Below are 115,343 nucleotides of genomic sequence, written 5' to 3'. Positions count from 1 at the left end.
TCGATCTTCACGACGTCGTCCGCGCCGGTGAACTTCGCGTTCTGCTGCAAACGCGCGATCAGCTCGAAGTTCTCGCCTTCTTCGAGCTTCAGTTGCAGCTCGGGCGTGGAGTGAGAGTTCGGCAGCGAGTTCAGCAGCTTGCTCGGGTCGGCGACGCGCGTGAGGATTTCGAGCAGACGCGCGCCCGTGTACAGGCCGTCGTCGAAACCGTACCAGCGGTCCTTGAAGAATACGTGGCCGCTCATTTCGCCGGCCAGCGGAGCGCCGGTTTCGCGCAGCTTCGCCTTCACGAGCGAGTGACCGGTCTTCCACATCAGCGGCTCGCCGCCCTTGTCCTTGACCCACTTCGCGAGATTGCGCGTGCACTTCACGTCGTAGATGATCTGCGCGCCCTTGTTGCGCGAGAGCACTTCTTCGGCGAACAGCATCAGCTGACGGTCCGGGTAGATGATCTGGCCATCTTTCGTGACGACGCCGAGGCGGTCGCCGTCGCCGTCGAACGCGAAGCCGATTTCCGCATCGGTTTCCTTCAGCGCGCGAATCACGTCTTCGAGGTTCTCCGGGTGCGCCGGGTCCGGGTGATGGTTCGGAAAATTGCCGTCAATTTCCGTGAACAGTTCGACCAGTTCGCAGCCGAGCTTTTTGAACAGCTTCGGCGCGAGCCCACCGGCCACGCCGTTGCCGGTATCGACGACGATCTTGATCGGACGCGCGAGCTTCACGTCGCTCGCGATGCGCTCCAGATACGCGTCGGCGACGTCGTACTCGGTGTAGCTGCCGCTACCGGCGGAGAAGTTTTCGTCGACGATACGTTGATGCAGCGCGAGAATCTGCTCGCCGTAAATGGCGGCGCCGCGCAACACCATCTTGAAGCCGTTGTAGTCCGGCGGATTATGGCTACCGGTCACGACGATGCACGAGTCGACGCGGCGCTCGCCGCCCGCGAGCTTCAACGGCACGCTTGCCGCGAAGTAGCCGACCGGCGTGGGCACCATGCCCACGTTGACGACATCGACGCCGGCCGCACGCAGACCGTCGGACAACGCTGCGATCAGGTCGGGACCCGACAGGCGCCCGTCGCGCGCGACCACGACCGCGTCACCGCCCTGCGCGCGCACTTCGCTGCCGAAGGCGCGACCGATGGAACGCGCGGCATCGACGTCGAGCGTCTTGCCAATGACGCCACGAATGTCATACGCCTTGAAAATGGATTTGGAGATCATGTTGGCTCACTTGCGTGCAATGGAAAATTTTGACCTGTACACCGACGATAACCGGTAAAAACGCGAAAAAAATCGCATAAAAAACCCGTGTTACCACGACTCGATGCACCCTTGCCGGAAGCGGTCCGGTTCCAACTTATAATTGCGTTCTTCTGACCAGCCTGAGTACCGCCATTCTAATGCTTAGACGCCCTCCATTTGTAAAGTTGCCACGGCTGCCGGCCGGGCGGGCGAACGCGCATGGCGCCTCATATAGAGCCGTACGAGGCGGCTCGACCGACGCGCAGCGGCGAGCGGCCAACGGATGCTGACGGTCAAGCGCTTCGCCAATCCCGACGTCACCCGAGCGTTTACGAACATCGTCTGGCTGGGGCTCGAGCGGCTCACGCAGATCGGCGTCGCGATCGTGATCAGCGGCATGCTCGCGCGTTACTTCGGGCCCGATACGTTCGGCAAATGGCAATACGCGAACACGCTGCTGCTGGTGCTCTCGCCGATCACGTGGGTCTGCGGCGCGGAGATTCTGGTCCCGACCATCGTCAACCGCTCGCCCGAACAACTCGGCACCGTGCTCGGCAGCGCCTTTGCGCTGCGCTTTGCGGTGTCGGCGCTCGCGCTGCTGCTGACATGGCTCGGCATCGCGCTGCATGTGTTCGAACCGCTCGTCGGCGCGATGCTCGCGGGCCTCGCGGTAACGATGCTGTTTCGCGAACCGTTCGTCGGCGTGATCAACGCGTGGCTGCAAAGCATGACCTACAGCAAGCCGCAGTTGCTGACCAGCATGAGCACCGCGGTGGTGAAGGCCGGCCTCGTCTATCTGCTGGTGCGCGCGATGGCCGCGCCCGCCCGCTTCGGCTGGCTGTGGGCGCTCGAATCGGCGGCGATCGGCGCGGTGCTGTTGCTCTACTTCATGCGCCGGCACGGCGGCAAGCTCGGCTGGCACGTCGACCGAACGCTGTTCAAACACTTCGCGAGCGCGGGCACCGTGTTCTGGCTCGGGCTCATCTGTATGTACCTGTTCCTGAAACTGGACCGGCTGATGCTCGAGCGCGCGATTTCGTTCGCCGACCTCGGACGCTATTCGGCCGCCCAGCAGTTGAACGAAAACTGGATCACGCTCGCGCTGATGCTCGCGCAAACCATTGCGCCGGCGTTCGTCTATCGCGTGCAGGGCATCGCGCAACTGCGCCGCAACATGTGGCGGCTCACGGCGCTGACCGCCGTGCTGATGGTGGGCGGCGCGCTCGTGCTCGATCTGCTCGCGGGCTTCATCATCCGCCGCGTGTTCGGGCCGGATTTCGAAGGCGCAATCGACATCTTCCGCTGGGCCGTGTGGCTTTCTGTGCCGGCCGGTATCGAGGCGATCGGCAATCTGGTCGTGCTCAAGTATCAGGCCAAGTTCGTGTTGCTCGCGAAGTGGCTGCTCGCGCTGGCCGTCGCGTTCGCGGTCAATCTGCTGGCGATTTCGCGACTCGGCGCGTATGGCGCGCTCGTGGGTCTCGCGGCTGGATATCTGGCGGCCGCGTCGGTCAATCTTTATTACATCCGTTTCAAATTGCGCCCATGACGAATTCATCCGCCACCGCGCAAACCACGCTCGACGACGTCGCGGTGCTGATGCCCGCCTACAACGGCCAGGCGGACGTCGATTCCACGCTCGCGTCGTTCGAGGAAAGTGCGCTGGTGCACGTACTGATCGTCGATGACGGCAGCACGCCGCCGATCGTCGCGCCCACGCTGCCGAACCTGAAGATCGAGGTGCTGCGCATGGCGCAGAACAGCGGTATCGAACGCGCGCTGCAAACCGGCATCGACGCGCTCGCGCAGCGCGGCTTTCGCTACGCGGCGCGCATCGACGCGGGCGATCGCGCGGTGCCGCGGCGGCTCGCGAAGCAGCGCGCCTTCATGGGCGCCCATCCGAATGTGGCGGGCCTCGGCATGTGGACCCAGGTCGTCACGCGCGCGGGCGAACCGCTTTTCATGCTGCGGCCGCCGAGCGAGCCGAGCGCGATCCGGCGTCAGCGCTTTTTCCGCTCATGCCTCGCGCATCCGTCGATGATGCTGCGTATCGATGCCGTGCGCACAGTCGGCAACTATCGCGCGGCGTATCGTTCGGCGGAAGACCTCGATCTGTTCGTCCGTCTGATGGAACGCTACGACTGCGCGAATCTGCCGGAGCTCGGCCTCTATTACGAGCTGAACGAAGGCGGCATCAGCGCGACGAAGCGGCGCCGGCAGATCGGCTCGACGCTGCGTTTGCAGTTGCGCTACTTCAACGTGGCCAATCCGTATGACTGGTTGGGCCTCGCGAAGAATCTGCTGCATCTGATGCTGCCTTATCGCACCTTGCAGCGGGTCAAGCGCGCGCTGTTCGCGCGGCGCGCGAGCCGTTGAGCCCGCGGCGCGCGGTGCACGCCGCTTCGTTCGTGGCCGTATTGGCTGCTCTATCCGTTTTCCCGATCAACGCCCGATGCAACGCTCAGCCTCTCCCCGCATGAAGCCCTCTTTCAAGTCGACGCCCGCGCTGCGCATTACACTGGTCTGCAACACGGCCTGGGCAATCTATACGTATCGGCAAGGGCTGATCCGCACGCTGATCGGACGCGGCGTCGACGTGACGGTGCTCGCCCCGCGCGACCGCACGTTCGAGCTGCTCGCCGCGATGGGCTGCCGCTGCATCGAGCTGCCGGTGGCTTCCAAGGGCACCAGTCCGCGCCAGGATCTGCGCACGCTCATCGCGCTGTATCGCCAGTACCGCACGATCCGTCCGCACGTCGTGTTTCACTACACGATCAAGCCGAACATCTACGGCTCGATCGCGGCGAAACTGGCTGGCGTGCAGTCGGTGGCGGTCACCACCGGGCTCGGCTACGTGTTCATCCAGCACAGTCGCGCCGCGCAGGTCGCCAAAAAGCTGTATCGTTTCGCGTTCCGCTTTCCGCGCGAAGTGTGGTTCCTCAATCGCGACGATCAGGCCGCGTTCATCGAGGGCAAGCTGCTCGTGCATCCCGAGCGCGCGCGGCTGTTGCATGGCGAGGGCGTCGATCTCGAGCAGTTCGCGCTCACGCCGCTGCGTGAGCGCGAGGAGTTTCGCTTCGTGCTGATCGGGCGGCTGCTGTGGGACAAGGGCGTCGGCGAATACGTCGAGGCCGCGCGGCAATTGCGCCAGCGTTACCGCCACGCGCGTTTCCAGCTGCTCGGGCCGGTCGGGGTCGACAATCCGAGCGCGATCACGCGCGACGAAGTCGCCGCGTGGGAACAGGAAGGCGTGATCGAGTACCTGGGCGAAGCGCACGACGTGCGGCCGTTCATCGCCGATGCCGATTGCGTCGTATTGCCGTCGTATCGCGAGGGCGTGCCGCGCACGCTGATGGAGGCGTCGGCGATGGGCCGGCCGATCGTCGCGACCGATGTGCCCGGCTGCCGCGAAGTGGTGGCCGATGGTGTCAACGGCTTGTTGTGCGAAGCGCGCAATGCAGAAAGCCTCGCCGCGAGCCTCGCGCGCATGCTCGACATGAGCGTCGCGGAGCGTCGCGCGATGGCGGAACGCGGCCGACAGAAAGTCGCGACCGAATTCGACGAACGCACGGTCGTCGAAACCTATAAGGACCTGGTGCAGAAAATCACGGGTGTTTTACTTTAAGGGAGCAACAGCATGACCACGAAGGGCACGATTCTGGTAACGGGCGGCGCCGGTTTCATCGGCTCGCACACCTGCGTCGAACTGCTGAACGGCGGCTACGACGTCGTGGTGATCGACAACCTCGTGAACAGCAAACGCGAATCGCTGCGGCGGGTCGAGAAAATCACGGGCCGTGCGGTGAGCTTCTACGACGACGACGCGCGCGACGAAGCGGCACTCCAGCGCATTTTCGACGCGCATCCGATCACCGGCGCGATCCACTTCGCGGCGTTGAAGGCCGTTGGCGAATCGGTCGCGAAGCCGATCGAGTACTACTCGAACAATGTGGGCAGCCTGCTGACGCTGCTCGGCGTGATGCGCGATCGCAACGTCAAGCAGTTCGTGTTCAGCTCATCGGCCACCGTGTACGGCGTGCCGAAGAGCTCGCCGATCGACGAATCGTTCCCGCTTTCGGCGACCAATCCGTATGGTCAATCGAAGCTGATCGCCGAGCAGATCCTGCGCGATCTCGAAGTCTCGGACCCGTCGTGGCGCATCGCGACGCTGCGCTACTTCAATCCGGTCGGCGCGCACGAAAGCGGCCTGATCGGCGAAGATCCGGCCGGGATTCCGAACAACCTGATGCCGTACGTCGCCCAGGTCGCGGTCGGCAAGCTCGAGCGCCTGCGCGTGTTCGGCGGCGACTATGAGACGCCCGACGGCACCGGCGTGCGCGACTACATCCACGTGGTCGATCTCGCGCGTGGGCATCTCGCCGCCCTCGATGCGCTCGTCAAGCGCGATGCGAGCTTCGTCGTCAATCTGGGCACGGGCCAAGGCTATAGCGTGCTCGACGTGGTGCGCTCGTTCGAACAGGCATCGGGGCGGCCGGTGCCGTACGAGATCGTCGCGCGCCGCCCCGGCGACGTCGCGCAGTGCTTCGCGGATCCGGGCGCGGCCGAGAAGATCATCGGCTGGCGCGCGCAGTTCGGCATCGAGCGGATGTGCGCGGATCACTGGCGCTGGCAGTCGATGAATCCGCAGGGGTTTGCGTAAAGGGGCTGAGGTGAAGCAGGTACTGCGCATTGAAAACGCGCAGCACCTGCCACCGGATCCCGACACTCAGGCCAACGCAGCCGACCCTTCGATCCGAAACACCGAGATCGCGTCCTTCAGAACGATGGCCTGCTCTTCCAGCGTCTTCGCCGCGGCCGCCGCCTGCTCGACGAGCGCCGCGTTGTGCTGCGTGACCTCGTCGATCTGCGACACCGCCTTGTTGACCTGCTCGATGCCGTCGCTCTGCTCGAGCGCCGACGCCTCGATCTCGCTCATCACGCCGGTCACGCGCTCGACCGCTTTCAGCGCTTCCTGAATCGTCTTCTGCGCATCCGACACCAGCGAGGCGCCCTCCTCGACCTTCGCCGCCGACTCGCCGATCAACTCCTTGATCTCCTTGGCGGCCGCGCCAGAGCGCTGCGCGAGGCTGCGCACTTCCGAGGCGACCACCGCGAATCCGCGCCCCTGCTCGCCCGCGCGCGCCGCTTCGACCGCCGCGTTCAACGCGAGGATGTTGGTCTGAAACGCGATCCCCTCGATCATGCCGATGATCTCCGTGACCTTGCGCGACGACTCGCTGATGCCGTCCATCGTTTCGGTCACGCGCGACACCACCTTGCCGCCACGCGTCACCGTGTCGAGCGCGCCATGCGCGAGGCGGTTCGCCTGCTTCGCGTTGTCGGCGTTCTGCTTCACGGTCGCCGACAGCTGCTCCATGCTCGCCGCGGTCTGCTGCAGCGCGGCCGCCTGCTGCTCGGTGCGCGCCGACAGATCGGCATTGCCCGACGCGATCTCGTTCGCGCCCTGGGTGATCGCGGTCGTGCTGCCGCGCACCTTGCCGACCGTTTCGACGAGGCCGTCGCGCATCCGCGTCAGCGCGCCGAGCAACTGGCCCATTTCGTTGCGCGATTTCACCTTGATCGCGACGCTCAGGTCGCCGGCTGCGATGCGCTCGAAGTGCTTGACCGTCGCGTTGACCGGCTTGATCAGCGCCGACGACAACGCGACGCGCGCGCCCACGGCGATCACGAGCGCGAGCACCGCGATCGCGCCGAATAGCACCGTCGCGAGCTGGAAGCGCTGCGCGCCGGTCGCGGCCTGCTGATGCTGATTGTCCATCTGCGCCCGCTGGAGCGCATCGATCGCTTTCGAGTAGGACGCGTACAGGCTGTTCGCGGTATCGCCCTGGATGTTGCGGAAGGTGTTGAAGTCGAAATCGGCCATCGCCTTGAATTCCGGCTCGATCGCCTTGTCGACGAGCGCCGTGCGCGCCTCGCCGACGCTCTGCGCAAGCTTGCGCTCGGCGTCGCTCGCGAACGGGCCGGCCATGTAGTTGCGAAAATCGTCGTTCGATTCGGTCAGCACCTTGTGCGCGGCCGGCAACTGCTCGTCGGTCTGCTTGCCGACGCTGAATAGCGTCTGATAGGTGCCCAATGCGAGCTGCACCTGCAAAAGCTTCTCGGAACTGGCCTTCAGATGCGACAGCGCGGCGGCGCTGCGCTGCATGTCGTCGAGGCTGTCGTTGGCGAGCTTCAGCGCGCCGTAGCCGACCGCGATCACCGTCAGAAGAGAAGCGACGAATACGCTGATCACCAGCGTCAGTCCGCCACGAATTGTGATGTTATTTAGCATTGGGTCTCCGGAACGCCTGTGTTGCGCGCGACTTACACTTCGTCGCATCCCGGTTTACGGTCGTAATGCGCGCGCGCCGCATAGGTGAAATCCATGAGAAGCGAGCACGCACGGGCCTCTGCGGGCGGTTTCGGTCTCTTTATCTGGGATTGATGCCATCGCGCATGAAAGCTTGGGCCCCTGGCCGCGCGCCGGATACCGCGCGTTTCGTTTGTATAATTCCGCGTCTTCGCTCAGGCCCACCTTCATGCTCAGTTTTGCGCTCGGCTTTCTCGTTTCCCTGCTGATCACGCTGTTGATCGTGCGTTATGCGCATCTGCATGAAAAATTCTCGACGGATACCGATCTGGCCGGCGTACAGAAATTCCACGTGCGCCCGGTGCCGCGTATCGGCGGGACCGGGATTCTGCTCGGGCTGATCGCCTCCGCGGTGCAATTGCATCGCGCGTATCCGGCTGTGTCGGGCGGCATTCTCGGCTTGATCGCGTGCGGCATGCCGGCGTTCGGCTCGGGGCTCGTCGAGGATCTGACCAAGCGCGTGTCGCCGCTCGCGCGCCTCGTGTGCACGATGGCGGCGGCCGCGCTCGCGTGGTTCTTTCTCGACATCGCGGTCACGCGCATCAGCGTGCCGCCGCTCGACTTTCTGCTGTCGTATGCGGCGATCTCGTTCGTGGTCACGGTGCTCGCGGTCGCGGCGCTCGCCAACGCGATCAATATCATCGACGGCTTCAACGGCCTCGCGTCGATGGTCGCGTTCATGATGTTCGCGTCGCTCGCCTACGTCGCGTTCCAGGTGCACGACGCGGTCGTGCTGTCCGCGTCGTTCATGATGATGGGCGCGGTGCTCGGCTTCTTCATCTGGAACTTCCCGGCCGGGCTGATTTTTCTCGGCGACGGCGGTGCCTACTTCATCGGCTTCATGCTCGCCGAGCTGTCGATCCTGCTCGTGATGCGCAATCGCGACGTGTCGGCGTGGTATCCGGTGCTGCTCTTCATGTATCCGATCTTCGAGACCTGCTTCTCGATCTACCGCAAGAAGTTCATTCGCGGCATGTCGCCGGGCATTCCCGATGGCGTGCATCTGCATATGCTGGTCTATAAGCGGCTGATGCGCTGGGCGGTCGGCGCACGCACCGCGCGCGAGCTGACGCGCCGCAACTCGTTGACCTCGCCGTATCTGTGGCTGCTGTGCCTGATCGCAGTCGTGCCGGCGACGCTGTTCTGGCGGCACACGCTGCATCTGTTCTGCTTCGTCGTGGTGTTCGCGGCGACTTATGTGTGGCTTTACGTGAGCATCGTGCGGTTCAAGTCGCCGCGGTGGATGGTGGTGAGGAAGGCGAAGCGGTGAGGCGCGAGCAGAGACGCCCGAAGGCTGAATGATGCCGAAGCTCAGCCACCATGTGCCCGAGCCAACGACGTCCCCCGAGGCAAGACCGTAGGCGCTGCGCGTCGCAGCTTGCTCGCGTTTAACGAATGAGCCGAGCTTTGCCGACGTTTTGGCGACGTTTTGGCGACGTCAGTGCCGCGCTCGATCAAAGCGTTTCCCGCCCGCTAAAAAGCGAGCCCGATCGTCACGTTCACGAGGAGATGCAACCTCACTCGCCCAGGGTTCTGCTACTCGATGTGGCGCGCCAGTTCATGAGCCAGTTCCTCGGCATAGCTCAGCGCTTCGCTTTCGACCGTATACACGGCGTCGCTCGTAAAACGGTTGTGCAACGCAGGTGTCTTGCTGTGATCGATATGGACGATCGTAACCGTCCATGCACCTTCCGCTGTCTGGGGAGCATTGAATCTGAACTCGTGCGCACCGACAAAAAATGCCTTTCCGCTCATATTCTTCTCCGCATCAGCCAAAAGAGTATTATGCGCGCGTCGTTGCGCATTCCGGTCACTGCGGCACACATGCTTGAGGATCGGCGATTCGATCTTATGGGAAAATCTTGCCGGCGGGAGCAACACCCGTCATATCAACTTGAATCAGCCGCCCAAATGATATCCAACGCAACCGAGGACACCCCGGCAGCAAAGATCGCCGTCCTGATCCCTTGCTACAACGAACAGACCACCATCCGTGCCGTCGTGCAGGATTTCGCGGCCCATCTGCCGGACGCTTCGATCTATGTGTTCGACAACAACTCTTCGGACGCCACGATCGAGCGCGCTCGCGAGGCTGGCGCGACGATTCGCTCGGTGCCACTGCAAGGTAAGGGTAACGTAGTGCGACGCATGTTCGCGGACGTCGATGCGGACGTCTATGTTGTTGTGGATGGCGATGACACCTACGATGCGGCTGACGCGCCTGCCTTTGTCGACAGGCTGCTCGCGGAAGATCTTGACATGGTCGTCGGCGCACGCGTTTCAGACGAAGATGCGGCATACCGTCGAGGTCATCGCTTCGGTAACGTGATGCTCACAAAGTTTGCTGCGCACATTTTTGGCAACTCATTTTCGGACATGTTGTCCGGCTATCGCGTGTTTTCGCGGCGCTTCGCCAAATCGTTTGCCGCTCATTCCAAAGGTTTCGAAATCGAAACGGAGCTGGCCGTTCATGCGCTCGAACTGCGCATGCCGGTTCAAGAGATGCAGACTCGCTACAAGGCTCGACCCGCAGGCTCTGCCAGCAAGCTGAACACCTATCGCGACGGCGCACGCATCCTGTTCATGACTTTGCGCCTGTTCAAGGCCGAGAAGCCGTTGGCGTTCTTCTCGATCGGCTTTGCCGTTTGTGCTCTGGCGTCGATCGTGCTCGCAGTACCTGTATTGCAAACCTTTATCGAAACAGGTCTCGTGCCGCGCCTGCCCACCGCACTACTGTGCGCGGCTCTGATGCTGTTCGGCGCGCTGCTACTGGTCTGCGGACTCGTCTCCGACACGATTACCCGCGGTCGCGCCGAGGCGAAACGACTGGTCTACCTGAGTTTTCGCGAGCCGTCGCAACGGCGTCGGGCGCGCTAATGAGGCGTCAACTCATTCGTTTCACACTCGTCGGCGTGGCAGGATTCGTGGTCGACACGTCCGTGCTGTATCTCGCTCTGCATGCCGGCGCCGGCTATTACATTGGTCGGATCATGTCCTTTTTGGCGGCCGTTTTTGCGACGTGGCAATTGAACCGACGCTTTACGTTTGGCGCTGCCAATTCGGCTTCCGCCTCCGGCAGCCATCCTACGGAGAGCAGTCAATCCGGAAACATCATGCGCGAGGGCGGCAAATATCTGGTCGCGATGTGCGGCGGCGGCGCGGTCAATTACGCGATGTATTGCCTTTGCGTGGCCCTGCTGCCCCATTTCGCGATGCTGCCCCTGGTTGCAGTCGCGGCGGGATCACTGGCTGGGCTCGCCCTCAACTTTGTATTGGCTCGCCGCTGGGTGTACCGGCCGTCTTGCTGACTCCCATCTTCGACTCATGCTCAACCCTCTCAAGCATACCCATCCCGAACGACCCGGCGGCGGACTCGGGCGGTGGTGTTCAATCGTTGGCAGCGAGCGTGCCGCACTAATCGCTCGATACGTCGTACCCTTGCTATTCGGCCTCTACGCGTTGCTGCTCGGCCAGGATAACAACTGGGACATGCGGAACTATCATCTGTACAACGGATTCGCGTTCCTGCACGACAAACTGGCGATCGATCTGGCGCCGGGTGGAATGCAGAGTTATTTCACCCCGACGCTCGACGTGCTCACGTGGCTACTGTACGCGGGGTTGCCGGCGCCTCTCGTCGGGTTTGCTCTGGGCGTTTTGCACGGCCTCGCATTCGTGATCGTATTCGACATCGTGCGATGCGCGCTGGATGGCACGAACGAACGACGTAGCGAGCGAACTGCGCTGTGGATATCACTCGCAGGCGCCCTCACCGCCAACTACCTCAGCGGCATTGGCAACAGCATGGGCGACAATACGACCGCGTTGTTGGTGCTGCTAGCGGTATCGCTGACACTGAAGCATTGGGACCTGCTGGCACAGGCCTCGCTGCGCGCCGTCGTGCTTGCGCTGACGATCGGAGCATTGACCGGCGCCGCGTCGGGCCTAAAACTGACCAACACGATGTACGCGATCGCGCTATGCGCCGGTTGCCTCGTTCACCCGGGCAATGTGCTCGCACGTCTGCGGATCGGGTTCGCTGCAGGTATCGGCGTAATCGTGGGACTCGTTGCGAGCGGCGGGTACTGGTTCGCAACGATGTGGCAAACATTTCGGAATCCGTTCTTTCCGCAGTTCAGCAATCTCTTTCCGAATCCGCTGGTGCCTCCTATCGGCGTGGCGGATTTACGCTGGTTTCCCAGCAGCGTACTGGACGCGCTGCTCTGGCCATTTATCTTTTCGTTTCACTCACAGCGAATCAGTGATACACCGATCCGCCAGGTCATCTGGGCACTGCTCTATGCGGCGGCGATTCTGTGGGTGGCGCGCGCGGTCTGGCGAGCATTAACCGCACGAAGGGCCACGTCGCTGACGTCACGACAAGCTTTCGTGCTGGTATTCATTGCGGTCGGCTACGTCGTGTGGCTCAAGATGTTCAGCGTCTATCGTTACGTCGTCGCGATGGAGATGCTGGCGCCACTCGCACTGTATGTTCTCGTCCACGACATGCTGCCTGGCAGGGCCGGAAAGCGTATCGCTACATGGCTGATTACATTTGCGACGTTAGTCGTCGTTGCGCATGGCGCGCCAACCTATGGGCATGTTCGCTGGGCCCGAACAGGATTTCATGCCGACACACCAGCAATCAGCGAACCGCGTCGCACCACCGGAGTCCTGCCTGGGGGAGCGCAAGGTCTGAGCTGGCTCGTCACGCAATTTCCGCCTGACGTCGCATTCGTCACGCTGGAGCCGAACGTCCTCGTCACCTCACGCTATAACGAACGTCTGAAAGACATCATTGCGCAGCGCGGTGGCCCGGCCTATGTCGTCATCGGCGGTCTTGAGAATAGTCGTCGCGAAACGGTTCGAAAGGCACAGGCACTCGCGGACGAGACAGGGCTTCTACGATCGGATTGGGGCTGCGCCGTCGCGCGCCGCGTGGTCGACGGGCTCCATCTGGATCTCGCACTGAAGCCGGACGAAGCCGGCCGTTGCCGTTTCACACTGCGCGCCGGCGACGAGGCAGCCTTGCAGACAGAAAACGCCGCGCAGGTAAAACAGACTGCCGCGTTGCTCGAGGCACATGGGCTACGCATGACCTCGACGGCTTGCGGCACTTACCGCGGCTGGATCGGCAACCATTCGATCGAGTATCAATGGTGCCCGATTGAATTGCTCCGTTGAGATTGTCGATGCCTGCCGGCGTGGCCGCCGATCGAGAGATCGGCCACCGCGCCGATCTTGTCGCGGACACTAGCCGGCGGCGCGACTCCAGTGCCGCCACTTCGCATCGATGCACAAGCCGACCACCGCCAGAACGCCGTACCATGCAATGCACATCGTCCATTGCATGGCTGTAGTCGTCCGGGTAGCCGTGATCGCCAGCACGGAGCCGCACAACATCAACGCGCCGTACGTCAGCGCCACGCGCACATGGCTGCCGGTCATTTGCACGAGCCGTTGATAATAGTGCTGGCGATGAGCCTCCCAAAATCGTTCGCCACGCGCCAGCCGACGTAGCAAAGTGACGGTCGCATCCGCGATGAAAGGTGCAAAGACCAGCGGGGGCATCCACACGGGCCACGCACCGTGTTGCCAACCCCAATAGCCCAGAGCGCCGGCCAGGAATCCGAGCGGGATTGAACCCATATCGCCAAGGAACACGCGCGCCGGCTGGAAGTTGAACAGCAGGAAACCCACTGCTGCACCAGCGACGGCAGCGCAGATCGATGCGAGCTCGCCGTGCGTGGATGACGCGGCGAGCGCATAAGTCGCGAATCCGAACAGCGTCATGCCGCCTGCAAGACCGTTCGAGCCGTCCATGAAGTTATACAGATTGACGAGCCAAACAAGCGCCACCCCCACGACGATCGCAAACCACCAGCTAATGCCATTGGCGCCGGCCACCACCGCCACAGCAACGGCAAGCACGTGCGCCGCGAAACGTACCCGCGCGGGCAGCCCCTGGCGGTCGTCGATCTGTGACACTACGCCGAGCAACACAGCGCTGGCCGCGATCCAGCGCAGAGAAGGCGCGAACAGGACGATCGCCAGGACAGCGGTTGGCAATACGCCCCATCCTCCGACGCGTGGGATTGGGCGCTCGTGCAGCGAGCGATGATTGGGAATGTCGACCGCGATGTCCCATGCCCAACCCGTACGCAGCAATAGCGCGAGAATTCCAGAGCACAACGCCGCGGAAACAATGCCTATCGTCACTAGCAAGCCGACATCCGACAATTGCAGTCGCCCCAACATCAATGTTCAGCCCGGTATGCACGCACTGTGTGCGCGAGCCCTTCTGCAACCGACCAGGGCGGTGCCCAGCCAATATCGTCGCGCAGTTTCGAAATGTCGACGCGCAGCGAACTGGTCAGACGGTCGACCTGGGCAATACGCCCGGTCAGGCGGCCAAGTCCGCGCAGCAATGCGACCGGCACCGGCACGAGGCGCGTTGGCCGGGAAAGCGCCGAAGCAATAGCGCGCACCATGTCGGGCACGGTGAGGTCATCGCCATCGCTGACATGAAAGACCCCTTCGGTGAACTCGGCACGGGTCGCGAGCAGCTGGATTGCATCCACGAGATTGCCGACGTAGACCATGCTGCGGCGCGCGTCGATCGCGCCCAGCGGCAGCGGAATGCCACGGTCCACCACACGGATCAAGCCTCGAAAGTTGGCCCGCACGCCGGGCCCATAAACGAGCGGCGGCCGCACCGTGACGATCTGCATCCCGTTGGCACGACCGAATGCCGCAAGTTCGCGTTCCGCTTCGAGTTTCGACACGCCATAGGGATCTGTCGGGTGCGCCGGATCGTCTTCGCGCCACGGCCGACCTGGCTCGCATTCGCCTAGCGCCTTGATGCTGCTGACGAATACAAAGCGCCGCGCGCCCCCGCGAAGGGCCGCCGACGCAGCATCCAGGGTTCCTTGCACATTGACGGCGCGATATTCGGCGAGCGGATCGGCGGCGCCATCCTGCATCACGTGCACGCGCGCGGCCAGATGTACGAATACATCGACGGGCCCGATGGCAGGATTGCCGCGCGCGATGCTCGCGAAATGATCATCGGGAATCACAAGCTCGGTCGCCCCTTCTACTATCGAAGGTGAGCCGCGCACCAGTGCCGTTACCCTATGTCCCCCACCCTGCAAGACCCGGCACAACGCACGTCCGACAAAACCATTCGCGCCGCTGACGGCGATCTGCATGACTTGATTCCTCTCCAGCCTATCGGCCTGTCGCATGAGTTTGTGCGTCCGATTGTAAACGTCGTCCAAATCCGGCTACGCGACGAGCGAGCGGTAGACGTCAACCGTCTGGCGAACCGTTGCGTCCCACGTGAGTTCCGAGGCGCGCGCCAACCCTTTGGCAATCAGCGTGGCGCGCAGCGCTTCGTCGCACAGCAGACGCTCGAGCCCTGCCGCGATCTCGTCGACCGAGTAGGGATCGACTTCCAGCGCTGCGCCCGCCGTCACTTCAGGCAGCGAAGTGACATTCGAGGTCAGCACCGCAACGCCACTCGCCATGGCTTCGGCAACGGGCAAGCCAAATCCCTCGAATAACGACGGATAGGCAAATACGGCGGCCGACGAATAGAGCTTCAGAAGCGACTTTCTTGCCACATAACCTGGCAAGATGACTTGCTTCGCTCCCACCAGCCGCTCGATGTCTCGCAAGAGGTCGGAATTCATCCAGCCCTCAGCACCGATCAGCACGAGCGGAAAGGCGTTCCGCATGTCAGCAGGCAGATTCGCAAAAGCCGCCACAAGTCGCGTCAGATTCTTGCGCGGCTGCAGCGTACAAACAGACAGGATGAATCCTCGCTGCCTGAGCCCCAGTTCGGTCAGGAGAGACTCGCACTCCTCTGCCCGATGCGGGCGAAAGCAAGGCTCGACACCGAGAGGAATGGCCACCACCTTCTCTTCCGGCAAACCATACACTTCGATCGCGTCGCGTCGCGTGTACTCGCTCACCGCGATGACTTTCTGGACCTGTTTGAGCGTGTCCGGGAGATTCCTGTCGAGATAGTCGACGGCAGCCTGCGGATGAAACTCTGGGAAGTGGCGATGGGAAAGATCGTGGATCGTCACGACACTGGGAGCTGCATACGGAGACGCGACGAAGTTCGTCTCGTGATAAATGAAGCCGCGGCGCGCGCATTCCGCCCGCAAACTAGCGGACTTGATACGCCGCACCACCGTGCGCCCGTGATAAACGCCGGGGAGACTGCGCGCCGCGCGGAGCAGACTCGCCTTCCACCCATCGCTGAATTGCGCTCCCGCCTCCAGCGAATTCTCCCCGGACAATAGCCCGGTGACACCGCGACGATCGTAGTATGTCGAGCCGACCCAGCCGCCGATTTCCTCGATGTCGCCCCGCTCGAAGAGCCCTTCCAGAAGATGCTGCGTGTAATAGCCGATGCCGCTTCGCGGAGGCCGCAACGAATTCAGATCGTAAAGCAGTTTCATTTGAATAATGTGTGGCTGGCGAACCTGCACCGATTGCGCAAAGCGCAAGGCCCTCGCCTGTTGTAGTTTTAGGCAGGAGAGATTGCAGCCACCCGCACGTCAGTTGCGGGCGGCGCGTGCGTCGTTGGGGGACGTCAAGCCCTGCAGCACCGGCGCGCTCGTCGGCTGGTACTCCGGCACCCAGCGACGCAAATCCCGCCTGACTTCATCGTCGCTCGGGATACGGTGTTGCGTGAGCCACGGCAACAATGCGTCGAGCAGGTGATCGGGCACTTCGCGCGCCTTTGCAATGCGCAGTTTCGGATGCATCGTACGTGTAGTTGTCTCGTCCTCGGCCAGCAGCTCTTCGTAGAGCTTTTCTCCCGGTCGCAGACCGGTGAAGCTGATCTTGATCTGCTCTCCGCTGAACCCGTATATCCGGATCAAATCTCGCGCGAGATCAACGATGCGAACGGGCTCGCCCATGTCCAGAACGAAGATCTCGCCGCCTTGCCCCATGCTGGATGCCTGCAACACGAGTTGCGATGCTTCCGGGATCGTCATGAAAAAGCGGGTGATCTCGGGGTGGGTGACGGTGACGGGCCCCCCTTTCAGGATCTGCTGCTGAAACTTGGGTATCACACTGCCTGCGCTACCCAGCACGTTGCCAAAGCGTACTGTCTCGAACCGGGTGTGTTGGGTGGTTTGTTGCAGCGCCTGACAGGTCATTTCTGCAAGCCGCTTGCTCGCGCCCATCACGTTGGTCGGATTCACCGCCTTATCGGTCGAAATCAGCACGAAATGGCGGATGTCGTGACGGATTGCCGCCCGCGCTACGCGATAAGTGCCCAGCACGTTGTTGCGCACGGCCTGCCACGAATTCAGTTCCTCCATGAGCGGTACATGCTTGTAAGCGGCTGCGTGAAAGACGATATGCGGCGTGAAGCGGCTCATGAGCTGATCGAGCAGTACCGAGTCTTTTGCGTCGCCGACCATCGGAACGATCGACAACTCCCCGAAATGCTCGCGCAACTCTTCGTTGAGCCGGTAGGTTGCATATTCGGAGATGTCCAGCACGACGAGTTGCGCGGGCGCAAAGCGCAAAATCTGTCGACACAGCTCTGAACCGATCGACCCTCCTGCGCCCGTCACCATAACGACGCGGCCATGCAGCAACGCTTCGACGTGCGGCATGTCAATCTTGACGGGCTCGCGGCCCAGTAAATCTTCGAGATCGACATCGCGTACTCGCGATAGGTAACCGCCATGCCCATCAGTAACGGCCGTTATCGACGGTAGCACCATTGCCCGCACGCCGGCGCGCACGCATTGGGTGGCGACGCGACGCTGCGCCTCCGACGACGCGGAAGGAATCGCGATGATGGCATGCTCGACACGCAGATCGGCGGCCCAACGCGGCAGATCGGCAATCGCGCCGTGCACCTTATACCCGTAGATCTCGCGGCCTTGCTTGCCAGGATCATCATCGAGCAGGCCAACCAGCCGCCACTCGCTCGAGCGCGACAGCTCACGGGCCAGACTGGCCCCGGCAGTGCCAGCACCGAGGACAAGTATCGGCTTGCCTTGCGCGACCAGCCCACCATAACGGTGGAATTCCTTCGCCGCCCGATACAACGCTCGCGAGCCCCCCATGACAAGAAACAGTAACAGGGGCGAGACAACCAGGACCGACCGGGGAATAGTAGGCACAGGTTGAAACAGGACCGAGCCGATCATCACCAGCAGCACCCCGGCAACGACGGCCTTCGAGATTCGCACAAGGTCCGGCAGACTCGCAAAGACCCACATGCCGCGGTACAGACCAAATACGCGGAACATTGCGGCATAGGCAACAACGACCCAGACCAACGCGACCATCCCGCTGTGCCAGAAGGCCTTTGGAACATCGCCGTTGAAGCGGATCATATAGGCAGCCAGCCACGTCAGCGTCACTGCGAACAGATCAAACGCGAACGCGCTCAGCGACAACCATGAGGACTTGAATCGCACGGTTATGGTCATCGTTATGGTCCAGGCAAACTAATGGATAACGGATTCAACCGTAGCGCACGGGTTGATCCGTTCGGAAACGCACCTCGGCAACAAGGCGGACGGCAAAGCAACGAGTTGCCCAAAGCAGCTTACTGTTAGCAAATTTTACGCCAAGCGAGCGCAGGCACTGTCCGCCAAGGAAAGGCAAAATGTAACAAACTTGGCGCGGAAGGCGGCCTCTGAGCTCGCGGTGGCGCTAGCTGCCTGGCGGCTGTTGCGCAGAGTCAACGCCGCGCCGCGGTATCAACCCCGACGATGCACTCCAGGCGCCGGCGCCCAAGTAGCCTTTAATTATGGCAAATTTTTCACGTTTTTTTCTCAACTTGCCAATGCGCGATAGACATCGCAGGTCTGCTGGATCGTTGAATCCCACGTGAGCTCCGCCGCACGGCGCAAGCCCTTCGCAGCAAGTTCGGCACGCAGCGACGCATCGTTGAGCAGCGTCTCCAGCCCTTCCGTAATGGCGTCGACTGACAGCGGATCGACCTCCAGCGCCGCGCCGCCCGCCACTTCCGGAATCGACGTGACGTTAGACGTCAGCACTGGCGTGCCGCTCGCCATCGCCTCGGCAACCGGCAGACCAAAACCCTCGTACAACGACGGGTATGCGAATACCGTCGCCGATGCGTACAAGTGAAGGAGATCGGCGCGTGGAAGATAGCCAGGCACGACGATCTCGCGTGCCGCCACCATAGGCTCGACCAGCGACAGCAACTCGCTGTTCTTCCAGCCATCGGCGCCGATCAACACCAGGGGAAACTCACGGCGTACAGAGGTCGGTAGCCTGCCAAATGCCTCAACAAGACGCGCCAGGTTCTTCCGCGGTTGCAGCGTGCATACCGAAAGCACAAAACCGCCGTGACGCAGCCCCAGCCGTTCCAGGGTGGGCGCACATTCGGGTACAGGATACGGACGGAAGCTGGCATCGACGCCGAGGTAGATCGTCACAACTTTGTGTTCAGGCACATCATAGAGTGCGAGTAGTTCCTTCTTGGTGTACTCGCTATCGACAATGATGGTCCGAGCCTGCTTCAGTGTTCGGGGCAGACCTCTATCCAGATGGTCGACCGCAACCTTCTGATGGAACTCGGGATGTCGCCGGTGCGATAGGTCGTGGATGGTGACCACGGTTGGCCCGCGATACTGCGACGCAATGAAATTGGTCTCGTGGTAGACGTAGCCACGCGTCGCGAAATCATCGCGCAACTCTCGCGAGGCCCGGCGATGCATCGCCGTGCGAAGCGGCTGCAAGACCGGCAGGCGGCGAAGTGAACCCATCAGCGAGGAAGATCCACCGTTAGCGGCACCGGGCATAACGGGCGCGGCGATCTCCCCGTCCATCAGCCTTGACAGCTTTTCACCCTGGAATATTTCCGACACCATCCATCCGGCCACGTCTTCAACGTCTGAGCGCGCCCGCAGTCCTTCCAGTAAATGCTGGGTGTAGTATCCGATGCCACTACGCGGCGGACGCAGTGAATTGAGGTCGAACAGCAACTTCATTACAGTGTTATCCCTTATCGCTGGCCGAAGAGGCGTCATGATACGCGAGTGAATCGTGCTTCGGATGGCTTGGGGACGACGGCACGGTGCGACAGTGGTTATGGTCACACGAAACACTCAGTTACAAATTGGATGCGCCGGCGTCCGCGTGAGGCGCATTCCCGTCTACGACGGAGCAAGTCCGCGCAGACGCTGTGGCTCGTGCGTGGAAATGGCTTTGGGGCGCATTGGAATCCGCTAGAATGACACGTTCTTCAGATCGTGCGCTCATTACTTGTCAATGAACATTATCCCCGTCATCATCTGCGGCGGCGCTGGTACCCGGTTGTGGCCTGTCTCTCGCGAAGCGTTCCCCAAGCCGTTGCTCAAGTTGGCTGACGGCCAGAGCTTGCTTCAAAAGACCTTCCTCCGCGCAACGCATGTCACTGAAGCGTCCGAAGTCTTGATCGTGACGAACCGGGAGACCTACTTCCTGACTAAAGACGAATGTGTCGAAGTAGACTCTGCCGCGTCGCAGATTGGATTCATTCTTGAGCCGACCGCGCGCAATACCGCGGCGGCGATTGGTGTAGCGGCAGAAGTGGTGCGTCAACGCCATGGGCCTGAAGCGGTGATGCTGGTCGTCCCGGCGGACCAGTTGATTCAGGACGAAGACGCGTTTCGTCTCGCGACTGAGCGCGCTGTGGCGGCGGCCAGGCTGGGCGCACTCGTGACCTACGGAATCCGCCCGACTGCTCCAGAAACGGGCTACGGATACATCCAGCACGAAGAGGCCGAGACCACCGGTTCGGAAGGCGTGCATAAAGTGGTTCGGTTCCTCGAGAAGCCCGAGCTCAGCGTGGCGGAGCGTCTGGTCGCTGAAGGCACATATCTCTGGAATGCCGGCATGTTCTGCTTCCGGGCGGACACCATGCTGGAAGAGCTCGCGCAATACGCGCCCGCCGTATTGGAACCATCGCTAGGCGCGGTCGAACACGCGAAGTGCAGTACCTCCAACGACGGTTACATGATCGAACTCGATGCGAATCAGTTCAGCAAAGCAGAGAACATTTCGATTGACTACGCGGTCATGGAGCGTTCTAGCCGGGTTCAGGTCGTGCCTTGCGAAATGGGTTGGAGCGACATCGGATCGTGGCAGTCCATCAGCGATCTGACGGCTCCGGACGAGCGCGGCAATCGCATTGACGGCGTTGCTGAACTGCACGACGTGGACAATTGCTTTATCCGCAGCGAAGACGGACGACTGATCGGCGCGGTGGGCGTTCATGATCTGATCGTCGTGGACACGTCGGACGCGCTGCTGATCGCTGCGCGTGACCGTGCGCAGGACGTCAAACACATCGTTGGCCGACTGAAGGCCGCGAATCACGATGCATTCCGCCTGCACCGCACAGTGCATCGCCCGTGGGGCACCTACACCGTCCTGGAAGAAGGCGAGCGCTTCAAGATGAAGCGTATCGTGGTGAAACCGGGGGCTTCCCTGTCGCTGCAGATGCATCATCACCGTAGCGAGCATTGGATCGTGGTGAGCGGCTGCGCGGAAATCGTCAACGGCGACAGGGTAATTTCGCTCCAGCCAAACGAGTCGACTTATATCCCGGCAGGTCACAAGCACAGGCTGATCAATCCCGGCGTAATGAACCTTGTCCTGATCGAGGTGCAGTGCGGGGAGTATCTGGGCGAAGACGACATCGTCCGCTTTGAAGACGTCTACGGGCGCGCACCGGCAAACTGTTGACACGCCGACTAGTTGACCGCCGGGCGGCGGCGGTCAACTTCGGGGCTTCCCATTCGCGCCGGCGCGAGGCGCACGGCGTGTCCGCGACTTGCGACTTTGCAGGCGGTAGGGGCTCCTGCTGGCGCGAGCCGATCGGCCTGACCCTGCCTGAACTGGACGACAACACTAGCGGGATTTATGCGCGTTCTACATTTCTATAAAACCTACAAACCGGACTCGATGGGAGGCGTCGAGGAACTGATCGGCCAGATCTGCTCCGGCGCCGCCAAGCAAGGCGTGATCAGTGACGTGTTGACAGTGAGCAAGGACACTACGACGGTCGATTTCGGCGATCACCTGCATCACCGGGCCAAGCTCGACATCGAGATCGCGTCGTCCGCGTTTTCGATGGCGGCGTTCAAGAGATTCTCCAGACTGGCGGCGCACGCCGACCTGATTCACTACCATTTTCCGTGGCCGTTCGCGGACATCGTGCATTTCGCGACGCGCGTCGACAAGCCATCGATCGTCACCTACCATTCGGACATCGTTCGGCAGAAGCTGCTGTTGCAGGTCTACAAGCCGTTGCGCGACCGTTTTCTGTCGAGCGTCGATGCGATCGTCGCGACGTCTCCAAACTATCTGGCGACGAGCGACGTGCTGCAACGGTATCGCGACAAGGTCGAGGTGATTCCGATCGGCCTGGACCGCGACAGTTATGCGCCACCGAGTGAAGACAGGCTGCGCTACTGGCGAGAGCGGGTGGGCGACAAATTCTTTTTGTTCGTGGGCAACCTGCGCTATTACAAGGGGCTGCATTTCCTGTTCGAAGCCATGCAAGGCGCGCCCTACCCGCTCGTCGTCGTAGGAAGAGGCCCGATGGAAGCAGAACTGTGCCGGCAGGCCGAGCGACTACGCCTTCGAAACGTCCATTTCGTCGGTCCGGTTGGCGAGGACGATAAGCTGGCGCTGTTGAATTTGTGCAGGGCGCTTGTCTTTCCGTCGCATCTGCGTTCAGAGGCGTTCGGTATTTCGCTTTTGGAATCGGCAATGTTTGGACGAGCAATGGTAAGTTGCGAGATCGGCACCGGCACCTCGTGGGTCAACGTGAATGGCGAGACAGGATTTGTGATTCGTCCCGCCGATCCGAAAGCGATTCGCGTGGCAATGGACCGTCTGTGGACCGATCCGGAACTCGCCGCCCAGTTCGGTGTGAATGCCCGCCTTCGCTTTGACGCGCAATTTACAGCGGATAAAATGGTGGATGCTTATGTTCGACTCTATCGGCGCCTTGAGCGGAGCCGCGCGCCACACCCGCCGACTGCCTGATTTCCGAGACACAGTCCGTGGCCATGCAGGAAAGGTTGCGGAAGCTTCCGCAACCCGCCTGACGTTTGAACGCGTCAGCCCTTGCGGGGCTTCTCTGCCTGTAGAAATTGATCGTTGAGAATGCTGATGGCCCAATTCCCTGTATTCATTTCCATTGTCCTCGTGGTACGCAACCAGGACGAAAGGCTTGTTGCAATCGTCGAAGAGACTGCCGCCTGCATTCGGGACCTCGTAAGCGACTATGAACTCATCGTGGTAGACAATGCGTCCACCGATACGAGCGTCAAAGTGTTGAAGGACCTGACGCGCGCAGAGGGCCAACCGAACATGCAGGTCTATGCGCTCACCAAGGAAGTCGACGACGACACAGCGGCATGGGTTGGCCTCGAGAACGCGCTGGGGGATTTCGTCGCGGTCGTCGATCCAATGACGGACGATGTGCATCTCATTCCTCAGATGCTGGAGAAGTCGATGGATGGAATCGACATGGTGCTGGCTACGAACCAGCAGCGACCGAAGCAAGGATGGGCCTATCGTGCCGGACTCAAGGGCTTCAATGCACTCTACCGGTACTTCAATGGTATTCATCTGGGCAACGAGGCGCCGCACTACCGCCTGCTGAGCAAGCGAGTGGTGAACTTCATTCTGCAGCACTCGCAGCCTGCGATGACCTATCGCCATTTGCCAGTGACAGGGGGCTTTGCGCGCGCAAACCTAACCTATAGTTCGCCGCCCAAGATATCGCATACGCGGCATCTCGGCGAAAGCTTCGATCGCGGCATGCGTCTACTCGTGTCGACGACGCGCGCACCTATGCGACTCGTCACCGCCCTCTCGCTGTTCGGAGCGCTGGCCAACCTGGTGTATTCCGCATATGTCCTCGCGATAGCGCTGTTCAAACCAGACGTCGCGCCGGGCTGGGTGAGTCTGTCGCTCCAGCAATCAGGCATGTTCTTCCTGCTGTCGCTGGTTTTGCTCGTGCTTGGCGAGTACGTGTTGCACATGTCGAGCCTGACAAACGAAGGTCCGCTGTACCACGTTGCACAGGAGTTTACGAGCGCCCGCATGACTCGCCGCGAAAAGCTCAATGTCGAAGACGTCGCATCACTGGAGGTCGTCGCGACGGCAGCTTCCACGCGCCGGGATCTCTGATGGAGGCGTCCTTGTTGCATCAGGACGCGGTTGTTATCGGTGGCGGCTTCTACGGCTGCGCCATCGCAATCTATCTGGCGCGAAAGCGCGGTTTCCGACGAGTGTTGCTCCTCGAGGCGGAGCCGAAACTCCTACAGCGAGCGTCGTATAACAATCAAGCTCGCGTGCATAATGGGTACCACTACCCGCGCAGCTTTACGACGGCTTATCGCAGCCGTATCAACTTACCCAGATTCGTCGAGGATTGGCCGCAGGTATTGTCGACGAATTTCACAAAGCTCTATGCCATTGCGCGTCGCAATTCCAAAGTGACAGGGCGGCAGTTCGAGCGTTTCTGTCATGAGATCGGCGCCCGGATAGAGCCTGCGGACAAGACGTTTAAATCCCTTTTCGAGCCGCACCTGATTGAAGACGTTTTTGTCGTTCAGGAGTATGCGTTCGACTCCAGCAAACTCGCGCGATGGGCAGAAACCGAACTTCGCGACGCACATGTCGAGGTACGACTCAATTCTCATGTGGACAGTATCGCGAGGACGGCGGATGGTGGGCTGAGCGTGGTTATTTGCCCTAAATCGGGTGAAACCTACCGCACAGAAGGCCGTTACGTTTTCAACTGCACTTATAGCGGGCTCAACCAGCTGAGCGGCGATTTTCCTGGGACCCAAACTCGTCTGAAACAGGAAGTTACCGAAATGGCGCTAGTCGAAGCGCCACCGGAATTGCTCGATGTGGGCGTAACAGTTATGGACGGTCCGTTTTTTTCGATGATGCCGTTTCCGGCACGCAACCTGCATACGCTGTCACACGTACGATATACGCCGCACCAGAACTGGGACGATCAGCCGGGCGTGGATCCCTACGAACGCCTGCGGCGATATCCGCGCGAGACTCGTGTCGATCGTATGATTCGCGACGTCCGCCGGTATATGCCAGCGGCCGCGCGCGTCAAATATGTCGACTCGCTGTTCGAAATCAAAACCGTCTTGGCCAAGAACGAAGTCGACGATGGCCGGCCCATCCTGTTCGAGAAGCACGCCAGCCTTCCCGGCTGCTATTCAGTGCTGGGCGGCAAGATCGATAACATTTACGACGTCTTCGAACGGCTCGACGCCGAATCGCTGATAGATACTGCCTACTAGTTTGGAGCATCAAATGGACAACGCACTGATCGGATATACCGGCTTCGTAGGCAGCACGCTGCATCGGCAACGCGACTATGGCGCGGTATATCGATCGACCAACATTGACGAGATCGACGGGAAAACGTTCGGCCGCGTTGCTTGCGCGGCCGCCCCCGGGCAGAAATGGATCGCCAATCGCGATCCACTGGGCGATCAGCAAAGAATCGACGGATTGATAGCGCATTTGGAAACCATCCGGTGCGACGAATTCGTGCTTTTGAGCACAGTCGATGTTTTTTTGACTCCCGTGGGCGTGGACGAAACTTCGCCCGTCGTCGAAGATGGATTGCACGCCTACGGACTTAACCGGCGCCGTCTGGAAAAATTCGTCGAAGCATATTTTCCGAAGCATTTGATCGTGCGCCTACCCGGCCTGGTTGGCCCGGGTCTGCGCAAGAACGTACTGTTTGACTTCCTCAACGACAACAATGTCCACCTAATCGATAGCCGGGGATCGTTCCAGTTCTACCCGATGGTCAATCTCAGCTACGACATCGATCGCGCGCTAGCGGCGGGTTTGAGACTGGTGCATCTGACGGCCGAGCCGATCACGGTCTCCAAGGCAAGTAGCGAAGGGTTCGGTAAGCCGTTTGAACAACATGTCGGCGACCGCGCCGCGAGCTACGACATGCGCAGCCTACATGCCTCGCTGTTTGGCGGCACGGGACACTATCAATACAGCGCGCGCGAGACGCTGCAGGCTGTTCGGTCCTACGCGCAGACCGAACAGCGTACGCTGCCAGCCCCCACCGGAGCACACACATGAGACTGTCTATATCGAATATCGCGTGGGACACGGTAGAAGACGAAGCCGTCGCGACGCTCCTGCAGTCACGAAACGTCAACGCCATTGACATTGCACCTGGCAAGTACTTTCCCGTTGCTGCCAACGCGAGCAAAGATGATTTGATTGCAGTGAAGAGTTGGTGGGCAGAGCGCGGCATTCAGATCGTCGGCATGCAGGCACTGCTTTTCGGGCTCTCGGGCGTAAACGTGTTCGGCACGCCAGCTGTGCAGGACGCGTTGCTGCAACATCTCAAGGGTGTTTGCCGCGTCGGCGCAGGTATTGGGGCGACTCGTCTCGTGTTCGGCTCACCAAAAAACCGCGATCGCAGCGGCCTCGACGACGAGCAGGCACTCGACATCGGCACGCGGTTTTTCCGCCGTCTCGGAGACATCGCCGCAGATCACGACGTGATCGTTTGCCTCGAACCGAACCCTGTGCACTATGGTGCGAACTTCATGGTGAACAGCCTGGAAACTCGCACGGTCGTCGAATGTGTCGACCATCCAGCGATCCGGATGCAACTCGACTCCGGCGCGCTTGCAATGAACGATGAGGACCCCGCTGCGACGATCCGCGAATGCGCATCCCTCATCGGCCACGTGCACGCGAGCGAACCGGGACTCATACCGCTGGGCGACGCAAACTGTCCCCACGCCATGGTCGCTGACGCGATTCGCGAACATCTGCCCGGACACATCGTTACCGTCGAAATGGTGGCAACGAGCAACGAGCCGCATCTACGCTCGATCGAGCGCGCACTCCGCGTCGCGACGCAGCATTATGGTCCCGACGGGTCAGAGGTGCATGCATGAAATGGCTGATCCTGGCCCTCGGCATCGCATCCAATGCGTCCGCCAGCGTACTTATCAAGCTCGCGATGCTGCCGCCACGCAAGTTTCCGTCGCCAGCAGATCCGATCGTCGCGCTGACTAACTGGCCTTTTTGGCTCGGTCTCGCGATGTATGGCAGTGCGTTCCTGCTCTATGCCGCTGCGCTGGCACGCCTGCCGCTAAACGTGGCGCATCCGGTGCTGACGTCCGGTGCGATCGCGACGGTCGCGGCCAGTTCGGTCCTTGTGTTCGGCGAGCCATTCCACTGGACGACCGCAACCGGCATCGGACTCATTATCGCTGGTGTCGTCTTTCTGACCATGAGCGTTTCGTAACCATCCCGCACCAGCATCCATGACAACATCCCACACTGCTCGTCCCGCTGACTGGCAAGTACCTTCGTATGACACGCCCATGTGGCTCGGGCGCCGCCACGATTCATGCGTGGTCATTCCCGTCATCAATGAAGGCGAGCGAATCCGCAGTCTTCTCACGCGGATGGCAGCGCTTCGAATCAGCGAGAGTGCCGACATAATCATTGTCGATGGCGGCAGCAAGGACGGTTCGCTCGAGGAGGCATTCTTACGGGGCGTCTACGTGCGCGGCCTGCTCGTAAAGACAGGACCGGGCAAGCTGAGCGCGCAGTTGCGCTGCGCCTATGCGTTCGTGCTGGAGAACGGATACGAAAACATTGTCACGATCGATGGCAACGACAAAGACGATCCAGACGCCATTCCCCGCTTTATCGATGCACTGCGCCGCGGTATAGACTTCGTGCAAGCCTCCCGCTACCTGCCGGGCGGCGTCGCGGAGAACACGCCCAAATCGCGAGATTTCGCCATCAGGTTTATTCATGCGCCGGTGCTGAGCGTCTTCTCCGGTTTTCGCTGGACTGACACGACCCAGGGCTTTCGCGGCTATAGCCGAAAGATGCTCGTCGACGAGCGTATGGCGATTTTCCGTGACGTGTTCTCGACTTACGAACTGCTCGTTTATCTGTCGTACCGCGCGCCGAAACTGGGTTACCGCTGCATCGAGATTCCAACGACTCGGCGCTATCCCAAAGGCGAAGTGCCGACGAAGATCAGTGCGGTACGAGGAAACCTCGCGGTGTTGAGCGTGCTGTTCAAGGCCTGTTTCGGCCAGTACAACCCTCCAACCACAACTCCCCAATAATTGAGTCGAAAAGGCGCAGGCATCGTGCAAACAGGTACCGTTGCATCTGAAAAAAAATATTGGCATTGGCCGGCAGTTCTGGCGGCACTTGTCGTCGCCATGGTTCAACTTTTCTTTGCCTCACGCCTGACCGTGGGGGTACCGCTCGTCGATGGCTGGGCGGTGTGGAACCGCGTCATGCTCTTCACCAATGGGACGATGGGGCCCTTTCGATACCTACTGACGCCGCACGGGGCACACCTACACCTCGCCGTGTACTCCGTTGCGCTGCTTGATGAGCGTTTTGCCAACGGACATCAATACCTCATGCAAGCGGTATCGTATGCAGCGATCCTAGGTTGCGTCGTCTTCTTCACCTGGCTTGCATCGCGTCTTGACGGCTTCAGGAGTGCATCCAAGTCGATGAAAGTGCTCGTGGCCGTGGGCATCGCTCTGTTTGTCACCAACCTCGGTGATACGGAGACGCTCTTGCAGCCTTTCCAGGTCGTGATGAGCGTGTCGCGGCTTGCTTATGTCATATTGCTGTGGCTGATGATCGGCGCGTTGCGCAGGGGCACTCCTCTCCAGTACGCCATGCTACTGCTTGCTTCCTGCGTGGCGGCGGTGTTCCATGGCTCAGGTTACATTTTTGCCGCGCTCCTGTTCGCCGAGCATGTGCTGCTCGCGCGACGCTTGCCTGTCGTTGCGCTCGGGTTGCTGCCGCTCGCGACGGCGCTCGTAATTCAGGCTCACTATGGACAAGGGGCATCGGAGCTATCGCATTTGTCCAGCCTGCTTTCGCCCAAAAATCTGATCGAGTTTCTGAAGGCGTGTGCAGCCTACATCGGGAGCCCGTTTCAGTACGCTACGCCGTGGATTGGCTTCACGGTGCCGCTGGTGGCTGGCTTCGTCGCGATGGCCTTCACCGCGGCCGTGACGGGTTATGCTTTCGCGCGCACCATCCAGTTCCGCTTAGGCATTAGTTCGAGCGGAACTGCAAGCGCCGATATAGCAGACGAATTTGTATATGCGTGGGTCCTTGGACTCGCACTGCTGATGTCGGCTGCGGCTGCTGCGTTGCTTTGCATGGTCCGCGTCAGGATGGAGCCATCGCTCATTTCCGTTGAGCCCTATCTGCTGGTATTCACGCAGCCCAGATATGGCGCCTGGTCCTGCCTGGCCTATCTCCTGTTGCTGGGTACACTGTTGGCACTTGCTCCCGCACAGCGTGCGGCTCGGGGCGCTGCCTTTTTATTCGCACTCGCGCTGGGGATCACAGGCGTCATCCCAACGCTTCTTATCAAACACATTCACACGTATGAAGAGAGTCTGCAGGAGTCTCTCGCGGGCGTTTCATTGGGGATCTCGCCCCTCGACCCCGCTGCTGACGGCTTTTGGCCTGGCGCGCGAGACGACTGGTACTGGAGCAAGGCTCTCCCCGAAACCGTCGCATACTTTCGGGTGAACCACAAAGGCCCGTGGCAAACCTTACCGGCGTTGCATGCGGTCGCCGACGGCCCCACGGGAAGCACTCTCGCGATCAGCAGCGTGCAAGTTGCGGAAGTGCCGGCTCAACGCGCGGGCAATCGGTGCTCACTGTCGGGCCAGGTTCCGGATTCCAGCAGCCTGATTCTCGATCGCAGCACTGTCGTTCCGATCGTCGACTCGAGAAGCGAAGTCATCGGTTTCGGCGCCCTGCTACGGCCGCTGCCGGGAGCAACGGTTAGACGAGTCCAAGGATTCATCGAGTGTCGCGCAGCGGCAGACAATGGGGCGCAAGGCCTGCGAATCGTCACCGGCAACACCCGCTGGAAGGCGCCTATATCAACGTCAACGTTGACCGTAGCCCCGCTGGACGTAACGGACGCGGCGTGGCACAAGGGTGTCGCGACTGGCTGGGCCGGTTTCACTTTTCCAGATACTCCCGAAAATCGGCAAGCGTTCGTCCCCGGTGCAGTGCTTCGCATGGAAGGGGGCACCGTGCGAGTAATCATGCGCACGAACCTCGCCAATGGCTATTTGAATGTGTTTGTCGATGGCGGTCCGTTGGACGGCACCGTGATGGGCTATCCGCACAAGGTAGAGGTGTACCAGTAAGCCCGCGGCGTGCGACAGTAGAACCGTCTTGACGATCGAGAGGCAAACAACGGCCCTGAGAGATCTCCAGCGATGTTGGCAACAATGAGACGCTCCGTCGCTGGCCTGCTGACTCGGCAAGTGTGTCAGGATGTCTTTCACGTGATCGCGAGACTCGTGATCCTTGATCTGTGCGGAACGGATTCGGCTCATGACGGCTGTGGCTCATTGGTCCGCACAAACCGATACGGCAAGCAACCAGTTGGATGAGCCGATCGCAAATTCGCGGTCGCTCTGCCACTCTCGGATAAGAAGTTGAGTTCGATTACCGTGTCGCGCCAGCTCAGACCTAGCCGCTCCTGAACAATTCACTTCTCGCGCTGTCGGCGTCACACTATCGCGTGGGCGACGATACTACGGTTGAGTAACGCCACGAGAGTGAGCGCACAAAAAAAGCCGCAGCTTATGACGAGCGACGCGTACCACGGCGTGCATCGCACGGCCGAGCACGCCTTTGAGCCAGTTGCGATCGAGTTTGCCGTCTGTCTTTGTGTGATCGATGATCGACTCGATTGCACTTCGACGTCTAAGCATCGCGCGCGGTCCGCTGGACATAGAAGCTGAGAACGACATCGCTCCCCATCGGTATTAGGAATACGTCCGGACTTACATCGCTGACCGCAAGATCAATCGCATCGACGAACTGCTGCCTTAAAACGTGACGAAGTTGCCGACGTAGCACATCGCCGCCATCATTGCCCGTTTTATCTCCGGGCAGTTCTCCGGAAGCGGCGAGTTACCCTTCACGCGCCGTCACTATCGTGCCTCATGCGCGCGAGACATCGCGGACGACCCGCGCGAGACGCTTACGACCTTGATGGAACTGTACACGGGCTTCCTCGCGCAAGCGATGGACGGCACTCCACATCGACGCGCCGGCGACCGTGTCTGTCGTTCACGCTATCGTCTGGTGATTGGTGATTATCTATCGGCCGGAAGGAGAATGCAGTAAGATTTTGCAAGGTTTGCGGAGTCAGAAAAAAAAAATGAGTAAAAATGACCGAATCGTTTTTTTGGACTACCTTCGAGCAATCGCCTGTCTGCTCGTCGTCGTCGGTCACGTGTATATCATTGGCTACAATGGCCAGCCGGAGATTCAACCATTTGTTCCGGGTGTCACGGCTATTATCTTTGGCCCGAATGCACCACTACGCAATATTTTCACCCCGCCGCTCCTCTGGGTTCTCGTCAATACGGGGGTGAATGTCGGCGAACTCGGTGTCTGTATTTTCTTTCTCATCAGTGGCTTCGTCATCCAGCGCGCGATCGAGCGCGAAACCACAACGGATTTCCTTATCAAGCGTGCACTGCGCATTATTCCCGTTGCACTGGTTGCTTCCTTCTTGATTGGGGCGACCACCGCGATCTACTGCTATTTGACGCACACCGTTTCACCGCATTCGTTCGTGAGTCTGCTGGCATCGAGTGCTGCGCTCGGCGGCTACTTGCACACGTTTCCATCGACCCCCGTTCTGTGGACCCTTGCAGTGGAAATCATGTTTTATGCGCTGGTCGCGATCGGTGCCGGACTAGGCCTGCGTGGGCTTCCCGGCATACTGTGCATCGGCATATGCTGTGCAGCATTCGTGGCGGCCGTGAATGCGTCGTTCATTGTGTCGGCACTCTCGCAGTCGGTACGGTCGGAACTTCAGTACGCCAGCTTTTCGGTATTGCAGGTTCCCTATCTTCTGATTGGTTCGTGCATCTATCGCGCGACGAGCGGTGATCGTCGCGCGATCGGGTTCCTGCATGCCGTTTTACTCGGTTGCATCTATCTTATCGCGCGGTATGCCTATATCACCGAGCACGGAGATAGTGGTGGCTTCGACGTGCCTAATGGAATCGCTGGACTGGTCGTCTTCGCAACGGCCATGTGGTCAGGCATGCAATGGCGCTGGATCCGTCCGTTGAAGCGGATTGCAAACGCGAGCTATCCTTTGTACATGCTTCACGTGCCGCTCGGCTGGATAGCCTTCGCCTGGATGGCCAGTATGGGCTTGGGGATGGTATCGACGGGCATCGTGACCGGTTTCGGTCTTCTCCTCCTTTCCGGCATGCTGCATGTATTCGTCGAACTGCCTGCACAACGCCTTGGAAAGACCATGACGAGCCGAAAGGACGTCGCAACTACAGCCGAGACCGCCTGACGCTCGCCATCTTCGACCTCGTCGCAGCATCGCGGGTACGCGTCCTGTAAGCGCATAGGAGCCGAATTGTTCAGTCGGGCTGCATTCACCGCCCCTGAACGATTCGTTTCTCGTGCCGCAGGCGTCACAACATCGCGTGGGCGACAACGCTACGGTCAAGCCAGGCAGCGAGAATGCAAACACAAAGACGCCATAGCTTCGTGAGCATCATCCGCAGGTTGTGGCCGTCGCCACACAGCGCGACGTGCACCGCGTCGCGAAGGTCGCATTTAAGCCTCTTACGATCGAGTGCCATAGACAACAATTGGGTCAAAACCCAGATCCGTCCATAGGCCATCGGGAGGGCCAACTGGTTGTTCGCCGGGTCGCTGCGCGCTGGCCAACGTGCGGCCGCAATCATGAGCCTCATCCGTTCAGCGCAACTCAGCGGTCACGAACCCCACGCATATCTGAAAGACATCCTGAAACGCCTGCCCGCCCACAGGGCAAGCGACATCGCCGCATTGCTGCCACATAACTGGCAGCCTTTTACCGCTGCAGCCTGATTCACCGTTCGTCAAGGTGGGTTCGCCAACCGCTTACGAGCTGCCGACCCGCGCGTGAGTCGATACACGAGAGCAAACGCGACGTACGATCTTCCGCATGATCGAAGGGTGGTACAACGTCCGCCGCCTGCATCGCAGTCCTAGGTTCATGCTCGCTCGAGCAGCAACCCGAAAAGAGAAAAATCCTGCATCGCGCAGACTCCCGCCGCCGGTACCGTCGTGGCGATGATTCCGATCCGCCGCCCGCTGAGGCTGAGGCGAACTACTATGGGCAACTCAGAAATACCGCTGACGTAACTGCGGTAACTTAAAACCACCAGTTTCCAGGATTCCTAGGGAAGTTCAGACGATCATCCAACCGCTTTCCTGGCAACAAATAGCCGCCCCTCATCCGGATTGCGCTCATAGTTGTGAAAGTCTTGAAACCGTGGCCCGTTTCCGCGTGGGAACCATTTTTCGTTGAATGGATGTTCGGCCTGAACCTCAAGTCCGAATTCACGAAACTTCTCTTCCCACCATTCCCACGGCTTGAGTGTCACGTGATATGGGTTACCCGCTGGGTCGTTGTATTCAACAAAGGAGACGGACCCAATGAAAAAGCCGTCGTCCCGCAGGTGTTTGCGAATGTTAGCGAAGAGGGAGGGGAACCCTTCCTCTCCAATGTGCTCGAGCACTTCCCACATCGTGACCAAGTCGAACTGGCTAACTGCGTTGGTATCCCTGCTAACAAAATCGAATTCACGAGTGATGTCACAGGTGAACAAGTTGTTATCGAGCAATGGCCAGTAGCCAATCTTGTTCCGCCGGCAAAAATCCGAGCCATCGATGCCGACCGCTAGAACACCGTTCATCGCGAACTCGTAGACAATTCCCGCTGCCCCGGTTCCGAGATCTAACGCACGCATGTCCTTACCGAGAGCAGCGATGCAGTTCTGCACAAACAAAGTGGGGCGAGACACACCCTCCATCGTCGAATCCGGGCTCAGATGATCGTTACTCCCATACGCAATTGGAAAATCGGTCTTCAATTCGATGAGTCTCGCAGCGTCGAAAACAACACTGTCCGAGAATGTCCTGGAAGCGGACATTGCCTCTACATACAGCTTCAACAGAAAATCGATCTGATAGTTCGACGCCAGCACGCCTTGACGTGTTTCGTATTCGAGCGTCCGTGATCTTTCTTCCACGACACGCAATAGGCTATCCATCGTACGTGATCGCTCTTCCACGACGCGCAATAGGCTATCCATCGTACGTGATCGCTCTTCGACGACACGCAACAGGCTATCCAGCGCAGAAAGCTGGGAGACGAACGTCGTCGCTCTCTCGTCCGCAGTTGCCAGGACAGTCTCGATATGTGCAATGGGCGTTCGCAGATCATTCAATCTTTCTAATGACTCGAGACGCTTATCAAGATTTCGAACCTTCGCGTCGATTTCCGCAGACCGCAAATCCGCAATTTGCGCCAGGTTCGATACACGATCCAGACTGGCCCGCACATCCGGTTCAAAGGAGGTACTCAGCTTCGGTTCGCGCCTGGTTGCATTAGCTAACCGTCGCAAGACCGCAAGCAACAAACTTTTAGTAGACCTGTTAGTCATCAACAACTTCTGTCAAGTGGATTGCGCTTCAGCGTGTTGGACGCGAACATTGAGCTCAGATCGAAGTTCCAGGTCGCAAACACCGTCGAACACGTACTCCTTATTTTTCAGTATCACTGTGAAGTGTCCGGCATCGTCCACCCAGTGAAGCACCTGCTGGTTTCCGTAGTACTGGTCGTGTTCGCGAGCGACAACCGCCTGGACTTCGTAGAGGTTCGCTCCCAGAGTACAGCGACCGCTGAATCTCACTGTAAAGCGGTCCCCCTTGGCGAACTTTCGGCTCCAGAACGCCGTTTCGGGCGCAGATTCGAATCGAACCATGTCCTCGTTCAAGGTACCCCAAGTGGTGACCTTTATGCCCTCTTTGCTAACGATTCGGAAGGCCACATTAAGGTTATCGATATCGACATTACATACGCATTCCACGGCCAAGGTAATCTCGTCCCCTGCGTAAAACACACTCTGAGGGCTCCCTCGGCCATCAAACACTTCAACCTTCTGAATTTCGACTTCGCGGCTTCCATAAGATTTTTGTGGGGAATGCGCCTTCAATATCGTCTGGCTACGCTGCTGCAAATCCAGGAAGGCCGCCTCTTCTTGCTGCTGCAAAAACTCCCGATAGGCGAACAAAACGTCGGAGGTGTCGCCGCATTTCTGCGCGTTGCCGGCGTTCAGAAATACAGCTCGCTGCGTCAGCGTTCGAACGATCTCCTGGTCATGCGAAACGAACAGCAACGTCGTGCCGTTGTTCAACAACTTCTCGATCTGTCGATAGCAACGCTTCTGAAAAAGCGCATCGCCTACCGCAAGCGCCTCGTCGACAATCAGAATGTCCGGTTCGACCTGCGTTTGAACAGCGATTGCCAGACGCACGACCATACCGCTCGAATACGACTTAACCGGTTGATCGATATGCTGACCGATGTCCGCAAAGCCGACGATCGCATCGTATTTCTGCTCGATCTCCTCGCGACTGAAACCAAGTAGGGCGCCATTCAGAAAGACATTTTCCTTGCCCGTGAACTCAGGATTGAACCCAGACCCGAGTTCGAGCAGCGCGGCGACGCGGCCGTTGGTATTGACGAGGCCTGTCGTTGGTGACAGCGTGCCCGTAATGATTTGCAGCAGCGTACTCTTGCCGCTACCGTTACGTCCGACGATGGCAAAGGCCTCACCACGGCGTACGTCGAAAGACACATCTTTGAGCGCCCAGAATTCGCGGAAGTAGTCTCTCGGTGGCTTGCCCGTCAGTCGGTTCAGCCGCGGCAAAATGAACTGCTTCAGACGATCGCTCGGCTTGTCGTAAAGCTCAAAGCGCTTTGACACGCCTTGTACAGTGATCGCAATATCGTTAGATGACATCGGCGAAACCTTTCCGCGTTTTCTGAAACCACGCATAGCCAAGCCAGGCGATGACCAACGCTACCGCGCCATAAATCGCAAGGGCCGACCAGTCCGGCAGTTGCCCAAATAGCAGCACCGCGCGCGCTTGCTCGATGATCAGGGTAAGCGGATTGAGCATGAGCCATGGCCTGATGGTCACCGGCAATGCTGTGATCGGGTAAAAAACCGGAGATGCAAAGAGGAGTACGGTCATGATGAGACTAATGGGCTGAGCCACGTCTCTCAGGAATACGCCCAACGACGCGAGCGCCCACGCAATGCCAACGGTCAGCATGATCAGCGGTAGCAGGACAAGCGGCATGAAGATGACCGTCCAGTGTATGAAGCCGTTGAACAGGACAAAGAACGCGAGCCAGACCGCCAGACTAACGCAAGCATGGAACAGCGCTGTTCCGAGTGCGGTGACAGGTAGGATCTCCAGCGGAAAAATAATCTTCTTGACGTAACTTACGTTGTTCACGATCAACATCGGCGCCTGCGTCAGCGTCTCGGCGAACAAGGTATGAACGATCATGCCGACGAACAGCAGAAGCGCAAACTCCGTTTTACTTGCTGGAAGGGTTCCCCCCCAGCGAGCCTTGAACACCACGGAGAAAACGAAGGTGTAAATAGTGAGCAACAGCAGCGGGTTGAAGAACGACCACATCACGCCCATCACTGAGCCTTTATAGCGTCCAATGACGTCGCGACGAGCCATCTGCAAGATCAACTGACGGTTCGTCCACAGACTGTGGACGAGAGCCGCTAGCGATACCGGTTTGTTTTCGTGGGGATTCATATAGCAAGGGAACCATTAGGCCGGCTAGCCGGATGCGTTGATCAGCTGGCGCGTTTGACGCGACGGCCGATTTTCGCCCTCAGCAGATTGAGCCGCTCGCCTACGCCCTTCTCACGCAGCGCTTCGATTTGATAAAGCACCCAACGCCGGCTGAGCCGCGAATAAGGAATCGATGCAGGCACGGCGACCACACGCGGCGCGAGCGAAGGCATTTCGCGGAAATAGCCCCGATATACCGTGAACACTTCAGGACAGAAGTCGCCGAGCAGTTCGTTCTCCATTCCCTGATTCCATTTGCCCGTGGGGAACGGCGCCTCGATATCGATGATCACCGTCGACGGGATCTCCTGGTGAATCTTGTGCTCGCCGACCAGGGCAGCGAGCGGCTTGCGATGCAGGTACGGCAGTGCGAGATTCAGATTGGCCGGCAGCGATGCACAGCGGAACATCAGGCGCGCGTAACCGATCGGCGCGTCGTCGCTCAGGAAGCCGAATTCGAACTGTTCGGAGACCGTGTGCACGGTTGCCTTGCCGTTCCTGATGATGGCCGCGGTGGCTGCGCAATGTCGCTGCGGTTCGCGGATCAGACTGCCGGCGAGCGCCTGCACGTGATTCGAGAGAAGGCGTTCGTTCGGAGCGACGAACATCAGGGCGTCTATACCTCGCGCATCATCGATGATTTCCGCGATCACGTTGCCGAGTTTGCGTTCGCCTTTAACGGCTCCGGTGGGGCCGTGATCGAAGAAGTCCAGTTCGAGGACACGCACCGCTGGGGTCGCGCCGGCAAGGCTTTGCGCGATCTCCGTGCGATATTCCCGCGCGTCGACACGATCGATCACGAGCACTGGCTCAAGGTCACGATAATCTTGCGCCGCAATGCTCGATAGATGCGACTGCACAGTCTCCCTCGAAAATTCCGGAACCAGGAAATATGCGCCGACCCTCAGCTTCGCCGTGTCATGGCCCAGCCCCTGGCGTGCAAGCAGGTCTTCCTTGCGTTGTTGATAGCCCTGATATAGATCGCTCAGGTTTCGTACCAGGCTGAACTTTTCACGAAAAATCCGCTGCGCCTTCTCGATCTTCGCGAGAGCAAGCTCAGGATTGGCTTTCGCCCATTCGAGGTGCGCCCGAATGTCTTCACATATTTTGTCGACCGAGCAGCGGCTATCGATATATAGCAATGCATCGCCGAAATACTTCGATGCAAAACGGTTCTCGTCGCAAATCACGAGTGCCCCAGCAGCGACGCTTTCGAAGAGCCGGTTCGACATCAACTCGGACTCCTTGTGAGCCGCCGAAGACAGTACGAGCGAAATGCCTGCCTTCGAAATCTCGTCGATCATCGAGACGCCGTCGAACGGTATCTCCTTCACGTAGCTCTGGTAACCCGCCCACACCTTGACGTTCAGGAAGACAGTCGGACCGTAGATGCGCATCATGCCGGTCTGATCGAGACGCTTCAGAACATCCTGATGGCGAGACTGGCCGCCATTGACGGCCTCCCAGTTGATCCCGACATAAAACAGCTTGTGATCGCCAAGAGAAGGCGGCCGCGCGATCTCGGCGAGAGAGTGATAAAGCTTGAAATGGGCGGGCAGGTGCGTCTGAGCGTTGCGAACCATGCGGGCAACGTGATCGTCGGCCGCTGCAGAACTGCAACTCACAAAATCGTCGTGTGATAGCAGGTTGCGCGAGGTTCGCTGATAACCCCACTCGTGATAGAACTGCATCGGATTCCACAGTGCTACAAACGAGAAAACGTCGTAATTCTTCGGGGTGTCATAGTGGAGATGCAGTACAAAATCGACGATTTGCCTGCTGACCACCGTGTTCGGGTCCTCGAGCAGTGAGCCATCGGCGTTGATCTCGATGCATTCGACGCCTATCGCTGCCGCCGCAATCTTCAGACGCGCGATACACTCGTCTTCGGCTGTCTTCAGCTTCGGCCATAGCTTGACCACAGCGAAGCGGCCGATCAGTCCAGTGGGCAGTTTAAAGTTGTTAGAAATGTTGTCGTTCATGCCCACTCACTTCGGATGCAGATATCTTGCTGAAACGGTCGCAAGCCATCCGACCTGCAACCCGTGTTCCCTAAATCAAAAAATGCCGTGCAACGATCGTTGCGTGCGGACTAGAGCCGACCGTCCTGACCCGACGTCGCGAACAGCTTGAGCAAGTCCTCATATGAGCTTTGCAAGCCTCGGCGCTCGTCGACCTTGGGACGCCACCCGAGTGAAAGGATGCGCGAACTGTCAAGAAGCTTGGCCATCGTACCGTTCGGCTTGGACGTGTCGTACACGATATCGCCCTTGAAACCCACTACCTCTGCAATCATCGTGGCGAGTTCAGCGATGGAGTGATCGAAACCCGGGCCGACGTTATAGAGGTCGTATTGCGTGTCCGCAGCCATCAGGCACTTCATGGCGTCGGCAAGATCATCGACGTGAAGCAGTTCGCGGCGCGGCGTTCCGTCGCCCCACACCACGAACTCCGTCTTGCCCGCCAATTTCGCCTCGTGCGTACGACGCAGGATGCCAGCGACCACGTGGCTATGCTGCGGATGGTAGTTATCACCCGGGCCATACAGATTGGGAGGAATCACCGAGATGAAGTTGCTGCCGTGCTGCTTTCGGTAAGCACGGCACATTTCGATGCCGGCGATCTTGCTGACCGCGTACGCGCGAATGTTCTGATCCAGCGGCCCAGTGAGCAGCGCTTCTTCCTTGATGGGCTGTTCCGCCTTGGTGGGATAAGTGCAATTCGACGCCACGAACACCATTTTCTTCGCGGAAAAGCGATGTGCCGCGTTAATGACGTTGGTTTGCACCATGATGTTGTCGTACAGAAAATCCGCCGGCAACGTCGCGTTTGCGTGGATACCGCCCACCTTCGCACCGATGTGGAAAATCATTTCGGGGCGGTTACGTTCCACCCACTCGAAGACGGCATGTTGGTTACGAAGGTCCAACTCTTGACGCGATGTCAGCAGAAGCTCCGCGTTTTCGTTCGCGAAGCTGCGAACCATCGCGGATCCGAGCATGCCACGGTGACCCGTGATCCACACTTTTCGGCCTGCAAAGAATTGATCAGGTCTTTCTGCAACCAGAGAGTTTTTAGTCTCAGACATTCGACTGCCCATTAAAAAGATTAAGCACCGGCGTGCCGCTCCACGCAGGTGAAATTTACCACGCTTCGCCCTAGCCGATGAACGGCTCCCAGACCAGACAGCCTACGTCACGGCATTCGCGCCGCGCGAGACAGATCGCAAGCAGAGCGTGGCTCACCCGTGCAGCGAAGTCTGCGCCACCATCCCGTCTGCGGCCGCGTCTACGCCTCTTCGTACCATCCACTCGACCGTGTCCGCGAACGCTATGGACATAGTCCCCGGAACCAGCCGGCGCAATTTCGCAGCCGATCCAACCAGTACACTGACTTCGTTGGCTCTCACAAACTGGGAGTTCACGCGAATCTCGAGTTCGTGACCGGACACCTTGCGAACGGTCTCAATGACTTCCTGAAGTGTGTAAGGTCGCTCGCTACAGACATTGACGACTTCGCCGGCCGCGTCCGCTTCGAGCAGCGCGCGGTAGATGTACGCCACTTCACGGACATCCGAAAAGTCACGTGCGACGTCAAGATTGCCGAGCTCAATGAAAGACCGCTTTTGCACGAATGAGGCAACGATCTTCGGCACCAGAAAGCGCTCCGACTGACCGCAGCCGGTGTAGTTGAAGGGGCGCGTGATTATGATGGGCAGACGATCGAACCATGTCCGCACGAGGTGCTCCATGGCCGCCTTGCTCGCACCGTAGTGATTGACCGGTGCGGGCGTCATACTCTCGTCGACGGTGCCTGGTGTATTGCCGTAGACGTTCGCACTGCTGGCGATCACGATCTTCTCCGGCCGATGCCCCGTGTCCGCGCAAGCTTGCAGCAGATTCAACGTACCCATCACATTGACACGGTACATGTCGATCTTGTCGTCATCCGCCACAAAGCTGCTTGCGGCGAGATGGACGATATGGGACGGCCGGACGACGTCGATGACGTGCCGGCACTGCTCCAGCGAGGTGATATCGAGCACGTGTTCGCCCGGCCCCGGATCAGACAGCACGCTACCGCTGACGTCGTACCCAGCGCGCATTAACTCATCACGCAAGTAGGCGCCGGTGAAGCCGCTTATTCCCGTGATGAACGCACTGCGCATGCTCGCCTCAATAGGACTGACCAAGCTTGTTTCTCCGCAGATCGGCTTCCACCATCATTGCGCAGAGACCTTCCAGCGTCGTCTTGGGTTCCCAGCCGAGCTTTTCTTTGGCTCGCGTGGCGTCGCCGATCAGCAGGTCAACTTCCGCCGGGCGATAAAATTTGGGGTTTACCCTCACCAACACCTTGCCACTCGATGCATCGACACCTTCTTCCTTTTCGTCCTTGCCACGCCACTCGATATGGGTGCCGATCGCACGGAAGGCCATCGTCACGAAGTTGCGGACAGTTTCGGTGCGATTGGTCGCCAGCACGAAAGTGTCCGGTTCGTCGACCTGAAGCATGCGCCACATGCCCTCGACGTACTCCTTCGCGAAACCCCAATCGCGCTGCGCATCAAGGTTGCCGAGCTCAAGGACATCGAGTTGGCCAAGTGCAATCTTCGCGACCGAATCCGTGATCTTGCGCGTGACGAATTCACGCCCGCGCAGCGGCGATTCGTGATTGAACAGAATGCCGCTCGTTGCGAAAAGGTCGTACGATTCACGGTAGTTGACGGTCATCCAGTGCGCGTACAACTTGGCCACGCCGTACGGGCTGCGCGGATAGAAAGGCGTGTCTTCTTTCTGCGGAACGGCTTGAACCTTGCCGAACATTTCCGAGGTGGAGGCCTGGTAATAGCGAATAGAACGGTCGGTCAGGCGAATGGCTTCCAGCAGGTTCAGCGCTCCAACCCCGGTGATTTCCGCAGTCGTGGCTGGCTGGTCGAACGAGACCCCGACAAAACTTTGAGCGGCCAGGTTGTACAGTTCGCTCGGCTGGGCCTTTTGTAGCAGGCGCAGCGTAGAACCCAAGTCGGTCAGATCATGCTCGATCAGTTGGAGCTTCGGATGGTTCATGAGGCCGAGTTCTTCCATGCGCCAAAAGTGCACCGAACTCGTACGCCGATACGCGCCGTAGACCTCATAACCTTTTTCAAGCAGCATCTGAGTCAAATATGCCCCGTCCTGCCCTGTGATGCCAGTGACAACTGCGCTCGTCAATTCCATCTCCGATGATGACTTCTCCGCCCCGTGCAACGTGCCCTAACGCGAAGAAAAAGTTAATAAGGCGGGCCGATTATAGCGGATCTCTATTTCGCCCCATCCCTGTGCGCGACGCCTGGCGATGCCCGCAACGTGCGCGTCACGCTAGTGACTCCCCGGCCCGGTAATAATGTACTGAGCTCACTAATTTCTGACTTTTTTACCGCATCGACGTAGTCAGTTAGCTCAGCATGCAAATTGAGCCTTCAATCGAAGGTACCCGAACAAGGATCGCGCGCTGCATCCGGTTAACGGGCCACGCCAAGTCTCGCTAGTTGGCCGATATTGTACCGTTGCCCCCCCTTTCACTACGCTAACAGGCAGCCTGAGTAAATTGGCGAGGCAGCAATCGGCAGATGAGCGGCCGACAAACAACACGTAGCACAAGTTGCCGTATGAATCGCGAGTGTGCGGCGCGCAAACGCCGCGACATCAGGAGCGCAGGGTGGGTGGTTTCGGAAAGCCGTCCGTGAGACAGAGCATCAACGCATCCCGCCAATGCGGCGCGGCGAGACCGAACACGCGCGCCAGTTTGTCGTTCGACATTCTGGAATTGGCTGGGCGCTTCGCCGGCGTCGGGTAATCCGCGGCGGGAATCGGCAGCGTATTCGGCTTGTTCGGCAAGTCTGCGAGCTCGAAAATGGCCGACGCGAAGCCGTGCCACGACGTCGCGCCGCCCGCGCACAGGTGATAAATACCCGAGCGCTCGCTCCACCACTTCGCGCCCTCTTCGGCGGCGAACGCCTGCGCGACCAGATGGGAAGTCAGCGTGGCAATCGTGTTGCACCAGGTCGGCGCGCCGAACTGATCAGCCACCACCTTCAGCTCGGGGCGCTCTGCGCCAAGCCGCAGCATGGTCAGCAGAAAATTCTTGCCACGCGTGCCATACACCCAGCTCGTGCGTAACACGAGATGATTGACGCCGCTCGCCGCGATCGCCTGCTCGCCCGCGAGCTTGCTGCGCCCATAGACGTTCTGGGGGTCGGTCGGATCGTCTTCGACGTACGCGCCTTCCTTCGTGCCGTTGAACACGTAGTCGGTCGAATAGTGGATCAGCGCAGCGCCGAGTTTCTTCGCTTCCTCGGCCAGCACGCCCGGTGCTTCGCCGTTGATGCGCATTGCCAGATCGCGCTCTTCTTCGGCTTTGTCGACCGCGGTATAAGCCGCCGGATTGACGATCAGCGCGGGACGCACCTCGCGCACCACCGCGCGAATCTGATCGAGGTTCGACAGATCGAGCCGCGAGCGATCGACCGCCACCACGTGGCCGAGCCCTTGCAGCGTGCGCGCGAGCTCGTAGCCGACCTGGCCATTGACGCCGGTGACGAGGATGGTCCGTTTCGCCTCGTGTGCGCTCATGCGATCCCCTTATGCGAAGACTTCGGCGTCGGACAGACGCTTGCCTGCCGCGTCCTTGGCGGCGAGCAGCGGCTCGAAGTCGACCGGCCATTCGATCCCGATTGCCGGATCGTTCCAGACGATGCTGCGCTCGTGCTCAGGGAACCAATAATCCGTGGTCTTGTAGAGGAACTGCGCCGACTCCGACAGCACGACGAAGCCGTGCGCGAAACCGGGCGGCACCCACAGCTGCCGATGGTTCTCGACCGACAGCGTGACGCCGACCCACTTGCCGAAGTTCGGCGAACTCTTGCGGATGTCGACGGCCACGTCGAACACTTCGCCCTCGACCACGCGCACGAGCTTGCCCTGCGCATGCTGGATCTGATAGTGCAGACCGCGCAGCACGCCCTTCGCCGAACGCGAGTGGTTGTCCTGCACGAACTCGACGCCCGCCTCGACCTTCTCGGCGAATTCGAGCGTATTGAAGCTTTCGAAGAAGAATCCGCGCGCATCGCCGAACACCTTCGGCTCGATGATCTTGACTTCGGGCAGCGCGGTTGCGGTTACCTGGATGGCCATGCGACGTGATCCGTGAGTATGTTTTGCAGATATTGCCCGTAGGCATTCTTCGCGAGCGGTTTGGCGAGCGCGAGCAGTTGCTCGCCGTCGATCCACTGACGCCGGTACGCGATCTCTTCCGGACACGCAACGACGAGACCCTGGCGCTTTTGCAGCGTCGCGATGAAGGTTGCGGCTTCGATCAGCGAATCGTGCGTGCCGGTGTCGAGCCATGCATAGCCGCGACCCAGGATCTCGACGTTCAGCGCGGCGTTCGCGAGGTAACGCGAGTTGACGTCGGTGATTTCGAGCTCGCCGCGCGCCGACGGCCTGATGTCGGCGGCGATATCGCAGACCTGCTTGTCGTAGAAGTACAGACCCGTGACCGCGTAGTTCGAACGCGGCTTGAGCGGCTTCTCTTCGATCGACAATGCACGGAACTGCTTGTCGAATTCGACCACGCCGTAGCGTTCCGGATCCTGCACGTGATACGCGAAGACGGTGGCGCCGCTGGCCTGATCATTCGCGTGTTCGAGCTGCTTCGCGAGATCGTGACCGTAGAAGATGTTGTCGCCGAGAATCAGCGCCGACGGATCGTTGTTCACGAACTCGCGGCCGATGATGAACGCCTGCGCGAGCCCGTCCGGCGACGGCTGCACCGCGTACTGGATGTTCATACCCCACTGGCTGCCGTCGCCGAGCATGGCTTCGAAGCGCGGCGTGTCCTGCGGCGTGGAGATGATCAGCACGTCGCGAATGCCCGCCACCATCAGCGTGGAGAGCGGGTAGTAGATCATCGGCTTGTCGTACACCGGCAGCAACTGCTTGGAGACGACATGCGTGATCGGATACAGGCGGGTGCCCGAACCGCCCGCGAGAATAATGCCTTTGCGCGCCATTGCCGTGCCTTTACGCGCGCTGCGCGTAGTTGGTCTCGACCCACTTCCGGTATTCGCCCGAAGCGACTTCGTCGACCCATTGCTGGTTGTCGAGATACCACTGGACCGTTTTGGCGAGCCCCGTCTCGAACGTCTCCGCCGGTTTCCAGCCGAGTTCACGCTCGAGCTTGCGGGCGTCGATCGCGTAACGGCGGTCGTGACCCGGACGGTCGGTCACGTAGGTGATCTGGTCGCGATACGAGCCGACCGCCTTCGGACGCTGCTCGTCGAGCAGGTCGCACAGCGTGTGCACGACCTCGAGATTCTTCTTCTCGTTCCAGCCGCCGACGTTGTACGTCTCGCCCGGCGTGCCGCGCACGAGCACTTCACGGATCGCGCTGCAATGATCGCCGACATACAGCCAGTCGCGCACGTTCTGACCGTCGCCGTACACCGGCAGCGGCTTGCCGCCGAGCGCGTTGGCGATCATCAGCGGAATCAGCTTTTCGGGGAACTGGTACGCGCCGTAATTGTTCGAGCAGTTGGTGGTCAGCACCGGCAGCCCATACGTGTGATGGTAGGCGCGCACGAGGTGATCGGAGCCGGCCTTGGTTGCGGAATAGGGGCTATTCGGCGCGTACGGCGTCGTTTCGGAGAACTGCGGATCGGTGGCGGACAGCGAGCCGAACACTTCGTCGGTCGATACGTGCAGGAAGCGGAACGCGGCGCGCTCCGCCTCGCCCAGCGTGTTCCAGTAGCTGCGGGTGGCTTCGAGCAGCGTGAACGTACCGACCACGTTGGTTTGCACGAAATCGGCCGGACCGTGAATCGAGCGATCGACGTGGCTCTCGGCCGCGAAATGCAGCACGGCGCGCGGCTTGTGTTCGGCCAGCAATGCGTCGAGCGCGGCGCTGTCGCAGATATCCGCGCGCACGAAAATGTGCCTGGAATCGCCCTGTAGCGATTTCAACGTACCGAGGTTGCCGGCGTAGGTTAGCTTGTCTACGTTGAGCACTGTTTCGTCGGACGCTTTGAGCCAGTCGAGCACAAAATTGGCGCCGATAAAACCGGCGCCACCCGTTACCAGGATCATGAAATTCCCTTGTAGATGTCAGTGGCGGTCGGAACCGGTGAGCCGACCTGCTCACCATACGTCGTGATTTCCGATTCTGCCGCAGTCCGTCGCCTCCGCTTGTGCGCAACCAAACGCTCGGACGCCAATCTTATGAGGGCCCGATTATAAGGCGCTCCCTCGGAGAAATTGGAGCGCCAACGACCGGAAACAGGGGGACGAGTCCGGCCACCGTACGCTAACGCGCTCACCGCACCTGCGAATAACGGCGAGAACAGACGCATAACTTCGAGGAAAGAGCGCAATCGCCACACGGAAACATCGCGCCGGGCAGTACCCCGGGTCGCCCACACCAGCTGCACGCGCCCGCAATGCGAACGGCTTGCACCACGCGATATCGGAACCCCGAAAAGGTATTATGTCATGCAAATTTGCTGCACCGCCCACCGCGGCACGCGTTGTGCGTGACCGCTGTATCGAATCGCTTCCACTTCGTTTGATGACACCCTCCAACGCCCCCAGCACGTCCGCTCCCCTCGTCCCTCTGGCTTTCGGCGATCTGCAAGGCTGCCGCGAACCGTTTCGGCAACTGCTCGCCAAAGCTGCGCCGCCGGAGGGCACGCCGCTGTGGTTCGCCGGCGATCTGATCAACCGCGGCCCCGACTCGCTCGACACGTTGCGCGACGTGATCGGGTTCGGCGAACGCGCGGTGCCGGTGCTCGGCAATCACGATCTGCATCTGCTGTCGGTATCGGCGGGAATTCGCAAATCGAAGAAGGGCGACACCATCGGGGACATTCTCGCCGCGCCCGATGCCGACGATCTGATCGAGTGGATACGCCACCGGCCGCTCGCGCATTTCGACAACGGCATGCTGATGGTGCATGCGGGCGTGCTGCCGCAATGGGATGTGACGCTCACGCTCGAACTCGCCGACGAATTGCAACGCGCGCTGCGTGCGCCGAACTGGAAAGAAACGCTTGCCGGCCTGTACGGCAACGAACCGAATCGCTGGAAGCCGGGCCTGAAGGGTATCGACCGTCTGCGCGTCACCTGCAGCGCGCTCACGCGCATGCGCTTTTGCACCGCGGATGGCGTCATGGATTTCACGAGCAGCGGCACGCTCGCGTCCACGCCGGGCGGCTGCATGCCATGGTTCGACGTGCCGTCGCGCAAGACCGCCGACGTGACCGTCGTGTTCGGTCATTGGGCCGCGCTCGGTCTGCTGTTGCGCGACAACCTGATCGGCCTCGATTCGGGCTGCGTGTGGGGGGAGAAGCTGTCGGCGGTGCGGCTCGCGCGCAATCCGGCCAAGCGGACGTTGACGCAGGTCGATTGCGATTCGTGCGGCGTGCCGCGCGGAGGGAATTGAAGCGAAGACGGCGACCCTGCCCGACGGCACCGCCGCTCAGGCGGAGCGTCGCGGCTGATCCACGGGCTCGATCAGCGTTTCGGCCGATTCGTTTGCATCGTTCGACGACGCAGCAGCGATAACGTCGCCCTCGTGCGCGAGCGTCCCCGCTACGGCCTTGCCAGTCTGCATGGCCTGCAACGCACCCGCCACCACGTCCTGCGCGCGCGCCGCGAGCACGCGCCGATCCGCGTCCGGCGCGAGCGCCGCGCCAACATAGACGTGCGCGGTCAGCGGACCGCCGCGCAACAGCATGTCGAGCGAATCGGCCAACGAGACGTCGTCGATATACGCGGGAGCCGTCGACTGCCGGCCCTGCGCGTCCTCATACATGATGCATACCGGCTGCACCGGCACACCGGCCGACACCGCCGCCTGGAACATGTTCGCGTGGAACGGCAGCAGCGCGAGCCCGTTCGTGGTCGTGCCTTCGGGGAACACACACATCAGCTCGCCCGCGCCCAGCCGGGCGGCGAGCTCGTGCATGATCCGCTTCGCGTCGCTGCGCTTCTCGCGCTGGATGAACACCGTGTCGAGTTGTTGCGCGAGCCAGCCGACCACCGGCCATTGACGGATCTCCGCCTTCGACACGAACGGCGTTGGCCGCCACGCGTTGATCACGTAGATGTCGATCCACGAAATGTGATTGGCGACCACCAGCGCGCCGCGATCGAGCCGCGCCGCGTCGTTGTGCACGACGAGGCGCATGCCGCACAGACGCAGCATCTTCAGCGACCACGCGCGATTGAGCGCGTGACGCCGTTCGGCGCTCGCGTTCGGAAAGCGCGTCGCGACGGTCCACATGCCGTGCAACAGATGCGCGATGAGACGGACCTTGCGTAACGCGAGCTTCATGGCCGGAGCTTTCCTTGACTGAACCGTAACGACACCGCTCAGCGTTGTTCGTAGGCGAGCTGACCGGACACGATGGTCGCGCGCACCTGCGCCGGCAGTTCGTAGCCGAGGAACGGCGTGTTGTGTCCCTGGCTCTTCAGCGCGCGCGGCTCGACGCGCCAGTGCGCGTGACGGTCGAACACGCAGAGGTCGGCCACGGCGCCGACCTCGATGCGGCCAGCCGCTTCGAGGCCGAGCACCTGGGCCGGCGCCGCCGTGATGCGCTTGAGCGCGGTCGCGAGCGGCACGCCCGCTTCGTCGGCCCACTTCACCGTCAGCGACAGGAACAGCTCGAGGCCGGTGGCACCCGGTGTCGCCTCCGCGAACGGCAGCAGTTTTTCGTCGTCGTCCACCGGCGTGTGCGCCGAGCAGATCGCGTCGATCGTGCCGTCCAGCAGACCCGCGCGAATCGCTTCGCGATCGCGTTGCTGACGCAGCGGCGGATCGAGCCGGAACTGCGCGTCGAAGTAGCCGATGTCGAGGTCGATCAGGTGCACGTGGTTCACGGTGACGTCACACGACACCGGCAGGCCTTCAGCCTTCGCCGCGCGCACGAGCGCCACGCCCGCCGCCGACGACACATGCGAAATGTGCACGCGTGCGCCGGTCACGCGCACGAGTTCGAAGATCGTATGCAGCGCGATGGTCTCAGCCGATACCGGCACCCCCGACAGACCGAGCCGCGACGCCAGCGCCCCGCTTGCGGCGACGCCGCCCTTGCCGAGGTAGGCATCGACGGGACGCAGCCACACGGTGAAGCCGTACGTCTTCGCGTATTGCAGCGCGCGCATCTGGACCTGGGTGTCGACGATCGGCGTATCGGCCTGCGAAAAGCCGATGCAGCCCGCCTCCGTCAGCTGGACCATCTCGGTGATGACCTGCCCTTTGAGACCGACCGTCAGCGCGCCGAGCGGGTACACGTGCGCCTTGTTCAGATTGCGCGCGCGGAACTTCAGCATTTCGACGAGGCCCGGTTCGTCGAGCGTCGGATCGGTGTCCGGCGGACACACGAGGCTCGTCACACCGCCCGCGAGCGCCGCGGCCATTTCCGAGCCGAGCGTCGCCTTGTGCTCGTAACCGGGCTCGCGCAAACGCGCGCACAGGTCGACGAGACCCGGGGCGATCGACAGGCCGCGCGCGTCGATCGTGCGCTCCGCCTGGAAGCCGGCCGGCGCGTTGCCGAGCGCGGCGATCTTGCCCGCCTCGATAAAAATGTCCTGCTGCTGTTCGGTGCCCGCTGCCGGATCGATCAGCGTGCCGCCTTGAATATGAATCTTCATGCGCTGCCTTTGTTAAACCTGTGGTTCAGCCTGTGCGTCGGCTTCCTGATCAGTCGTTGCCTGGTCGTTGCCTAGTCGTTATTACCCGCGACGATCCCCATCACCGCCATGCGCACCGCGATGCCGAACGTGACCTGGTTCAGGATCACCGACTGCGGGCCATCCGCGACCTGCGAGTCGATCTCGACGCCGCGATTCATCGGGCCGGGGTGCATCACGATCGCATCGGGGGCGGCAAGCGCGAGGCGCTCGGGCGTGAGCCCCCAGCTCTTGAAGTACTCCTGCGACGACGGCAGCAGCGCGCCGCTCATGCGTTCGTTCTGCAGGCGCAGCATGATGATCACATCGACGTCCTTCAGGCCTTCGTCGAGGTTGTGGAACACGCGCACGCCCATCTGTTCGAGGCCGCCCGGCAGCAGCGTGCGCGGACCGATCGCGCGCACTTCGGGCACGCCGAGCGTGGTCAGCGCATGAATGTCCGAGCGCGCCACGCGCGAATGCAGGATGTCGCCGACGATCGCCACGCGCAGCTTCGTGAAGTCCTTCTTGTAGTGGCGGATCGTGTACATGTCGAGCAGGCCCTGGGTCGGGTGCGCGTGACGGCCGTCGCCGGCGTTGATCACGTGCACGTGCGGCGCACAGTGCTGCGCGATCAGGAACGGCGCGCCGCTCGACGCATGACGCACGACGAACAGATCCGCGTGCATCGCCGACAGGTTATTGATCGTGTCGAGCAGCGATTCGCCCTTGCTCGTCGACGACGCGTTGATGTTCAGATTCAGCACGTCGGCCGACAGGCGCGTGGCCGCGATCTCGAACGTGGTGCGCGTGCGTGTGGAGTTCTCGAAGAACAGGTTGAACACCGACTTGCCGCGCAACAGCGGCACCTTCTTCACTTCGCGATCGGTCACGCTGACGAACTGGTCGGCGGTCTCGAGAATGTGATTGACGATGGCCTTCGGCAGCCCCTCGATCGACAACAGATGTTTGAGCTCGCCGTTCTTCGTGAGCTGCGGGTTGCCCTTCAGGAAGCCGTAGCGGAAGCGCTCGGATGCGCTGGCGGAGGAGTCCTGCGGGGCCTGGGTGGCGGTGTTCATGATGTACCTGCTTCAAATACGGACTGACTGCAACGTGATCGGGATCGGAGCGCCGCTCGGGCGCATGTCAATCGACGCGTGCTTCAGTGTGAAAAGAGAACCGCTGGCCGCCCGCGCCGTCGTCTTCATGGTCCAGCACGAGCGTCGCGTTGGCCGGCACGTCGACCACGCCGCCGACGAAGCGTGCCGCCACCGGCAACTCGCGTCCGCCCCGATCGGCCAGCACCGCGAGTTCGACCGAGGCCGGCCGGCCATAGTCGTACAGCTCGTTCACCGCCGCGCGAATCGTGCGGCCGGTGTAGAGCACGTCGTCGACCAGCACGATGCGGCGGCCGTCGACCGCGAACGGCAGCGAGGTAGGGCTCGCCTGCGCGTGGAGCCCTTTTTTCGCGTAGTCGTCGCGATGCAGCGCGACGTTCACCACGCCGAAGCTCGCGAGCTTCAGGTCGTGCGCGAGCCGCTCGGCGAGCCATGCCCCGCCGCTATGGATACCGGCCAGCACCGCCGCTTCGCCACCGTCTTGCGCGGCCGCGAGCTGGTCGCCGTACGCCGCGCGAATCTGGTCGAGCAACGCGCGATACAGCGCTTCGGCGTCAATGGAACTCATGATCGTCGGAAAGTCCGTCAAGATATTGCTGGAGGATGACGCTCGCGGCTTCGGCATCGAGCATGTCGGTGCGGGTGTTGCCGGCGCGGATTTGCGCCTCGGCCTCGACCGACGAGTAGCGCTCGTCGACCCACGTGACCGGCAGATTGAAGCGGCCGTTCAGCTGATTGCCGAAGCGCTTCGCGAGCTGCGTGCGTTCGTGCGGCGTGCCGTCGGGGTGCATGGGCAAGCCGACCACCAGCGCATCGGGCTTCCATTCGGCGATCAGCTTGCCGAGCGCTTCGAAGCGGTATTCCTTGCTGCGGTTCCGCACGACGACGAGCGGCTGCGCACGACGCGTCAGCGAATTGCCGACCGCCACGCCGATGCGTTTCACGCCGTAGTCGAACGCAAGCAGCGTCGCCTCACGTCCGGCCGGCAGACTCATGCGCGGCCCCTCATGCGTGCCCGGCCTCGCCCGACAGCATCGACAGCGACACGCCGAGCAGCGCGAGCGCCGCTTCGAGACGATCTTCGGCGGGCACGTCGAAAACGATCTTCGGATCGGCCTCGACCGTCAGCCAGCCGTTCTTCGAGATTTCATCCTCGAGCTGACCGGCGCCCCAGCCGGCGTGACCGAGCGTCAACAGGAAACGTTCCGGACCGGTGCCGCTCGCGACGGCCTCGAGCACGTCTTTCGACGTGGTCATTTCGAGCCCGCCCGGCACCGACATCGACGACGTGTACGCGCTGCCGCCTTTCGGATCGTGCAGCACGAAACCGCGCTCGGTTTGCACCGGGCCGCCGAAATACACGGGAACATGGAGAAGCGGTTCGATCTCGAGCTTCAGATCGATGCGATTGAAGAGCGCCTGCAGGTCGATATCGGTCGGCCGGTTGATCACGAGGCCGAGCGCGCCGCGCTCACTGTGATCGCAAAGGTAGACCACCGTTCCTGAAAACGTCGGATCGGCCATGTTCGGCATGGCGATCAGGAACTGGTTGGTCAGATTGATGCGATCGGTACTCTTGGACATAGTTCGGATTTTAGCAAAGACGATGCGGGATGGCGGGCTGCTTTGAGCTTGGCAACGCGCGGCGTTGCATGCGAGGTGGGGCGCACCATCTACGCCGGATCAGGTTGAACTTTATCACGCGCGCGGCTTGCGCCATGCCGCGAGCAGGCGCCGAAATACCGCGCAGAACGGCGCGTTCGGCGCACCTGGCGAAGTGCGCGGAATTATGTCCTGTCACAAACGGTTTCCGGGCGTTCTGCACGCGTCAGTCGATGCGTTGTAGACGCAAGTCGCGGGCCAGCCGGGCGTTCTGTCTCCCCCAGCTTGCGACTTACGCGCCTCCTTGCTCGATCGCGCGCGTGAGCGCGGCAAGTGCCGCCTGCGTGAGGCTGCCGTTGGCTGGCGCGACGCCCGCGGCGACCTTGTGCAGCGTCGCGCGCAAGGCCTCGGCGGCCTGTTCGAGCGTATTGGCCGGCGGCGCGCCGACGATCACGTGCGCGCGCACCGCCGGCGTCGCGACGCCCGCATGCGCGCGACGCCGCCATGCGAGACCGAGCGCATCGGCGAGCAGCGCCACGTGACCGAGGCCGAGCGCGCACGCCGCCGAGCCGAGCCGGTAGGCGGCGTCGCCCGCCTGCAGCGCTTCGCTCGGGTCGGCCTTCTCCGGCTGATCGGCCGCGCGGGCATGGGCGGCGAGCGCCTCGATCGACGCGTCGGCGGTCTGCAGAAAGTCTTCATACGCGTTCGCATTGACGCTCAGCACGCCGAGATCGCGCGTGTGCGGCAGCGACTGCGCCGCGAGCGCGCCCGCCTCCCACAGCGCCTCCGACGACTGCGTGCCCGCCACGTGCCAGTCGACGGTCAAGCCGTAATCGTGCAGCACCTCGACCTGGTCGGCGTCTTGCGCGGCCGCGCCGAACAGCGCGTAGTCGCGCCACAGCAGCGCCAGGGTCGCGCGCACCAACGAACGCGGCGCGCGCTCGATGCCATGCGCGTGATCGGCGAGCGCCAGGTTGCAGCGCGCGTAGAAGCGCCGCGCGTCGATCTCGCGAATCGCGTGGCCGCGCGTGCGCAGCGCCTTCGCGCAGGCGCGCGCGAGCCGCCAGAAATCGTAGGGATCGGGGCCGGCAAGTTCGGCGAAAACGGTGTCGAGCTCGTCGAGCGCGGCGTTCGTGACTGCGAGCGCGACCGCACTGCCCGTCTCGGCTTGCGAGCGCAGCACCGGCAGCAACGCGCGCTCGTAGCGCGCGCGCAAATGCGCGAGCTGATCGGCCGATCGCGCCTGCAGCGACGCCGGAGGCACCGGCCGCGCGCACAGCGCGAGGTCTTCGAACGCGACGGCGGAGCCCGGCGTGGGTTCGACGAGTTGCGCGCACAGTTCGCGGTAATGGGTGAATAGCGTCGGCGAACAACTGAGCTCGCGCAGATTGTGACGTTCGAGCGCCGCGCGGAAATCGTGCAGCGCCGCGCCGAACACCGGCCGCGCGCTTTCCGCTTCGGCTGGCTCGCCGCTCGCGAGCGGCGAGAGCCGCACGAGCGCGTCGGCGAAACGTTGCGCGCTCAGCCAGCCCGCCGTACGCAGCGCGTGCGACGCACGCAGCAGCGCGGCGCCGCTCTCGTCGCGCTGCTCGAACGCGAGCGACGCCTCGGCGAGCGCCAGTTCCGCGGGGCGGACCGCGCCGCCGCGCGGGTTCGGCAGTGCATCGAGGGAAACGGGTGCAGCGGATCGAAGAGTCATGGGCAGGCGACACGAAGCTGACGGGGCCGTCGCTTCGCGCCGCGTGCTGAGTGATCGGCCAACGCGCGAACCGGCGACAGGACAATGACAGACTACCGTTGCGACACGGCGCGCCCGGCGATGTTCCGCGCCGGCGCGCTCAGACAGGCGCCGGGCGCGCCGGACGCATCAAGCGATTGCAGCAATTGCGCGGCGGATGACGCCGCTGACCTTCGGGATCGAAGTTCAAAGTCGAGGTTCGGGACCGAACCTCGGGACCCGGTTTTCGGGCCGAAGCTTCCGGCGAGTCGCACGACCCCATGAAACCGCGGCGCCGGACCAACCGGTCAAGCTAGGCAAACGATCCCACCGGCCGAGGCCGGCGGCTGACCGGGCTTCAGATCTGGACCATTTCGAAGTCTTCCTTGCGCGCTCCGCACTCCGGACACGTCCAGTTGATGGGAACGTCTTCCCAGCGCGTGCCCGGCGCAATGCCTTCGTCGGGCAAGCCGGCCTCTTCGTCGTAAATCCAGCCGCAAATCAGGCACATCCAGCTTTGATATTCCATTCTTGTGTCGCGTCGTTGAGTCCGTGGAAGCGGGAGCCATGATGGTACCGTGTTGCCGCCCCCATGCCTAGCAATCGAAAACGCGCAATCGTAGCGTGCACCGGCCTTCGACGGCGTGGCCGCGCGGCAGTGGCGGCAAGCCGGCAGCGCGATAGAGGGCACCCTCGGGCAAGCTCGTGACGGAGTCAGGGCAAGCTCGATGCGATCCCGCGCCGCCCCATCCCGCCCGTGGGCCGTGAGGGAGCCGCGAGCGCGGCCCGATGCGCGAAAAAACGCCCTCGCCGCGGTTTAGGCCGCATAATTGAACCAATTGCGCAATTTGCGCCGAAATCCGCTTTTCTTTATCCATTTTCATGCCCAGCGACACACCCCCGATCGTCCTCACCTTCGGTCTCTCCGATCCCACCGGCGGCTCCGGCCTGCAGGCGGACCTGTTGACACTTGCCAGCATGGGCTGCCACGGCGTTTCCGTGCTCACGGGCTATACCGTGCGCGATTCGGCGAACTGCGACGAAGTGACCGGACTCGACCCGGACACGGTCGCCACGCAGGCGCGCATGCTGCTTGAGGACATGCCGATCGCCGCGTTCAAGGTCGGCGCATGCACGCGCGCCGAAGTGGTGAGCGCGATCGCCGAAGTGGTCGCAGACTACGACGACATTCCACTGATCCTCGCCCCCGACTTCACGCTCGACGACGAACACGTGCTCGCCGCCGACGAACTGCGCGAAGCGATCGCCGATCTGCTCGCGCCGCAAACCACGCTGCTGGTGGCCGACTCGGCCACGCTGCTCGCGCTCGCCCAACCCGACGGCGACGCGGAGGCACCGAGCCTCGACGCCGCGATCTCGCACCTGCTGTCGCAGGGCTGCGAGTACATTCTGTCGACCGAAACCGGCACGCACCGGCTCGTCAACACCCTCTTCAGCGAGGACGGCCAGTTGCGTCAGGACATGTGGGACCGCGCGCCCCATCGTTTGACGGGCCTGACCGATACGCTCGGCGCGGCGATCGCCGCGCTGCTCGCCAACGGCCAGGAACCCGCTGAAGCGGTGCGCGAGAGCCAGGAGTATCTGTATCAGGCGGTGCGCAATGCGTTCCGGCCAGGCATGGGGTCGTACATGCCCGACCGCTTCTTCTGGGCGCGTAGCAGCGACGACGATGAAACCCCGCCCGCGCAAGGCACAGGCGCGGCGCCCGGAGAAGCACGGCACTGACCTTGCAATTCGCCAGCACCCAGTGAAAACCCGCTCTTGAGCGGGTTTTTTATTTGATGCTTTATTCGCAAATTATGCGAATGTTCATTCGATTTGCCTCGAAAATTGATAACGCAGATCAGTTCCACTTATCGATGCTGCGGTGTTTTGTGCACATTTCAATTCGCTCACAAATTTGTTTCGCGTAACAGCATGATGCCGGTTGGGTTTTCGTAAGCGAACGTTTTATTGCGTAATGAAACGTTACAACGTCATTGAGAGCATGCGGCTAGACTTTTACCCATCACCAGTAGTCATATGTCCACGCATGTCATTCCCGACCTTTTTCATCCATCCACCGAAATGCGGCGCTCGACCGTCATTTCGTTTTTTGATTTGAATAAAGGTAATGACCGCGTGATTCAATCCGAAATAGATCAGCTCGATAGTTCGCACGTCTATAGCGCGACGGCGTAGTGGATGGCTGGGCGGGTCGACCTGAGCGAACCGGAGCAGCAGGTCCCGCTCGAGGTGCGAGTCGGCACGCAAATCGTCGCGACCGGCCACAGCGGCTTGCCGCGGCCCGACATAGCGAGCGCCGGCTATCCGAGCGCACACAGCGGATTTTCGATTCCACTGCCGGAGGCACTCCGAAAGGCTTTCGCGTTACCATCGCGGATTCCACCGAAAGCCTGCATAACGCCGGTACGTGGAGGCAAGGCTGGCACTGCGAATGAGCCAGAAGAATCAGGAGAACCTATCCATGCAAGAGCCGCCCCACTTCGTGCAACGCTTCCACGGCAACATCGCGGTGCAGGATCGCATCCGCATGTTCGGCCAGAAGCCCGCCACGATCTGGCTGACCGGCCTGTCCGGTGCCGGCAAATCGACGCTCGCGTTTGCGCTCGAGGAGCAGTTGATCGGGCTCGGTCACGCCTGCTATGTGCTCGACGGCGACAATATCCGCCATGGCCTGGCCAGCGACCTCGGTTTCGAGCGCCACGACCGCCGCGAAAACATCCGCCGCGTGGCGCACGTCGCCCAACTGATGAACGACGCGGGCTTGATTGTCATTGCGGCGCTGATTTCGCCGATCCGCGAAGACCGGGCGATGGCGCGCGCGATCATCGGACCCGACAGGTTCGTCGAGACCTATGTGTCCGCCCCGCTCGCCACCTGTGCGAGCCGCGATCCGAAAGGCCTCTACGCGAAAGCGAAGTCTGGCGAGATCAGTTCGTTCACCGGCGTGTCCGCGCCCTATGAAGCGCCGACCGACCCCGACTTGCACGTCGACACAGGGACGCTGAGCCCCGCGGAAAGCGTCGCGCAGATCTTCCATTTCCTGCGCGAAAAGTGTCTTGAAACATCGGCTCAACGTAGCGCCCAAACGGCAGGCGATTGACCCGGACCGAGGGCGTCAGGAGACGCTCGCCAGGAACCACGTTAACGCCGGACCCAAAAGAAAAAACCCGCATAAGCGGGTTTTTTCTTTTGGGAAAGCGCGCCTCGCAGCGCACTCCCCACATGGACTTCCAGCCGGGCCTCGTCGGCGATCCAGCCGCGGTGGTTTGACCACGCAGCCGGACCACGAGGCCCGAGCGGAATTACATGTCCATGCCCATGCCGCCCATGCCGCCGGGCATGCCGCCAGGCATCGGTGCATCTTCCTTCGGCAGTTCGCAGACAGCTGCGTCAGTCGTCAGCAGCAGGCCAGCGACCGAAGCTGCGTTTTGCAGCGCCGTGCGCGTCACCTTCGTCGGGTCCACGACACCTGCGTCGACCAGGTCGACGTACTCGCCGGTCGCTGCGTTGTAGCCGTAGTTGCCATTGCCAGCCGAAACAGCTGCCACCACGACGCTGGCTTCTTCGCCACCGTTCGTGACGATCTGGCGCAGCGGCTCTTCCATTGCGCGCAGCACGATCTTGATACCTGCGTCCTGATCGGGGTTAGCGCCCTTCAGGCCAGCGATTGCCGTACGTGCACGGATCAGCGCGACGCCGCCGCCTGCCACGATGCCTTCTTCCACAGCTGCGCGCGTTGCGTGCAGTGCGTCTTCGACACGTGCCTTCTTTTCCTTCATTTCGACTTCGGTCGCAGCACCGACCTTGATCACTGCAACGCCGCCTGCCAGCTTGGCAACGCGCTCTTGCAGCTTTTCACGGTCGTAGTCCGAGGTCGCTTCTTCGATCTGCTTGCGCACTTGCTTGACGCGAGCTTCGATGTTCGCTGCTTCGCCAGCGCCGTCGATGATCGTGGTGTTTTCCTTGCCCACTTCGATGCGCTTCGCCTGGCCCAGTTCAGCCAGCGTTGCCTTCTCGAGCGTCAGGCCGGTTTCTTCAGCGATGACTTGACCGCCGGTCAGGATCGCGATGTCTTCCAGCATGGCCTTACGACGGTCGCCGAAGCCCGGAGCCTTGACAGCAACGGTCTTCAGGATGCCGCGGATGTTGTTGACGACCAGCGTTGCGAGCGCTTCGCCTTCGACGTCTTCTGCAATGATCAGCAGCGGACGGCCAGCCTTCGCGACTTGCTCGAGCACCGGCAGCAGATCACGGATGTTCGACACCTTCTTGTCGTGCAGCAGCACGAACGGGTTCTCGAGCACGGCGACTTGCTTATCCGGGTTGTTGATGAAGTACGGCGACAGGTAGCCGCGGTCGAATTGCATACCTTCGACGACGTCCAGCTCGTCTTGCAGCGACTTGCCGTCTTCGACGGTGATCACGCCTTCCTTGCCGACCTTGTCCATTGCTTCAGCGATGCGGTCGCCGATCGACGAATCGCTGTTCGCCGAAATCGCGCCGACCTGGGCGATTTCCTTGTTGGTCGTGCACGGCTTGCTGATCTTGCGCAGCTCTTCGATTGCTGCCGCGACGGCCTTGTCGATACCGCGCTTCAGGTCCATCGGGTTCATGCCCGATGCGACGTACTTCATGCCTTCGCGGACGATCGATTGCGCGAGAACCGTAGCGGTCGTCGTGCCGTCGCCCGCGTTGTCGCTGGTCTTGGAAGCAACTTCCTTGACCATTTGCGCGCCCATGTTCTGGAGCTTGTCTTTCAGTTCGATCTCTTTAGCGACCGACACACCGTCCTTGGTGACCGTCGGGCCGCCGAAGCTGCGCTCGAGGACCACGTTGCGGCCCTTCGGACCCAGCGTGACCTTCACGGCGTTGGCCAGAATGTTCACGCCTTCGACCATCTTGGCACGGGCGGAATCACCGAATACGACGTCTTTAGCTGCCATCTTCTAACTCCTTGAATTCTTTGGATATAACCGGGGAAGTAGCGACTTTGCGCTTACTTCTGCACCACGGCCATGATGTCTTCTTCGCGCATCACGAGCAGTTCGTTGCCGTCGACCTTGACGGTCTGGCCAGCGTACTTGCCGAACAGGACGCGATCACCGACCTTCACGTCGAGCGCGATTTGTGCGCCCTTGTCGTCACGCTTGCCCGGGCCGACTGCGAGGATTTCGCCCTGATCCGGCTTTTCCGCTGCGGCTTCGGGGATCACGATGCCCGACGCGGTCTTGGTTTCTTGATCCAGACGCTTGACGATCACGCGATCATGCAAAGGACGAAGGTTCATACATACTCCTCTCTGATTGAGACTGAAGAACGCTGAGAAAAACCCGGCTGGCCGAGCCAACCGGCGATGTTGTTAGCACTCTCGTGCAGCGAGTGCTAATTATATGGACGGGTGGTGACAAATTCAAGAAGTGGGGAGTAGCGGCCCGGCGGACGGATGTCGAGACTCACTCAAGTTTGACCCGGCAACCCCATCCCGGCGCAGCAGTGACTCGTTTCCACATAAAAACAATCACTTACGGTCGAGATCTCGGTTCTGCAGCGCCGCGCATGCACGGCGGCCAGGACCACTGGCGCCCGCATGCGCCCAAAAGCTTATGCTAAACAGCGGCTACCCAGGGTAAACACCGCAGCGAGTCGCACTTCGACGCTACGCTCGTCGAACCGTGACGTTGCATGGCGCTATGAAAATGTAATAAAGTGCCGCGCGGCCGGGGGAGCGAAATTCACCGGTCCAGTTTCATAGGAGAAACGCATCCGGTATTGCCGCGAGCGTTTGTCCGCTCCGGAACCGTAAGAGGGCCCACAGTGCTCGACTACCGCACTGCCCCACACCTGTGTGCCATCCCTGTCTACCTGAACAAGAACAGCTAATCGGCTACGTGGCGCCGCCCGTGGCTTCTGATCGTCGCGCCCCCCTCCTACGCCCTCCATTGCCAGCGCCGCGCCCGCCGCGTCCCCGCGTTGACCAACGGCCCTGGAGCGCAATGCTTTCAAGAGCGAAAAGCCCGAAATAGGAAAACGTTTGTCCTTCGGTCTAGGGGCACCAATTTTCATGGTGGATTCCCGAATGGGCGTGTTTTCCGATCTATGCGTCAGCTCAAAAAAAGCCGACAACATCAGAAATACGCCGTAACCATAGGGATTTCACGATACCGGTCACGTGCAATCTCTCGCGTTGAGCTTGCCAACCACCGTTTCCATCATTGCGATTTCTGTTGACACTCAAGCGGCGAAACTTGAGAATAGGAAATCGTTTTCTAAGGCGTGTCATACCACTCTCGGCGCAAAACGTCCGCGCTGAAGGTGGGGAGGGTCCGGGTGGCATCAGGCAGCACGGGCAGGCGAGCGCATAGAAGAAAAACTGGAGACCAGATGAAAAAAGAAATATTCGCGGCGGTGTGCGCCTGTTTTCTCGCAAGCGGGTCCGTGTCTGCACAGGAAGGCCAGAGCAAGCTCGGGGCCGAAGAGGCGCAGTCGCCCCTCGGCTACGATCTCGTCAGCCAACCGGTCTCGGGCGACGGCATGCCGATGACCGGCAACGCGGTGCAGCTGTACGGCCTGCTGACACCGACGATCGCTTACACCAAGTCGACGGGCGCGCGCAGCCCGGGCGTCAACGGCCCGGCCGCGGTCCGCTTCGCGAGCAACGGTTCCTTCTGGGGCATTCGCGGCACCGAAGATCTCGGCGGCGGCTGGCAGGCGATCTTCCAGTACGAGAACACGATCAACCTCGGCACCGGCACCAACACCAACGCCAGTGGCACTTTCGCCGGCCGCGACACGTTCGTCGGCGTACAGAGCGACAAATTCGGCGTGCTCGAGATGGGCTACCTGACCTCGCCGCTGTACAACACGGTGGGCATCTACAAGTTCCTCGGCGACCAGTTGCCGATTGCGAGCACGACGACGCTGATGACGACGCTCAACGGCACGTCGCTGCAGTTCAACCAGCGCGTCGCGGGTGCGGTGCTCTACTCGACGTCGAAAGATTCCGAGGGGCTGGTCGGCCACTTCCTGTACAGCAATAACCAGTCGGATCCGTCGGACGATACCCCCGCTGGCCGTGTGTACACGTTGTCGGGAAGCTACGGCGCGGGCCCCCTCTATCTGCAATACGTCTATGAGTCCCGCCTCGATCAGAACAAGCTGGCGGCGAGCGGAAACGACTGGGACCATCGCATCGTCGGGCGCTATTCGTTCACGCCGACGTTTGCCGTCGCGTTCGGTCTGGACTATGCGGGCTCGGACGGCACCTACGGCAAGAAGGCCGCCATGGGCGACGGTCGCGTCTCCCGTCAGGCAGCGACGATCAGCTTCGCGAAGAACCTCGGACGCCACGAACTGATCGCGTCCTACGGTATCGCCCGCGGACTCAACTGCAGCGGGGCAGCCGCCAATGTGAGCGCCTCGTGCCTTACCGCCAACCAGAGCAGCACCGGCGCGCAGCAGGCCTCGCTCGTCTACGAATACCAGTTCAGCAAGCGCACGTCGGTCGCGACCTATGTGAGCCGTATCTGGAACCGCAGCCAGGGTCTCTACGATTTCGACTCGACACCGGTCGTGCAAAGCGTCAGCGCGAGAAGTCCCGGCGCGGATCCGCTCGGCTTCGGCGTCGGCATCCTGACGACCTTCTGATAGCCGCCCTGCCGGGCTCGGGTGATGCATCTCGAAAATGCCGCGGGCGGCCGCGTTGCTGTCTCGCCAAGACATAACGGATAACAAATGAAAACGACACAATCGCGCGCCGTCGGGAAGCGCAATGCTTCGGCGCGGTCCTCCTCGGGTATCGATACCTCGTTGCGCCTGAACGCGCTGTCCGCGTTGCTGGCGGTGGTGCTGCCCGCGCTCGCGAGCCAGGCGGCGTACGCGCAGTCGTGCGCGAGCGGTCAGATCTTGCCGGGGTCGCCGGCGAATTCGGGTTGCGCGGCCAACGTCACGAGCGGCACGACGCTCAGCGCCACGACGATCAACTCCGGCGGCAAGCAGACCGTTACAGCCGGCGGCGCAACGACCGCGACCATCGTCAACAGCGGCGGCAGTCAGACCGTGTTCGGCACCGATACGTCGGCGACCATCAACAACGGCGGCAAGCAGTTCGTGTCGTCCGGCGGCGCGACGATCTCGGCGACGATCAACAGCGGCGGCACCCAAACCGTGTTCGGCACCGACACGTCGGCGACCGTCAACAACGGCGGCAAGCAACTCGTGTCGGCCGGCGGCGTGGCGATTTCGGCGACCGTGAACAGCGGCGGCAGCCAGTCCGTGAACGGCATCGTCTCGGCGGCGACCATCAACAACGGCGGCAAGCAGGCGGTGCTGTCGGGCGGCAGCGCGATCGGCACGATCATCGGGTCGGGCGGCTCGCAGGCGATTTCGGCCGGAGGCGCGGACTTCAACGCGATCATCAATGGCGGCGGCAAGCAGGCGGTGTCGTCGGGCGGCGTGGCGACCGGCGCGATGGTGATGTCCGGCGGCTCGCAGTCCGTGAGCGCGGGCGCGGTGGCCAATGGCACGGTCGTCAATGGTGGCGTCCAGGCCGTGGCCTCCGGCGGCATGGCGACCAGCACGGTCGTCAACGCCGGTTCGCAAGCGGTCAGTGCGGGCGGCAGCGCGAGCGGCACGATCGTCAACAGCGGCGGCGTCCAGGTCGCGGCGGGCGGCGTCGTCAGCGATACCGTCGTCAATTCGGGCGGCAGCGCGTCGGTCGCGAGCGGCGGCACGGCGCTGAATACGACGGTCAACGCGTTCGCCCGCCAGACCGTGACGAGCGGTCTCGCGGTCAATACGGTGCTGGTTGGCGCGGTCTCGTCGGGCGGTACGCAGTACGTGTCGGCGGGCGGCAGCGCGCTCAACACGTCGGTCGGCCTGAAGGCACGTCAGACCGTCTACGCGGGCGGCGTGGCGAGCGGGACGCAGGTCTTGTCGGGGGGCTCGCAGACGGTGTCGAGCGGCGGCCAGTCGTTCGCGGCGAACATCGCCAACGGTGGCTCGCAGTTCGTGATCGGCGGCGGCACGGCGACTGGCACCACCGTGGCGGCCGGCGCGTCGACGACGCTGTACGTGGGCGGCGACACGGCGAGCGGGCCACTGGCGGGCCCGGTGTTCGCGTCCGGCAACGTGCAGGGCACGCTGGTGCTGGCGACGACCTCGGCGCTGGCGGTCACCGGCAACGCGAATGCGAGCGCCAACGCGCTGGTGCTCAACGGCGGCAACGTCGTCTTCAACGCCCCCGACAGCGCGGGGTACAAGACGTTCGTCATCGACGGACTCAGCGGCAGCGGCGCGTTCACGCTGAATACGCAGATCGGCAGCGGGCAGACCGACAAGCTCGTCGTCAACAACGGCACCGGCAATTACACGCTGAACATTCAGGACAGCAGCACGACCACGCCGAAGGGTGCGCGGGTCCTCGTGGTCGGTGGCACGAACGACAGCGCCACCTTCACATTGCCGAACGGCACGTTCGACGTCGGCGCGGAGAAATTCGGCTTGCAGAGTGTCGACGGCCAGTACTACATCTACGACACCGGTCTGCTCGGCGATGCGGCGTCCGTGGCGCAGGCCGTGCCGGGTGTCGCGACGATGCTCTGGTACAGGCAGATGGAGCAGACCTCGTCGCGATTCGCGGAATTGCGTGACGGCGCCGACCAGGGCTTGTGGGTGCGCGCGTACGGACAGCGCATGACGCTGGAATCGGTCGGCGTGGAGTCGACCTCCAATGTGTTCGGCGCGCAATTCGGCCGCGACCTGCGCTTCGCACGGCCTTACGGCAACTGGTATCTCGGTTTGACGGGCGGCGTGGCGGAGGCGCGGACGACCGCCGGCAACAGCGGCACCGCGAACGTCTATCCGTTCAACGTCGGCCTGTATGGCGGCCTCGTGGGCAAGGACGGCTGGTTCACCGACGCATCGGCGGGCTATCTTGGCCAGTCGAATTCGCTGTACGTGACGGGCGTCGGCAACACGAACAATGCCAGCTATAACGGCAACGGCTTCTCCGTGACGCTCGAAGGCGGCCGACGCATGAACTTCGCCGGCGGCTGGACCATCGAGCCCCACGCCGGCATCGACTACCTGCGCGCCAATTCGAATTCCTATCTCTTCGACAGCGGCACGCCGGTGGACCTGGCGGCCCATGGAGCCACCATCGCGACGGTGGGCGCGACGCTCAGCAAGGCCGTCACGTTCGGGCATACGAACCTGCAACCGTACTTCTCGCTGAACGGCATGCACGCGTTCAACAACGAGCAGACGGTCACGGTGGCGGGTATGCCGATCAACTCGCAGACGCCGTCGAACTGGGGCGTGGCGACTCTCGGCGTGAGCGGATCGCTGAATCAGAGCGCGCGTCTTGCACTGAATGTGAGCTACGCGAAGGGGCAGCAGCACTACCAGAGCCCGGTCGCCGTGACTTTGGGCTTCTCTTACCGGAAGTAACGGCAACGCCGCCGGCCGCGCAGCGCAGCGCAATCCATCTTGATCGAGGCATGTGAATGAGCAACCGATTCAACCGTTTCCTTGTCGCGGGCGCGTGTCTCGCCCAGCTGGCGGCAGGCGGCGCACCTGTGCTCGCGGCCACGGCGCCGCAGCCGGCCGTCTACACGCTGGATGCGGGCGCGCTCGCCGATGCGAAACGCCGGCTCGCAGCCGACGATCCGGCGTTGCTGCCGAGCTATCGGAAGCTGCTGCACGACGCCGATCGGGCGCTCGCCACGCGGCCGTTCTCCGTGACCGAAAAAGGCACGCTGCCGCCGAGCGGCGACAAGCACGACTACCTCAGCATCGCGCCGTACTGGTGGCCCGATCCGTCGAAGCACGACGGTTTGCCCTACGTCCGCCGCGACGGCCGGATCAACCCGGCGGCGAAGAACAACGAGACGGATTCGAAGCGGATCGAGAATTTCTCCGACGCGGTCGGCGCATTGGGCATCGGCTACTACTTCTCCGGTGACGAGCGCTATGCGCGGCATGCGGCATTGCTGCTGCGTACATGGTTTCTGGATCCCGCCACGCGCATGAACCCGAACCTAAAGTACGCGCAGGCGGTGATGGGCATCAACGACGGACGGGGCACCGGCATTATCGATACGCGCCATTTCTGGCAGGTGATCGACACGATCGGCCTGATCGAACCGTCGGGGGCGTTGAGTGCGGAGGAAGTCGCGGGGCTGCACCAGTGGTTCACGGACTACACGAACTGGATGCTGACGAGCAGGAATGGCCTTGACGAAGCCGCGTCGCGCAACAACCACGGCACCTACTTCGACGAGCAGGTGGTCGACCAGGCACTCTTCACCGGCGATCGCGAGCTGGCTCGCAAGACGCTGACGGAAGCGCTCGCGCGGCGCATCGACGTGCAGGTCCGCCCGGATGGCAGCGAGCCGCTGGAGCTCGAACGGACCCGCGCATTTCATTACTCCACCTTCAATCTGCAGGCGCTGTTCCGGATGGCGCGCTTTGGCGAGCTGGCCGGGGTCGACGTATGGCATTATCCGGACCCGGCGCGACCGGCGTTGCGTGACGCGCTCGCCTACCTGACGCCATATGTGGTGAAGCCGTCGACGTGGCCGTACCAGGATATCCAGGGCGTCGCCTACGCCGATTACCTGCCGCTGCTTCTGGCGGCCGAGCGCGAGTATGGTCCGCAACGCGGCGACGACGCGGCGCTCGACGATCTGCGCGGGCGCCTGTCGAATGCACGCGACTGGCTGCAATGGCCGCTCGAAAAGAACGACGCGCAGACCTCGAAGGTTTCGCGCGGCGAGTAAGCGAATAAAGAGCCTTATATGAATGAATCTTCTGTCGTTGCGATGGCTTGCGCCCCGCAGGATACCGATCCGACTCAAGCGGTCTCGCAACCGGGCGGCGTGCGCGAGGCGCCGTTCGTCGAGCTGGGCGAGCCGCTGTTCGAAGGCCCGCACGGCATTCGCTACGACTTCAACTACGGTTGCCGGGTCCAGGTCAAGGGAAAAGGATGGCGGGTGCGTCTGCTCGATCGCGACGCCGATGTGGTCCTGTTCGACGAGTCCGTCGACGACGCGATGGTGTGCAGCACGAAGCGCTACTACGTCAACTTCCGGATCGAAGTGCTGCGCGAGAACGAGCTGGTCTTCGAGCACGACTTCGACCTGCGCGGCAAGAAGGTGTACGCCCGTCTGCCGGTCGGGACGATCGGCGACATCATTGCGTGGTTCCCGTACGTCGAGGAGTTTCGCCAGCGGCATCAGTGCGAGATGTATCTGTCGATGGGCGAGGCGATCTGGACGCTGTTCGAAGACGCCTATCCGGAACTGCACTACCTCCGTCCGGAAGACGAGGATGCGCGCAGGCACGAGTTCTACGCGAGCTACTACCTCGGCATCTTTTTTCCTTGCAACGATCGCACGCATCAGCCGTCGGACTTCCGTCTCAGCGGTCTGCAAAAGACCATTCCGTACCTGCTCGGGCTGCCGGCCAAAGAATGCCGGCCGCTGATCGGCATTCGCGATACGACGCGACGCATCGCGGAGCCGTACGTGTGCATTGCCGCGCAGTCGTCGTCCCAGTGCAAGTACTGGAACAACCCGGCTGGGTGGTTCGAGACGGTCAAGTATCTGAAGGCGCAGGGGTATCGCGTGTTGTGCATCGACCGCGAGCACGTGCATGGACAGGGGCTCGTGTGGAATCACATCCCCCACGGCGCGGAGGATTTCACCGGCAGCCTGCCGCTTCAGGAGCGCGCGAGCCTGCTGCTGCACGCGGAGTTCTTCGTGGGCTTGTCGAGCGGACTGTCGTGGCTCGCATGGGCGGTCGGCACGCCGGTCGTGATGATCAGCGGCTTTACGCATCCGCAGAACGAGTTCGAAACGCCCTACCGCGTGATCAACTACCACGCGTGCAATAGTTGCTGGAACGACACGACCATCGAGTTCGATCACAAGGACTTTCTGTGGTGCCCGCGCCATGCGGGCACCGACCGGCAGTTCGAGTGTTCGCGCCTGATTACGCCGGGCCAGGTCAAAAGCACGATTGGGCGTTTGATCGATGACCTGAAGCGGCAGCGGGCGGCGACCGTGCACGCGTAGCCCTGCGCCTCGCAGCGAGGCCGAGGCCGAGGCCTTCCATCAGTCGATCCGGAAATACAGATCATGCCGTCGGGCAGGGCTCGACGCGCGCGTCGCATGTCTCACGAATACTTTCACCATGCCCCACATCGTTTTTGAAATCACCCCGGTACTCGCGCAAGCCATGGAACTCAAGGGCTTGCTGCGCTCGATTCACGAAGGCTTCGCGCAACGCGGCTACGCGAGCGCCGCGGCGCTCAGGAGCCGCGTCGTGATTTCCGACGTTGCGCTGTCCGGCACCGACGAGAACGAACAGTTAGTGATCGCGACGATGAGGACGACCGTGCCGCGTCCAGCGGAGATCGAGCAGGCGATGGCGCGATACCTCCACGACGCGATCGTGCAGGCGATTGCCGCCAGCGCGTTCGACGGCCCGTGGCAATGCGGCGTGTTCCGGCAAGCGGTACCGGGCGAGCTTTTTATCAAATCGAATGGCCGCGGGAAAACGGCACCTGCCGACGAGTCCCCCGATCGTTCGCCAATCTGAAGGAGTACAGATGCGATTCATGCCAGTTGCTTTTTATCTCGCCCTGCTCGCGGTTTGCGCCGATGCATCGGCCATGGACTGCCCGTCGGCGCCGCCGGCGATTCGCGACATCAGGGCGCAGGGCTATTACATCGACGCCGCGCATTCGGTCATCGACCAGGCCGCCCTGAAAGCGGACAGGGAGATGACGAAGCCGCTCGACGATTTCACCAAGCAGGTGGCCGACATGTCCGATCGCTATGTTGCGGACAAGGATGTCGCCGCGGGCGAGTGCGCGATCAGGTGGATCGACAGCTGGGCGCGTGACGGCGCACTGCTTGGCGAGATGGTTCACGTCAACAACGATCAGTCGCACTATCTGCGTCAGTGGGTCGAAGGAGGCGTCGGCATCGCATATGTGAAGACGCGCCATCTGGCGACGGCGGAACAGCGCGAGCGGATCGACGCGTGGTTCAAGCAGGTTTCGATCGCCAGCCTCGGCTACTGGGACAATCCGAAGAAGTCGCGCAACAACCACTACTACTGGACGGGCGTCGGCATCACGGCGGCGGCCGTCGCGACCGGCGACGAAGAGCTCCTCGACAAGGCTCGCGCGATCTATCAGAAGGGCATCGGCGACATCCGCGACGACGGCACGCTGCCGATGGAAATGGCGCGCGGCAAGCGCGCGCTCCACTATCACAACTACGCGCTCGCACCGCTGGTGCTGATGGCCGAGATGGCGCGCCTGAAGGGGCTCGACTGGTACGCCTACGACGACCACCGGATCAATCTGCTCGCCGAGCGGGTCGCGAGCGGCTATCGCGATAGTGCGTGGTTTTCCGCTCAGGCGGGCGTGCCCCAGGAGACATGGAAGCCGGACGGCGAGGCGGGCTGGGTGGAGTTTTATCGGCTGCGGGCGCCGCATCCCGAACTGTTCGACGATCTCCACAAGGCAGGCCCGTTCTACGATCCGCGCATGGGCGGCGACCTGACCATGATGGCGCGCGTCGGGATGCGTCCGGCGGCGTAACCGCCTGGCCCGGCAATCTGCGACTCCGGCTGGCGCGTCTCGTTCGGTTCACTTCGGCGCCGACGGGCGCAGCGCGTTACCCGCCAGCCACTTGAGCCGTTCGCAGTTGACCTTGATGCGCGCCGCAAATTCCTTCGGATCCTGCTCGCGTAGCGCGTTCATCTGGCTGTTGATGTTTTCCCCGCGATGCCAGCCGGCATCCCAGTGCTGATCGAAATCGCTCGCGTCGGTCAGCACTTTTCTGAGCCGCTCCTTGTAGTCGCTGACCCGCTCGGGCGACACGCCGCAGAACGTCTGCGCGAAGCTCGCGCGCTCGCCCCCCGTCTCCGCACGCATGCTGGCGTCGTCGGCCGCGCGGCTCGCGAGCGGCGCGGCCAGCGACAGCATCGATAGACAGACCGCAGCGCAAAGCGGCCGGTAGCGGTACGATAGTTTCTTCATCTTCGACTCCTGACGATCCGTCGTGGCGCCCAGGGATTGTCCCGATCTTCAACTCCGCCTCGCCGATTGTGTCCTGATTGCACTGCACGATGGCGTTTTCGCGCGCTATCCGATGCATCGCGTGGCGAGGCTGTGGTGCTACGCTCGTCAAAGCAGCTATCGCGACGTGCCTGTCCGGGGAACACCGGCGCCAGCACCGCGAAGCGCCACGGCCTATCGGCAGGCCGCGAGAGCAAGACGAGCTGACAGCACGAGCAGCAGGCACGAACTACAAGCTCGAACGCGACGCGCAACAAGCAAAACACGAAAGCACGACACGCAATCAAACACAAAAAGGCGAGACATCGCTGCGGGAGTGACTGCGATGGCATTTAAAACATATACCGTACTGACGCTGTTGGTGACGAGCACTGCCGCATTCGCGTGGCGACCCGTCACCTATCCGGTCCGGAGTCAGAGCCCCTACGAGCGCGGCATCGACAACGCGATGTGCTACGCGGAGGCAAACCGGACGACCGGGGTCAACATGGCCCGCGAGTCGCAGGTTCCGCCACGTCCGACGCCCGTGGCCAAAGGCACGTCGACTGGCGCCCCATCGAAACCGCCGCTTCCACCCAGTTCGTTCACGGCCACGCCGTTACCGTGGAGCGCAAGCGCGCCCGATGCCGCGAGCGCGCCGCTGGCCGGTGCGCAAGCGCCTGGCGGCGCATCGTCGGTGAAGCCCGTGAATGAAGCCGCGACCGGCGCCAGCGCGCCTGGCGCCACCGTGGCGGCGAACGCGCCAGCGAATGCATCGGCGGCGGGCACCAACGCGAGCGCGGCACCGGGTGCGCCGGACGGGGCGTCCGCTTCGATGCAGGCCAATGCGGCGTCGAGCGTGAAGCTGCCGCCGTTGCCCGCTCCCGAGCCGCCGATGACACGCTATTGGGCCGCCTACAGCGCGTGCATGCAGGCGCGCGGTTACGTCGTCGTCCAGTAAATTCGCGCGACGCCGCTTGCGAGCGTCGTCGCATTCATTCTTTTTGATGGCGCCGGCCTTCGGCGCCAGTGGAGCGAGACGGCCATGCCGCGCGACACGTCCTCCGACCAACCTTCCTTCCACCAGTGCGCATGCTGCGGCGTGCCGCTGCCGGGCCGCTTTTCGCCGTGTCCCGCGTGCCATGCGCTGCCGATCGATTCGTTCGATACGGCCGGCAGGCCCGGCGAGCGCACCTCGGGATCCCGGGCGCTCGCCGCACCGCGCACGCAGCTCGAAGCGCTGCCAGCGGGCGCCTCGCGGCGCGCCTTAACCAAGCTGAGCCCGTACGAACTGCTCGACGAGGCGACTTTCGCGCCGGGCGGCCGTCGACGGCGGCATCCGTTCGCGCTCGCCGCGGCGGCGCTCGCGACGCTCGGCGTCGTGTATGCCGGCTTCGTTCTTCTCAACGATGACGATGCGAGCGTCGACACGCCGGTGACGGTGTTCGGCACGGTGCAGCCGGACGGCCCCGCGCAAACCACCGCGCCGCAGGTCGCGCAGAATGCGGCGCCGACGGTTGTCGCGGCGCCGAAACCCGCGGCGGCCGTCGCGCAACCAGCGCGTCCCGTTGTTGCCGCGCGGCAGCAAGCGGAGCCCGCGCACTCGGCGCCTGTCGCGCCGCCAGCACCGCCTGTCGTGGCGACTGCGCCCACAGTGGCGCGACCGGCCGTCGTGGCGACCGCGTCTTCCGTCGTGCCACCGCCTGTCGTGGCGACCTCACGCACAGCCGCGCCACCGATTGTCGTTGCGAACGCGCCTAGCGTCGCGCCACCGCCAGCCATTGCGACTGCACACACAGTCGCGCCGCCGACCATCGTTGCGAACGCGCCCGCCGTCGCGCCGCCGCCAGTCGCTGCGCCCGCGCACAGCGTCGCGCCACCGGCCGTCGCTGGAACCACGCACAGCGTCGCGCCACCGACTGTTGATGCGACCGTGCACACCGTCGCGCCGCCGACTGTTGTTGCGAACGCGCATACCCTCACGCCACCGCCAGCCGCTGCGCCCGCACACTCCGTCGCGGCACCGACTGTGGTGGCGAACACGCACACCGTCGCGCCACCGCCAGCCGCTACGACCACGCACGCCGTAACGCCGCCGCCCGTCGCAGCAACCGCGCACACCGTAACGCCACCGCCCGTCGCTACGACCGCGCCCACCTTTGCGCCACCGCCTGTCATTGCGACAGTACGCACCACAGCGCCACAGCCCGTCGTCGCAACCGCGCACACGGTGGCACCAACGACGCCACCGAGCGCAGCCGTCTCCGCACCCACCCCGCGCGGCACGGTGGTCGCGTCGACCAACACCAACACCAACCTCAACACCGACACGACGACCGCCCCGCTCACGCAAGCCGACAAGCTGCGCGCCGACGCGGAGCGGAATCTGAAAGCCGCGCACGGCTATCTGCAACGGGGCAATCTGGCGGCGACCAGGGCGCGCCTCGCTGCGGTCATCACGGCGCAGCCGGACAATCGCGACGCGCGCCGCATGCGCGCCGAAGTGAGCACGCTAGAGCAGCAACGGGACGCCTTGCTGAGTCTCGCGCGCGGCTGCGGCAATGTGGGACATTGGGACTGCGCGTCGCACAACGCCAACGAGGCGTTGCAGATCGATTCGAGCAGCAAGGCCGCGCGACGGCTCGTCACGCTCGCGTCGCACGAGACCGCGTGGCAGACCGTGGAGCCGTCGGAGCCAATTCCGGGAGATATGCGCGCTCTGCTGGGACATCACTAAGGGCGGCGAAGCATCCCGCTCGGGAACGACCCGAGCGACCCGAGCGCCGTCGCGTCGGTCCCCGCCGCGGCGCGCCGCTCACGACGCACCGCACGGTCAGCAGCCTCAACCAGCGATGCTGTCGTACCCGTAGTAGCCGCCCTGATACCCCGAGCCGAGGAACGCGGCTTCCTGCGGCACGTCGGTGAGCAGCACGCCGCGCAGCCCGACGCCACCGTTGCGCAGGCGCTTGGTGGTTTCGATGATCTCGTGCAACGGCTGACGGCCATGCCGCACGACCAGCAGCGTCGTCGCGGCGTATTTGCCGATCAGCGTCGAGTCGGTCACCGCAAGCACCGGCGGCGTGTCGATGATCACGACGTCGTATTGCGGCTTCAGCACTTCGAGCATCGCTTCGAAGCGTTTGCTCGCCAGCAGCTCGGCCGGGTGCGAGGGCAGCGTGCCTTTCGCGAGCACGTCGAGCCCGGGCAGCACGTCGCGCTGGATCATCGCGTTGAGATCGCCGCCACAAAGCACGTCGGACAGCCCCGGCCGATGGCTGACGCCGAAATGCGAATGCACGTCGCCGCGCCGCATGTCGCCGTCGATGATCAGCACGCGCTTGTGGGCCGACGCCACCAGCGTCGCCAGATTCACCGACACGAACGACTTGCCCGCATCGGGCCGCGAGCCGGTGATCATCACGACGTTGTTGTCCGCGTGATCGAGCGACAGCTGCAGCGAGGTGCGCAGATTGCGCACGCCTTCCACCGCGATATCCTCGGGTGCCTGTTGCGCGAGCACGTGCTGCCCACGCTGGCGCAGCGACACCTTGTCCTGCAGGCGCAATTGCGTCTGGCTGCGCGGCACCACCGCGAACACCGGCACGCCGAGCATCCCTTCGAGCTCGTCCGGCCGCTCGACACCGCCGCGCATCGCGCGCTTCAGGAAGATCAGCAGAAAACCGAGCGCGAGCCCGCCGCCGAGCGACATCAGGATCACGAGCATGCGCCTCGGCCGCACGGGATCGTCGGGTGCTTCGGCGAAGTCCACGAGGCGCACGCCGCCTACCTGCCCCGCCTGCGCCACCCGCAGTCGCTGCACGCTGTTGAGCAGGTTCTGGTACAGCTCGGTGTTGACGTGCACGTCGCGCTGCAGCCGTAGCGCGGTCTGCTCGGTGTCGGGCATGCTCGAGACACTGTGGTTCATCGTGCTCTGCGCGCCCTGCAAGGCGGCGATCTGCGCATCGAGCGCGGCGACCATCGGATGGCTCGGCGTGAATTTCTGCAACAGCTCCGCGCGCTGCTGCTGTAGATCCATCAGCCTCGTCTTGTTGTCGACGAGCTGCTGCAACAGCAGCTTGCTTTGTTCGCCGAGATCGACGGTGCCATGGGTATTGCGGAACTTGCCGTAGCGGTCTTCCGCATCGTCGAGCGCCTTGCGGGCATCCGGCAGTTGCTGTTCGAGAAACGCGAGCGTGTGGTCGGACTCGGTCGAGCGGCTCGCGAGGTCCTGGTGCAGGAACTCGCGCGCCACGTTGTTGACGATCGCCGCGGTCAGCGCCGGGTCGGCGCCTTCGAGGCTCACGCGGATCACGCCCGAATCCTCCGCCGTTTCCTGCACGACCATCGTCCTCGCCAGATTCTCCACCGTGCCGAGCGTCGACGCGCGCGTCAGCCTGAAACGCGAGCCGGGCGCGCCGACCAGCCGGTCGACGTGCAGCGTGACCGGGCCGACCGCGGTATCGGTTTGCACCGTCTCGCCGACGCGCCCCGACAGGATCGCGCTGCCGTGAGGATCGCGCAGGATGTAGGTGTCGTTGGCGCCCGCGACCAGCGTGAAGGTCTCGCCATACAGGTCCTTCGCCGTGTCGAAGCGTGACACCGCGATGCTCTCGTTGCCCCAAGCGAATCCGGACAGATTGATGAACGACGGCAGCTTGAACCACCAGTGCCCGTTCACGAGCCCGGCGATCTTGCTACCGAGCACCGGCAGATAACGCGGCTTCGCCGTGATGTCGAGATGCAGCGCGCGTACCGTTTCCTCGGTGACGAGACGCGACTTCAGCAACTCGATCTGCGCCGCCGTCGACGGCTTCGAATCGTACGAGCCGGGAAGCGGCGAGCCCGCCTCCCGGCCGTTCGCGTTGAAATTCGCCGCCGCGTTCGCCGTCCTGTCCTCGACGTGAAACAGCACGTCCGCACGGTAGACCGGCGGCGCGAGGAACGCGTACGCGCAACCGAGCGCGAGCGCGATCAACGTCACCGTCAGGATCGTGCGCCAACCGCGCACGATCGTGCGAACGTAGTCCGACAGATGCAGCTGCCCCGGTTCATACACGCCGGCGTAACGGTTTTCGTAATTGATTGCCATGTTTTTCACCCAACAAGGCCTGCCGGTTCAGATATTGCGCCACGTGCGCTTTACTTCGTCAGGACGACTCCCGTCACCGCCGCGTTGATCGCCGGCAACAGCAGGTTCAGCACACGGTTGAAGCGAACCAGACCGCCCTGGCCGACGTACACGATGTCCTTCGGCTGCAGCTCGAACTGGTTCGCGAGCAGCATCGCCACCGGCGAGGTCGCGTCGAGGTGATAGATCTCGGGCGAATCGCTGGTCGAATTGCGGATCACGAACAGTTGCTGCCCCGCGGCCGTGTTCGAGTCGAAGCTGCCGCCGTCGGAGATCGCCTGCGACAGCGTCAACGAGCCGTCGCGCAACGGCAGCACCGTGGCAGGCTTGTTGACTTCGCCCATCACGTAGACGCCGCTGTCTTCGCGTGCAGGGATGCGCAAGGTATCGCCCGGCTGCAGATAGATATCCGATGGATTGCGGCCGCGCTTGACGAGGTCGTCGACGTTCAGCGTATAGGTCGTGCCATTGCGGATCAGCTGGACCCGGCTGCGATCGGCTGTCGTGGTGAAGCCCCCGCTCAGGCCGACCGCGTTCGTCAGCGACATCGGAACGTCGTTGATCGATTGCGTGCCCGGCGTGCGCACTTCGCCGTCGATATACACCGTCGCGTTACGGAACGACGCGACCCGCACCGTCACCTCAGGCTTCTGGTAGACCTTGCTCAGCCGCTGATACAGCTCGCGCTGGATCGTCGACGCGTCCTTGCCGGCGACGTGCAGGTTGCCCGCATACGGAAACTGGATATCGCCCCTCTCGTCGATCAGGAAGCCCGGCATTGCATCGGAGTTGCGCGAGTTGGTCGGCGGCTGGCCGAGCGCCGCCGCGAGTTCCGGGTGATCCCACACGACGATCTGCAGCACGTCGCCCGGACCGACCCTGTACACGGCCGGCTTGGCGAACAGCCCGGTCGTCTCCGGCGGCAGCACCGAAGCCTTCTGGTCGGCGTTCAGCTTCTTCAGCAACGCCAGATTGATATCGGTGATCGGAATCTGCTTCTGCGTTGCGGCTTCGGTACTGAATTCTCCGCCCGTGTCCTGAACCGCGGCCGGCGTGATCATCCGTTGTCCCGGTACGATCGAGCATCCGGACATCAGTGCTGCACTAGCGAAAACCACAAGACTTCCTGTGCGAAAACCAAGCGAGCTCATGATTCTTCCTCCTTCGCCCCGGGGCGTTTGTTATCGACTTTCTAGTAAGCGTTTCGATGCACCAGTCCGGCGACAATCGTCGCGCCGATGATCCGCATATCGAGTGCGAACGACCAGTGACCCAGGTAGTACAGGTCATGTTCGACGCGCCGCTCCATCTTCTCGATGCGGTCGGTTTCGCCACGGAAGCCGTTGATTTGTGCCCAGCCCGTGATTCCCGGTTTGATCCGGTAGCGATTGATATAGCCCGCGACCACCTTCTGATAGAGGTCGTCGTGCTCGAGCGCATGGGGACGCGGTCCTACGACCGACATGTCGCCACGCAACACGTTGAAAAATTGCGGCAGCTCGTCGAGGCTCGTGCGGCGCAGGAAGGCGCCCACTCTCGTCACGCGCTTGTCGTTGCGTGTCGCCTGGCTCAAGGTGCCTTTCGCTTCGGTATGCACGCGCATCGAGCGGAACTTGTAGATCGTAAACACGCGTCCGTCCGCGCCCTTGCGCTTCTGTTTGAACAGCACCGGCCCGCGCGAGGACAGCTTGACCGCGATCGCGATGCCGACCAGCAGCGGCGCGAGAACGAACAGCGCCGTGGCCGCGAACAGGCGGTCGAAGATTTCCTTCTTCAGCATCGAGTTGGCCGACAGCGGCGAGGCGACCAGATTGATCGCCGGTACGCCGAGCACATCGACGACGCCGCTGCCTTCGAACAGCGCATGGCTGCGCACGTCCGGCATGAAGCGGATGTTCACGAGGTCGTCGCGGAACTCGTCGATCAGCTCGCAGATCAACGGCTCTTCGGACAGCGACAGCATCAGCCATAGTTCGTGCACGTCGTTGGTGCGAATGTAATCGGCGAGCGCGTCGACGCTATCGACTACCGGCACGCGCGGATTCGTCACGCCGGAGTCGTCCGGGCGCGTGTTGAAGACAGCGGTCGCGCGAAAGCCCGCGGTCGGCGACGACTCGATGCGACGCAGGATCGCATCGCACTGCGACCCGCTACCGACGATCGCGACCTGATGCAGATTCATGCCGGCGCCGCGCGCCCGCGCGAGCACCGCGTGCGTGATCAGCCGGTTCGCGATCAGCAGGCCGCCCGTCGTCGCGGTCCAGTACGAAAACCACAACCGCGACACGAGATCGATACGATGCAGCGAATACATCAGCACGAGCGCGCAGGCCTGCACGATCAGCCACGCGAGCGACACCTGTCCGGCGAGCCCGAGCTTCGAGCGGCCGCGCCACGATTCATAGACGCCGAACGCGGGGAAAATGGCTAGCGCGAACGCAGCCGAAAACATCACCAGCGCCCAGTAGAAACCCGACTGACCGAGATAATCAAAGCGGATGCGCGACGCCACGGTCGCACCCGTCAAAACCAATACGACATCGAAAATCCGCGCGAGCAGATCCTGAAACTTGCGCATTTTGCTTACCTCGTTCTGCCGTTCCTGTTCGCAATTGGGGCGTGCATGGGCTGCCTACGGGCAGCGGCCGTAGTTGTCGTTGAACCTCACGATGTCGTCTTCGCCGAGATAGGCACCTGACTGGATTTCGATGATTTCGAGCGGCACCTTGCCGGGGTTTTCGAGCCGGTGACGCGTGCCGAGCGGAATGTAGGTCGACTGGTTCTCGGTGAGCAGGAACTGCTCTTCGCCGCGCGTGACGAGCGCGGTGCCGCGCACGACCACCCAATGCTCGGCGCGGTGATGATGCATCTGCAGTGACAGCTTCGCGCCGGGCGTCACGACGATGCGCTTGACCTGGAAGCGCTCGCCGCGATCGATCGAATCGTAGAAGCCCCACGGGCGCCGCACCTTGCGATGCGCGTCGGCCTCCGGCGCGTGCTGCGCCTTGATGCGCGACACGAGCCCCTTGACGTCCTGCACATGCGAGCGGTCAACCACGAGCACGGCGTCGGCGGTCTCGACCACGACCACGTTGGCGGTGCCGACGCACGCGACGAGCCGACCTTCCGAATGCGCATAGCAGGACACCGCGCCTTCGAACGTCACGCGGCCGCGCCCGGCGTTGCCGTTCGGGTCTTTCTCCATCGCCGCCCATACCGCGTCCCACGAACCGAGGTCGGACCAGCCGGCCTCGAGCGGGATCACGACGCCGGGGGGGATGCCCGCGGCTGGGCTTTGAGCTTGTTCCTGGCTTTGAACCGCGTCCTGCGTTTCGAGTTGGCTCGCGGTGTCGCCTGACGGTGCCGGCGGCTGCTCGGTCAGACGCTCCATCACCGCGTAATCGATCGAATCACCGGGCACGTCGAGGAACGCATCCTGCGACGGCCGGAACACCTCGCCGTCCTGGCGGCCACCTGCGAACGCGCTTGCGCACGGCGCATGCATGTCGGGCCGCAGCGACGCAAGCGTGTCGAGCCACACGCGCGCGCGCACGATGAAAATGCCGCTATTCCACCAGTAAGTGCCCGCCGCAAGGTATTGCCTCGCGAGTTCCTCGGCGGGCTTCTCGACGAAGCCGTCGATCGCGTGGCCGCCGGCGGCCAGCGGGGCGCCGATGCGGATATAGCCGAAGCCGGTGTCGGCACGCGTCGGCGGCACACCGAGCGTCGCGATCGCGCCCTCGCTCGCGTAGTGGGCCGCGCAGGCGAGCGCACGCTGCAGCGCGGGCACGTCGGCGATCGCGTGGTCGGCCGGCATCACGATCAGGATCGCGTCATTGCCGTCCGCGCACGCGAGCGATGCCGCGAGCGTCAGCGCCGGCGCCGTGTCGCGGCGCGCCGGTTCGACGATCAGACGCGCGTCGACGCCGTTTTCGTGCAACTGTTCGGCGATCACGAAGCGATGCTCCTCGCCGCACACGACGATCGGCGATGCGTCGACGCTCCAGCCCGCCGGGAAGCCTTCGAGCCTGCGCGCGGTTGCCTGCAGCAGCGAGTCGGACCCGACCACGTCGATCAGCTGCTTCGGAAAGTTTTCGCGCGACACCGGCCACAGCCGCGTGCCCGAGCCACCCGCGAGAATGACCGGGACGATGTGCGCGCAGCGCGCGCCAGCAACCCCGGCGCTTGCGCCGTTCGGCTCGACGGATTGGGCGCTCACATGTGCCTGCGTCAACATAGATGGGAATCCTTATCGTTCTGCAAGGTACGACCAACCACGACCCCGGCGCCGCCCGTATTGCGCTCGCCGGGCTGGCCCCGCCGGCATTACTGGCCTGCCGTGCGGCGGCTTTGAATCCTGAACTCGGTCGGCGAAATCCTCATGCGCTTGCGGAACACTTTCGCAAGACGGTCGCCGTTGCCCATGCCGGTGCGTCGGGCGATCTTGTCGACCGGCAATTCCGATTCGGTCAACAGGCTGCACGTCACCGCGAGGCGTTCGTGCAACAGAAAGCTCGACGGCGTGATGCCCATTTCCATCTTGAAGCGGCGCAGAAAGTTGCGCTCGCTCATCGCCGCGAACTGCGCGGCGTCCGCAATCGAAATCGCCTGCTGGCAGTTTTCCTGCAGCCAGCGCGCCGCCGCGCGGACCTTGTCGCCGGGACTCATGCCGCCGTCTTCGCCGAGCAGCGGCGCGAGGTTCGTGCACGAGTCGGACAGCAACCGTTCGGCCGCCGAGCGCGCGGTCGCATTGCCCAGATCGCGCTTGATCATCGCGAGCGCGCTGCGCATCGATTCGAGGCGGTCGCTGACTTCGACGATGCCCTGCTCGGGCGCACGCGTGCCATTCACGGCCGGGACCAGCTGACGCACGTCGCTCCCTTCGGGCAGCGACGCCGCCTCGAGCACCGCGCGCCCTTCGGCGATCGGCCGGATCATCGCCGTGTTGCGACGCACGCGGCGCAGCCAGACCAGCAGCCGCTCATCGCGCGCCGCCGCCGTTGCGCCTTTGCCGCCCGCCACATAGAGCGCGTCGAAGCCGACGTAATGGCGCGCATCGAGCCCGTCGGTCCACACCCGCAAACCGGACGATGACGTCACCATGCCGCCGTCGGCGGACAGAAACGATACGTCGTACAACCATGCGCCCGACCCGGAAGTGGCCAGTTCGTTGGCCGCCTGGAAGACTTCGGCGATGACGCCCGCGCCCTGCAGCGAGCAGTCGTTGAACATCAGAATCGCAATACGACGCACGCCCCTGTTCGGCGCATGCACCCAGCGCAGCATTGCAGACTCGAGACTCGCGCAGGTCATAGTCATCCTCTCGGCAGAAAACGATCTACATCACCTTTTCCGATCACGCACAATGCGAACTCCGCGCAGTGCATCATAGCGACGGCTCCCAGTATTCAGCCGCCATGACCGAAAGTGCAGACATATTGGCGCTATGACGACGTGATCGGCCAGTGCAATTCGGAACAATGCCGAAGCAACCGCGTATTCAATGAATTATTCGTGTATCCGCATATGACTGAATATGCATTCGCTAATCTTAATGCAATTTAAAAATTGAATGCGTACGCCAGCGCACACTGCGGCCCCACTCGAAAAAGGGCGTGCCTCCGTCTTATTCACCCGGCACTGCGTATTTTAAAAGTAATTTTTTGCAATCATGACGGCATGATGAGCAGGGTTCACCCGACCCAGCCGGGCATGCACCCACCTCGGCGGCAACTTTCCCCTGACGATACGTGCAACGCGGCACAACGGACCAGCCGACGTTCAATATAAACGTTCTACACGGCAGAGATGATTATTTAATCATTCTGTTGACTGTGTGGAATATAAGCATGGCGATTAACGTTTCAAACCTGAAACACGAATTTCGGAGGTCTTTAGCGGGTTCCGCAATAGATGGGCCAATGGCGGAATGTGTCGGGTGCGGCCCGGTGCATTTCCGCCAGGTGATTGCGGAAATGCACTATAGGGGTTCGCAACGGCGTCGCCTCTCGTCAGGCACGGATGAGGGCCCCGAGACGAACGCGCCACGCAGTGGCACGACGCGCCGAAAGTTCGGCGTCGATTGACAGGTTTACGGCGGGCAAACGCACATAAAACTCTGCACACACCGAGTTACGATGCCCCCGACAACGCGCTGGAACCGCACACATGAACGGGTTTTCATGGACCATGCTGATACTTGCCGCGATGATCGGCGCGTTCCTGCTCGTGACGATCGGCGTGGTGCTGCTCGCATTGCTGCTCGGCAACGTGTCCGACCGGTTGTCGAGCACTGACGAGAGTCGTCGGGACTCCTAGGGCCTGTTCACGCTAATAACGGGCCCTAGCTACTTCGAAATATCCTCCAGCGCGACGTCACGCGTCTTCGGCCCCAGTACACCGATCGCGACCATCACGATCGCCATCGCGCCGGAAATGAACACGAACACGCCATTCACGCCGAATCGGCCGAGACAGGCGGCGATCACGAATGCCGAGAACATCGCCGAGATCCGGCTCCACGAATAAACGAAGCCGACCGCGCGCGCCCGGATGCCGGTCGGAAACAGCTCGGCCTGATACGCGTGATAGCTATATGAAATGATGTTGCCCGCGAGCACGAGGCATACGCCGAGACTGACGAGCAGCACCGTCTCGCGCGCCTGGCTGAACGCGAGTCCGCATACGACGTTGACCGCCGCCATGCAGATGATCACGGTCTTGCGCTCGAAGCGGTCGGCGATCAGCAGCCCGAGCAACGGTCCGAGCGGCGCCGCGATCGCGATGATGCTCGCGTACATCAGACTCGTCGTCACTGTGATGCCCTGCCTGATCAGCAGCGTCGGAATCCAGTTCGCGAAGCCGTAGTAGCCCATCGTCTGGAACACGTGAAAGATGATCAGCATCAGCGTGCGCTTGCGATACGGCGGCACCAGCAGATCGCGAAACACCGCCCGCGCGCGCACCGGTTCGGGCAGCGCGGGCTCCGGCAGCGGCAAGCCGGATTGGCGCCGATACTCACGCGCGACGCGCGCTTCGAGACGCGTCATCACGGCATCGGCTTCGACGAGGCGGCCTTTTTGCGCGAGCCAGCGCGGGCTCTCAGGCAAGCCGCGGCGAATCCACCACACCACGATCGCGCCGAATGCGCCGATCAGCACGACCACACGCCAGCCATCGAGGCCGAACACGCGCTGCGGCACCAGCAGATACGACAGGAACGCGACGATCGGCACCGCGCAGAAGCCGACCGCCTGCGAGCACGCCGAGGCGCGCCCGCGAATGTGCTTCGGCACGAGCTCGGAGATATACGTGCCGATCGTGACGATCTCGACACCGATGCCAATCCCCGCAATGAAACGCCAGCAGTTCAATCCGAGCGCGGTGTGCTGGAACGCCATCACGACGTTGGCCGCCGTGTACCACAGCAGCGACCACGTGAAGATCGCGCGCCGGCCGAAGCGGTCGGCGAGAAAACCGCAAGCCGCCGTGCCGATGAACAGCCCCGCGAACAGCGCGGCGATGAAACTCGCGACTCCGCTCGTGCCGAACAGCCCGCGCGTCGTGGCGCTCAGGAGGCCGCTTTGCACGAGCCCCGGCGCGATATAGCCGGAACACATCAGGTCGTACAGCTCGAAGAACATACCGAAGCTCAGCAACATCACGAGTTGCCAGATCGTGCGCGTCGCGGGCAGCCGGTCGAGCCGCGCGGAAATGCGCGCGCCGTCGAGCGTGACCGCGCCGGCCCGGCCGGAGGCCGCCGCGGCGTCCGCGCCCGCGTCCCTCGAGGAGCCACCTAGCGCACCGGCATCGCCGAGCGCCGTTGCATACACCGTCTGATTCGACGATTTCATCGTCCGTCTCCAGAATGTCCGGTCTCTCGCCGGTCGAAATGGGTCAAGCGCGGCACGACGCGCGACACGAAGTTCACGCAGCCGCCTGCGGCGAGCGCGATGGCACACCGGCGTCCAGCTCCGCGATTCGCGCATCGTCGAAGCCGAGCTCGCGCAGCACCTCGACCGTGTGCTCGCCGATCTTCGCGATCGGCCGACGCGGCCCGAGACGCGCACCGTCGAGCGAAATCGGCAGCAACGGCATCGCGGTCTCGCTGCCGTCGTCGAGCGTCAGCGGCACGAGGCCGCCGCTCGCGTTCAGGTGCGGATCGTCGAACAGCTCTTCGGGTTTCGTGATCGACGCGAACGGAATGTGACGGCGCTCGAACAGCGGTGCGAGCGTCGCGCCTTCGAAGCGGCTCAGGCTTTCGCCGAGCGTCTGCAGCAGCCAGCCACGCGCGAGCACGCGGTCGTTGTTGGTCGCGAGGCGCGCATCGGCGAGCAGATCGTCGCGCTCGAGAATCGCGCACAGCGCGCGCCACTGCGCGTCGCCGGTCGCGGCGATGAACATCTGCTCGCCGTGGGCGAGCGTGAACACGTCGTAGACGGCCCATGCGCTGATGCGCTCGGGCATCGGCGCGGCGGCCATGCCGGTTGCCGCGAACTGCTGCATGTGCTGCGCGCACAGCAGCACGCAGTTCTCGAACAGCGCGCTCTGCACCTCCTTGCCGCGGCCGCTCGCGTGCCGCTCGTGCAGCGCGGCCAGCACGCCGATCGCCCCGAACATGCCGCCCATGATGTCGTTGACCGAGCTGCCCGCGCGCAGCGGACGGCCAACCGGCCCGGTCATGTACGCGAGTCCCGCCATCATCTGCACGACTTCGTCGAGCGCGAGACGCTGTTCGTAGGGACCATTGAGAAAGCCCTTGTGCGACACATAGATCAGCTTCGGGTTACGCTCGCGCAGCGTCGCGTAATCGAGGCCGAGGCTCGCCATGCGGCCGGGCTTGAAGTTTTCGACGAAGACGTCGGCGCTATCGACGAGTTGCTTCAGCGCGGCGAGACCGGCTTCGCTGTCGAGATCGAGCGCAACGCTCTTCTTGTTGCGATTGAAGGTGCGGAAAAAGCCGGCACCTGCGCCGAGCAGGCGGCGCGTGCCGTCGCCGCGCGGCGGCTCGACCTTGATCACTTCGGCGCCGAGGTCGCCGAGGATCATCCCGCAGGTCGGGCCCATCACCATATGCGACAACTCGATCACACGGATGCCCGCGAGCGGCAACGTGCCCGCTTGCGGCATGGACGACGAAGACGAAGCTGAGGTTGCGGAGGAAAGTGGAGTCATGGCAGCGCCTGCGAAACGGAAGATTGGGAACGACGCGAAGATTGGGGGTACTCGGCAGATGCCCGCGCCGAGCCAGCATCCGCGGCCTGCTTCGGCAATCCGGCGCGCGCGAGATAGCCGTACAGCGGCTCGCCCGGCAGCGCCTGGGCAAGCACCTCGCGCGAGGCGAGCAGCCGCGTGATGTCGATACCGGTGTCGTAGCCCATGCTGTCGAGCATGAACACGAGGTCTTCGGTATTGACGTTGCCGGTCGCGCCCGGCGCATGGGGACAGCCGCCGAGACCGGCCAGCGACGCATCGAACTCGCGGATGCCGTGCTGCAGCGCGACCAGCGTGTTGGCCAGAGCGAGACCGCGCGTGTCGTGGAAATGCAGCGAGCGCAGCCGCTCGCCCGCGACGTCGCGTACCAGCTCGATCACCTCGCCGACCTGGCGCGGCGTCGCTTCGCCGGTCGTATCACCGAGCGCGATCACGTCGGCGCCGGCCTGCACCGCTGCACGCGCGATCGCGGCGATATCCGCGTACGGCACCGCGCCCTGCAGCGTGCAGCCGAACACCGTCGACAAACCTGCGATCAGCACGACGCGATGGCCGCACGTTGAGGACGCGCTATCGATCAGCTCGCGCATCGCGGCGAACGCGTCGATCATCTCGGCCGGCGTCTTGCGCACGTTCGCGACGCTATGCGCGGCGCTCACCGAAATCGGCGCGACGATGCGCTGCACGCCGGCCTCGAGTGCGTATCGCGCGCCTTGCAGGTTCGGCACGAGCGCGCTCACGCCCAGATCGCGGTAGCTAAGGGCATGGGCGACGACGTCGGCGGCGTCGGCCATTTGCGGCAGCAGCCTGGCCGGCACGAACGACGCGACTTCCATATGGCGCACGCCGGCCGCATACGCGGCGTCGATCCAGCGACGCTTGTCGTCGGTGGACATGATGCGGGCAATGCTTTGCAGACCGTCGCGCAGACCGACTTCGGTCACGACGACGCGCTCGCGGGTGTCATTCATCGGTTTGAATCCTGATCGTGGACATGGGCCTGGGAGGCCCGGGGATGGAGCAGTCGAGCTAACAGGATCACAGCGTGCCCGCGTGCGCACGCGCGGCAAAGTCTGCTTTGACGACGCACACCATCGCCGCTCGCGATGGCCGCTCAGGCCGATGGGGCGGCCTTTGGCGCGCGCCTGGGTGAAATGCTTAGGGGTTTGTCTGGAGAGGTGACAGAAGGGAGTACGGCGGACCTACAAATGGGATGACTGGAGTGGCTCACGTCGTGCGCCAGCTTCTCAGATCAGGCAAACACGAACCTCTTATCGAGCCGATACTTGACGATATAACCGATCACGAGCCCGATCACTCCGCCGGTGAAGCGCGTAGGCTCCGAGTGATAGATTGCATTCGCGCCAAATTCGAAACCCCAAAAGATCGCGGTCGTGGCGAGCCCCATCACGGTGTACAGCAAAAAGCTCCTGATCCCGTGCGACAGATCGCGATGGCGATAGCGAAAGATCCAGATCTTGTCGAGAGCGAACTTCACTATCAATCCCACCGCTGTCCCGACGACGACGGAGAACAGCACGCTAAACGGGCCTGAATAGGCGATCAATGAAAGCTTCTGAAAACCGATATTCGCGAGGATCGAAAGTCCCGCGAACAGCGCGTAGAAAATCACGAGCCGCGATGCGCTCATGGGAGTGGCTGATGTGCTCACGTCAGGTACCACCGTGTCAGGAAGAAGAAACGGACATCCACCGAAATGGATGCACCGACTTAAAGCGAAAGGCGCTTGAATAGGCGGCCGGGAATCGATCGGATGATCAGCATGATGCCCCACCAGAACCACGGCGTATAAACGACATCCCGGCCCTTCTCTATTGCGCGCACGATGTCGCCGGCAACTTTGTCTGGCGTAGCCACGAGCGGCCCGGGCAAAGGAAGACCGGCCGTCATCGGGGTCGCGACAAAGCCCGGCTTGATCGTCACGACATGCGCGCCCACCTTGAAGAGTCGCGCCCGCAGGCCTTCGCAGAAAGCCGACAGCGCCGCCTTCGCGCTGCCGTACAGATAGTTGGACTGGCGTCCGCGATCGCCGGCAACCGACGAAATCACCGCTATCGTGCCGCCACGCTGCTGTTCGACTACGCTTGCAAAACGCGTCAGCAACGCGATCACGGACACTGCGTTGGTGTTCAACTCGCGCACCGCAATGGCGACGTCATTCTGGCAAGCCTGCTGATCAGGCAACGTGCCGGGGGCGACCAGCACGATGTCCAGCGCGCCGAGTTCGACCGCGCAGCGCTCCACGATCGCCGCATGCTCACCGAGCCGATCGATATCCAGTTGCTGGTACAGCACGGCCTGTGCGCCGCGCGCCTTCAGATCATCCGCGACCTGCTGCAAGCGCTCCGCGTTACGCGCGACAAGGAAAAACCGCGCCCCCTGTTTGGCCCACTGACGCGCACAGGCTATAGCGATGGCCGATGTCGCGCCTACGATAACGATGTTTTTCATGCTCGAGTAGTTCGCTCCCAGAAGCGTGACAGCAGAGCCGGATCACGCAGCGCTTCGACCTGCTCCCACCGCGGATAAGAAGCGCGAAAATCCTCGCCCGACATGTGGGCGTCCTTCGCCGGATAAATACGTCCGCCGCTCTCGCGCACGATTGCGTCGAGCCGGTCGAACAGCTTGCGATTCGATGTGTCGCGCTGCGGGAAATCCAGCGCCAGCGACGTACCTTCCAACGGAAAGGACAGCAACCCCGGCGACGGCATGTCGCCGCAGCGTTTGAGCACCGCGAGGAACGATCCGGTTCCACTGCTGGCGATCGCGTCGAGAATCGCGCGCGTGGCATCGCGCGCGTTGGGAACCGGAATCACGCATTGATACTGCTGAAAACCCGCACGCCCATAAATGCGATTCCATTCGAGAATGCTGTCGAGCGGATAGAAGTAGGAATCGTAACCAACGGTGGACTTCAATTCGTCCGCTTTTTGCCGCCGGTAGTAAAGCTCGTTGAACACACGCAACGTCAGACGGTTGAACACCGGAATCGGCGCCGTAAACGGCATCGTGTGCGTCTTGCGGCGTTCGACTTCCAGCCGCCCTTCTGATGCGTGGTCGCCCACCATGAAAATGCCTCTGCCGAGCGCGGCATCGCGGCTCTGGCAGTCGACCCACGCGACGCTGTACTCGTGTAGCGGGTCGAGCCGCTCGGCTAGCGTGAAGAACTCGTCGAGATTGGCGAACCGCCGGCTGGTCACCTCGAGCAGGCTCGACGTGACGGGCATCAACTGGATTTCCGCCCACGTAATCAGCCCGGTCATGCCAAGTCCGCCAATCGTCGCCGCGAAGAAATCGGCGTGCGCCTGCGGCGTGCATTCGAACTGCGTGCCATCGCTGCGCAGCAGGCCAAAACATCGTACATGGCGGCCGAACGTGCCGCGCACATGATGGTTCTTGCCGTGAACGTCGTTGGCGATAGCGCCGCCCAAGGTCACGTATTTGGTGCCCGGCGTGACAGGCAACATCCATCCTCGTGGAATGGCCACCTCGAGGATCTGACCGAGCGTGAGACCGGGCTCGGCCCGCAATATTCCGCTTTGCCAATCGGCCAGAATCAGCCGGTCCATTGGCAGCGTCTGGATCACGTGCCCCGACGACGCAAGACAGCTGTCGCCGTAACTGCGCCCGTTGCCGAACATCAGCGTCGTGCCCTCTTTGTCGCTCACACTGCGCCATACCGTTGCGGCTGAATCCCGCCACGCAAGCGGATGGGCATCTTGTGGCGCGTACGGATAACGTCCCCATGAATGAACTTTCGACATTGTCTAGGTCGCCATCCAGAAGACGATGCCGCACAGCGCGAAGACCACCCAGCTCATCCGGTCCTTCGCCGCAAATACGATCGGATCGTCCTCCATCTGCCCGCGATGCGCGATGACCCACACGCGGCTGACCCAGTAAAGCAGGAGAGGACAGGCCATCCAGATCAACTCCGGATGTCGGTAGAGGCTCGTGGTGGCGCCATCCTGAATGTAGAGCGCGAGAACCAGCACTGAAAGATAACCAGAAGCGGCGCCAAGCGATGAAATCAGCGGGAGGTCATCGGCCACATAGCCCCGGCCGCGCGTTCTGATCAGGCCGCGCTCGCGCAGCACGTGCAGCTCCGCATAGCGCTTGACCAGAGCGAGGCTTAGAAAAATGAACATCGAAAACGCGAGCAACCAGAACGTGAGCCGCGCGTCGATCGCGGCGGCGCCCGCGACGATCCGTGTCGTGTAGAGCGAGGCCAATACGACGACGTCCACCATGACGCGGCGCTTCAGATGCAACGAATACGCCATCGTGAGCACGTAGTACCCCAACAATACATACATGAAATCACGCGGAAGACAGAACCACGCGATCGTGCCACCGAACAGCAGCAGAACCGGAACGAGCAGCGCGCCCCAAACGAGGGGGATTGCGCCGGAAGCGAGTGGCCGGCGCCGTTTCGTCGGATGATGTCGGTCGTCGTCGAGATCGAGCAAATCGTTCAGCAGATAGACGCTCGACGCGCACATGCCAAATGCGAAAAACGCAATGATCGCGGCAAGCACCGCAGGGAAGTGCGATACCTGATGCGCCGCCAGCAGCGGGACGAATATCAACAGATTCTTTAACCACTGGTGTAATCGCAACGATTTCGCCCACGCCCGCGGCAAGCCTGAGCGTTCGTCGATGACACGCTCGACATTGCCTTGTTTGCGTGCCGCGCGCTCCACACCGCTCGCCGGATTGACGACATACGCGCGCTCGGCGGCGGCCCAGACGGTCACGTCGTCGTGAGAATTACCCGCGTAGTCGAAGCCTTTTTCGCCGAATTCCTCGACCAGTCTTTGGCGTTTGCAATGCGCGGACAGATTGATGTCGTTGTGCGTGGCGAATGTTTTATCGAATAGCCCAAGATGGTCGGCAATCGCCCTCGCGTAGCGCTCATGGCTAGCGGTCGCCAACACGAGCGTGCGCCCCGTGGCGCGCTCCTGCTGCAACCACTCGATTACAGCGGCATCGTATGGCAGGACCGTGACATCGATATCCGTCGCTGCGGCGAGACGGGCTTTCAGTCCCGGCTTGCCTTCGCGCGCAAACCATAGGAGAGGCTCGTAAAACCGGTGCGGAGAAGCTTTCGCGAAAGCAAAGCCGCATTCAATCAGGACATCTGACCGAATGAGTGTGCCATCGAGATCGACAACGAGGGGTTTGCTGCTCATTCACGGGGCCGCAACACGCGGATGTAAGGTGAAGAGCCATGCGGTTGCGTAGGAACTGGTTATGCCAGCATGCCTAGTCAAACCAAATCGCACGGGGCCTGATGTTCAATGCGCGTAAAGCGGGCACGCTCAATTTCAGACAATGGACCGACTACCTGCTTGTTGAACCGCCCGTTTCGAGGCGCTCGGTCGCGCACCTTGCAACGGCTAGCGCCGCCCGAAGCATTGCCAAGTCAGGCGAATACTACAAGATCTGCAACATCGGACAGTTCAGTACCACACTAAGCGAACCAGATCGCATGATGTTCGAGCGGCGCGCGTCAGGTCGCGCCGAGCAGATGCTCGAGCAAACGCGCGGCCGCCAGCGTCAACGCCGCGCGATCGCGCATGCAGATCACGAAGCGCCGCTCGGCCCACGGCTCGCGCAACGGCACGGCGACGATGCCGTACGCGTCGGCGGCATGGCGCGGGAGCGCCTCGCGCGGCAGGATCGCGACCGCGAGACCCGCCTGGATGAAGCGATACGCGGCATCGAACGTCGACACATAGGTGCGGTAATTCAGCTCGCTGCCCTTCTCCAGCGCGATGCGCTGCATCAGCGCATTCACCGACGCATTCGACGCGAGCCCCAGATGATCGAACCCGAGCGTCTGCTCGAAGCCGACTTGTGCCTCACACGCGAGCGGATGCGCGCGCGGCACGATCAGCGCGAGATGATCGGCGCGGTACGGCAGTGTGTCGAGACTGCCGAGCGGCACCGTGTCGCGGCAGATGCCCAGATCGGCGACGCCCTCTTCGAGCCCGCGCACGATGTCCGCGCTGACGCGCTCCTCGACGTCGACGCGAATCGCCGGATTCGCTTGCAGAAACGCCGACACCGCCTCGGGCAAAAACTCCACCATCGACGACACGTTGGCGAGCACCCGCACATGCCCGCGCGCACCGGCCGCGTATTCGCTGAGCTCGGCCTGCAGGCGTTCGTGGCCGCGCATGATGAGCCGGGCGTGGCGCAGCAGCGCTTCGCCGGCGGCGGTCGCCCGCACGCCGCGCTGGCTGCGCGACAGCAACGCGACATCGACGAGCGCTTCGAGATCGGCAAGGCGCTTGCTGACCGCCGACGGCGCGATGAACTCGCGCTCGGCCGCGCGCGCGATCGTGCCTTCCTCGCACACGGCGATGAACAAGCGCAACGTCACCTGATCGATTTGCCACATCGGCGCAGCGGGTTCGTGAGATGAGAGTGATGAAAATTATGCCCTGAGGACGGCGGGCGCTGAAGTGTGCTCGGTAAAGCGACGGCTGCCGGGCGTGCAGGCGGCGCGCAGCGTCCGGGCCATCTCCGCCCTTGCCCACGAATTTCGGTCTGGCTATGCTGACGGGTGCGCCGGCTGCCGCCAGGCCCCGCCCCAACCAGAACAACCGCTCGAGACTCCGCTCATGTCCACCACCAGTCTGTTTTTTACCGCCGCCGGCGTCGGCCTCGCGATCGCCGCGCCGGTCGGCCCGATGGGCATGCTATGCATCCGCCGCACCCTGACCGGCGGCCCGCGCGCGGGACTCGCGATCGGCTTCGGCATCGCCAGCGGCGACGCCGCCTATGGGCTGATCGCGGCGCTCGGCCTCGTCGGCATTTCGCACTTCATGCTCGCGTACGACCGCCCGTTGCATCTGCTCGCGGGCCTGTTCCTGCTGTATCTCGGCGTGCGCACGCTGCTGCAGAAGCCGCCCGCTGAAGCCGCCGACGGCAACGGCAACGGTAACGGCAACGGCCAACTCGCGCAGATCGGCCGTGCCGGCGCGCTGCGCGCGTATGCGAGCGCGCTGCTGCTGACGCTGACCAATCCGCAGACTGTGATCATGTTCGCCGCGCTGTTCACGACGCTCGCGCCGCGCGGCGCGTTCTCGCCCGCCATCGCGCTGACGACGGTCGGCGGCGTGTTCGCTGGCTCGATCGCATGGTGGTGTTGCCTCGTGACAATGGTCTCGCTCGCGCGTCATGCCATCGGCAGCAAGCTGCGCGTCGCGATCGATCGTCTGGTGGGCTTCACGCTCGCGGCGTTCGGCGTCGTCGAAATCCGCCGCGCGCTCTGAGCGGCACCCGGCACAACCTGCCACACACTCACGCGGCGCGCTCCGAACCGGGCGCGTCTCGAGCCGCGACACGCTCGCCCTGAGCGCATGCCGCACGCAGGGGCGGCAGTTTTGCGACAATAGCGCCTTTCGCCGCACACGCGGCGGCCGACGCGACCGCGCAAGCCACCGCACGCCGCCACCGCACTGCGCCACCCCAAGCCGCCCCGGCGCGTACGCCGGCCTTGCCGCCCAACCCTTCACCCGCGCTGCGTCAGCTGTCCGCTCAATGGCTCTCCCCCACATCGATCTGCTGTACTCCGTCTCCGGCCTGTTCGTCGGCTTTCTGGTCGGGCTGACGGGCGTCGGCGGCGGCTCGCTGATGACGCCGATTCTGGTCCTGCTGTTCAAGGTGCACCCGGCGACCGCGGTCGGCACCGACCTGCTGTATGCGGCCGCCACCAAAGCGACCGGCACGCTGGTGCACGGCCTGAAAGGCTCGGTCGACTGGCAGATCACGCTGCGCCTCGCGGCCGGCAGCGTGCCCGCGGCGACCATCACGCTGATCCTGCTGCATCGCTATGGAATGGACACGCCGGGCGCCAGCCGGCTGATCCAGGTCGTGCTCGGCGCGGCGCTGCTGATTACGGCGGTCGCACTGGTGTTCCGTCCGCAGCTCGCGGCGCTCGGCGCGCGCAAGCAACGCACGCCGAGCCAGGCGCGCACGCTCTCGCTGACGATGCTGACCGGCGCGATCCTCGGCGTGCTGGTGTCGTTGACGTCGGTGGGTGCGGGCGCGATCGGCGTGACGGTGCTGCTGCTGCTGTACCCGATGCTGCCGACCCAGCGCATCGTCGGCTCCGACATCGCGCACGCGGTGCCGCTCACGTTGCTCGCGGGCGCCGGACACTGGCTGCTCGGCTCGATCGACTGGTCGATGCTGCTGTCGCTGCTGGTCGGATCGCTGCCGGGCATCGCGATCGGCAGCTATCTGTCGTCGCGCGCGCCGGACGCGCTGCTGCGCAATCTGCTCGCGGCGACGCTGACGCTGGTCGGTGTGCGGCTGGTATTGTCGTGACGCGCCAAAGACAGCGTCACGCTATTTGAAAAACCGGAAAGTCAGATCCGACTCGAACTGCCGCACCCACTGACCGTGCTGGTCGCGATACGACTGTGACCACCCGCCGCGCCGCACGGTGACGACCCGCTCATGCACCGGCTCACCCGGTGTCGCGCTCGCGCTGATGTCGAAATGCGCCGGCGCGAAGCCGTGTCGCGCGCAGACCAGTTCGAACGCCGCGCGATCGCCGATCGGTAGATCAATATAGCGAAACAGCATGGTTTCCATGACCGTGGCTCCCCGTTCCCTGCTCATCACGGTACGCCTCGCGATGCGTCGGCAATGTGTCGCAACGCACGAATTCACGGCGGCCGCGCCCATATGAGCACCGGTACGTGCGGCAAGCCGCATTGCTGCGGTCGCGCAAGCCACGACTGGAACCACGCCCCCGAAATCCGCGGCGAAAAAAAAGCTCCGGCGATCATGCCGGAGCCTCGGGGTAATTAGCCAGACCGCGCGGCGCGGCCCTTGCGGCGCCGCGCGCGCATGCGCATCGCTTACTGCTGCACCACCGTCAGCTTGTTCGACACCGACGTCACGCCCGCGACACCCTTGGCGGCTGTGCCGGCCGCCTCGATCTGTCCCTCATCCGGCACCGAACCGGTCAGCGTCACCGCGCCGCCGCGCGCGCGCACGGAGATGTTCGACACGTCGAGCCCTTGGGTCTTGGTGAGGGCGGCGCGCACCTTGCGGCCGAGTTGGTGATTCGCGGCCTTGCCGGCCTTGACGGCGGCTGCCGCCGACGCCGTATCCGTTGCCGGAGCGTTGGTCTGGGCGTAGACGCTGCATGCCGCCACCATTGCCACGACCGAACCCAGTGTTTTCAGAAAACCGACCGTCTTCATAGCTCTCTTCTCCTTGGTTTCACATTGGACCGCATCTGCAAGCGGCTTCGTTACGACTTCGGGTGGCCATCGTGGCGCGAATGCGCGCGTCAGCAACGACCGGTTAAGGCTATGACACGATGTGCAAGAGGCAAGAGAGGCTGATTACCGGCGAGAGTCCGTGGGGCGCCGTCCAGAACGACGGTGCGCGACGCAGCACGCGTGGTAACCCGCGAACCGCGAAGCCAGTCGACGCACCCGGTTCTTGTCCGTCTTGCCGGGATCGCGCCGCAAACGTTGAATCGCGGTAGCGATGCACAATTTAATCTAGCCAGGACAGAAGCGCAAAGGGTTTAGCGCGCGGCGTGGCGCGCTCGCAGCGGGCGCTTCATGCGTGCGGGATAACGGCGTGCGCCGTGGTCGCGAGCGATCCACGCCGGCTTCGCAGCGGCGTGCGCCATGGCGTTCAGCGCGGCATTCACCATTTGTTACGCGTTTTCGGGGTGACGGGCGGTCCCGCGTTTCGCGGCCGCGCGAATCTCAGGTACCATCGGCGCGACGCGTGCTGGCGCGCAGTCCATCCCGTTTCCCCGATGATCCGATGAAGCCTGACACCGGCCCCACCCGCCCTCCCCGTCTCGTCGCCCGTTTCGTCGCGATCTCGTGGCGCGACCTGGCGGTCTCGTTCGGCCCGCTCGTGCTGCTGGTGATCGTCGCGATCTGGGCCGCCGTGCGGCTGATCCAGCCCGCGCCGCCGAATACGCTGACGATCAGCGCCGGCCCGGTCGGCAGCACGTTCTGGAATGCCGCGCAGAAGTACAAGACGATCCTCGCGCGCAACCGCATCACGTTGAACGTGCTGGCCTCGCAGGGCTCGCAGGAAAATCTGAAACGGCTGTCGGACCCGAACGCGAACGTCGACGTCGGCTTCGTGCAGGGCGGCATCGCGCGTGTGGCGACGGACAAGGCTCCCAACCTGATGTCGCTCGGCAGCGTCGCTTACCTGCCGCTCGCGATCTTCTATCGCGGCGCCCCCGTCGACTGGCTGTCCGGATTCAAGGGCCAGCGCCTCGCGATCGGACCCGAGGGCAGCGGCACGCGCGAACTCGCGCTCGCGCTGCTGAAAGACAACGGCATCGTGCCGGGCGGTCCAACGGAACTGCTGCCGCTGACGGGCGACGAAGCCGCCAACGCGCTGATCGACGGCAAGATCGACGCGACCTTCCTCGCCGGCGACTCGGCGCAACCGGCCGTGATGGGCAAGCTCTATCGCACGGGGAATGTGCGCTTCTACGATTTCACCCAGGCCGACGCCTACACGCGGCGCTTTCCGTTTCTGACGCAACTGAAGGTGCCGATGGGCGCGTTCGACCTCGGCAAGAACCTGCCGGCGAACTCGATCAACATCGTCGCGCCGACCGCCGAACTGATCGCGCGCGATTCGCTGCATCCGGCGCTCTCGGATCTGCTGATCGAAGCCGCGCGCGAGGTGCATGGCGGCGCCACGACCCTGCAGCGCGCCGGCGAATTCCCCGCGCCGGTCGCCCACGAATTCCCGCTTTCCGACGAGGCGGCGCGCTACTACAAAGCCGGCAAGAGCTTCCTGTACCGGACGCTGCCGTTCTGGATCGCGAGTCTGGCGGACCGCCTGCTGGTGATCGTCGTGCCGCTGATCGTGCTGCTCGTGCCGGCGCTGCGCATCGTGCCGGGGTTGTACGCGTGGCGGGTGAAGTCGCGCATCTATCGCTGGTACGGCTCGCTGATCGCGATCGAGCGCAGCGCGCTCGGCGAACATTCGGCCGACGAGCGCGCGTCGCTGCTCGAACGGCTCGACAGGATCGAGGACTCGGTCAACGGCATGAAGATGCCGCTCGCGTACGCGGACCAGTTCTACGTGCTGCGCGAGCACATCGGTTTCGTGCGGCGCCGGCTCGCGGAAGGCCGCGACGCGCCGGGCGCACTGGACGAGACCCACGAGCCGGCCACCGAGAAAGTCAAAGGTTGAGCGCCCGGCCCTCATCACCGGAACCTACACGCGACGCCCCGCCACCAGGGGATATCGACCGGTGCAAGGCGGGGCCGCACCGCGTAAGATCATTACAATTTTGATGCGATAACGGACGCGCCCTCCGCGTCGTCCGACACAGGCAATCCGGGAGACATTTATGACCGTTGGCATCGACGCCCAACAGCCGCTGTGGTTTTACGATTTCGTCTCGCCGTTCACCTACCTGTTGCTCGAGCAACACGACAAATGGCCCGGCTTCGACTTCGCGTTCACGCCGGTCGTGCTGAACGATCTGTATCGCCACTGGGGCCAGCGCTCCGCGTACAGCGTGCCGTCCAAGCGCACCTTCATGTACCGGCACGCGCTGTTTCGCGCGGAACAATTGGGCATTCCGTACAAAATGCCGCCCGCCCATCCCTTCGATTCGATGAAGCCGCTGCTGCTCGCGACCGCCGCGAACGGCGACGTGCAGTTCGTGCGCGAGATTTTCCGCTTCATCTGGCGCGAGGGACGCGACCCGTCGAGCGACGAGGCGTTCGCCGAGCTATGCGAGCGCGTCGGCAAACCGGACGGCCCCGAGTTGATCAAGAGCGAAGCCGTGACAGCGCAATTGCAACGCAATACCGCCGCCGCGATCGAGCTCGGCGTCTATGGCGTGCCGACGTTTCGTCTGAACGATCAGCTGTTCTGGGGCGAGGACGCGCTGCCGATGGTGCTGTATTGCGCACGCACGCCGAACTGGCTCGAATCGCGCGAGGTGAAGCGGATCAGTTCGCTGCCGTGGGGACTGGCGGACAAGCCGGCATAACCTGGCGCCGCCGCCGGGCCGCGCGTTGATCGCGGCTTCGTCCCAAACCATGCACGCCGGCAGGCGCCGCCGCTGATGCCGGCCATACCGCGCCCGCTATGCCGCCGAAGCGCAAACGGGCCTAAGGTTATAACCTTTTGGACCCCACGCGCGCGCCGCGCGGCGAGCTGATCGGCTGCGCCCGCGCCACCACGCTTCGATCATGGACGACACCGCCGCCTCACTCGATATCTGGCTCGTGCGCGTGCTGCGCACGCTGCTCGTCGAGCGCAGCGTCACGCAGACCGCGTTGCGACTGAACCAGACTCAGCCCGCGATCAGCACCGCGCTGCGCAAGCTGCGCGAAACGCTCGGCGACCCGATCCTCGTGCGCGGCAAGGCGGGCATGGTGCCGACCGAATACGGCGAGTCGCTGCTCGCGGCCGCGCAGCGCGTGCTGCGCGATGTCGATTTCGTCGCGACGCCGCACGGCGATTTCGATCCGGGCCGCTCGCGCCGCACGTTTCGCGTCGCCGCGCCCGACTATCTGAACGACTTCTTCATGCCGACCTTGATCGCGCGGTTTCGCGAGGCGGCGCCGCATGCGCGGCTCGAGATCGAATCGCTGGGGCCGCTGCTCGATCATTCGGCCGCGCTCGACGCCGGCGAGCTCGATCTCGTGATCGGCAATTGGCCAAAGCCCGATCCGCGCTTCGAGCGCAGCGACCTGTTCGCCGATACCGTCGTGTGCATGATGCGCGCGGACCATCCGCTGACACGCGAGCCGCTCACGCGCGAAGCCTATCTGGCCGCGCCGCATCTCGCGCCGACGCCTTACAGCGGGGCGCGCGGCGGCGCGATCGATACCGGCTTCGCACGAGCGAAGGCGAGCCGGCGCATCGTCGCGACGCTGCCCTACTTCGGGCTCGTCGCGCAGACGCTGCTGCAATCGGATCTGATCTTCACGACGACGCGCCGCTTCGCGATGCACTACGCGAGCATGTTGCCGCTCGCGGTCGTCGACGTTCCGATCGCGTTTCCGCGCATCCGCTGCTATCAGATGTGGCATCCGCAGCCGGATCGGCCGAGCGATATCGGCTGGCTGAGGACCTTGATGGCCGAGGTATCGGATGAGCTGGTCGCGCGCAGGACGCCGCGTGCGAAGCGCTCGCAGCGGGGGCAACAGCAGGGGCAAGCACCGCTGCGCCGCGACGGCAAAAAAGAGGGGGCCGGCGCGTAAGCCCCGTCCCCCTCGAACGCTCGCCCAAACCCGTTGCGCATGCGGCCTAAGCCGTGAGCGGCTCCGTCGCGCGCACGGAACTGCTCGCCTGCCCCGACGCGTGCGGCGCCGCCGTCCGGCTTTGGCGCGTCCTCAAGCGCAGCAACTGCGCGCACACCGCGATCGCGATCGCCGCGGGCGCCTTATCGACGATGCCCTCGACGCCGATCGGACAGGTCATCTCCTCGAGCCGCTCCAGTTCCACGCCGCGCGCGAGCAGACGCCGCTCGAACTTCACGCGCTTCGTCTTCGAGCCGATCATGCCGAAGTAGCTGAAATCGCGCCGTCGCATGATGCGCTCGGCGAGTGAAAAATCGAGCGCATGGTTGTGCGTCATGACCAGAAACCATGCGCCGGGGGGCGCCGCGTCGACGATCGCGTCGGGCGTGTCGGTCGCCTCGACCTGCACGTTGGGCGGCGTTTCGTCGGGGAACAGCTCGTCGCGTTCGTCGACCCACTGGACCACGCATGGCAGGCTGCCGAGCAACTGCACGAGCGCATGGCCCACGTGTCCCGCGCCGAACAGCACGATATGCATCGGCGCCGGCCGCGCTGCAAGGTCTTCCGACGCGGTGCCGCGCCGGCCGATCCGAACCGGCGCGCCACCGTTGATGACGCTCGCGCCGCTGGGAAAATTAGTCAGGCATCCTTCCATGTTGCGCTCCTACTCGATCGCTCGTCGTTACGCTTGCCGCGCGGCCGCGGTCGCGGCCCGCACCGCGCCGACCGCCTTCAGGATTTCCTCGCTGGTCGCGGGCGCATTGAGCGGCGGATTGACCTTGTGGCCGCCGACCGCCGACACCGCGTCGCGCACCGCGAAAAACACCGAGAACGGCAGCAGCAGCGGCGGCTCGCCGGTCGCCTTCGAGCGATGAATGCTGTCTTCCACGTTACGATTCTTGAAAAGCCTGACGTCGAAGACCGGCGGCACGTCGTTGACGGTCGGGATCTTGTACGTCGAAGGTGCGTGCGTCATCAGCTTGCCGCCCGCGTTCCACCACAGCTCCTCGGTGGTGAGCCAGCCCATGCCCTGAATGAAAGCGCCTTCCACCTGACCGACGTCGAGCGCCGGGTTCAGCGATGCGCCCACGTCGTGCAGCGCATCGGCGCGCAGCACGCGCATTTCTCCAGTCAGCGTGTCGATCACGACTTCCGACACCGCCGCGCCGTACGAGTAGTAATAGAACGGCCGCCCCTGCAGCTTCGACTGATCCCAGTAGAGCTTCGGCGTCGCGTAGAAACCGTCGGACCACAGCTGGATGCGCGCGAGATAAGCCTTCGCGACCACTTCCTCGAACGGCACGACCACCTCGCCGACCACCACGCGGTCGTGCGCGAAGCGCACGTCCCGCGCGTTTACGCTGCCCGCGCCGAAGCGCTCGGCCGCGAACGCGGCGAGCCGCTCGCGCAGTTGGCGCGCGGCATCCTGCGCGGCTTTGCCGTTCAGATCGGAGCCGGTCGATGCGGCCGTCGCCGACGTGTTGGCGACCTTGCTGGTATCGGTCGCGGTCACGCGAATGCGGTTGAACCCGACGCCGAGTTCATGCGCGACGACCTGCGCGACCTTCGTGTTCAGCCCCTGACCCATTTCGGTGCCGCCGTGGTTCACGAGCACCGAGCCGTCGGTGTAGATATGCACGAGCGCGCCGGCCTGGTTGAAGTGCGTGACGTTGAACGCGATGCCGAACTTCACCGGCGTGAGTGCGAGGCCCTTCTTGAGGATCTCGTTGTTCGCGTTGAACTCGTCGATCTCCTTGCGGCGCGCGCGATAGTCGCTGGTCGCTTCGAGTTCGTCGATCAGTTCGTGAATCACGTTGTCTTCGACGATCTGGCCGTAGGGCGTCTGGTTGCGCTCGGTCTTGCCGTACAGGTTGCGGCGGCGCACGTCGAGCGAATCCAGGCCGCACGAGCGCGCGACGTTGTCGATGATGTACTCGATCGCGAACGCGCCCTGCGGGCCGCCGAAGCCGCGAAACGCGGTGTTCGACTGCGTGTTGGTCTTGCCGCAGAAGCCGTCGATCGACACGTCGGAGAGCCAGTATGCGTTGTCGAAGTGGCACAGCGCGCGGGTCATCACCGGGCCCGACAGGTCGGCGGAAAAGCCGCAGCGCGAGGTCATGTCGACCGCGACGCCTTCGATCACGCCCGCTTCGTCGTAGCCCACTTCGTACGTGTAGTGAAAATCGTGGCGCTTGCCGGTCACCATCATGTCGTCGTCGCGATCCGGGCGCAGCTTGACCGGGCACAGCAGCTTCCAGGCGGCGAGCGACGCGCAGCAGGCGAACAAGGCCGACTGCGATTCCTTGCCGCCGAAACCGCCGCCCATGCGCCGGCATTCGATCAGCACGTTGTGCGAGGCAACGCCGAGCGTGTGCGCAACGAGATGCTGCATTTCGGTCGGATGCTGGGTCGAGCAGTAGACGTGCATGCCGTCGTCGTCCTTCGGCACCGCGTACGAGATCTGCCCTTCCAGGTAGAACTGCTCCTGGCCGCCAAGCAGCATCTCGCCGGCCTCGCGATGCGTGGCGCGGGCGATCTTCGTGCCGGCGTCGCCGCGCGCGAGCTTCATCGGCGGCAACACGGACTGGTTCGCGGCGCGCGCCTGCTGCGCGGTCAGCACCGCCGGCAGTTCTTCGTAGACCACCTCGGCGCGCCGCGCGCCGCGCCGCGCCGCTTCGTGCGACGTCGCGACCACAATGAACATCGGCTGGCCGACGTATTGCACGAGGCCATCGGCGAGGATCGGATCGTCGCCATGAATGATCGGGCCGACGTCGTTGACGCCGGGGATGTCGTCGGCGGTGAAGACCGCGACGACGCCGGGCGTCGCGCGCACCTTGTCGAGCGCGATCGACACGATCTTCGCGTGCGCCTTCTGCGACAAGCCCAGCGCCGCGTGCAGCGTGCCGGCCAGCTCGGGGATGTCGTCGGTGTAGGTCGCGCGGCCGCTCACGTGCAGATGCGCGGACTCGTGCGGACGCGACACGTGGACCTGGGTGAAAGCGTCGAGATCCTGAAGCTCTTTCAGGAACGGTTCGGCTTGCTGGTTCATTGTTGTGTTCTCCGTATCCTTCGGGGACGCGCGGCGCTTACGCGCACGCGCCGGCCGGCGCGACCGCGCGCACGTCGAGGGCGCTCTTCGCGAGCGGCTGATGCGTGCGCGTTTCGAGCCAGAAGCGGTACAGCGTGTTCTTCGCCGCTTCGAGGCGGTAGTCGCTGGTCGCGCGCATGTCGCTGAGCGGCGCATAGTCGTTGCCGAGCGCGAGCATCGCGGCCTGCGCGGTTGCCTCGTACCATTCGGCATCGCGCAGCACGGCTTCGGCGTTGAGCGCGCGCTTCGGCGTCGCGGCCATGCCGCCGAACGCGATGCGCGGCTCGCGGATCAGGTCACCGTCGGCGATGAACGAGAACGCCGCGCAGACGGCCGAGATATCCGAATCGAAGCGCTTCGACAGCTTGTAGGTGCGAAAGCGCAGGTTCGCGCGCGCGCCGACGCGGGTGGGCACCTTCAGGCCGACGACGAACTCGTGCTCGGCCATGTCCTTCTTCTGATACGCGAGGTACAGGTCTTCGAGCGGCATCTCGCGCTCGATGTCGCCGCCGCGCACGATCACGCGCGCGCCGAGCGCGATCAGCCCCGGCATCGAATCGCCGATCGGCGAGCCGTTCGCGATGTTGCCGCCGAGCGTGCCGGCGTTGCGGATCGGCAGCGACGCGAAGCGCTGCCACATTTCGGTCAGCTCCGGATACTGCTTCGCGATCTCGGCATAGGCCCTTTCGACGCTGATGCCCGCGCCGATCTCGATCCAGTCATCGTTGGTTTCGAGTTTTTGCAGCTCGGCGATCTGGCCGACGTAGACGAGATTGCCGAGTTCGCGCATCTGCTTGGTGACCCACAGGCCGATATCGGTGCTGCCCGCGAGAATCCGCGCGGCCGGTTCTGCTTCCTTGATCTGCGCGAGCGCCGCGACCGTGCGCGGCGCGGCGAAACGCTGGCCCGCGTGCTCGTAGTGGAAGGTGTCGCGGCGCTCGAGCGTGGCGAGCGTGTCGGCGAGCGTCTTCACGTTGACCGGCGCTTGCGGCGCGGGTGCTTCGAACATGCGCTCGGCCGCATCGATGATCGGCCGGTAGCCGGTGCAGCGGCACAGGTTGCCGGTCAGCGCATTGCCGATCGCCTCACGCGACGGCACCGTGCGGTTCGCGCAGCGATGCTCGTGGCCGTGCTTCTCATACAGCGCCCACATCGACATGACGAAGCCCGGCGTGCAGAAGCCGCACTGCGAGCCGTGGCAGTCGACCATCGCCTGCTGCACCGGATGCAGCGAGCCGTCCGGCTGGCGCAGGTCTTCGACCGTGAAGAGCGCGCGGCCGTCGAGCGTCGGCATGAACTGGATGCAGGCGTTGACCGCCTTGAAGTCGACGCCGCCCGCCGCGTTGCGCTCGCCGATCACGACGGTGCAGGCGCCGCAGTCGCCCTCGGCGCAGCCTTCCTTGGTGCCGGTGCAATGCGCGTCCTCGCGCAGATACTGCAGCACCGTGCGGGTGACCGGGGCGTCCTGGATTTCGCGGATCGCGTTGCGGTGATAGAAGCGAATCGGCTCAGTCATGTCTCGTAGCTCTCGTCTGATCTGGGTTCGCGCGGAACTGCCGCGTCGATGGTTTGAAAGCTATCACCGTCAATAAACACAACCCATAGCGCGAATCGCATGGGGGACATACTGGTCGCGCGATATCGAGATGGATTTGCGTGCGGCGGCGCTTATGTTCGTTTTGAATTTTTGCCGCTTTTTTAATGTTTTTGCAGTTTATTGGCCATATCCGATTCTGGCATGACGGGCTGGCCAGCCAAAAAATCGCGCACTATCGTTCGTAAAACGGACCTTTATCGCATCACATCCCGCCATTTGTTCGACCCATTTATTAAGCACGCCCTGCAAGGGAATCGGTTCCATGGGAGAATCACGGCTTCCTGCCGATTTCAAGTCTCGTTTTCCCGATGTCCACCGACTCCGCGTCCGCCCGCAGCGAATTTGCGACGACCCTGCAGATCATTCCGGTCGTCTTTTTCACCTTTCTTTGCTACCTCACGATCGGTATTCCGCTCGCGGTGCTGCCAGGTTACGTGCACAACGACCTCGGCTACAGCGCGGTGCTGGCCGGCGCGGCGATCAGCGTGCAGTACCTCGCGACGCTCGCGTCACGGCCGCTCGCGGGCCGCTCTGCCGATACGCTCGGGCCGAAACGCACGGTGTCGATCGGTCTGCTCGGCTGCGGCGCGAGCGGCGTGCTATTGCTGCTCGCGGCGCTGACCGGTCACTGGCCGGTGCTGAGCCTCGCACTGCTCGTGTGCAGCCGGCTCGTGCTCGGCTTCGGCGAAAGTCTGTGCGGCACCGGCGCGATCCTGTGGGGCATCGGCCGGGTCGGCACGTCCAACAACGCGCGGGTGATTTCGTGGAACGGCATCGCGACCTACGGCGCACTGGCGATCGGCGCGCCGCTCGGCGTGGCGATCTCGCACTCGATCGGCTTTACCGCGCTCGGCATTCTGGTGATCGCGCTCGCGGGGCTCGGCTACTACCTCGCGCGTCTGATCGCGCCGGTGCCGGTCGTGCACGGCGAGCGGATGTCGTACCGCAGCGTATTTACGCGCGTGCTGCCGCACGGCATGGGTCTCGCGCTCGGCTCGGCCGGCTTCGGCTCGATCGCGACCTTCATCACGCTGTTCTATGCGGCGAAGCACTGGCCGAATGCGGCGCTGTCGCTGACGGTGTTCGGCACGCTGTTCATCGGCGCGCGCCTGCTGTTCGCGAACACGATCAAGACCTATGGCGGCTTTCGCGTCGCGATCGCCTCGTTTTCGTTCGAATGCGCGGGTCTGCTGATGCTGTGGCTCGCGCCCGAGCCGCACATCGCGCTGGCCGGTGCCGCGCTGACCGGGTTCGGCTTCGCCCTGGTATTCCCGGCGCTCGGCGTCGAGGCGGTCGGGCTCGTGCCGCCGGCGAGCCGCGGCGCGGCGTTGTCCGCGTATTCGGTGTTTCTCGATCTGTCGCTCGGCATTACCGGGCCGTTGGCGGGCTATATCGCCGGCGAGTTCGGTTATGGCTCGGTGTTCCTGTTTGCCGCGATCGCGGCAGCCGCGGCGGTCGTGCTGTCGACCGTGCTGTATCTGCGCAACGCGAAAGTGACCAATCTGTCCACCGCGCAGTGAGCGCGTGGCGCTGAATTTGCGTCGCTGAATTTGCGTCGCTGAAACAAGAAGGCCGCGACGCGCGAGGTTATCACCACGCGTGTCACGGCCCGTCACTCCCGCCGTCCCTCGGGCGCGGCTATTCCCGCTCCGCCGCCATCTCCTGCTTGACCATCGCCTGCGAGCGCACCGCGATCTGTCCGTGATTGATCCGGCTCGCCACGTTGTACACGCCGATCAGCATGAACAACTCGGTCGCGGCCACCGAGCACGCGGTGCCGACGCCGCCCCAGAAGTAAATGCTGATCGGTGCCTGCACCAGATGGAACAACGCGCCGTAGATATAGATCCGCTTGAGCAACGACTGATTGCCCGAGGCGATGACCGTCAGCATCACCTGAGTCGTCGTCATGCCGACGATCGCCGGCACGAACACGAGAATGCGCAGAATGCGGAACGTCTCGCCGAACGCCTCGCCGAGAAAACGTCGGACGAACCACTCGCCGAGCACCGTAAAGCCGACCAGAATCAGCACCGCCGACGCCGCGAACACGAGCATGAAGCCGCGGTTCACCTTGTGGATATAGGTGAAGTCGTTGCGTTCGTACGCAACGCAGATCTTCGGAAAGAACGCCTGGATGGCCGGCGCCGTGCACGCGCGTAGCGCGTTGGTCAGCCGCTCGGCCGCGACGTAATAGCCGACCGCGCCCGGGCCGCTGATCATGCGCAACATGATCACGTTCGCGTACATGTACACGGAGGTGAGCGCGGAGCCGAGAAAGATGTGATACGCCTCCCTCGCCTCGGCCATCACGTCGGCCCAGCCGACCCGCACGCTGAACAGAATCTCGCGCTTCCAGATCAGCACGCCCATCAGGATCACACCGCACACGAAGGTCGGCGCATATTGCAGCGCGGCCGCGAGCATCACGTCGTCGTGGCTCTTGACCAGCAGGAACAGCGGAATCAGCAGACCCACGCGCGTCGCGAGCAGCGTGCCCGCGAGCACGGGCAGACGCTGCGTGCCTTCGTAGAAGCAGCCGGGCGTCAACACGCCGCCCCAGATCACGAGCGAACCCAGCAGCGTCGCGCCGCGCTCCTGCGGCGACATATGCCCGGCGAACGCCCAGACGACCAGCACCAGCGAGCACAGCAACGCGAGGATCGCGCGACCGATCGTGGTCGACCAGTAGATGCGGTTCACCACCTCGGGCTGATCGATGTATACGGCCACCTTGCGCGCGCTGGACAGGCCGAAGCCGAAATCCACGACGACGAGAAGAATCTGCGAAATCGACTGCGCGTAACCGATCACGCCCAACCCGGCCGGCCCCAGTACGTGCGACAGATACGGCAACGTAACGAGCGGCAGCACGTAGTTCAGTGCGTACACCGAATACAGCGCGATGATGACGTTTCTCGTCGACACAGTCGTCCTGATTGCAGTAGGCGATTAAGAACTTAACTCGAAAAAACCGAATACGACACGAAAGAAGGCTCCGTCAGCGCGATATCGATCCTGTTGTAGCGATCGTCCTCGCTATTTGCGCTCAGCACCGCGCTCTTTACCGCATTGCCGATCAGATTGCTGACGACCGTCTTGTAGTTGGCGTCGGTTGCGTCGGTTGCGAACAGGATTTCGGCCAGCAAAGCATGGCCGCGCGTGGCCACGCGCAACACCACGCGGCCGGACGTCGAGCGCAATACGTTGACCGTGATGCGGGTCGTCTCGGGCGACACGTCCTGGTCGCCGCAATGCAGCGCCGCCGCGATGCCGCCGCGCTCGTAGCCGACGCCGAGATTCAGCGCATGCGCGAGGCTCGCGTCCTTGCCGCCCGCAATCGCGCCACCGCCCGGATATGCCTTGGCGTAACCGACGATCGAATCGCCCGCGCGATCGCCGAAATTGCCCTGGATCGTGATGCCGTTCAGCGGCGTGCTGCCCGACGCGGTCGTACTCCCATACACGAACTGCGGGCCATCGCAGCCGCCGTTCTCGTCGTCCTGACCGGGACGGTAGCGATTGCCGACGATCGTCGCGGCCTGCTGGTAATCGACCTGGATGTGGCAACTCTGGCCGGGCGGCACGTCCAGGTACGACGGATGCCCGCGCGCCGAGAACTTCCAGCGGCCGAGCTTGCCGTCGCCGCCGCACCCGTTGCGCGAGAAGTAATTGCCGTTCACCACCTTGCCCCAGTTGCCGCTCTTCATATAGACGCCAGCAAAGCCGTTGCGATCGAACACCGCGCCGACGATCAGCGACTCCGCCCCGAGAATCACGCCGTGACGCGCGTTCCATTCCCAGCGTCCGCCGATCACCTGCCAGAAGTTATCGACGATATCCGCGCCGGCCGTGTGGCAGAACATGCCGATGCAATTGATCAGCGAGCCGTCGGTATGTTCGGTTGCGTAGAAGCCGCGCTCGCACATGTACGCATAGCAGCGCTCGAGCGTCGACGTCACGCCGAGCTCGTAGCCCGCGCGCGAAAAACCGATCGCCGTGCAACGACTCGCACCGGCGGAGGTGCCGAAGTGAATGCCGATCGCCGTATTGCCGCTATGGGCCGGATAGTTGGCGAGGTAGTAGATGACCTTGTCGTAATGCGCCGGGCGCACCTGCACATGCTCGACGAACGCCGAGTCGCCGAGTGTCAGCGCCGCCGACGTCGGGCCGCCCGGGTCCTGTCTCTCCAGCACGGTTGCACCCATCGAGATATCGGTGATCACGACGTATTCGCCGCCACCGTCGCCGCGCAGTCTCGAGCCGTTCGCGGTGGTGAGGTCGCCGGTGTAACGCCAGATGCCGCGCGGCAGATACAGCCCGCGCGCGCCGCTCGTGAACGCCTCCCTGAGTTCGACGCCGCAATCGTAGCCGGACGCGCCGCGCTGGATCGCCGCCAGCTTGCGCGGGTCCACGAAACGCGCGACGCTGACCTCCAGTCCCGCGACGATGTCGCTGAGCGTCTTCAGATAACTCGGCGCGGACGGTTCAGAAGAGGCACGTTCAGGCACGGTCGCGGCGACGCGCAGGATGCCGCCCGCGCCGCCGCCCCCGCCATCCGCCGTACCCGCGATCGCATCGTGCTCGCGCAACGCCCGCCCCGCCGCGCGCGCGACGCCAAGATCGGCTGTGCTTGCGCTTGCCCCGGCCAGGCCGCCGAGCAGGAACGTCTTGAGCGCCTGTCGCCGGGTCTTCATCTATTCCGCCCCCATTGCATGACTCCGTTCTTTTTTCGCGTCGACATGTCGATGCGCGTCACTCCACCGTGATGCTTCGCGGCGGCTCGGCGGATGCCGAACGTGTGCTGAGCGTCACGGGCACCGGCAGCGGCCGCGCTTTCGCGCCGCGCATCAAGCCCTGCACGCCAGGCGGCCTGAACAGCGGCACGTGATACTTGCGGCTGAAACGCCACAAGCTGTTCATATGACGGCGTCCCGCCTTGCTCAGAAAGCCCGCGGCCGACGCGCGCTGATGCTCGTGCGTGAGTCGCGCACCCGGCACGCACAGCACGCGGTAGCCCGCCTGCCAGATACGCGCGCAAAAATCGACGTCTTCCATATAGAGGAAGAAGTGCTCGTCCATGCCGCCGAGTTCGCCGAACAACGCGCGCCGCACGATAAACCCAGTGCCCAGCACCCAGTCGGCTTCGAACGGCGTGCCCGCGCCCCAGGCCTCGCGCATCAGGTGGTTGTCGATGCGGCGCTTGAACGCCTGCAGGCGTCCGAGCGGCGAGCGCCGGCCGAGTATGTCGAGCAGCGAATAAAAGCGCCGCGCGGAAAACTGCCGCTCGCCATCCGGATAGACCAGATCGAGACCGACCAGGCCGACATCCTTCTCCATGTCGAACAACGTCAACGCGCTTTCGAGCGATGCGTCGACGAAATAGGTGTCCGGGTTCAACACGAGCACGAGCTCGCGCAGACATCCGACCATGCCGAAATTGACGCCTGCCCCGAAACCGCGATTGATCGACGTCCTGACAAGTCTGACGCCCGGCGGAAGCGTTTCCCTCAGATAGGAAAACGAATTATCGGGGGAAGCGTTATCCACGACGACGATGTCCTCCTTATCCGCAATCGAAAGTTCAAGCACGGAACGCACGCAATTTCCGACCAGTTTTGGCGTGTTGTAGTTGACGATCACCACGCTAAACGTTCCCTTCAGGTTCATCCCCACCTCCTGCTTTACATCAGGTGTTCGTGGAATACCCCCAAACACGGCTTTCATGTTTTTTCCCCTTGCTTCGCGCTCTTCGCGCGAACTACCGACACCCACTACCCACTACTCGTCTGCGCGAGGCAAACGATCCGGCACGCACTGCCTTGCGTTCGCTACGCGCTGTCTCGACGCGGTCCGTCGACGTAATCGAACACGGGCAGTGTCATCAGGATGAAGACAAACGGAATCACTTCGATCGATTGATAGAAGGACGTTTGAAATAAGGCGGCCCAAATACAAAGCGAAATGCGGCTTTCTTTGCTTGCGAGTTTCGTCACCGAAATCAGCACGCCGAAATAGAAGATCGCGCCCATCAGGCCGATGTTCAGGATCTGCTGCAGCACGCTCGACTCGACGATGCCGAATTCCTGTTTCACCGGGTCGGGTGCCGAGTTCGTGACGAGCCCGAAATACGTGCCGGTGATCAGGTTGGCCGGCACCGCGAGCGACTTGGCCTTCTCCCATGCCTCGGTGCGGCCGTCGTTGCCGTCGGACTCCAGATCGGTTGCGCCCATCATCCGTTCGGTGCCGACGTTGACGACACTGTCGTTCTGACTGCTTATCGCGACCCCGAAGATCATCAGCGCCATCGTGGCAAACACGGTGACGATGATCAGCTTCGCGTTTCTCGTGATGAACTGGATCGGCCCTTGCAGGAACGCGAGCCCAAACGTGCCGAGAATGATCAGCATGCCGCTGCGCGACAGCGCCGAGAAAATCGCGAAGCTGAGCACCGCGCACGCGAGGCCCGACAACACGTTCTTGCGCACCAGATAATCGACGCCGCACAGTGACGCGGCAATCGCGACGAACAGCGGGTAGTGCAGATAGCTGCCGGTCAGCGCCGGCGCGCGCAGATTGTCGAAGCCGTAGGTCGAGCCAGGCAGATCGAGCGGGAAGACGTTCTGCTGCTGCGCGAGCGCGACACCCGCTTCGATCAGCGCGAACAGCACCAGCCCCACATACGCGACGCGCGGCCGCACGAAGCGCTTCTGGTAGTTCGAGATCGTGTAGAAATAGATGAACAGCGTGAAGATGAAGACGAACAGATAGGCGAGCCCGAGCTGATCGGTGACCGCGAGCGTCGCGACGACCGACAGCCCGACCGAGAACACCATGCCCACCAGCAGACCGAACGACAAGCGTCCTTCCTCGCGGAAGTAAGCGGCAATCGCCGTCGGCGAGATGTACCACACGAGCAGCCCGACGATGCCGCCGACCTGGATCAGATAGGCGGCGTCCTTGCCGATCAGGTACTCGAGCACGCCGCGTGACGCGCACAGCACGACGGCGAGCAGGTAGGCGATGGTTGCGATCATGGCATCACGCCTGATACGCCACGGGGGCGTTCACGTTGACCGGATCGCCGCGGTACATCCGCTCGATCACCGCCGGGAACTCGTCGATCTCGCAGATGTTGAGCAAGGTGCCGTCGTGCTCGACACCCTCCGCGCCGAGCGGCGTCGACACGACCGGCAGCTTCGCTGCGAGCATTTCGAGCGTCTTCAGCTTGACGCCGGCGCCCGAGAGCAGCGGCACCACGCCGATATCGGCGGACTCGAAGTACTTGCCGGGATTTTCGACGAAGCCGGTCACGCAGATATCGTCGCTATTCAGGCGCTTCACGCGCTCGCTCGGATCGGAGCCGACCACGAACAGCTTCAGTTGAAGACCGCGGCGGCGCAGCGGCAGAAAGATCGAGTCGACGAAATTGAGCAGCGCCTCTTCGTTCTCGCGGCGTTGCATCGCCCCCCAGAACAGGATGTTGCCTTTCTCGATCGTGTCTTTGGAGCGCCGCACGTCCTTCAGAAAGCCCGGCAGCGGAATCGGCACGACCTGCACCGCGCCGATCCCTGGGTAGAGGCCGCTGATCAGGTGTCCGTCTTTGTTCGACAGCACGCGCACCGTGTCGGCGAGCTTCAGCAGGCGCTGCTCGAGCGCGAAAGTCTGGCGCGCGAACAGCCAGCCCTCGAGGCTTTTGATCCGCAGCACGACCTGGATCTGCACGTCGTGCACGCCCATCACGATCTTCACGCCGTCGTGGAAGCGGCGGCGCAGATCCAGCGCATACGCAAAGCATTGCGAAAACTCGAGCTGAACCGTGTCGTAACGGTTCTTCTCGATGAGCTCGCAAATGAACCTGCCGATCGCGGAGGTATAGCGCGAGAACAGGCGCGGCGAAAACGTCAGCGGATTGGCGATGAACGACGGGATCATGTCGAAGCGGCTCACGTACTTGATGTAGACGTTGCGAACGTTCGCGCGAAACTCGATGTTTTTTTCGTCGACCGGCGTGCGCGACAGGATCAGCACGTCGAGCTCCGACTCGGCGCCCAGTTTGGTCAGGAAGTCGTAGGCCAGACGGTGGCCAGCTTGCGGCGCGTTTTTCTGGGGCAGAAAAGGCGTGACAAATAGCTGTTTCATCCGAGTTGTCCCTTGCCTGTACGGCATGCGCTCGACTAGCGCCGCCGTAAAATTCCTTTGCATCGGCATGTTGCTTTTCTTCTAATCGGTCCATTTCGCGCTACGCCCCGCGCCGCGGGCGCGTAGCGGGCACCCGGGTCTAGCGGTCGTACGGTTTGTAGATGTAGGCCGCGTAGCGATAGCGTCCGTAGCCGTAGCTATAGCGTCCCGGACGCATCTTCAGTCCATTCATGATCACGCCGCGCACCGGCAGGCCGACTTTCTGCATCTGCCGGACCGACTCGCGCAGCTCGCCGATGCCCGTGGTGCCCTGACGCGCGACGAAGAACGTCGTACCGGCCACGCAGGCGAGCCGCACCGCGTCGGAGGCGAGCAGCACCGGCGGACCGTCGAGCAGCACGACGTCGTAGCCGGTCGCGACCTGGCGCAGGATCGAATCGAGCCGTGTGTTCGACAACACGTCGCTTGGGCTCGCCACCTGGCGGCCGCTCGCGATGAAATCGACGCCCTGGAAGCGGGTCGGGCGAATCAGCTCCTCGGGGCGGTACGAGCCCTGGATCAGATCGGACAGGCCCGGGCCGCGTTCGCCGCCGAGATGGCGATGCAGGAAGCCGCGGCGCAGGTCGCCGTCGACCAGCAGCACGCGCTTGCCGGTCGCGCCGATCACCGCGGCGAGATTCAGCGACACGAACGACTTGCCGATGCCCGGCGTCGGGCCCGTGATCAGCACGATATGGTTGCGCGCCTTGGTCATCGTGAATTCGAGCGCGGTGCGAAAGCCGCGCAGACTTTCGATGGCCGGGTCGATCACCGCTTCGCCGGCGAGCACGAGCGCCTTCGCATCCGAACGGCGGCGGCTTTGCGCGAAGCGCTCTTCCTGACGGCTGAACGGCACGCTCGCATAGACCGGCAAACCGGTGCGCAGCTCGACTTCGTACGGATCGTCGATCGCGTCGAACAGACGCTGACGCACGAGCGAGATCACCACGCCGACGAACACGCCCAGCATCATCGCCGCGGTGATGATCAGGAGCGGCTTGGGCCGCACCGGCTTATCGGGTGCGACGGCGGCATCGAGAATGCGCACGTTGCCGGCCTTGCCCGCCTTGATCAGCTTCAGTTGTTCGAGCGTATTGCGCAAAGACGTGTCGAGCTCGGTGCCGACCTGCACGTCGCGCTGCAGGCGCAGCACGTTCTGCTCGAGCGGCGGCAGCGCCTGAGTGCGGTTCGCGAGATCTCTCGCTTCCTGGCGCGCGGCATTCAACTGCGCATTGACCGATTGCACGGCCGGATGCTGGTCGGTGAAGCGCGACAGCAATTCATTGCGCTTCTGTTCGAGTTCGGCGAGGCGCGTCTGCGCCTGAACCGACAGTTGCAGCAGGTTAGTCGCTTCCTCGCCGAGATCGACGGTGCCGTGCTTCGCGCGGAAGTCGTTGAAGCGCGTTTCAGACGTGGAAAGCTGCTGATGCAGTTCCGGAAGCTGCAGTTCGAGGAAGCGGATCGAACGCTCGGCTTCCTCGGACTTGCGCTTCACGTTCTGGCTGACATACTCGCCCGCGATGGTCGCGAGAATCGAGCTGATCTTCTTCGGATCGCTGCCTTCGAGCGAGACGCCGAGAATGTCGGATTCCTTGCCTTTTTCGGAGATCGTCAGATCTTTGCGGAGCTTTTCGGTCGTCGACAGCGCGGCTTCGCGGCGCAGCTCGAAGGTCGCGCCCGGCTTCGCCTCGATGCGGTCGACGAGCAGCGTGAGCGGCCCGTAGTTGGTCGTCGCGTTCAGCGGCTGGCCGACCGTGCCGTCGAGCTTCAGCTTGCCGTACTGCAGTTCGTAGTTCGATCCCTCGCCCATCCTCAGCACGAACGGCCGGTCGAACAGCTCTTCGGGCAGATCGAATTTCGACACCTCGATACGCTCGCTGCCGTACACATAGCCGTGCGGTCCGGGCGTCGACAGACTATCGGAATGACGCGCGAGCCAGCTGCCGAATATCGGGTAGTAGCGCGGCGTCGCCTGGATGTCCAGGTTGAGCTTATCGACCGCTGGCCCCACCACCATGCGCGAGCCGATCACTTGCGCCTCGCCGGAGGTCGCGGTCTTCACGTCGAACATCGCCGACACGTCCCCGATCACGCTCTTGGACGAGGTACCTGCGTTCTCCTCGACCTGCACGAGAATGTCCGCGCGATAGACGGGTTGGGAGAAAACCGAATAGCCGATCCCCAGTGCGACCGCGATGGCCGTCGTGATGGAAATCAGCTTGCGGTTGTCATACAGCGCATCCAGATAATTCGCGAAGCCTGCCGGCGGATGTTCGCTGTTGTTGTTCCGGCTATCGAATGGTGCACTGCTTTGGTTCATGCGAGTTCTCCCAAAGTCTCGACGGTTTGCCACTTATTCTCGGCGCCGGGACCAGCACGCCGCCGCATCCAGTCACGCCTGTATCCATCGAGCTGACCGGCTCGATCGGACGGAGCTAGCCGATTTACGCCACATCGGCTACCTTTGTGTGTAACAGCGCCTATGCGAGGTCTGCTCTTTTCCCTACCATCGCATCACACGCTTTCTTACGGAGACCAAAATGAAAAAGCTTCTTGCCGCCGTATTTCCGGTATTACTGACTGCCCAGGCGGCCTACGCTCAGAGCACCGTGTCCGCCGCCTCCTCCGCTTCCGCTTATACGCCGAGCTATGTCGCCAAGCGTTCGCAACTCGAGGCGATGACGCCTCATGCCGCCAGTTCCGCTACGCTCTACGGCTCCCCGTCGGACTTCGCCTACGCGAGGAAGCAACGCTACATCGCGCCCAACGTGTACACCGAAACGAAAAACAGTCTCCCGAAGCAGAAACGTTCAAGCGTCACGCTGCCTGGCCGCGCGAAGAACTCGGGGGACCCTTACAGCAACGATTTGTGGAATTCAGAACAGACCTACGCGTCTCCCGAGACCTCCGATCCGTACGGCGCGCGCTGAGTCGATAGCGCATCGCCGTCTGGACCCCCCGTATCGCCGATGTGGCCGCTTGCGGCCACATTCCTGTTTGGTTGAACTTGACTGCCAGGCCCGGTAGCGATATTCCCCGATGAGCCGCGTTTCGTCCGCCTTCTTCCACGCAAACGTCCACGCTCTGCACATGCCTTTGTTCTGATAAGTCTGGCGTTTCGCCGGCATTTATACCGATCAGTGCCAGATCAGCGCCGTCTGCGCGGCCTGTTTTACTGCGTCAAGCTGCGCGCCTCAGCGCTCGATAAAACGCCTTTCCTTGGCGATCATAATATTCAGAGAGCCCGTCTTTACAACGTTCGGCAGCGCACACAAAAGCCGATAGCCAGAGAATTGCTTCAGACAAATCACGCAATAAAAATGCGCATTTTTAAATGACGATAACGGCGCGGATATACACGCCGTTTGCCACAATCGATGCCGATTATTTTCATCGCGCCGGACGCGGATTATCCGCATAGCGCGCGCGCCGGCGCGAGGGCGCGGAGGCCGTCGGACGCTCGCCGATGTGCATGATTTCGGCGAGACGCCGCGCGTAGTGCTCGGGAAGATATTCCTCGACGTTGTACTGCCGGTGTTCATCCGCCAGATGAATGGCCAGCTCGCCGAGCGCTCGTTTCAGACTGTCCGGGTCGAACTTGAACTTGACCTTGTTGCCGACCGATTCCGCGGTGCTCGCCATGGCCCCGCCGTCGCGAATCAGTACCGGCAGACCGAGCATCGCCCCCTCGATCACGACGAGCGGCGCGTTCTCCGCGCCCACCGACGGCACCACGACCGCATCGGCGAACTCGCGCATCGCGGGAAACAGCTGCTGCTGCGGCATGGTGCCGAACAGGATCAGCTTGCGCTCGGCAATCAGCGAGGCGTAGCGTCGCTCGATCGTCTCCCGATCCGGTCCATCGCCGTACACGCCGATGCAATTGATGCGCTCGAAGCCCGTCGCCTCGCAGATCTGCAGGAATTGCAGCAGGCCTTTTTCGGGCGAGATCCGTCCGACGAACGCGAGGTTGAAGCGCTCCTTGTCGCGCACCGTGACGGGCGGCATCGAGACCGGCACCGCCGACGGATTGTGCACGATGACCGTGTTCTGAATGTCGACGCGATGCAGCGCTTCCTCCATGAACGGGCCCGGGCACAAGATCTTGTCGAACACTTGGGCCGGCTGATAGGCCGCGCGCACCGCATGCCACCACGCCTTGGTCATCATGTCGTGCATGAAGCCCTTCGGCGTCGGGCGCAGCATGAAGGCCGCGCGCGTGCGCAGCATGTCGAGCGGCAGAATGATCGGATGTTTGTCCTTGTCGAAGTACTGCAGCGACGGGTTGTAGTAGACGAGGTGGTAGTCGTGGCAGGTGTGGTACGCGAGGTAACCGAGGCGGCGCTGGTGCCGCGCGATCACGGCCAGGATCGAAGGCGACAGCACGTTGTGGTAGTTGTGCACCATCAGCCGATGCGGCCGGAAGCGGTACAGCGCCTTTTCGAGCGCGCGCGCGGCGATCAGGTTCCAGGAGCGCGACAGCATGGTCGAGCGCGCGGAAAACTGGCTATTGTCGAAACGCTCGACCTCGACGCCGGGCAGCGTGCCCAACAGCTCGGCCGATTGTTGATAGACCACTTCCGCGCCGCCCATATGCGGGTAGTCGTTGATCACCAGGACTCTGCAGCGCTGCATGGTCTCCTCCTGTCAAATGCTCTTGTGCCGTCACGCGAACAACGCGGACGGCCTGGCCCGGAGCGATGGCTTCGTCCGGGCGTTCCCCAGGGTTCTTCAAAACTGCGGAAATTTGCCGTGCCAGCCACCGCCCTCGCGCAGATAGCGCAGAAACAGCGCAATGCCGCTCAGCTGCGCGGCGAAGCGCAGCGTCGACGCGGCATCGTCGATGATGATCGTGCGCAGCCGGTACGGATCGGTGTGCTGATCGTTCCAGCCGAGGTCGCAGGTGCGCGCGGTTTTGAAGCCCGCCGCGCGCACGAACGCCACTTCGCGTTCGCCGTAGTTGCCGTTCGGATAGGCGAAGTGCTCGCAAGGCTGTTGCAACAGCTGCGCGATCTCGTGGCGGCTGTCGGTGATCTCCGCCTTGCTTTCCGCGTCGCTGCAATGCGTGAGGATCGGATGGAAACGCGTATGCGCCTGAAAGTCGATGTGCTCGCGCATCGCCTGCATCTGTTCGATCGACAGGCCGGTCGGCCGGTCGTCGCCGTCCTGCTGGTAGCCTTGTGCCGCCAGCGCGGCGAGGCGCTCCTCGTTGGTCATGCGCTTCAGACTTTCGTGGCCGACGCGTAGCGAGCCCGGATGCAGCCACCAGTGGCTGCGCGACCGTCCGACGATGCGGCTGCACAGAAAGATCGTGGGGCGCACCTGGTGCTTGATGAACACCGGCAGCAGCTTCGCGTTGCCGGCGTGGCCGTCGTCGAGCGTGATCGCGACGCGGGGCCGGCCGCGGCCGGGCGCGCTGACGTCGGTCAACGGCACGAACTCGCACAGCTTGCCGAGATAGGTCAGATGACGGTCGAGCGTGTCCGGATCGGGATCGTGATAAAGCAGCACGGCGACCCGGTCGCGCCATAGCAGCTTGCGCGTGGTCCATGCTAGCCCCGACATCACGACGAAGCCCGCCAGCATCTCTTTCGCGAGGGCTTTGTAGCGCTTCATCCGGCGCCCGTGGTAGGTCTCGGACAGGCGCGCGCGCATGCCCACTGCGGGAGTCTTATTCACCTGTGCGCTCCGGGATGGGTGCGTGAGCGACCGGCCACGCGCGTTCGCGCGCACCGGCCTTGAACGAACCGACGATGTGCCGCGCCACGCTCGGCGACGCGTGCTTGGTGCCGTAGACGAAACGCATCACGGGCCCGAAGCTATGCGCGGACGCGGGTCCGATCACATACAGGCCGCGCACGCGGGTTTCGTAGTTCGACGTGAGTTCGGGCATGCCGCCCTGATTCGAAATCGCGTCCGCCAGATCGGCCGACAGGAACGCGTGCTGTCGCATGTCGGTTTTGAAACCGGTCGCGGCGATCACGTGATCGGCGCTCACCCGCGCTTCTTTACCGTTGGTCAGCACGTTCAGCACGACCCGGTCGTTTTCGATCGCCGCGGAGCGCAACTCGGTGCGATGCGAGAGCTGCACCTTGCCGACCACGCGATCATGCAGCCACCATGCGCCGGACGCGCCATACGTGTGCTCCATGATCTGCTTGCGCCGCTTCGGGTCGA

Annotated in this window: 94 protein-coding genes and 2 pseudogenes (2 of these 96 only partly in view); 38 read left to right on the top strand and 58 right to left on the bottom strand. The window is 63.0% G+C overall.

Going from position 1 to position 115,343, the window contains the following annotated elements; all coding sequences use genetic code 11:
* Positions 1-1,223, bottom strand: the 5' portion of a protein-coding gene (locus CI15_RS03355) for a phosphomannomutase/phosphoglucomutase (protein WP_062124296.1). 172 nt of this gene lie to the left of the window's left edge; the window shows 1,223 of its 1,395 coding nt (coding positions 1-1,223); the start codon lies at positions 1,221-1,223; the stop codon falls past the left edge of the window.
* A 304-nt stretch (positions 1,224-1,527) separates the two neighbouring features.
* Here CI15_RS03355 and CI15_RS03350 point away from each other — a divergent pair, with 304 nt between their 5' ends.
* The 4 genes from CI15_RS03350 to galE all read left to right on the top strand — a co-directional run bounded on the left by CI15_RS03350 (position 1,528) and on the right by galE (position 5,901).
* Entirely contained in the window at positions 1,528-2,790 is a 1,263-nt protein-coding gene (locus CI15_RS03350; protein ID WP_062124295.1) for an oligosaccharide flippase family protein, read from the top strand.
* The gene (locus tag CI15_RS03345; protein WP_062124294.1) at positions 2,787-3,617 is read left to right on the top strand and encodes a glycosyltransferase; all 831 of its coding nucleotides are present in this window, start codon (positions 2,787-2,789) and stop codon (positions 3,615-3,617) included. Before CI15_RS03350 ends, CI15_RS03345 begins: the two co-directional genes overlap by 4 nt.
* 100 nt (positions 3,618-3,717) lie before the next feature.
* The gene (locus CI15_RS03340) at positions 3,718-4,866 is read left to right on the top strand and encodes a glycosyltransferase family 4 protein (RefSeq protein ID WP_062124293.1); all 1,149 of its coding nucleotides are present in this window, start codon (positions 3,718-3,720) and stop codon (positions 4,864-4,866) included.
* Positions 4,867-4,878: 12 nt separating this feature from the next.
* On the top strand, positions 4,879-5,901 hold the full coding sequence (galE, locus tag CI15_RS03335; RefSeq protein ID WP_062124292.1) for a UDP-glucose 4-epimerase GalE: 1,023 nt from the start codon (positions 4,879-4,881) through the stop codon (positions 5,899-5,901).
* Positions 5,902-5,967: 66 nt separating this feature from the next.
* On the opposite strand, the gene CI15_RS03330 is transcribed toward galE, so the two are convergent.
* Positions 5,968-7,533, bottom strand: coding sequence for a methyl-accepting chemotaxis protein (locus CI15_RS03330; RefSeq protein WP_062124291.1), 1,566 nt, complete (start codon positions 7,531-7,533; stop codon positions 5,968-5,970).
* Positions 7,534-7,780: 247 nt separating this feature from the next.
* On the opposite strand from CI15_RS03330, the gene CI15_RS03325 reads away from it, so the two are divergent.
* The 4 genes from CI15_RS03325 (at position 7,781) to CI15_RS03305 (ending at position 12,795) form a co-directional block, all read left to right on the top strand.
* Positions 7,781-8,881: an MraY family glycosyltransferase gene (locus CI15_RS03325; RefSeq protein WP_062124289.1), complete on the top strand. Its 1,101-nt coding sequence runs from the start codon at positions 7,781-7,783 to the stop codon at positions 8,879-8,881.
* Between the two features lie 641 nt (positions 8,882-9,522).
* Positions 9,523-10,488, top strand: coding sequence for a glycosyltransferase family 2 protein (locus CI15_RS03315; RefSeq protein ID WP_062124287.1), 966 nt, complete (start codon positions 9,523-9,525; stop codon positions 10,486-10,488).
* A complete protein-coding gene (locus CI15_RS03310) occupies positions 10,488-10,919 on the top strand; it encodes a GtrA family protein (protein WP_062124286.1) in 432 nt (143 codons plus the stop codon). Before CI15_RS03315 ends, CI15_RS03310 begins: the two co-directional genes overlap by 1 nt.
* Positions 10,920-10,935: 16 nt before the next feature.
* A complete protein-coding gene (locus CI15_RS03305; RefSeq protein WP_161950033.1) occupies positions 10,936-12,795 on the top strand; it encodes a hypothetical protein in 1,860 nt (619 codons plus the stop codon).
* A 69-nt stretch (positions 12,796-12,864) separates the two neighbouring features.
* Here the strand turns inward: CI15_RS03305 and CI15_RS03300 are convergent, their stop codons facing one another.
* The 5 genes from CI15_RS03300 to CI15_RS03280 form a co-directional block, all read right to left on the bottom strand.
* Positions 12,865-13,869 (bottom strand): MraY family glycosyltransferase, encoded by a 1,005-nt coding sequence (locus tag CI15_RS03300; protein ID WP_062124283.1) that lies wholly within the window; start codon positions 13,867-13,869, stop codon positions 12,865-12,867.
* Entirely contained in the window at positions 13,869-14,822 is a 954-nt protein-coding gene (locus CI15_RS03295) for an NAD-dependent epimerase/dehydratase family protein (protein ID WP_062124282.1), read from the bottom strand. The genes CI15_RS03300 and CI15_RS03295 overlap by 1 nt, the downstream gene beginning before the upstream one ends.
* A gap of 75 nt (positions 14,823-14,897) precedes the next feature.
* Positions 14,898-16,130, bottom strand: a complete 1,233-nt coding sequence (locus CI15_RS03290; RefSeq protein WP_062124281.1) for a glycosyltransferase family 4 protein — start codon at positions 16,128-16,130, stop codon at positions 14,898-14,900.
* A gap of 51 nt (positions 16,131-16,181) precedes the next feature.
* Positions 16,182-18,083 (bottom strand): polysaccharide biosynthesis protein, encoded by a 1,902-nt coding sequence (locus tag CI15_RS03285; RefSeq protein ID WP_062124280.1) that lies wholly within the window; start codon positions 18,081-18,083, stop codon positions 16,182-16,184.
* Between the two features lie 348 nt (positions 18,084-18,431).
* On the bottom strand, positions 18,432-19,616 hold the full coding sequence (locus CI15_RS03280; protein WP_062124279.1) for a glycosyltransferase family 4 protein: 1,185 nt from the start codon (positions 19,614-19,616) through the stop codon (positions 18,432-18,434).
* 280 nt (positions 19,617-19,896) lie between these two features.
* Between CI15_RS03280 and CI15_RS03275 the strand changes: the two genes are divergently transcribed.
* From CI15_RS03275 to CI15_RS03235, 9 genes are all read left to right on the top strand, one after another.
* Positions 19,897-21,354: a mannose-1-phosphate guanylyltransferase/mannose-6-phosphate isomerase gene (locus CI15_RS03275; protein WP_062124277.1), complete on the top strand. Its 1,458-nt coding sequence runs from the start codon at positions 19,897-19,899 to the stop codon at positions 21,352-21,354.
* Between the two features lie 177 nt (positions 21,355-21,531).
* Positions 21,532-22,662, top strand: a complete 1,131-nt coding sequence (locus CI15_RS03270) for a glycosyltransferase family 4 protein (RefSeq protein WP_062124276.1) — start codon at positions 21,532-21,534, stop codon at positions 22,660-22,662.
* A gap of 126 nt (positions 22,663-22,788) precedes the next feature.
* Positions 22,789-23,814, top strand: coding sequence for a glycosyltransferase (locus CI15_RS03265; protein ID WP_062124314.1), 1,026 nt, complete (start codon positions 22,789-22,791; stop codon positions 23,812-23,814).
* A gap of 11 nt (positions 23,815-23,825) precedes the next feature.
* The gene (locus CI15_RS03260; protein WP_241495792.1) at positions 23,826-24,953 is read left to right on the top strand and encodes an FAD-dependent oxidoreductase; all 1,128 of its coding nucleotides are present in this window, start codon (positions 23,826-23,828) and stop codon (positions 24,951-24,953) included.
* Positions 24,954-24,966: 13 nt separating this feature from the next.
* The gene (locus CI15_RS03255; RefSeq protein WP_062124274.1) at positions 24,967-25,761 is read left to right on the top strand and encodes an NAD-dependent epimerase/dehydratase family protein; all 795 of its coding nucleotides are present in this window, start codon (positions 24,967-24,969) and stop codon (positions 25,759-25,761) included.
* On the top strand, positions 25,758-26,594 hold the full coding sequence (locus tag CI15_RS03250) for a sugar phosphate isomerase/epimerase family protein (protein ID WP_062124273.1): 837 nt from the start codon (positions 25,758-25,760) through the stop codon (positions 26,592-26,594). The genes CI15_RS03255 and CI15_RS03250 overlap by 4 nt, the downstream gene beginning before the upstream one ends.
* Entirely contained in the window at positions 26,591-26,947 is a 357-nt protein-coding gene (locus CI15_RS03245; RefSeq protein ID WP_062124272.1) for an SMR family transporter, read from the top strand. The genes CI15_RS03250 and CI15_RS03245 overlap by 4 nt, the downstream gene beginning before the upstream one ends.
* Positions 26,948-27,056: 109 nt before the next feature.
* Complete coding sequence (locus tag CI15_RS03240) at positions 27,057-27,788, top strand: glycosyltransferase family 2 protein (RefSeq protein WP_241495791.1); 732 nt, start codon at positions 27,057-27,059, stop codon at positions 27,786-27,788.
* 24 nt (positions 27,789-27,812) lie between these two features.
* Positions 27,813-29,864 carry a hypothetical protein gene (locus tag CI15_RS03235; protein ID WP_153041040.1) on the top strand — a complete coding sequence of 684 codons (2,052 nt, stop codon included), beginning with the start codon at positions 27,813-27,815 and terminating at the stop codon, positions 29,862-29,864.
* Between the two features lie 426 nt (positions 29,865-30,290).
* On the opposite strand, the pseudogene CI15_RS37580 reads toward CI15_RS03235, so the two are convergent.
* Positions 30,291-30,458 (bottom strand): annotated as a pseudogene (locus CI15_RS37580) (IS5/IS1182 family transposase); the annotation flags it as partial.
* Between the two features lie 431 nt (positions 30,459-30,889).
* Between CI15_RS37580 and CI15_RS03230 the strand changes: the two are divergent.
* Positions 30,890-32,050: an acyltransferase family protein gene (locus CI15_RS03230; RefSeq protein ID WP_153041039.1), complete on the top strand. Its 1,161-nt coding sequence runs from the start codon at positions 30,890-30,892 to the stop codon at positions 32,048-32,050.
* 124 nt (positions 32,051-32,174) lie between these two features.
* On the opposite strand, the gene CI15_RS38225 is transcribed toward CI15_RS03230, so the two are convergent.
* A complete protein-coding gene (locus CI15_RS38225) occupies positions 32,175-32,450 on the bottom strand; it encodes a hypothetical protein (RefSeq protein WP_062124267.1) in 276 nt (91 codons plus the stop codon).
* Here CI15_RS38225 and CI15_RS35135 point away from each other — a divergent pair.
* Positions 32,344-32,595: pseudogene (locus tag CI15_RS35135) on the top strand (transposase domain-containing protein); the annotation flags it as partial. The gene CI15_RS38225 and the pseudogene CI15_RS35135 overlap by 107 nt on opposite strands.
* 350 nt (positions 32,596-32,945) lie before the next feature.
* Here CI15_RS35135 and CI15_RS03220 read toward each other — a convergent pair.
* The 11 genes from CI15_RS03220 to rfbB form a co-directional block, all read right to left on the bottom strand.
* Entirely contained in the window at positions 32,946-34,196 is a 1,251-nt protein-coding gene (locus CI15_RS03220) for a methyltransferase domain-containing protein (RefSeq protein WP_082814167.1), read from the bottom strand.
* Between the two features lie 12 nt (positions 34,197-34,208).
* A complete protein-coding gene (locus CI15_RS03215) occupies positions 34,209-35,558 on the bottom strand; it encodes an ABC transporter ATP-binding protein (RefSeq protein ID WP_062124264.1) in 1,350 nt (449 codons plus the stop codon).
* Positions 35,548-36,378 carry an ABC transporter permease gene (locus tag CI15_RS03210; protein WP_062124263.1) on the bottom strand — a complete coding sequence of 277 codons (831 nt, stop codon included), beginning with the start codon at positions 36,376-36,378 and terminating at the stop codon, positions 35,548-35,550. The genes CI15_RS03215 and CI15_RS03210 overlap by 11 nt, the downstream gene beginning before the upstream one ends.
* Before the next feature lie 41 nt (positions 36,379-36,419).
* Positions 36,420-38,399, bottom strand: coding sequence for a glycosyltransferase family protein (locus CI15_RS03205; RefSeq protein ID WP_241495790.1), 1,980 nt, complete (start codon positions 38,397-38,399; stop codon positions 36,420-36,422).
* A 110-nt stretch (positions 38,400-38,509) separates the two neighbouring features.
* On the bottom strand, positions 38,510-39,505 hold the full coding sequence (locus tag CI15_RS03200) for a GDP-L-fucose synthase family protein (protein ID WP_062124261.1): 996 nt from the start codon (positions 39,503-39,505) through the stop codon (positions 38,510-38,512).
* A 153-nt stretch (positions 39,506-39,658) separates the two neighbouring features.
* Positions 39,659-40,585 carry a GDP-mannose 4,6-dehydratase gene (locus CI15_RS03195; RefSeq protein ID WP_062124260.1) on the bottom strand — a complete coding sequence of 309 codons (927 nt, stop codon included), beginning with the start codon at positions 40,583-40,585 and terminating at the stop codon, positions 39,659-39,661.
* Between the two features lie 7 nt (positions 40,586-40,592).
* The gene (gene gmd, locus CI15_RS03190) at positions 40,593-41,633 is read right to left on the bottom strand and encodes a GDP-mannose 4,6-dehydratase (protein WP_062124259.1); all 1,041 of its coding nucleotides are present in this window, start codon (positions 41,631-41,633) and stop codon (positions 40,593-40,595) included.
* Positions 41,634-42,101: 468 nt separating this feature from the next.
* A complete protein-coding gene (gene rfbD / locus CI15_RS03185; RefSeq protein ID WP_062124258.1) occupies positions 42,102-43,028 on the bottom strand; it encodes a dTDP-4-dehydrorhamnose reductase in 927 nt (308 codons plus the stop codon).
* A 9-nt stretch (positions 43,029-43,037) separates the two neighbouring features.
* Complete coding sequence (rfbC, locus tag CI15_RS03180; RefSeq protein WP_062124257.1) at positions 43,038-43,589, bottom strand: dTDP-4-dehydrorhamnose 3,5-epimerase; 552 nt, start codon at positions 43,587-43,589, stop codon at positions 43,038-43,040.
* On the bottom strand, positions 43,574-44,467 hold the full coding sequence (gene rfbA / locus CI15_RS03175) for a glucose-1-phosphate thymidylyltransferase RfbA (RefSeq protein WP_062124255.1): 894 nt from the start codon (positions 44,465-44,467) through the stop codon (positions 43,574-43,576). Before rfbA ends, rfbC begins: the two co-directional genes overlap by 16 nt.
* A 10-nt stretch (positions 44,468-44,477) precedes the next feature.
* On the bottom strand, positions 44,478-45,539 hold the full coding sequence (gene rfbB / locus CI15_RS03170; RefSeq protein WP_062124254.1) for a dTDP-glucose 4,6-dehydratase: 1,062 nt from the start codon (positions 45,537-45,539) through the stop codon (positions 44,478-44,480).
* A gap of 478 nt (positions 45,540-46,017) precedes the next feature.
* Here rfbB and CI15_RS03165 point away from each other — a divergent pair, with 478 nt between their 5' ends.
* Positions 46,018-46,890 carry a symmetrical bis(5'-nucleosyl)-tetraphosphatase gene (locus CI15_RS03165; protein ID WP_062124253.1) on the top strand — a complete coding sequence of 291 codons (873 nt, stop codon included), beginning with the start codon at positions 46,018-46,020 and terminating at the stop codon, positions 46,888-46,890.
* 36 nt (positions 46,891-46,926) lie between these two features.
* Here the strand turns inward: CI15_RS03165 and CI15_RS03160 are convergent, their stop codons facing one another.
* The 8 genes from CI15_RS03160 to CI15_RS03125 all read right to left on the bottom strand — a co-directional run bounded on the left by CI15_RS03160 (position 46,927) and on the right by CI15_RS03125 (position 54,087).
* The gene (locus CI15_RS03160; RefSeq protein WP_062124252.1) at positions 46,927-47,784 is read right to left on the bottom strand and encodes a lysophospholipid acyltransferase family protein; all 858 of its coding nucleotides are present in this window, start codon (positions 47,782-47,784) and stop codon (positions 46,927-46,929) included.
* Positions 47,785-47,822: 38 nt separating this feature from the next.
* A complete protein-coding gene (locus CI15_RS03155) occupies positions 47,823-49,103 on the bottom strand; it encodes a dihydroorotase (RefSeq protein ID WP_062124250.1) in 1,281 nt (426 codons plus the stop codon).
* A gap of 71 nt (positions 49,104-49,174) precedes the next feature.
* Complete coding sequence (locus tag CI15_RS03150; RefSeq protein ID WP_008920711.1) at positions 49,175-50,200, bottom strand: aspartate carbamoyltransferase catalytic subunit; 1,026 nt, start codon at positions 50,198-50,200, stop codon at positions 49,175-49,177.
* Between the two features lie 67 nt (positions 50,201-50,267).
* On the bottom strand, positions 50,268-50,807 hold the full coding sequence (pyrR, locus tag CI15_RS03145) for a bifunctional pyr operon transcriptional regulator/uracil phosphoribosyltransferase PyrR (protein ID WP_062124249.1): 540 nt from the start codon (positions 50,805-50,807) through the stop codon (positions 50,268-50,270).
* Complete coding sequence (gene ruvX / locus CI15_RS03140) at positions 50,794-51,234, bottom strand: Holliday junction resolvase RuvX (protein ID WP_062124248.1); 441 nt, start codon at positions 51,232-51,234, stop codon at positions 50,794-50,796. Before ruvX ends, pyrR begins: the two co-directional genes overlap by 14 nt.
* Before the next feature lie 10 nt (positions 51,235-51,244).
* The gene (locus tag CI15_RS03135; protein ID WP_027196846.1) at positions 51,245-51,823 is read right to left on the bottom strand and encodes a YqgE/AlgH family protein; all 579 of its coding nucleotides are present in this window, start codon (positions 51,821-51,823) and stop codon (positions 51,245-51,247) included.
* 310 nt (positions 51,824-52,133) lie between these two features.
* Entirely contained in the window at positions 52,134-53,540 is a 1,407-nt protein-coding gene (locus CI15_RS03130; RefSeq protein ID WP_062124247.1) for a FimL-related protein, read from the bottom strand.
* A 376-nt stretch (positions 53,541-53,916) separates the two neighbouring features.
* Entirely contained in the window at positions 53,917-54,087 is a 171-nt protein-coding gene (locus CI15_RS03125) for a rubredoxin (RefSeq protein WP_006047743.1), read from the bottom strand.
* Between the two features lie 353 nt (positions 54,088-54,440).
* Here CI15_RS03125 and CI15_RS03120 point away from each other — a divergent pair, with 353 nt between their 5' ends.
* Complete coding sequence (locus tag CI15_RS03120) at positions 54,441-55,304, top strand: hydroxymethylpyrimidine/phosphomethylpyrimidine kinase (RefSeq protein ID WP_062124246.1); 864 nt, start codon at positions 54,441-54,443, stop codon at positions 55,302-55,304.
* 742 nt (positions 55,305-56,046) lie between these two features.
* Positions 56,047-56,685, top strand: coding sequence for an adenylyl-sulfate kinase (cysC, locus tag CI15_RS03115; RefSeq protein ID WP_062124244.1), 639 nt, complete (start codon positions 56,047-56,049; stop codon positions 56,683-56,685).
* A gap of 202 nt (positions 56,686-56,887) precedes the next feature.
* On the opposite strand, the gene groL is transcribed toward cysC, so the two are convergent.
* A complete protein-coding gene (gene groL, locus CI15_RS03110; protein WP_062124243.1) occupies positions 56,888-58,528 on the bottom strand; it encodes a chaperonin GroEL in 1,641 nt (546 codons plus the stop codon).
* A gap of 53 nt (positions 58,529-58,581) precedes the next feature.
* Positions 58,582-58,872 (bottom strand): co-chaperone GroES, encoded by a 291-nt coding sequence (groES, locus tag CI15_RS03105; protein WP_007178996.1) that lies wholly within the window; start codon positions 58,870-58,872, stop codon positions 58,582-58,584.
* A gap of 1,094 nt (positions 58,873-59,966) precedes the next feature.
* Between groES and CI15_RS03100 the strand changes: the two genes are divergently transcribed.
* From CI15_RS03100 to CI15_RS03075, 6 genes are all read left to right on the top strand, one after another.
* Positions 59,967-61,229, top strand: coding sequence for a porin (locus CI15_RS03100; RefSeq protein ID WP_062124242.1), 1,263 nt, complete (start codon positions 59,967-59,969; stop codon positions 61,227-61,229).
* Between the two features lie 87 nt (positions 61,230-61,316).
* Complete coding sequence (locus tag CI15_RS03095) at positions 61,317-64,031, top strand: autotransporter outer membrane beta-barrel domain-containing protein (RefSeq protein ID WP_062124241.1); 2,715 nt, start codon at positions 61,317-61,319, stop codon at positions 64,029-64,031.
* Positions 64,032-64,087: 56 nt separating this feature from the next.
* Positions 64,088-65,362, top strand: a complete 1,275-nt coding sequence (locus CI15_RS03090; RefSeq protein WP_062124240.1) for an alginate lyase family protein — start codon at positions 64,088-64,090, stop codon at positions 65,360-65,362.
* 18 nt (positions 65,363-65,380) lie between these two features.
* Positions 65,381-66,658 (top strand): autotransporter strand-loop-strand O-heptosyltransferase, encoded by a 1,278-nt coding sequence (locus CI15_RS03085; RefSeq protein WP_075643647.1) that lies wholly within the window; start codon positions 65,381-65,383, stop codon positions 66,656-66,658.
* Positions 66,659-66,776: 118 nt separating this feature from the next.
* On the top strand, positions 66,777-67,184 hold the full coding sequence (locus CI15_RS03080) for a tautomerase family protein (RefSeq protein ID WP_062124237.1): 408 nt from the start codon (positions 66,777-66,779) through the stop codon (positions 67,182-67,184).
* Positions 67,185-67,203: 19 nt separating this feature from the next.
* Entirely contained in the window at positions 67,204-68,196 is a 993-nt protein-coding gene (locus CI15_RS03075; RefSeq protein WP_062124312.1) for an alginate lyase family protein, read from the top strand.
* 48 nt (positions 68,197-68,244) lie between these two features.
* On the opposite strand, the gene CI15_RS03070 is transcribed toward CI15_RS03075, so the two are convergent.
* Positions 68,245-68,637, bottom strand: a complete 393-nt coding sequence (locus CI15_RS03070) for a hypothetical protein (protein ID WP_062124236.1) — start codon at positions 68,635-68,637, stop codon at positions 68,245-68,247.
* A 364-nt stretch (positions 68,638-69,001) separates the two neighbouring features.
* Between CI15_RS03070 and CI15_RS03065 the strand changes: the two genes are divergently transcribed.
* Both CI15_RS03065 and CI15_RS03060 read left to right on the top strand, forming a co-directional pair.
* Positions 69,002-69,616 (top strand): hypothetical protein, encoded by a 615-nt coding sequence (locus CI15_RS03065; protein ID WP_062124235.1) that lies wholly within the window; start codon positions 69,002-69,004, stop codon positions 69,614-69,616.
* An 84-nt stretch (positions 69,617-69,700) separates the two neighbouring features.
* A complete protein-coding gene (locus tag CI15_RS03060) occupies positions 69,701-71,392 on the top strand; it encodes a hypothetical protein (RefSeq protein WP_062124234.1) in 1,692 nt (563 codons plus the stop codon).
* Positions 71,393-71,497: 105 nt separating this feature from the next.
* Here CI15_RS03060 and CI15_RS03055 read toward each other — a convergent pair whose 3' ends face one another.
* The 5 genes from CI15_RS03055 to CI15_RS03035 form a co-directional block, all read right to left on the bottom strand.
* Entirely contained in the window at positions 71,498-73,744 is a 2,247-nt protein-coding gene (locus CI15_RS03055; RefSeq protein WP_062124233.1) for a polysaccharide biosynthesis tyrosine autokinase, read from the bottom strand.
* Between the two features lie 50 nt (positions 73,745-73,794).
* Positions 73,795-74,934: a polysaccharide biosynthesis/export family protein gene (locus CI15_RS03050; protein ID WP_062124231.1), complete on the bottom strand. Its 1,140-nt coding sequence runs from the start codon at positions 74,932-74,934 to the stop codon at positions 73,795-73,797.
* A 41-nt stretch (positions 74,935-74,975) separates the two neighbouring features.
* Positions 74,976-76,361 (bottom strand): undecaprenyl-phosphate glucose phosphotransferase, encoded by a 1,386-nt coding sequence (locus CI15_RS03045; RefSeq protein WP_062124230.1) that lies wholly within the window; start codon positions 76,359-76,361, stop codon positions 74,976-74,978.
* A 54-nt stretch (positions 76,362-76,415) separates the two neighbouring features.
* A complete protein-coding gene (locus CI15_RS03040) occupies positions 76,416-78,020 on the bottom strand; it encodes a sugar phosphate nucleotidyltransferase (RefSeq protein ID WP_062124229.1) in 1,605 nt (534 codons plus the stop codon).
* 89 nt (positions 78,021-78,109) lie between these two features.
* On the bottom strand, positions 78,110-79,096 hold the full coding sequence (locus CI15_RS03035) for a helix-turn-helix domain-containing protein (protein WP_062124228.1): 987 nt from the start codon (positions 79,094-79,096) through the stop codon (positions 78,110-78,112).
* Positions 79,097-79,951: 855 nt separating this feature from the next.
* On the opposite strand from CI15_RS03035, the gene CI15_RS37225 reads away from it, so the two are divergent.
* Positions 79,952-80,101 carry a hypothetical protein gene (locus tag CI15_RS37225; RefSeq protein ID WP_162842038.1) on the top strand — a complete coding sequence of 50 codons (150 nt, stop codon included), beginning with the start codon at positions 79,952-79,954 and terminating at the stop codon, positions 80,099-80,101.
* A 29-nt stretch (positions 80,102-80,130) separates the two neighbouring features.
* On the opposite strand, the gene CI15_RS03030 is transcribed toward CI15_RS37225, so the two are convergent.
* The 8 genes from CI15_RS03030 to CI15_RS02995 all read right to left on the bottom strand — a co-directional run bounded on the left by CI15_RS03030 (position 80,131) and on the right by CI15_RS02995 (position 89,423).
* A complete protein-coding gene (locus tag CI15_RS03030) occupies positions 80,131-81,636 on the bottom strand; it encodes an MFS transporter (RefSeq protein WP_062124226.1) in 1,506 nt (501 codons plus the stop codon).
* A 73-nt stretch (positions 81,637-81,709) separates the two neighbouring features.
* Complete coding sequence (locus CI15_RS03025) at positions 81,710-82,957, bottom strand: CaiB/BaiF CoA transferase family protein (protein ID WP_062124225.1); 1,248 nt, start codon at positions 82,955-82,957, stop codon at positions 81,710-81,712.
* Positions 82,954-83,967 (bottom strand): hydroxymethylglutaryl-CoA lyase, encoded by a 1,014-nt coding sequence (locus CI15_RS03020; protein WP_062124224.1) that lies wholly within the window; start codon positions 83,965-83,967, stop codon positions 82,954-82,956. The genes CI15_RS03025 and CI15_RS03020 overlap by 4 nt, the downstream gene beginning before the upstream one ends.
* Positions 83,968-84,248: 281 nt before the next feature.
* Positions 84,249-84,647 (bottom strand): GtrA family protein, encoded by a 399-nt coding sequence (locus CI15_RS03015; RefSeq protein WP_062124222.1) that lies wholly within the window; start codon positions 84,645-84,647, stop codon positions 84,249-84,251.
* Between the two features lie 80 nt (positions 84,648-84,727).
* Complete coding sequence (locus CI15_RS03010; protein ID WP_062124221.1) at positions 84,728-85,468, bottom strand: SDR family oxidoreductase; 741 nt, start codon at positions 85,466-85,468, stop codon at positions 84,728-84,730.
* Positions 85,465-86,781, bottom strand: coding sequence for an FAD-binding oxidoreductase (locus CI15_RS03005; RefSeq protein ID WP_062124219.1), 1,317 nt, complete (start codon positions 86,779-86,781; stop codon positions 85,465-85,467). The genes CI15_RS03010 and CI15_RS03005 overlap by 4 nt, the downstream gene beginning before the upstream one ends.
* A 3-nt stretch (positions 86,782-86,784) precedes the next feature.
* Positions 86,785-88,209, bottom strand: coding sequence for a UbiA family prenyltransferase (locus CI15_RS03000; RefSeq protein WP_062124218.1), 1,425 nt, complete (start codon positions 88,207-88,209; stop codon positions 86,785-86,787).
* A 320-nt stretch (positions 88,210-88,529) separates the two neighbouring features.
* A complete protein-coding gene (locus CI15_RS02995) occupies positions 88,530-89,423 on the bottom strand; it encodes a LysR substrate-binding domain-containing protein (protein ID WP_062124216.1) in 894 nt (297 codons plus the stop codon).
* A gap of 223 nt (positions 89,424-89,646) precedes the next feature.
* Here CI15_RS02995 and CI15_RS02990 point away from each other — a divergent pair, with 223 nt between their 5' ends.
* Together CI15_RS02990 and CI15_RS02985 are read left to right on the top strand one after the other, a co-directional pair.
* A complete protein-coding gene (locus CI15_RS02990; RefSeq protein WP_062124214.1) occupies positions 89,647-90,300 on the top strand; it encodes a LysE family translocator in 654 nt (217 codons plus the stop codon).
* Between the two features lie 268 nt (positions 90,301-90,568).
* Positions 90,569-91,357: a sulfite exporter TauE/SafE family protein gene (locus CI15_RS02985; protein WP_062124212.1), complete on the top strand. Its 789-nt coding sequence runs from the start codon at positions 90,569-90,571 to the stop codon at positions 91,355-91,357.
* A gap of 21 nt (positions 91,358-91,378) precedes the next feature.
* Here the strand turns inward: CI15_RS02985 and CI15_RS02980 are convergent, their stop codons facing one another.
* Entirely contained in the window at positions 91,379-91,627 is a 249-nt protein-coding gene (locus CI15_RS02980) for a hypothetical protein (protein ID WP_062124210.1), read from the bottom strand.
* Positions 91,628-91,896: 269 nt separating this feature from the next.
* Entirely contained in the window at positions 91,897-92,244 is a 348-nt protein-coding gene (locus CI15_RS02975) for a BON domain-containing protein (RefSeq protein WP_062124208.1), read from the bottom strand.
* A 580-nt stretch (positions 92,245-92,824) separates the two neighbouring features.
* Between CI15_RS02975 and CI15_RS02970 the strand changes: the two genes are divergently transcribed.
* From CI15_RS02970 to CI15_RS02960, 3 genes are all read left to right on the top strand, one after another.
* Positions 92,825-94,228 (top strand): TAXI family TRAP transporter solute-binding subunit, encoded by a 1,404-nt coding sequence (locus tag CI15_RS02970; protein WP_062124206.1) that lies wholly within the window; start codon positions 92,825-92,827, stop codon positions 94,226-94,228.
* A gap of 160 nt (positions 94,229-94,388) precedes the next feature.
* Positions 94,389-95,039, top strand: a complete 651-nt coding sequence (locus CI15_RS02965; protein WP_062124204.1) for a 2-hydroxychromene-2-carboxylate isomerase — start codon at positions 94,389-94,391, stop codon at positions 95,037-95,039.
* A 202-nt stretch (positions 95,040-95,241) separates the two neighbouring features.
* Positions 95,242-96,258, top strand: a complete 1,017-nt coding sequence (locus tag CI15_RS02960) for a LysR substrate-binding domain-containing protein (RefSeq protein WP_062124202.1) — start codon at positions 95,242-95,244, stop codon at positions 96,256-96,258.
* 46 nt (positions 96,259-96,304) lie between these two features.
* Here CI15_RS02960 and xdhC read toward each other — a convergent pair whose 3' ends face one another.
* From xdhC to xdhA, 3 genes are read right to left on the bottom strand one after another with little or no spacing between them, the layout of a single operon-like run.
* Positions 96,305-96,952: a xanthine dehydrogenase accessory protein XdhC gene (gene xdhC / locus CI15_RS02955; protein ID WP_062124200.1), complete on the bottom strand. Its 648-nt coding sequence runs from the start codon at positions 96,950-96,952 to the stop codon at positions 96,305-96,307.
* Positions 96,953-96,979: 27 nt separating this feature from the next.
* Positions 96,980-99,349 (bottom strand): xanthine dehydrogenase molybdopterin binding subunit, encoded by a 2,370-nt coding sequence (xdhB, locus tag CI15_RS02950; RefSeq protein ID WP_062124198.1) that lies wholly within the window; start codon positions 99,347-99,349, stop codon positions 96,980-96,982.
* Between the two features lie 37 nt (positions 99,350-99,386).
* Entirely contained in the window at positions 99,387-100,904 is a 1,518-nt protein-coding gene (xdhA, locus tag CI15_RS02945) for a xanthine dehydrogenase small subunit (protein ID WP_062124196.1), read from the bottom strand.
* Positions 100,905-101,293: 389 nt separating this feature from the next.
* Between xdhA and CI15_RS02940 the strand changes: the two genes are divergently transcribed.
* A complete protein-coding gene (locus CI15_RS02940; protein ID WP_062124194.1) occupies positions 101,294-102,505 on the top strand; it encodes an MFS transporter in 1,212 nt (403 codons plus the stop codon).
* A gap of 118 nt (positions 102,506-102,623) precedes the next feature.
* Here the strand turns inward: CI15_RS02940 and CI15_RS02935 are convergent, their stop codons facing one another.
* The 6 genes from CI15_RS02935 to CI15_RS02910 all read right to left on the bottom strand — a co-directional run bounded on the left by CI15_RS02935 (position 102,624) and on the right by CI15_RS02910 (position 111,486).
* Positions 102,624-103,913 carry an oligosaccharide flippase family protein gene (locus CI15_RS02935; RefSeq protein ID WP_062124192.1) on the bottom strand — a complete coding sequence of 430 codons (1,290 nt, stop codon included), beginning with the start codon at positions 103,911-103,913 and terminating at the stop codon, positions 102,624-102,626.
* Between the two features lie 32 nt (positions 103,914-103,945).
* A complete protein-coding gene (locus CI15_RS02930) occupies positions 103,946-105,682 on the bottom strand; it encodes a hypothetical protein (protein WP_062124190.1) in 1,737 nt (578 codons plus the stop codon).
* Positions 105,683-105,740: 58 nt separating this feature from the next.
* Positions 105,741-106,655, bottom strand: a complete 915-nt coding sequence (locus CI15_RS02925; protein WP_062124188.1) for a glycosyltransferase family 2 protein — start codon at positions 106,653-106,655, stop codon at positions 105,741-105,743.
* A 161-nt stretch (positions 106,656-106,816) separates the two neighbouring features.
* Positions 106,817-108,022 (bottom strand): O-antigen ligase family protein, encoded by a 1,206-nt coding sequence (locus CI15_RS02920; protein ID WP_062124186.1) that lies wholly within the window; start codon positions 108,020-108,022, stop codon positions 106,817-106,819.
* Between the two features lie 4 nt (positions 108,023-108,026).
* The gene (locus CI15_RS02915) at positions 108,027-109,127 is read right to left on the bottom strand and encodes a glycosyltransferase (RefSeq protein ID WP_062124184.1); all 1,101 of its coding nucleotides are present in this window, start codon (positions 109,125-109,127) and stop codon (positions 108,027-108,029) included.
* Between the two features lie 139 nt (positions 109,128-109,266).
* Positions 109,267-111,486, bottom strand: a complete 2,220-nt coding sequence (locus CI15_RS02910; RefSeq protein ID WP_062124182.1) for a GNVR domain-containing protein — start codon at positions 111,484-111,486, stop codon at positions 109,267-109,269.
* A 220-nt stretch (positions 111,487-111,706) separates the two neighbouring features.
* Here CI15_RS02910 and CI15_RS02905 point away from each other — a divergent pair, with 220 nt between their 5' ends.
* Complete coding sequence (locus CI15_RS02905; RefSeq protein WP_062124180.1) at positions 111,707-112,096, top strand: hypothetical protein; 390 nt, start codon at positions 111,707-111,709, stop codon at positions 112,094-112,096.
* A gap of 460 nt (positions 112,097-112,556) precedes the next feature.
* Here CI15_RS02905 and CI15_RS02900 read toward each other — a convergent pair whose 3' ends face one another.
* The 3 genes from CI15_RS02900 to CI15_RS02890 all read right to left on the bottom strand — a co-directional run.
* Positions 112,557-113,801, bottom strand: a complete 1,245-nt coding sequence (locus CI15_RS02900) for a glycosyltransferase family 4 protein (protein WP_062124178.1) — start codon at positions 113,799-113,801, stop codon at positions 112,557-112,559.
* 96 nt (positions 113,802-113,897) lie between these two features.
* On the bottom strand, positions 113,898-114,782 hold the full coding sequence (locus CI15_RS02895) for a polysaccharide deacetylase family protein (protein WP_062124310.1): 885 nt from the start codon (positions 114,780-114,782) through the stop codon (positions 113,898-113,900).
* 55 nt (positions 114,783-114,837) lie between these two features.
* Positions 114,838-115,343 carry the end of an FAD-dependent oxidoreductase gene (locus tag CI15_RS02890; RefSeq protein WP_062124175.1) on the bottom strand. 748 nt of this gene lie beyond the right edge of the window, so the window shows 506 of its 1,254 coding nt (coding positions 749-1,254); its start codon lies beyond the right edge, outside the window; its stop codon occupies positions 114,838-114,840.

It is taken from the genome of Paraburkholderia monticola (assembly GCF_001580545.1).
Lineage (GTDB): Bacteria > Pseudomonadota > Gammaproteobacteria > Burkholderiales > Burkholderiaceae > Paraburkholderia > Paraburkholderia monticola.
Note: the sequence above shows the minus strand (reverse complement) of the source record. Positions and strands in the feature narration are given on the sequence as shown.

What these genes read in the sequence shown, in the direction of transcription:
- CI15_RS03310 (WP_062124286.1), top strand. Translation starts at nt 10,488, where the DNA reads ATGAGGCGTCAACTCATTCGTTTCACACTCGTCGGCGTGGCAGGATTC.
- CI15_RS03005 (WP_062124219.1), bottom strand. Translation starts at nt 86,781, where the DNA reads ATGTCGAAAGTTCATTCATGGGGACGTTATCCGTACGCGCCACAAGAT.
- CI15_RS03255 (WP_062124274.1), top strand. Translation starts at nt 24,967, where the DNA reads ATGGACAACGCACTGATCGGATATACCGGCTTCGTAGGCAGCACGCTG.
- CI15_RS03315 (WP_062124287.1), top strand. Translation starts at nt 9,523, where the DNA reads ATGATATCCAACGCAACCGAGGACACCCCGGCAGCAAAGATCGCCGTC.
- CI15_RS03325 (WP_062124289.1), top strand. Translation starts at nt 7,781, where the DNA reads ATGCTCAGTTTTGCGCTCGGCTTTCTCGTTTCCCTGCTGATCACGCTG.
- rfbD (WP_062124258.1), bottom strand. Translation starts at nt 43,028, where the DNA reads ATGAGCGCACACGAGGCGAAACGGACCATCCTCGTCACCGGCGTCAAT.
- CI15_RS02905 (WP_062124180.1), top strand. Translation starts at nt 111,707, where the DNA reads ATGAAAAAGCTTCTTGCCGCCGTATTTCCGGTATTACTGACTGCCCAG.
- CI15_RS02900 (WP_062124178.1), bottom strand. Translation starts at nt 113,801, where the DNA reads ATGCAGCGCTGCAGAGTCCTGGTGATCAACGACTACCCGCATATGGGC.
- CI15_RS37225 (WP_162842038.1), top strand. Translation starts at nt 79,952, where the DNA reads ATGAACGGGTTTTCATGGACCATGCTGATACTTGCCGCGATGATCGGC.
- CI15_RS03035 (WP_062124228.1), bottom strand. Translation starts at nt 79,096, where the DNA reads ATGACCTGCGCGAGTCTCGAGTCTGCAATGCTGCGCTGGGTGCATGCG.
- CI15_RS02970 (WP_062124206.1), top strand. Translation starts at nt 92,825, where the DNA reads ATGAAGCCTGACACCGGCCCCACCCGCCCTCCCCGTCTCGTCGCCCGT.
- CI15_RS03345 (WP_062124294.1), top strand. Translation starts at nt 2,787, where the DNA reads ATGACGAATTCATCCGCCACCGCGCAAACCACGCTCGACGACGTCGCG.
- CI15_RS03125 (WP_006047743.1), bottom strand. Translation starts at nt 54,087, where the DNA reads ATGGAATATCAAAGCTGGATGTGCCTGATTTGCGGCTGGATTTACGAC.
- rfbA (WP_062124255.1), bottom strand. Translation starts at nt 44,467, where the DNA reads ATGGCGCGCAAAGGCATTATTCTCGCGGGCGGTTCGGGCACCCGCCTG.
- CI15_RS02920 (WP_062124186.1), bottom strand. Translation starts at nt 108,022, where the DNA reads ATGATCGCAACCATCGCCTACCTGCTCGCCGTCGTGCTGTGCGCGTCA.
- CI15_RS02985 (WP_062124212.1), top strand. Translation starts at nt 90,569, where the DNA reads ATGGCTCTCCCCCACATCGATCTGCTGTACTCCGTCTCCGGCCTGTTC.
- CI15_RS03150 (WP_008920711.1), bottom strand. Translation starts at nt 50,200, where the DNA reads ATGAACACCGCCACCCAGGCCCCGCAGGACTCCTCCGCCAGCGCATCC.
- CI15_RS03065 (WP_062124235.1), top strand. Translation starts at nt 69,002, where the DNA reads ATGGCATTTAAAACATATACCGTACTGACGCTGTTGGTGACGAGCACT.
- CI15_RS03070 (WP_062124236.1), bottom strand. Translation starts at nt 68,637, where the DNA reads ATGAAGAAACTATCGTACCGCTACCGGCCGCTTTGCGCTGCGGTCTGT.
- CI15_RS03100 (WP_062124242.1), top strand. Translation starts at nt 59,967, where the DNA reads ATGAAAAAAGAAATATTCGCGGCGGTGTGCGCCTGTTTTCTCGCAAGC.
- CI15_RS03200 (WP_062124261.1), bottom strand. Translation starts at nt 39,505, where the DNA reads ATGTCTGAGACTAAAAACTCTCTGGTTGCAGAAAGACCTGATCAATTC.
- CI15_RS02960 (WP_062124202.1), top strand. Translation starts at nt 95,242, where the DNA reads ATGGACGACACCGCCGCCTCACTCGATATCTGGCTCGTGCGCGTGCTG.
- groL (WP_062124243.1), bottom strand. Translation starts at nt 58,528, where the DNA reads ATGGCAGCTAAAGACGTCGTATTCGGTGATTCCGCCCGTGCCAAGATG.
- CI15_RS38225 (WP_062124267.1), bottom strand. Translation starts at nt 32,450, where the DNA reads ATGATTGCGGCCGCACGTTGGCCAGCGCGCAGCGACCCGGCGAACAAC.
- CI15_RS03230 (WP_153041039.1), top strand. Translation starts at nt 30,890, where the DNA reads ATGAGTAAAAATGACCGAATCGTTTTTTTGGACTACCTTCGAGCAATC.
- CI15_RS03130 (WP_062124247.1), bottom strand. Translation starts at nt 53,540, where the DNA reads ATGACTCTTCGATCCGCTGCACCCGTTTCCCTCGATGCACTGCCGAAC.
- cysC (WP_062124244.1), top strand. Translation starts at nt 56,047, where the DNA reads ATGCAAGAGCCGCCCCACTTCGTGCAACGCTTCCACGGCAACATCGCG.
- xdhB (WP_062124198.1), bottom strand. Translation starts at nt 99,349, where the DNA reads ATGAACCAGCAAGCCGAACCGTTCCTGAAAGAGCTTCAGGATCTCGAC.
- CI15_RS03010 (WP_062124221.1), bottom strand. Translation starts at nt 85,468, where the DNA reads ATGAAAAACATCGTTATCGTAGGCGCGACATCGGCCATCGCTATAGCC.
- CI15_RS03020 (WP_062124224.1), bottom strand. Translation starts at nt 83,967, where the DNA reads ATGAATGACACCCGCGAGCGCGTCGTCGTGACCGAAGTCGGTCTGCGC.
- CI15_RS02910 (WP_062124182.1), bottom strand. Translation starts at nt 111,486, where the DNA reads ATGAACCAAAGCAGTGCACCATTCGATAGCCGGAACAACAACAGCGAA.
- CI15_RS03280 (WP_062124279.1), bottom strand. Translation starts at nt 19,616, where the DNA reads ATGAAGTTGCTGTTCGACCTCAATTCACTGCGTCCGCCGCGTAGTGGC.
- ruvX (WP_062124248.1), bottom strand. Translation starts at nt 51,234, where the DNA reads ATGAGTCTGCCGGCCGGACGTGAGGCGACGCTGCTTGCGTTCGACTAC.
- CI15_RS03085 (WP_075643647.1), top strand. Translation starts at nt 65,381, where the DNA reads ATGAATGAATCTTCTGTCGTTGCGATGGCTTGCGCCCCGCAGGATACC.
- CI15_RS03215 (WP_062124264.1), bottom strand. Translation starts at nt 35,558, where the DNA reads ATGTCATCTAACGATATTGCGATCACTGTACAAGGCGTGTCAAAGCGC.
- groES (WP_007178996.1), bottom strand. Translation starts at nt 58,872, where the DNA reads ATGAACCTTCGTCCTTTGCATGATCGCGTGATCGTCAAGCGTCTGGAT.
- CI15_RS02915 (WP_062124184.1), bottom strand. Translation starts at nt 109,127, where the DNA reads ATGAAACAGCTATTTGTCACGCCTTTTCTGCCCCAGAAAAACGCGCCG.
- CI15_RS02940 (WP_062124194.1), top strand. Translation starts at nt 101,294, where the DNA reads ATGTCCACCGACTCCGCGTCCGCCCGCAGCGAATTTGCGACGACCCTG.
- CI15_RS02995 (WP_062124216.1), bottom strand. Translation starts at nt 89,423, where the DNA reads ATGTGGCAAATCGATCAGGTGACGTTGCGCTTGTTCATCGCCGTGTGC.
- CI15_RS03330 (WP_062124291.1), bottom strand. Translation starts at nt 7,533, where the DNA reads ATGCTAAATAACATCACAATTCGTGGCGGACTGACGCTGGTGATCAGC.
- xdhA (WP_062124196.1), bottom strand. Translation starts at nt 100,904, where the DNA reads ATGACTGAGCCGATTCGCTTCTATCACCGCAACGCGATCCGCGAAATC.
- CI15_RS03015 (WP_062124222.1), bottom strand. Translation starts at nt 84,647, where the DNA reads ATGAGCGCATCGCGGCTCGTGATTTTCTACGCGCTGTTCGCGGGACTT.
- CI15_RS03055 (WP_062124233.1), bottom strand. Translation starts at nt 73,744, where the DNA reads ATGGCAATCAATTACGAAAACCGTTACGCCGGCGTGTATGAACCGGGG.
- CI15_RS03275 (WP_062124277.1), top strand. Translation starts at nt 19,897, where the DNA reads ATGAACATTATCCCCGTCATCATCTGCGGCGGCGCTGGTACCCGGTTG.
- rfbC (WP_062124257.1), bottom strand. Translation starts at nt 43,589, where the DNA reads ATGGCCATCCAGGTAACCGCAACCGCGCTGCCCGAAGTCAAGATCATC.
- CI15_RS03270 (WP_062124276.1), top strand. Translation starts at nt 21,532, where the DNA reads ATGCGCGTTCTACATTTCTATAAAACCTACAAACCGGACTCGATGGGA.
- CI15_RS03220 (WP_082814167.1), bottom strand. Translation starts at nt 34,196, where the DNA reads ATGACTAACAGGTCTACTAAAAGTTTGTTGCTTGCGGTCTTGCGACGG.
- CI15_RS03075 (WP_062124312.1), top strand. Translation starts at nt 67,204, where the DNA reads ATGCCAGTTGCTTTTTATCTCGCCCTGCTCGCGGTTTGCGCCGATGCA.
- CI15_RS03305 (WP_161950033.1), top strand. Translation starts at nt 10,936, where the DNA reads ATGCTCAACCCTCTCAAGCATACCCATCCCGAACGACCCGGCGGCGGA.
- CI15_RS03285 (WP_062124280.1), bottom strand. Translation starts at nt 18,083, where the DNA reads ATGACCATAACCGTGCGATTCAAGTCCTCATGGTTGTCGCTGAGCGCG.
- CI15_RS03350 (WP_062124295.1), top strand. Translation starts at nt 1,528, where the DNA reads ATGCTGACGGTCAAGCGCTTCGCCAATCCCGACGTCACCCGAGCGTTT.
- rfbB (WP_062124254.1), bottom strand. Translation starts at nt 45,539, where the DNA reads ATGATCCTGGTAACGGGTGGCGCCGGTTTTATCGGCGCCAATTTTGTG.
- CI15_RS03050 (WP_062124231.1), bottom strand. Translation starts at nt 74,934, where the DNA reads ATGAGCTCGCTTGGTTTTCGCACAGGAAGTCTTGTGGTTTTCGCTAGT.
- CI15_RS03000 (WP_062124218.1), bottom strand. Translation starts at nt 88,209, where the DNA reads ATGAGCAGCAAACCCCTCGTTGTCGATCTCGATGGCACACTCATTCGG.
- CI15_RS03340 (WP_062124293.1), top strand. Translation starts at nt 3,718, where the DNA reads ATGAAGCCCTCTTTCAAGTCGACGCCCGCGCTGCGCATTACACTGGTC.
- gmd (WP_062124259.1), bottom strand. Translation starts at nt 41,633, where the DNA reads ATGGAATTGACGAGCGCAGTTGTCACTGGCATCACAGGGCAGGACGGG.
- CI15_RS03160 (WP_062124252.1), bottom strand. Translation starts at nt 47,784, where the DNA reads ATGAAGCTCGCGTTACGCAAGGTCCGTCTCATCGCGCATCTGTTGCAC.
- CI15_RS03135 (WP_027196846.1), bottom strand. Translation starts at nt 51,823, where the DNA reads ATGTCCAAGAGTACCGATCGCATCAATCTGACCAACCAGTTCCTGATC.
- CI15_RS03210 (WP_062124263.1), bottom strand. Translation starts at nt 36,378, where the DNA reads ATGAATCCCCACGAAAACAAACCGGTATCGCTAGCGGCTCTCGTCCAC.
- CI15_RS03165 (WP_062124253.1), top strand. Translation starts at nt 46,018, where the DNA reads ATGACACCCTCCAACGCCCCCAGCACGTCCGCTCCCCTCGTCCCTCTG.
- CI15_RS03095 (WP_062124241.1), top strand. Translation starts at nt 61,317, where the DNA reads ATGAAAACGACACAATCGCGCGCCGTCGGGAAGCGCAATGCTTCGGCG.
- CI15_RS03205 (WP_241495790.1), bottom strand. Translation starts at nt 38,399, where the DNA reads ATGAACGACAACATTTCTAACAACTTTAAACTGCCCACTGGACTGATC.
- CI15_RS03245 (WP_062124272.1), top strand. Translation starts at nt 26,591, where the DNA reads ATGAAATGGCTGATCCTGGCCCTCGGCATCGCATCCAATGCGTCCGCC.
- xdhC (WP_062124200.1), bottom strand. Translation starts at nt 96,952, where the DNA reads ATGGAAGGATGCCTGACTAATTTTCCCAGCGGCGCGAGCGTCATCAAC.
- CI15_RS03295 (WP_062124282.1), bottom strand. Translation starts at nt 14,822, where the DNA reads ATGCAGATCGCCGTCAGCGGCGCGAATGGTTTTGTCGGACGTGCGTTG.
- CI15_RS02965 (WP_062124204.1), top strand. Translation starts at nt 94,389, where the DNA reads ATGACCGTTGGCATCGACGCCCAACAGCCGCTGTGGTTTTACGATTTC.
- CI15_RS02930 (WP_062124190.1), bottom strand. Translation starts at nt 105,682, where the DNA reads ATGAAGACCCGGCGACAGGCGCTCAAGACGTTCCTGCTCGGCGGCCTG.
- CI15_RS03040 (WP_062124229.1), bottom strand. Translation starts at nt 78,020, where the DNA reads ATGTTGACGCAGGCACATGTGAGCGCCCAATCCGTCGAGCCGAACGGC.
- CI15_RS03120 (WP_062124246.1), top strand. Translation starts at nt 54,441, where the DNA reads ATGCCCAGCGACACACCCCCGATCGTCCTCACCTTCGGTCTCTCCGAT.
- CI15_RS03060 (WP_062124234.1), top strand. Translation starts at nt 69,701, where the DNA reads ATGCCGCGCGACACGTCCTCCGACCAACCTTCCTTCCACCAGTGCGCA.
- CI15_RS02895 (WP_062124310.1), bottom strand. Translation starts at nt 114,782, where the DNA reads ATGAAGCGCTACAAAGCCCTCGCGAAAGAGATGCTGGCGGGCTTCGTC.
- CI15_RS02980 (WP_062124210.1), bottom strand. Translation starts at nt 91,627, where the DNA reads ATGGAAACCATGCTGTTTCGCTATATTGATCTACCGATCGGCGATCGC.
- CI15_RS02990 (WP_062124214.1), top strand. Translation starts at nt 89,647, where the DNA reads ATGTCCACCACCAGTCTGTTTTTTACCGCCGCCGGCGTCGGCCTCGCG.
- CI15_RS03265 (WP_062124314.1), top strand. Translation starts at nt 22,789, where the DNA reads ATGGCCCAATTCCCTGTATTCATTTCCATTGTCCTCGTGGTACGCAAC.
- CI15_RS03195 (WP_062124260.1), bottom strand. Translation starts at nt 40,585, where the DNA reads ATGCGCAGTGCGTTCATCACGGGAATAAGCGGCTTCACCGGCGCCTAC.
- CI15_RS03025 (WP_062124225.1), bottom strand. Translation starts at nt 82,957, where the DNA reads ATGACTCCACTTTCCTCCGCAACCTCAGCTTCGTCTTCGTCGTCCATG.
- CI15_RS03090 (WP_062124240.1), top strand. Translation starts at nt 64,088, where the DNA reads ATGAGCAACCGATTCAACCGTTTCCTTGTCGCGGGCGCGTGTCTCGCC.
- CI15_RS03250 (WP_062124273.1), top strand. Translation starts at nt 25,758, where the DNA reads ATGAGACTGTCTATATCGAATATCGCGTGGGACACGGTAGAAGACGAA.
- galE (WP_062124292.1), top strand. Translation starts at nt 4,879, where the DNA reads ATGACCACGAAGGGCACGATTCTGGTAACGGGCGGCGCCGGTTTCATC.
- CI15_RS03045 (WP_062124230.1), bottom strand. Translation starts at nt 76,361, where the DNA reads ATGCGCAAGTTTCAGGATCTGCTCGCGCGGATTTTCGATGTCGTATTG.
- CI15_RS02925 (WP_062124188.1), bottom strand. Translation starts at nt 106,655, where the DNA reads ATGAACCTGAAGGGAACGTTTAGCGTGGTGATCGTCAACTACAACACG.
- pyrR (WP_062124249.1), bottom strand. Translation starts at nt 50,807, where the DNA reads ATGAGTTCCATTGACGCCGAAGCGCTGTATCGCGCGTTGCTCGACCAG.
- CI15_RS03080 (WP_062124237.1), top strand. Translation starts at nt 66,777, where the DNA reads ATGCCCCACATCGTTTTTGAAATCACCCCGGTACTCGCGCAAGCCATG.
- CI15_RS03300 (WP_062124283.1), bottom strand. Translation starts at nt 13,869, where the DNA reads ATGTTGGGGCGACTGCAATTGTCGGATGTCGGCTTGCTAGTGACGATA.
- CI15_RS03030 (WP_062124226.1), bottom strand. Translation starts at nt 81,636, where the DNA reads ATGAAATCGTCGAATCAGACGGTGTATGCAACGGCGCTCGGCGATGCC.
- CI15_RS02975 (WP_062124208.1), bottom strand. Translation starts at nt 92,244, where the DNA reads ATGAAGACGGTCGGTTTTCTGAAAACACTGGGTTCGGTCGTGGCAATG.
- CI15_RS03155 (WP_062124250.1), bottom strand. Translation starts at nt 49,103, where the DNA reads ATGAAGATTCATATTCAAGGCGGCACGCTGATCGATCCGGCAGCGGGC.